Origin of the sequence: Psychrobacter sp. DD43 (genome assembly GCF_904846555.1) — a bacterium.
GTDB lineage: Bacteria > Pseudomonadota > Gammaproteobacteria > Pseudomonadales > Moraxellaceae > Psychrobacter > Psychrobacter cryohalolentis.
Genome location: NZ_CAJHBE010000001.1, coordinates 115,344 through 230,686 on the forward strand (window position 1 = coordinate 115,344; position 115,343 = coordinate 230,686).

98 protein-coding genes and 4 tRNA genes (1 of these 102 only partly in view) are annotated in these 115,343 nt (G+C 42.5%); 65 read left to right on the forward strand and 37 right to left on the reverse strand.

What is annotated here, in order from left to right:
• From JMX89_RS00495 to JMX89_RS00520, 6 genes are all read left to right on the forward strand, one after another.
• A protein-coding gene (locus JMX89_RS00495; RefSeq protein WP_201530571.1) for a sensor histidine kinase crosses the window boundary here: on the forward strand, positions 1 to 864 show its 3' portion. The gene continues 288 nt to the left of window position 1, outside the view; only the last 864 of its 1,152 coding nucleotides appear in the window; its start codon lies beyond the left edge, outside the window; it ends in the stop codon at positions 862 to 864.
• Positions 865 to 1,059: 195 nt separating this feature from the next.
• Complete coding sequence (locus tag JMX89_RS00500) at positions 1,060 to 1,797, forward strand: LytR/AlgR family response regulator transcription factor (protein WP_011512472.1); 738 nt, start codon at positions 1,060 to 1,062, stop codon at positions 1,795 to 1,797.
• A 183-nt stretch (positions 1,798 to 1,980) separates the two neighbouring features.
• The gene (gene hemC, locus JMX89_RS00505) at positions 1,981 to 3,018 is read left to right on the forward strand and encodes a hydroxymethylbilane synthase (protein ID WP_201550445.1); all 1,038 of its coding nucleotides are present in this window, start codon (positions 1,981 to 1,983) and stop codon (positions 3,016 to 3,018) included.
• A gap of 112 nt (positions 3,019 to 3,130) precedes the next feature.
• On the forward strand, positions 3,131 to 4,105 hold the full coding sequence (locus JMX89_RS00510) for a uroporphyrinogen-III synthase (RefSeq protein ID WP_201550448.1): 975 nt from the start codon (positions 3,131 to 3,133) through the stop codon (positions 4,103 to 4,105).
• A 133-nt stretch (positions 4,106 to 4,238) separates the two neighbouring features.
• Positions 4,239 to 5,195, forward strand: a complete 957-nt coding sequence (locus tag JMX89_RS00515; RefSeq protein ID WP_201550451.1) for a hypothetical protein — start codon at positions 4,239 to 4,241, stop codon at positions 5,193 to 5,195.
• 195 nt (positions 5,196 to 5,390) lie between these two features.
• Positions 5,391 to 5,876 (forward strand): acyl-CoA thioesterase, encoded by a 486-nt coding sequence (locus JMX89_RS00520; protein ID WP_201550452.1) that lies wholly within the window; start codon positions 5,391 to 5,393, stop codon positions 5,874 to 5,876.
• Between the two features lie 108 nt (positions 5,877 to 5,984).
• Here the strand turns inward: JMX89_RS00520 and ribBA are convergent, their stop codons facing one another.
• Entirely contained in the window at positions 5,985 to 7,097 is a 1,113-nt protein-coding gene (gene ribBA / locus JMX89_RS00525) for a bifunctional 3,4-dihydroxy-2-butanone-4-phosphate synthase/GTP cyclohydrolase II (protein WP_201550454.1), read from the reverse strand.
• A 312-nt stretch (positions 7,098 to 7,409) separates the two neighbouring features.
• Positions 7,410 to 8,699, reverse strand: coding sequence for a replication-associated recombination protein A (locus JMX89_RS00530; protein ID WP_201550456.1), 1,290 nt, complete (start codon positions 8,697 to 8,699; stop codon positions 7,410 to 7,412).
• Positions 8,700 to 9,028: 329 nt separating this feature from the next.
• Here JMX89_RS00530 and JMX89_RS00535 point away from each other — a divergent pair, with 329 nt between their 5' ends.
• Together JMX89_RS00535 and JMX89_RS00540 are read left to right on the forward strand one after the other, a co-directional pair.
• A complete protein-coding gene (locus tag JMX89_RS00535) occupies positions 9,029 to 9,526 on the forward strand; it encodes a type IV secretion protein Rhs (RefSeq protein ID WP_133103952.1) in 498 nt (165 codons plus the stop codon).
• Positions 9,527 to 9,626: 100 nt separating this feature from the next.
• Positions 9,627 to 10,589: a hypothetical protein gene (locus tag JMX89_RS00540; RefSeq protein WP_201550458.1), complete on the forward strand. Its 963-nt coding sequence runs from the start codon at positions 9,627 to 9,629 to the stop codon at positions 10,587 to 10,589.
• A 79-nt stretch (positions 10,590 to 10,668) separates the two neighbouring features.
• On the opposite strand, the gene gltA is transcribed toward JMX89_RS00540, so the two are convergent.
• Positions 10,669 to 11,949 carry a citrate synthase gene (gene gltA / locus JMX89_RS00545; protein WP_201530562.1) on the reverse strand — a complete coding sequence of 427 codons (1,281 nt, stop codon included), beginning with the start codon at positions 11,947 to 11,949 and terminating at the stop codon, positions 10,669 to 10,671.
• Positions 11,950 to 12,982: 1,033 nt separating this feature from the next.
• Here gltA and sdhC point away from each other — a divergent pair.
• From sdhC to JMX89_RS00610, 13 genes are all read left to right on the forward strand, one after another.
• The gene (gene sdhC / locus JMX89_RS00550; RefSeq protein ID WP_191691306.1) at positions 12,983 to 13,369 is read left to right on the forward strand and encodes a succinate dehydrogenase, cytochrome b556 subunit; all 387 of its coding nucleotides are present in this window, start codon (positions 12,983 to 12,985) and stop codon (positions 13,367 to 13,369) included.
• A gap of 17 nt (positions 13,370 to 13,386) precedes the next feature.
• Positions 13,387 to 13,773 (forward strand): succinate dehydrogenase, hydrophobic membrane anchor protein, encoded by a 387-nt coding sequence (gene sdhD, locus JMX89_RS00555; protein ID WP_227670405.1) that lies wholly within the window; start codon positions 13,387 to 13,389, stop codon positions 13,771 to 13,773.
• 445 nt (positions 13,774 to 14,218) lie between these two features.
• A complete protein-coding gene (gene sdhA, locus JMX89_RS00560) occupies positions 14,219 to 16,069 on the forward strand; it encodes a succinate dehydrogenase flavoprotein subunit (protein ID WP_201530561.1) in 1,851 nt (616 codons plus the stop codon).
• A 207-nt stretch (positions 16,070 to 16,276) separates the two neighbouring features.
• The gene (locus JMX89_RS00565; RefSeq protein WP_011512485.1) at positions 16,277 to 16,987 is read left to right on the forward strand and encodes a succinate dehydrogenase iron-sulfur subunit; all 711 of its coding nucleotides are present in this window, start codon (positions 16,277 to 16,279) and stop codon (positions 16,985 to 16,987) included.
• 811 nt (positions 16,988 to 17,798) lie between these two features.
• A complete protein-coding gene (locus JMX89_RS00570; RefSeq protein WP_201530560.1) occupies positions 17,799 to 20,684 on the forward strand; it encodes a 2-oxoglutarate dehydrogenase E1 component in 2,886 nt (961 codons plus the stop codon).
• Between the two features lie 155 nt (positions 20,685 to 20,839).
• Positions 20,840 to 22,072 (forward strand): 2-oxoglutarate dehydrogenase complex dihydrolipoyllysine-residue succinyltransferase, encoded by a 1,233-nt coding sequence (gene odhB, locus JMX89_RS00575; RefSeq protein WP_201530559.1) that lies wholly within the window; start codon positions 20,840 to 20,842, stop codon positions 22,070 to 22,072.
• Positions 22,073 to 22,343: 271 nt separating this feature from the next.
• Positions 22,344 to 23,795, forward strand: coding sequence for a dihydrolipoyl dehydrogenase (gene lpdA / locus JMX89_RS00580; protein WP_201530558.1), 1,452 nt, complete (start codon positions 22,344 to 22,346; stop codon positions 23,793 to 23,795).
• Positions 23,796 to 23,995: 200 nt separating this feature from the next.
• On the forward strand, positions 23,996 to 25,162 hold the full coding sequence (gene sucC / locus JMX89_RS00585) for an ADP-forming succinate--CoA ligase subunit beta (RefSeq protein ID WP_011512489.1): 1,167 nt from the start codon (positions 23,996 to 23,998) through the stop codon (positions 25,160 to 25,162).
• Positions 25,163 to 25,266: 104 nt separating this feature from the next.
• A complete protein-coding gene (gene sucD, locus JMX89_RS00590; protein WP_011512490.1) occupies positions 25,267 to 26,142 on the forward strand; it encodes a succinate--CoA ligase subunit alpha in 876 nt (291 codons plus the stop codon).
• 107 nt (positions 26,143 to 26,249) lie between these two features.
• Positions 26,250 to 27,290 carry a UDP-glucose 4-epimerase GalE gene (galE, locus tag JMX89_RS00595; protein ID WP_201530557.1) on the forward strand — a complete coding sequence of 347 codons (1,041 nt, stop codon included), beginning with the start codon at positions 26,250 to 26,252 and terminating at the stop codon, positions 27,288 to 27,290.
• A 53-nt stretch (positions 27,291 to 27,343) separates the two neighbouring features.
• Positions 27,344 to 28,228: a UTP--glucose-1-phosphate uridylyltransferase gene (locus JMX89_RS00600; RefSeq protein WP_181209372.1), complete on the forward strand. Its 885-nt coding sequence runs from the start codon at positions 27,344 to 27,346 to the stop codon at positions 28,226 to 28,228.
• A 3-nt stretch (positions 28,229 to 28,231) separates the two neighbouring features.
• Positions 28,232 to 29,899, forward strand: coding sequence for a glucose-6-phosphate isomerase (pgi, locus tag JMX89_RS00605; protein ID WP_201530556.1), 1,668 nt, complete (start codon positions 28,232 to 28,234; stop codon positions 29,897 to 29,899).
• Positions 29,900 to 29,936: 37 nt separating this feature from the next.
• Entirely contained in the window at positions 29,937 to 31,349 is a 1,413-nt protein-coding gene (locus JMX89_RS00610; RefSeq protein ID WP_201530555.1) for a UDP-glucose/GDP-mannose dehydrogenase family protein, read from the forward strand.
• 150 nt (positions 31,350 to 31,499) lie between these two features.
• Here the strand turns inward: JMX89_RS00610 and JMX89_RS00615 are convergent, their stop codons facing one another.
• A complete protein-coding gene (locus tag JMX89_RS00615; protein WP_201530554.1) occupies positions 31,500 to 32,987 on the reverse strand; it encodes a phosphomannomutase CpsG in 1,488 nt (495 codons plus the stop codon).
• Positions 32,988 to 33,143: 156 nt separating this feature from the next.
• On the opposite strand from JMX89_RS00615, the gene mazG reads away from it, so the two are divergent.
• From mazG to yjgA, 8 genes are all read left to right on the forward strand, one after another.
• Entirely contained in the window at positions 33,144 to 34,007 is an 864-nt protein-coding gene (gene mazG / locus JMX89_RS00620) for a nucleoside triphosphate pyrophosphohydrolase (RefSeq protein WP_201530553.1), read from the forward strand.
• A gap of 73 nt (positions 34,008 to 34,080) precedes the next feature.
• Positions 34,081 to 34,392, forward strand: a complete 312-nt coding sequence (locus tag JMX89_RS00625) for a ComEA family DNA-binding protein (protein ID WP_227672969.1) — start codon at positions 34,081 to 34,083, stop codon at positions 34,390 to 34,392.
• Between the two features lie 164 nt (positions 34,393 to 34,556).
• Positions 34,557 to 36,818, forward strand: coding sequence for a polynucleotide adenylyltransferase PcnB (pcnB, locus tag JMX89_RS00630; RefSeq protein WP_201550460.1), 2,262 nt, complete (start codon positions 34,557 to 34,559; stop codon positions 36,816 to 36,818).
• A gap of 34 nt (positions 36,819 to 36,852) precedes the next feature.
• Positions 36,853 to 37,419: a 2-amino-4-hydroxy-6-hydroxymethyldihydropteridine diphosphokinase gene (gene folK / locus JMX89_RS00635; protein WP_201550461.1), complete on the forward strand. Its 567-nt coding sequence runs from the start codon at positions 36,853 to 36,855 to the stop codon at positions 37,417 to 37,419.
• 67 nt (positions 37,420 to 37,486) lie between these two features.
• Complete coding sequence (panB, locus tag JMX89_RS00640) at positions 37,487 to 38,287, forward strand: 3-methyl-2-oxobutanoate hydroxymethyltransferase (protein ID WP_201550462.1); 801 nt, start codon at positions 37,487 to 37,489, stop codon at positions 38,285 to 38,287.
• Positions 38,288 to 38,338: 51 nt separating this feature from the next.
• Positions 38,339 to 39,202, forward strand: a complete 864-nt coding sequence (panC, locus tag JMX89_RS00645) for a pantoate--beta-alanine ligase (RefSeq protein WP_201530548.1) — start codon at positions 38,339 to 38,341, stop codon at positions 39,200 to 39,202.
• Positions 39,203 to 39,261: 59 nt separating this feature from the next.
• Positions 39,262 to 40,224 carry an RNase adapter RapZ gene (gene rapZ / locus JMX89_RS00650; RefSeq protein WP_181209381.1) on the forward strand — a complete coding sequence of 321 codons (963 nt, stop codon included), beginning with the start codon at positions 39,262 to 39,264 and terminating at the stop codon, positions 40,222 to 40,224.
• A gap of 67 nt (positions 40,225 to 40,291) precedes the next feature.
• Positions 40,292 to 40,804, forward strand: a complete 513-nt coding sequence (gene yjgA, locus JMX89_RS00655; RefSeq protein WP_011512503.1) for a ribosome biogenesis factor YjgA — start codon at positions 40,292 to 40,294, stop codon at positions 40,802 to 40,804.
• Positions 40,805 to 40,954: 150 nt separating this feature from the next.
• On the opposite strand, the gene JMX89_RS00660 is transcribed toward yjgA, so the two are convergent.
• Positions 40,955 to 41,575: a thiol:disulfide interchange protein DsbA/DsbL gene (locus JMX89_RS00660; RefSeq protein WP_011512504.1), complete on the reverse strand. Its 621-nt coding sequence runs from the start codon at positions 41,573 to 41,575 to the stop codon at positions 40,955 to 40,957.
• Between the two features lie 376 nt (positions 41,576 to 41,951).
• On the opposite strand from JMX89_RS00660, the gene ubiG reads away from it, so the two are divergent.
• The 4 genes from ubiG (at position 41,952) to JMX89_RS00680 (ending at position 44,895) form a co-directional block, all read left to right on the forward strand.
• Complete coding sequence (ubiG, locus tag JMX89_RS00665) at positions 41,952 to 42,782, forward strand: bifunctional 2-polyprenyl-6-hydroxyphenol methylase/3-demethylubiquinol 3-O-methyltransferase UbiG (RefSeq protein WP_201530547.1); 831 nt, start codon at positions 41,952 to 41,954, stop codon at positions 42,780 to 42,782.
• 34 nt (positions 42,783 to 42,816) lie between these two features.
• A complete protein-coding gene (locus JMX89_RS00670; RefSeq protein ID WP_201530546.1) occupies positions 42,817 to 43,527 on the forward strand; it encodes an HAD family hydrolase in 711 nt (236 codons plus the stop codon).
• 102 nt (positions 43,528 to 43,629) lie between these two features.
• Positions 43,630 to 44,505 (forward strand): YciK family oxidoreductase, encoded by an 876-nt coding sequence (locus JMX89_RS00675; RefSeq protein WP_227672970.1) that lies wholly within the window; start codon positions 43,630 to 43,632, stop codon positions 44,503 to 44,505.
• 123 nt (positions 44,506 to 44,628) lie between these two features.
• Complete coding sequence (locus JMX89_RS00680) at positions 44,629 to 44,895, forward strand: DksA/TraR family C4-type zinc finger protein (protein WP_011512508.1); 267 nt, start codon at positions 44,629 to 44,631, stop codon at positions 44,893 to 44,895.
• Positions 44,896 to 45,015: 120 nt separating this feature from the next.
• Here JMX89_RS00680 and JMX89_RS00685 read toward each other — a convergent pair whose 3' ends face one another.
• Together JMX89_RS00685 and ompR are read right to left on the reverse strand one after the other, a co-directional pair.
• Entirely contained in the window at positions 45,016 to 46,203 is a 1,188-nt protein-coding gene (locus JMX89_RS00685) for a CobW family GTP-binding protein (RefSeq protein ID WP_201530545.1), read from the reverse strand.
• A gap of 43 nt (positions 46,204 to 46,246) precedes the next feature.
• On the reverse strand, positions 46,247 to 47,011 hold the full coding sequence (gene ompR / locus JMX89_RS00690; protein ID WP_011279439.1) for a two-component system response regulator OmpR: 765 nt from the start codon (positions 47,009 to 47,011) through the stop codon (positions 46,247 to 46,249).
• 418 nt (positions 47,012 to 47,429) lie between these two features.
• Between ompR and JMX89_RS00695 the strand changes: the two genes are divergently transcribed.
• On the forward strand, positions 47,430 to 49,952 hold the full coding sequence (locus JMX89_RS00695) for a Tex family protein (RefSeq protein WP_133103931.1): 2,523 nt from the start codon (positions 47,430 to 47,432) through the stop codon (positions 49,950 to 49,952).
• A 135-nt stretch (positions 49,953 to 50,087) separates the two neighbouring features.
• Here JMX89_RS00695 and JMX89_RS00700 read toward each other — a convergent pair whose 3' ends face one another.
• Together JMX89_RS00700 and JMX89_RS00705 are read right to left on the reverse strand one after the other, a co-directional pair.
• Positions 50,088 to 50,495: a hypothetical protein gene (locus JMX89_RS00700; protein ID WP_133103930.1), complete on the reverse strand. Its 408-nt coding sequence runs from the start codon at positions 50,493 to 50,495 to the stop codon at positions 50,088 to 50,090.
• A 464-nt stretch (positions 50,496 to 50,959) separates the two neighbouring features.
• The gene (locus tag JMX89_RS00705; protein WP_133103929.1) at positions 50,960 to 52,258 is read right to left on the reverse strand and encodes a saccharopine dehydrogenase family protein; all 1,299 of its coding nucleotides are present in this window, start codon (positions 52,256 to 52,258) and stop codon (positions 50,960 to 50,962) included.
• A gap of 455 nt (positions 52,259 to 52,713) precedes the next feature.
• On the opposite strand from JMX89_RS00705, the gene JMX89_RS00710 reads away from it, so the two are divergent.
• Positions 52,714 to 52,869 (forward strand): DUF1328 domain-containing protein, encoded by a 156-nt coding sequence (locus JMX89_RS00710; protein WP_011512513.1) that lies wholly within the window; start codon positions 52,714 to 52,716, stop codon positions 52,867 to 52,869.
• A gap of 147 nt (positions 52,870 to 53,016) precedes the next feature.
• Here the strand turns inward: JMX89_RS00710 and JMX89_RS00715 are convergent, their stop codons facing one another.
• The 4 genes from JMX89_RS00715 to JMX89_RS00730 form a co-directional block, all read right to left on the reverse strand.
• Positions 53,017 to 53,310: a 4a-hydroxytetrahydrobiopterin dehydratase gene (locus JMX89_RS00715; protein WP_133103928.1), complete on the reverse strand. Its 294-nt coding sequence runs from the start codon at positions 53,308 to 53,310 to the stop codon at positions 53,017 to 53,019.
• Positions 53,311 to 53,614: 304 nt separating this feature from the next.
• Positions 53,615 to 53,908, reverse strand: a complete 294-nt coding sequence (locus JMX89_RS00720) for a GNAT family N-acetyltransferase (RefSeq protein ID WP_020442517.1) — start codon at positions 53,906 to 53,908, stop codon at positions 53,615 to 53,617.
• A 182-nt stretch (positions 53,909 to 54,090) separates the two neighbouring features.
• A complete protein-coding gene (locus tag JMX89_RS00725; protein WP_201550464.1) occupies positions 54,091 to 55,437 on the reverse strand; it encodes a fatty acid desaturase family protein in 1,347 nt (448 codons plus the stop codon).
• A 129-nt stretch (positions 55,438 to 55,566) separates the two neighbouring features.
• A complete protein-coding gene (locus JMX89_RS00730) occupies positions 55,567 to 56,877 on the reverse strand; it encodes a flavin reductase family protein (protein ID WP_201550466.1) in 1,311 nt (436 codons plus the stop codon).
• A 370-nt stretch (positions 56,878 to 57,247) separates the two neighbouring features.
• Here JMX89_RS00730 and ettA point away from each other — a divergent pair, with 370 nt between their 5' ends.
• Positions 57,248 to 58,909 carry an energy-dependent translational throttle protein EttA gene (gene ettA, locus JMX89_RS00735; protein WP_011512518.1) on the forward strand — a complete coding sequence of 554 codons (1,662 nt, stop codon included), beginning with the start codon at positions 57,248 to 57,250 and terminating at the stop codon, positions 58,907 to 58,909.
• A gap of 108 nt (positions 58,910 to 59,017) precedes the next feature.
• Here ettA and plsB read toward each other — a convergent pair whose 3' ends face one another.
• Complete coding sequence (gene plsB / locus JMX89_RS00740) at positions 59,018 to 61,810, reverse strand: glycerol-3-phosphate 1-O-acyltransferase PlsB (RefSeq protein ID WP_201550468.1); 2,793 nt, start codon at positions 61,808 to 61,810, stop codon at positions 59,018 to 59,020.
• 247 nt (positions 61,811 to 62,057) lie between these two features.
• On the opposite strand from plsB, the gene ybaK reads away from it, so the two are divergent.
• Positions 62,058 to 62,546: a Cys-tRNA(Pro) deacylase gene (gene ybaK / locus JMX89_RS00745; RefSeq protein ID WP_133103923.1), complete on the forward strand. Its 489-nt coding sequence runs from the start codon at positions 62,058 to 62,060 to the stop codon at positions 62,544 to 62,546.
• Positions 62,547 to 62,627: 81 nt separating this feature from the next.
• Positions 62,628 to 63,002 carry a 5-carboxymethyl-2-hydroxymuconate Delta-isomerase gene (locus JMX89_RS00750; RefSeq protein WP_020442523.1) on the forward strand — a complete coding sequence of 125 codons (375 nt, stop codon included), beginning with the start codon at positions 62,628 to 62,630 and terminating at the stop codon, positions 63,000 to 63,002.
• 104 nt (positions 63,003 to 63,106) lie between these two features.
• Here the strand turns inward: JMX89_RS00750 and JMX89_RS00755 are convergent, their stop codons facing one another.
• Positions 63,107 to 64,927, reverse strand: coding sequence for an acyl-CoA dehydrogenase C-terminal domain-containing protein (locus tag JMX89_RS00755; protein WP_201550470.1), 1,821 nt, complete (start codon positions 64,925 to 64,927; stop codon positions 63,107 to 63,109).
• Between the two features lie 407 nt (positions 64,928 to 65,334).
• Here JMX89_RS00755 and JMX89_RS00760 point away from each other — a divergent pair, with 407 nt between their 5' ends.
• On the forward strand, positions 65,335 to 66,462 hold the full coding sequence (locus JMX89_RS00760) for an FUSC family protein (RefSeq protein ID WP_201550472.1): 1,128 nt from the start codon (positions 65,335 to 65,337) through the stop codon (positions 66,460 to 66,462).
• A gap of 233 nt (positions 66,463 to 66,695) precedes the next feature.
• Here the strand turns inward: JMX89_RS00760 and aroE are convergent, their stop codons facing one another.
• Positions 66,696 to 67,562, reverse strand: a complete 867-nt coding sequence (aroE, locus tag JMX89_RS00765; RefSeq protein ID WP_201550474.1) for a shikimate dehydrogenase — start codon at positions 67,560 to 67,562, stop codon at positions 66,696 to 66,698.
• 427 nt (positions 67,563 to 67,989) lie between these two features.
• Between aroE and JMX89_RS00770 the strand changes: the two genes are divergently transcribed.
• Complete coding sequence (locus tag JMX89_RS00770; RefSeq protein ID WP_201530540.1) at positions 67,990 to 68,655, forward strand: hypothetical protein; 666 nt, start codon at positions 67,990 to 67,992, stop codon at positions 68,653 to 68,655.
• Positions 68,656 to 68,658: 3 nt separating this feature from the next.
• Positions 68,659 to 69,636 (forward strand): aminotransferase class IV, encoded by a 978-nt coding sequence (locus JMX89_RS00775; protein WP_201550476.1) that lies wholly within the window; start codon positions 68,659 to 68,661, stop codon positions 69,634 to 69,636.
• An 11-nt stretch (positions 69,637 to 69,647) separates the two neighbouring features.
• Here the strand turns inward: JMX89_RS00775 and JMX89_RS00780 are convergent, their stop codons facing one another.
• Complete coding sequence (locus JMX89_RS00780; protein ID WP_320157813.1) at positions 69,648 to 69,800, reverse strand: DpnD/PcfM family protein; 153 nt, start codon at positions 69,798 to 69,800, stop codon at positions 69,648 to 69,650.
• A gap of 330 nt (positions 69,801 to 70,130) precedes the next feature.
• Here JMX89_RS00780 and JMX89_RS00785 point away from each other — a divergent pair, with 330 nt between their 5' ends.
• Together JMX89_RS00785 and JMX89_RS00790 are read left to right on the forward strand one after the other, a co-directional pair.
• On the forward strand, positions 70,131 to 70,697 hold the full coding sequence (locus tag JMX89_RS00785; RefSeq protein ID WP_149408996.1) for a hypothetical protein: 567 nt from the start codon (positions 70,131 to 70,133) through the stop codon (positions 70,695 to 70,697).
• A 59-nt stretch (positions 70,698 to 70,756) separates the two neighbouring features.
• Entirely contained in the window at positions 70,757 to 71,251 is a 495-nt protein-coding gene (locus JMX89_RS00790) for a hypothetical protein (RefSeq protein WP_149408995.1), read from the forward strand.
• On the opposite strand, the gene JMX89_RS00795 is transcribed toward JMX89_RS00790, so the two are convergent.
• Positions 71,248 to 72,012 (reverse strand): DpnI domain-containing protein, encoded by a 765-nt coding sequence (locus tag JMX89_RS00795; RefSeq protein WP_201550478.1) that lies wholly within the window; start codon positions 72,010 to 72,012, stop codon positions 71,248 to 71,250. The genes JMX89_RS00790 and JMX89_RS00795 overlap by 4 nt on opposite strands.
• 169 nt (positions 72,013 to 72,181) lie before the next feature.
• On the opposite strand from JMX89_RS00795, the gene mltG reads away from it, so the two are divergent.
• Together mltG and tmk are read left to right on the forward strand one after the other, a co-directional pair.
• Positions 72,182 to 73,465, forward strand: coding sequence for an endolytic transglycosylase MltG (mltG, locus tag JMX89_RS00800; protein ID WP_133103917.1), 1,284 nt, complete (start codon positions 72,182 to 72,184; stop codon positions 73,463 to 73,465).
• Between the two features lie 110 nt (positions 73,466 to 73,575).
• Positions 73,576 to 74,253, forward strand: coding sequence for a dTMP kinase (gene tmk / locus JMX89_RS00805; protein WP_133103916.1), 678 nt, complete (start codon positions 73,576 to 73,578; stop codon positions 74,251 to 74,253).
• 137 nt (positions 74,254 to 74,390) lie between these two features.
• Here the strand turns inward: tmk and JMX89_RS00810 are convergent, their stop codons facing one another.
• The gene (locus tag JMX89_RS00810; protein ID WP_201550480.1) at positions 74,391 to 76,685 is read right to left on the reverse strand and encodes a cation:proton antiporter; all 2,295 of its coding nucleotides are present in this window, start codon (positions 76,683 to 76,685) and stop codon (positions 74,391 to 74,393) included.
• An 814-nt stretch (positions 76,686 to 77,499) separates the two neighbouring features.
• Here JMX89_RS00810 and JMX89_RS00815 point away from each other — a divergent pair.
• The 4 genes from JMX89_RS00815 to purC all read left to right on the forward strand — a co-directional run bounded on the left by JMX89_RS00815 (position 77,500) and on the right by purC (position 81,592).
• Positions 77,500 to 78,957: a Do family serine endopeptidase gene (locus JMX89_RS00815; protein WP_133103914.1), complete on the forward strand. Its 1,458-nt coding sequence runs from the start codon at positions 77,500 to 77,502 to the stop codon at positions 78,955 to 78,957.
• A 536-nt stretch (positions 78,958 to 79,493) separates the two neighbouring features.
• Positions 79,494 to 80,399, forward strand: coding sequence for a 4-hydroxy-tetrahydrodipicolinate synthase (gene dapA, locus JMX89_RS00820; protein ID WP_133103913.1), 906 nt, complete (start codon positions 79,494 to 79,496; stop codon positions 80,397 to 80,399).
• A gap of 14 nt (positions 80,400 to 80,413) precedes the next feature.
• Complete coding sequence (locus JMX89_RS00825) at positions 80,414 to 80,749, forward strand: hypothetical protein (RefSeq protein WP_133103912.1); 336 nt, start codon at positions 80,414 to 80,416, stop codon at positions 80,747 to 80,749.
• A gap of 129 nt (positions 80,750 to 80,878) precedes the next feature.
• Positions 80,879 to 81,592, forward strand: coding sequence for a phosphoribosylaminoimidazolesuccinocarboxamide synthase (gene purC, locus JMX89_RS00830; protein ID WP_011512534.1), 714 nt, complete (start codon positions 80,879 to 80,881; stop codon positions 81,590 to 81,592).
• Between the two features lie 72 nt (positions 81,593 to 81,664).
• Here purC and JMX89_RS00835 read toward each other — a convergent pair whose 3' ends face one another.
• On the reverse strand, positions 81,665 to 82,087 hold the full coding sequence (locus JMX89_RS00835; protein WP_201550483.1) for a hypothetical protein: 423 nt from the start codon (positions 82,085 to 82,087) through the stop codon (positions 81,665 to 81,667).
• A gap of 209 nt (positions 82,088 to 82,296) precedes the next feature.
• Between JMX89_RS00835 and JMX89_RS00840 the strand changes: the two genes are divergently transcribed.
• Both JMX89_RS00840 and JMX89_RS00845 read left to right on the forward strand, forming a co-directional pair.
• Positions 82,297 to 82,935 carry a DNA-3-methyladenine glycosylase gene (locus JMX89_RS00840; RefSeq protein WP_133103909.1) on the forward strand — a complete coding sequence of 213 codons (639 nt, stop codon included), beginning with the start codon at positions 82,297 to 82,299 and terminating at the stop codon, positions 82,933 to 82,935.
• An 85-nt stretch (positions 82,936 to 83,020) separates the two neighbouring features.
• On the forward strand, positions 83,021 to 83,332 hold the full coding sequence (locus JMX89_RS00845; RefSeq protein ID WP_133103908.1) for an NGG1p interacting factor NIF3: 312 nt from the start codon (positions 83,021 to 83,023) through the stop codon (positions 83,330 to 83,332).
• Positions 83,333 to 83,364: 32 nt separating this feature from the next.
• Here JMX89_RS00845 and JMX89_RS00850 read toward each other — a convergent pair whose 3' ends face one another.
• From JMX89_RS00850 to JMX89_RS00860, 3 genes are all read right to left on the reverse strand, one after another.
• On the reverse strand, positions 83,365 to 83,736 hold the full coding sequence (locus JMX89_RS00850; RefSeq protein WP_133103907.1) for a hypothetical protein: 372 nt from the start codon (positions 83,734 to 83,736) through the stop codon (positions 83,365 to 83,367).
• A 203-nt stretch (positions 83,737 to 83,939) separates the two neighbouring features.
• A complete protein-coding gene (locus tag JMX89_RS00855) occupies positions 83,940 to 84,563 on the reverse strand; it encodes a hypothetical protein (protein ID WP_201550486.1) in 624 nt (207 codons plus the stop codon).
• Positions 84,564 to 85,494: 931 nt separating this feature from the next.
• Entirely contained in the window at positions 85,495 to 85,698 is a 204-nt protein-coding gene (locus JMX89_RS00860) for a CsbD family protein (protein ID WP_011512540.1), read from the reverse strand.
• Between the two features lie 493 nt (positions 85,699 to 86,191).
• On the opposite strand from JMX89_RS00860, the gene JMX89_RS00865 reads away from it, so the two are divergent.
• Positions 86,192 to 88,402, forward strand: a complete 2,211-nt coding sequence (locus JMX89_RS00865; RefSeq protein WP_201530530.1) for a molybdopterin oxidoreductase family protein — start codon at positions 86,192 to 86,194, stop codon at positions 88,400 to 88,402.
• 96 nt (positions 88,403 to 88,498) lie between these two features.
• Here the strand turns inward: JMX89_RS00865 and JMX89_RS00870 are convergent, their stop codons facing one another.
• Together JMX89_RS00870 and JMX89_RS00875 are read right to left on the reverse strand one after the other, a co-directional pair.
• Positions 88,499 to 89,818 carry a D-amino acid dehydrogenase gene (locus JMX89_RS00870; protein ID WP_201530529.1) on the reverse strand — a complete coding sequence of 440 codons (1,320 nt, stop codon included), beginning with the start codon at positions 89,816 to 89,818 and terminating at the stop codon, positions 88,499 to 88,501.
• Between the two features lie 52 nt (positions 89,819 to 89,870).
• The gene (locus JMX89_RS00875) at positions 89,871 to 90,638 is read right to left on the reverse strand and encodes a YgfZ/GcvT domain-containing protein (RefSeq protein WP_201530528.1); all 768 of its coding nucleotides are present in this window, start codon (positions 90,636 to 90,638) and stop codon (positions 89,871 to 89,873) included.
• Between the two features lie 295 nt (positions 90,639 to 90,933).
• Here JMX89_RS00875 and JMX89_RS00880 point away from each other — a divergent pair, with 295 nt between their 5' ends.
• Together JMX89_RS00880 and hemL are read left to right on the forward strand one after the other, a co-directional pair.
• Positions 90,934 to 91,287, forward strand: a complete 354-nt coding sequence (locus JMX89_RS00880; protein ID WP_011512544.1) for a zinc ribbon domain-containing protein YjdM — start codon at positions 90,934 to 90,936, stop codon at positions 91,285 to 91,287.
• A 98-nt stretch (positions 91,288 to 91,385) separates the two neighbouring features.
• Positions 91,386 to 92,687 (forward strand): glutamate-1-semialdehyde 2,1-aminomutase, encoded by a 1,302-nt coding sequence (gene hemL / locus JMX89_RS00885; protein WP_201530527.1) that lies wholly within the window; start codon positions 91,386 to 91,388, stop codon positions 92,685 to 92,687.
• Positions 92,688 to 92,772: 85 nt separating this feature from the next.
• Here the strand turns inward: hemL and JMX89_RS00890 are convergent, their stop codons facing one another.
• Positions 92,773 to 93,177: a DUF962 domain-containing protein gene (locus JMX89_RS00890; protein WP_201530526.1), complete on the reverse strand. Its 405-nt coding sequence runs from the start codon at positions 93,175 to 93,177 to the stop codon at positions 92,773 to 92,775.
• A gap of 405 nt (positions 93,178 to 93,582) precedes the next feature.
• Here JMX89_RS00890 and ppx point away from each other — a divergent pair, with 405 nt between their 5' ends.
• The 5 genes from ppx to JMX89_RS00915 all read left to right on the forward strand — a co-directional run bounded on the left by ppx (position 93,583) and on the right by JMX89_RS00915 (position 99,584).
• Entirely contained in the window at positions 93,583 to 95,109 is a 1,527-nt protein-coding gene (gene ppx, locus JMX89_RS00895; RefSeq protein WP_201550488.1) for an exopolyphosphatase, read from the forward strand.
• Positions 95,110 to 95,336: 227 nt separating this feature from the next.
• Positions 95,337 to 96,140 (forward strand): acetyl-CoA carboxylase carboxyltransferase subunit alpha, encoded by an 804-nt coding sequence (locus tag JMX89_RS00900; RefSeq protein WP_011512548.1) that lies wholly within the window; start codon positions 95,337 to 95,339, stop codon positions 96,138 to 96,140.
• 141 nt (positions 96,141 to 96,281) lie between these two features.
• Entirely contained in the window at positions 96,282 to 97,883 is a 1,602-nt protein-coding gene (gene tilS, locus JMX89_RS00905) for a tRNA lysidine(34) synthetase TilS (protein WP_201530525.1), read from the forward strand.
• A 176-nt stretch (positions 97,884 to 98,059) separates the two neighbouring features.
• Entirely contained in the window at positions 98,060 to 98,893 is an 834-nt protein-coding gene (proC, locus tag JMX89_RS00910) for a pyrroline-5-carboxylate reductase (RefSeq protein WP_201530524.1), read from the forward strand.
• A gap of 121 nt (positions 98,894 to 99,014) precedes the next feature.
• Positions 99,015 to 99,584, forward strand: a complete 570-nt coding sequence (locus tag JMX89_RS00915) for a YggT family protein (protein WP_011512552.1) — start codon at positions 99,015 to 99,017, stop codon at positions 99,582 to 99,584.
• A gap of 123 nt (positions 99,585 to 99,707) precedes the next feature.
• Here the strand turns inward: JMX89_RS00915 and JMX89_RS00920 are convergent, their stop codons facing one another.
• Positions 99,708 to 100,502, reverse strand: a complete 795-nt coding sequence (locus JMX89_RS00920; RefSeq protein WP_201530523.1) for a hydroxymethylpyrimidine/phosphomethylpyrimidine kinase — start codon at positions 100,500 to 100,502, stop codon at positions 99,708 to 99,710.
• A 247-nt stretch (positions 100,503 to 100,749) separates the two neighbouring features.
• Here JMX89_RS00920 and JMX89_RS00925 point away from each other — a divergent pair.
• The 3 genes from JMX89_RS00925 to JMX89_RS00935 all read left to right on the forward strand — a co-directional run bounded on the left by JMX89_RS00925 (position 100,750) and on the right by JMX89_RS00935 (position 101,927).
• Positions 100,750 to 100,839 (forward strand) — tRNA-Ser (locus JMX89_RS00925).
• A 183-nt stretch (positions 100,840 to 101,022) separates the two neighbouring features.
• Positions 101,023 to 101,099, forward strand: a tRNA-Arg gene (locus JMX89_RS00930).
• A gap of 174 nt (positions 101,100 to 101,273) precedes the next feature.
• On the forward strand, positions 101,274 to 101,927 hold the full coding sequence (locus tag JMX89_RS00935) for an RDD family protein (protein WP_201530522.1): 654 nt from the start codon (positions 101,274 to 101,276) through the stop codon (positions 101,925 to 101,927).
• A gap of 42 nt (positions 101,928 to 101,969) precedes the next feature.
• Here the strand turns inward: JMX89_RS00935 and JMX89_RS00940 are convergent, their stop codons facing one another.
• The 10 genes from JMX89_RS00940 to JMX89_RS00985 form a co-directional block, all read right to left on the reverse strand.
• Complete coding sequence (locus tag JMX89_RS00940) at positions 101,970 to 102,950, reverse strand: calcium/sodium antiporter (protein ID WP_201530521.1); 981 nt, start codon at positions 102,948 to 102,950, stop codon at positions 101,970 to 101,972.
• A gap of 210 nt (positions 102,951 to 103,160) precedes the next feature.
• The gene (gene panD / locus JMX89_RS00945) at positions 103,161 to 103,541 is read right to left on the reverse strand and encodes an aspartate 1-decarboxylase (protein ID WP_011279481.1); all 381 of its coding nucleotides are present in this window, start codon (positions 103,539 to 103,541) and stop codon (positions 103,161 to 103,163) included.
• A 99-nt stretch (positions 103,542 to 103,640) separates the two neighbouring features.
• The gene (gene pth, locus JMX89_RS00950; RefSeq protein WP_011512556.1) at positions 103,641 to 104,222 is read right to left on the reverse strand and encodes an aminoacyl-tRNA hydrolase; all 582 of its coding nucleotides are present in this window, start codon (positions 104,220 to 104,222) and stop codon (positions 103,641 to 103,643) included.
• A gap of 158 nt (positions 104,223 to 104,380) precedes the next feature.
• Positions 104,381 to 105,055: a 50S ribosomal protein L25/general stress protein Ctc gene (locus JMX89_RS00955; protein ID WP_011512557.1), complete on the reverse strand. Its 675-nt coding sequence runs from the start codon at positions 105,053 to 105,055 to the stop codon at positions 104,381 to 104,383.
• Between the two features lie 431 nt (positions 105,056 to 105,486).
• Entirely contained in the window at positions 105,487 to 106,434 is a 948-nt protein-coding gene (locus JMX89_RS00960) for a ribose-phosphate pyrophosphokinase (RefSeq protein ID WP_201530520.1), read from the reverse strand.
• 110 nt (positions 106,435 to 106,544) lie between these two features.
• A tRNA-Gln gene (locus tag JMX89_RS00965) sits at positions 106,545 to 106,620 on the reverse strand.
• Positions 106,621 to 106,863: 243 nt separating this feature from the next.
• Positions 106,864 to 106,939: transfer RNA gene (locus tag JMX89_RS00970), tRNA-Gln, on the reverse strand.
• A gap of 166 nt (positions 106,940 to 107,105) precedes the next feature.
• On the reverse strand, positions 107,106 to 108,074 hold the full coding sequence (gene ispE, locus JMX89_RS00975) for a 4-(cytidine 5'-diphospho)-2-C-methyl-D-erythritol kinase (protein ID WP_201530519.1): 969 nt from the start codon (positions 108,072 to 108,074) through the stop codon (positions 107,106 to 107,108).
• Between the two features lie 96 nt (positions 108,075 to 108,170).
• Entirely contained in the window at positions 108,171 to 108,809 is a 639-nt protein-coding gene (gene lolB / locus JMX89_RS00980; protein ID WP_201530518.1) for a lipoprotein insertase outer membrane protein LolB, read from the reverse strand.
• 184 nt (positions 108,810 to 108,993) lie between these two features.
• On the reverse strand, positions 108,994 to 110,949 hold the full coding sequence (locus tag JMX89_RS00985) for a tetratricopeptide repeat protein (protein WP_201550491.1): 1,956 nt from the start codon (positions 110,947 to 110,949) through the stop codon (positions 108,994 to 108,996).
• A gap of 532 nt (positions 110,950 to 111,481) precedes the next feature.
• On the opposite strand from JMX89_RS00985, the gene hemA reads away from it, so the two are divergent.
• From hemA to JMX89_RS01000, 3 genes are all read left to right on the forward strand, one after another.
• On the forward strand, positions 111,482 to 112,876 hold the full coding sequence (hemA, locus tag JMX89_RS00990; RefSeq protein ID WP_201550494.1) for a glutamyl-tRNA reductase: 1,395 nt from the start codon (positions 111,482 to 111,484) through the stop codon (positions 112,874 to 112,876).
• A 571-nt stretch (positions 112,877 to 113,447) separates the two neighbouring features.
• Positions 113,448 to 114,584, forward strand: coding sequence for an aminotransferase class V-fold PLP-dependent enzyme (locus JMX89_RS00995; protein WP_181209425.1), 1,137 nt, complete (start codon positions 113,448 to 113,450; stop codon positions 114,582 to 114,584).
• A gap of 265 nt (positions 114,585 to 114,849) precedes the next feature.
• Positions 114,850 to 115,287, forward strand: coding sequence for a YeeE/YedE family protein (locus JMX89_RS01000; RefSeq protein WP_011512564.1), 438 nt, complete (start codon positions 114,850 to 114,852; stop codon positions 115,285 to 115,287).
• Positions 115,288 to 115,343: the final 56 nt, after the last annotated feature.

Here is a 115,343-nt window from a genome sequence, read left to right on the forward strand (position 1 = left end):
TATCTACGCCCTGTTTTTAAACGTATGCGTACATTGAAGGTGAGCTTATATGTTCTGTTCATCATTACTATCAGTGCCATTATCACGTTGATATTGGTTCTGTTATTGATGATCAATACAGGCGCCTTTACCTTTACTCTCACTGCTTTTATTTCAACCGTTATCTTTAATACTTTAATTATTGCAGGATTTACTATTACGGGATTGCTGATCTTTTTACGTCGTTATCGTGAGATGATGGCGTTGAAGCAATCTTTTGAAAAAAAGCTTGCCGCCCAAAATGATGTATTAAAAGCGCGTCTGGCACCGCATTTCTTTTTTAATACCATCAATACCTTGATGTCACTGATTGAGACCAATCCTTCTCGCGCTGCCGATTTATTACAACACGTTTCAGTATTATTTCGTGCCAGCTTTAATGGCGCGCGCGAGATCAGTTTTGCAGAAGAGGTGGCACTTTGTGAGCATTATTTGGCCATTGAGGCGATTCGATTGGCAGACAAGTTGGTAGTAAGTTGGCAGCTGCCTGATGAAAATACCATGTATGACATGGTCATCACCGCTTTGAGTTTACAGAGCGTGATTGAAAAAATGCTGCTGAATGTGGTTGAGAGGAGCACTGAAACTGTATATATCGATATTCATGTCACGTGGCTACAGCACCGTGTGGCAATCACCATTAACGTGCAATTACCTAAAAATAGTTTAATGATCCATCATGATTTGCGCCAACATATGGATTTTCATATTCAAGCGCAGCGCTTACAAGCGTATTTTGGTCAGAGTGCAGATATCCAAAGTAGGGTGACAAGCAAACAGATTATGACCACTATCGATTATCCGCTACAGGACGTTAGCTTATAGCTTTTTTAACCGTGGCATATTTATTGCAGCATTTATTATATCGCACGAATAGTATGGACGGATAATAAGTCTGATTAAGGTAAATCTATTATCAAAAACCATTATTTCCCTATACTAGATGATAGGTTATAAGTGCTAATATATTATTGATATTTTTAAATATATGTTCAAAGTATGCCCTTGAAAGGAGCTTGCATGCGGATCGTAGTTTGTGATGATGAACCATTAGCTCGTGAACGTTTGGTTAGGATTGTTAAAGAGTCAGGTCATGAGGTGGTTGCCCAAGCAAAGACGGGTATCGAAGCCATTAGTGCCGTAAAATCTCAGCAGCCAGACATCATATTGCTAGATATTCGTATGCCTGAGATGGATGGCGTACAGTGTGCGCAAGAGCTTGCTAAGCTGCAACATCCGCCCGCAATCATCTTTGTGACGGCCTATGATCATTATGCCATTGCCGCTTTGAAAGCCAATGCCATTGGTTACTTGCTAAAGCCTGCCAATAAAGATGAGTTGCTCGAAGCCCTAGAAAAAGCCACCAATCTCAATGCGGCGCAGCTCAATGAGATTCGTAAACTTGAAAGTCCAACGTCTCGTCCAGTGCGCGAACATATTGCAGCGCGTACCCATCGCGGTGTTGAGCTGATAAAACTCAAAGATATCTACTATTTTACGGCAGATCAGAAGTACGTCAAAGTACGGCACAAGGATGGCATCGTGCTCATTGATGACACCTTAAAAGAGCTTGAGCAAGAGTTTGAAGACAAGCTGTTCCGGGTGCATCGTAACGCTATCATCAATATCAAATATTTAGATTTTTTAGAAACTTTAGATGCCGGCCAATATCAGTTACATTTTAAAGGAATTGATGAGACTTTGGCAGTGAGCCGCCGCCATTTACCAGGGCTGCGCGAAAAGATTCAAAACATCTAAGCATGCCTCACTTTGTCTCCTAAAGTAATCACGCCATATCATCAAACCCTTATTTATGCTTAAATAGGGGTATTTTTTTTGCATTATTATCGTTATAAACCATTTTTATGCCCCATCTTGGGCGAAAAACTCACATTATCGTCGAGCAATGACCGTTTAGTATTAAAATTATTGAGGCCTTTTATGAGCACCATGCAGCAACCTGCTTTGACTACCTTAAATATCGCTACGCGCCAGAGCCCACTGGCATTATGGCAAGCTGAGCATATTCGTAATCGATTACTAGCTTTGTATCCTGAGATGACAATTAATCTGCTAAAAATCGTCACTAAAGGTGACAAAATTTTGGATACGCCACTGGCTAAAATTGGCGGGAAAGGTTTATTTGTTAAAGAGCTTGAGCAAGCACTGTATGACAAGCAAGCAGATATCGCGGTGCACTCACTCAAAGACGTGCCCATGGATTTACCAGAAGGGTTGACGCTAGGCGTTTATTGCAAACGTGCTTCACCAACCGACGCTTTTGTATCGAATACTTATCATAGTATCGATGAGTTGCCACAAGGGGCGGTAGTCGGTACTGCAAGTTTGCGTCGTCAGTGTCAAATCAAAGCTTATCGTCCCGATTTGCAAATTAAAACCCTCCGCGGCAATGTCGGCACGCGACTAAGCAAGTTAGATGCGGGCGAGTATGATGCGATTATTTTGGCGACTAGTGGTCTAAAGCGCATTGAGCTTGATGCACGTATTCGTAGTGAGTTAGATATCAATATTTGCTTGCCAGCGGTTGGGCAAGGCGCATTAGCGATTGAATGTCGTGAAGATGATGCCGACGTATTAAAATTATTGGCACCACTCAATGACGACAAAGCCCGTATCCGCTTAATCGCTGAGCGCGCATTAAATCGTCATCTGCAGGGCGGTTGCCAAGTACCTATCGCCGCTTATGCTGTATTACAAAAGGCAGATGCATTGGCTGCTGATAATGATAGCAATGATAATGACAATGGTAACAACGATGCTGGCGATACCTTATGGCTGCGCGGTCGCGTTGGTCAAGAAGATGGTAGCGAGCTGCTTAAGGTGGACAAGCGCCAGACGTTAACAGGCAGTCAAGCTGAGCAAGAAGCCCAAGCAAACCAGTTGGGTATCGAAGTTGCTGAGATGTTATTGCAAGCTGGTGCTGGTGAGATTCTATCAGCGATCTATCATCCTGAGTAATAGCTAGTCTGTATAACACTGGATCATCATTATCAACTCAGTCATAGAGTTATCATGGTTTAGATGACTCTATGATGGTGCTAACTCTATTTGCTTTTTTCACGGTATATTTATGTCTTGGTCATCATCTAAGTCCACGGATTCAAATCAACCAATTAATACGCCATTATTGCTGCCGCAGATCGTCATCAATACGCGCCCAGTCGAGCGTGCCGCCCCACTGACGCGACATTTACAAGCGGCAGGTATGTCGGTTGTTGATATGCCGATGTTGACACTGCAACCGCGTTTGACCACTGATAGTGATATGATACTGATGCGCCAGTGGCTAGCAGGCGAGTATCAAGCATTGGTCATCGTTAGCCCGACAGCGGCAGCCTCAGGTTTGGCTATATGGCAGTTGCTTGAGCGTGAGCGCCAAGCTAATAGCGCAACTGATAAAGAAGCAAAGGGTACAGAAGGTAGCTCTAGGCTTTTAGCAGCGCCAAGCCATCTGATTGCGGTTGGAGAAGCGACTGCTGCGGTATTAAATGAGGCAAAGTTGCCATCTGCCAGCTATCAAGTGCTGCAGCCTGCTATTGCTAATAACGAAGGTATGCTAGCGATGCCTGCGATTGACAGCCTGCAGGCGGGGGATAAGCTGCTTGTGTGGCGGGGTCTTGGTGGACGACGATTATTGGTCGATACTTTGCAAGCGCGCGGTGTCCATATCGATAGTGTTGCTTGGTACGAGCGCAAAATGCCTATCAATGCCATGGCGCAGTATCAGCAATGGCGACAAGACTTCAATAATAAAAACGCGACAATTGGCATAACCGTGTCACAGCAGTCGAAACCTATCGTCATTGTGAGTAGTGGCACAGCATTTGAGCATTGGGAAAGTATCGTTCAGGCTACCAAAACAATAAATTTAGCAGCAGAAAACCAAGCGATGTCAGCCAATGCGCCGCTTAAACTATCAGACTTTGCTTATGTGGTATTGGGCGAGCGCTTAGCCAATATGGTCGCAAAAAAGCAGCTAAGTTATTGGCGCGTGGAGGATCTGGCGCCAGAAACCATTCTTACTGCTATTAATACAACGGGCTGATAATATTTAAAGTATAGTCAGTTTAAGAGAAAAGAGAGCCGTTTAGAGTAACGTGCTCTTGCTAGAAATTTTGCTTACTTTATTTGCTCAGATGACTGTGCTTAACCTTATCAATCATGAACGGTGTGGCCTTATGCCAATGAACTCTGAATCGTTATCGAAAGATCCCTCTGCTCTTCAGCAGCGCCGACAAGCAAATATGTTCTTGTTACGCTTGCAATGGGTGGTTATTTTATTGTTGATAGGCGTCTTATTGTGGCTATATATCAGTCAGCAGCGTTTTCAGCATACCGTCAATGAACGCTTGCAAAGTAATGAGCAAGTTGTCAGCCGTTTAAATGAGATGGACGACCGCCTATTTGCGATGAGTCAACAAACGCTGCCAGCGACTAGTGCAGCGGTCAGTAGCCAAGCTCAAAATCAGCTAGATTTATTGCGTATTCAGATACAAGCCGCCGATAGATTGTTGGCCGACAGTAATGGCAGTGCGGCGATTGATTTATTACAAGGCCTGCATTGGCAGCTTTCGCAAAAAAGTAATGAGATTGCGCCTGCGCTGACAGTCGTTATTAAGCAAAGTTTGGTCAAAGATATTGAGCGATTGCAGGCGAGAAGCGCTCAGCCAAGCTCTTGGCAGCTGCAAAACCTTGCCATTCAAAATATTCAAGACTTTTTATATCGCCATGAGCGTGTTATTAACAATGGTAGCAATCTTAAAAGTACACCACAGAAAAATGCAGTGCTGAGTCAATCTGCTGACAATAGCCGTTTAACGCGTCGGCAACTGACGATTCATGAAGCCATCATGACCTTAAATCTAGCCAGTCAAGCCAGTAACATGCATGATCGTGATCAGTTAGTCATGTATTTAAATCAAGCCCGTAAGCAGCTGCAAACGCTGATGCCTAAAAAAGTAGAAGCACAGACCTCTATTGACAACAAAAAACAGTCCGACCAAAATAACTTACAGACCAAATCCTCTCCTAAAAATATGACAGAGGTGATAGAAGGTCTGGATCGATTGATTGTCAATGCGCCAAGAACGTCGCCATTATTAACCTCGCAGATTTTGAATAAGCAGCAACGTTAATGGTTTGCTGATCTATACTATAGTCGGTCCTAAATAAAAGAAATGTTATAAGGCATTACTGGGGTTAATTTTTCTTGCTTGCTGTGCCTACGCAGACAGAGGCTGCGAATCATTAACCCCAGTAGTGCTGTGCCCTTTTTAAAGTGGATTGACTATATCGTTTTAAAGAACAATAAAAATAAGAGACAGGCAATTATGGAACTTTTTAATAAAACATCTATCGTTAATAATTTGGACAATCATCTGCCTGACGAGCTTTCGCATTATCCTATTATTCATCAGCAGCCGATTCATTGGGGTGAGATGGATGCTTTCAATCACCTAAATAATGTGGTGTACTATCGTTATGCTGAGTCAGCCCGTATTGGCTATTTGCAGGCGCTTGGCATGTTTGATAGTAATATGGTCACGGTATTGGCACAATCAAGCTGCCAGTATTTACGCCCAGTGATTTATCCTGATACCTTGTTATTAGGCGTGCGTTGCCAGCGCTTGGGCACGACCAGCATTGTGATAGAGTACAGCTATTATAGTACGGCACAAGCTGCCATCGTTGCGACCGCTGAGGCAGTGGTGGTGCGCTTAGATAGCAACGGTCAAGATAAAAAGCCATGGACTGATGAAGAGCGTGAACGACTGCTAGCACTAGAAGCGACGTTCGGTCATATCCCACAAATCTAAGTATGGCGTTTTTTGATTAAACTTTGAACGAACAATAAAAGGGGCGCATCAACCTAAGCTGATGCGCCCCTTTTATTGACAATAATTTTTCACTTTTAATGAAGCGTATTAATCTTGCTTTGGCGCATGGACAAAATCAACCACGTTCAAATCAAAACCTGACAAAGCGTAAAACTTCATCGGTGAGGACAAAAGGCGCATATCACGCACCCCTAAATGACGCAGTATCTGCGCGCCAACCCCAATGCTGCGATACGGTTGCTGTGTGATGGTCGATAAAGATTCATTCAATGCCGCCTTATCCAAGGCATCACCCAAGTCAGTCGGTTCATGGTTGCCAATCCAAACCAAGACACCACGCTCTGATGCATTGATCTCTTCTAATGCTGAGCGCACGCTCCAGCCGCTACGACCAGTAGTATCGTTTTTGGCAGCAAATAAATCGCGTAATGGATGAAAACCATGTACGCGAACGGTGCTAATACCTTGGCTCACATCGCCTTTTACCAACGCTAAATGGGTTTCAGTCGCACCGAACTCACGGAAACGATGTAAGGTAAAGGTGCCGTATTCTGTTTCAAATGGGTGCGATGCAATTTCTTCAACAGTCTGCTCGTTGGCAATACGGTAGTTAATCAAATCAGCAATCGTACCGATTTTTAGATCATGTTCCTTTGCAAATACTTCAAGGTCATCACGGCGCGCCATGGTGCCATCGGCATTGATAATCTCGACAATGACCGCTGCTGGCTCAAGTCCGGCAAGACGTGCCAAATCACAACCGGCTTCGGTATGTCCGGCGCGGTGCAAGACGCCGCCATTTTGTGCCATGATTGGAAAAATATGGCCAGGCTGAACGATATCTTCTGGTTTTGCAGAAGAGGAGACGGCTGCTTGAATGGTACGCGCGCGGTCAGCGGCTGAGATGCCGGTAGTCACGCCTTCAGCCGCTTCAATAGAAACGGTAAAGTTGGTACTAAATTTTGCCTCATTACGATCAGACATGAGTGGCAGCGCCAATTGCTGACAACGTGCTTGTGATAAGGTCAAACACACTAAGCCACGCGCATGAGTAATCATAAAGTTGATATCATCAGGGCGAACATGGGTCGCTGCCATGATAATATCGCCTTCGTTTTCGCGGTCTTCATCATCCATCAAGATGACCATTTTACCTGCACGAATGTCTTCGATAATCTCAGGAATCGTATTTAAACTCATAGTAGATCTCAATATTTTATTATATAAATAGGTGTCAATATGGGATATAAAGCGTTGTCTGCCTATTGTAGCAGTAGATGCGACAAAGCGCTGTTGTGGCTAAGCAAAACGCGCTGGATCAAATTTATCAACTGTAGACGTTATCTAATCATTGCTTACACATCATTATGAGGACATTTTAACGCTTTTCATCCCACTGTGCTGCCTCATCTTGAAACTATATAGGCCAGTCTATCTAAAATCGTGATTAGTATCACTAATGGTAACGACAATTGATAGATCGCCGCATATAATCAGTCATATTTTGAGTGATTAGTCATTACTCGCCGCTTGGTCTTTCAGCCAATCGATAAACTGCTTGCTATGCTGCTCACGCTGATTGTCCGCAAATTCATAAAAGCGCGTACCGATTAAATTGTCTGGTAAATAACTTTGCGCATAATAATGATTGGGATAATTGTGGGGATAGATATAATCTTGTCCATAGCCTTGATTGCGCATTAATTTGGTCACGCCATTACGTAGGTGTAGCGGCACAGGTGAGGCGTCTTTTTCTGCCAAGCTCATCGCAGCATTGATAGCGTTGTAAGTACTATTACTTTTGGCACTGGTTGCCAGATAGACCACCACTTGCCCCAAGATAATACGTGATTCTGGCATGCCGATGGATTGCACGCTGCGCAATGCCGCATCAGCAAGGAGTAGGGCATTAGGGTTGGCGTTACCGATATCTTCACTGGCTAAAATTACCAAACGCCGCGCGATGAAGTCGGCAGGCTCACCGCCCACCAGCATCCGTGCCATCCAATATAGTGCCGCGTCAGGATCTGAGCCGCGCACTGACTTTATCATGGCTGAGACCATATCATAATGCTGCTCACCATCTTTATCATAGCGTACGAGTGCAGTCTGGGCGACACGAGCGACTAAGGCATCGTCGATAATGAGCGGTGATTGCTTGGTATCAGCCGTTTGAATCGCCAGCTCTAATAAATTAAGGGCTTTTCGTGCATCACCATGTGCCAACTGGCTAATCGTATCTTGCGCCTGCAAATCGACCGATAGGTTTTTCAGTATATTATCTTCTAAAAGCGCCCGCTGTAATACCGCACTGATTTGCTCAGGCGTCAATGGCTCTAGGCGATACACTTGGCAACGAGACAAGAGGGCATTATTGACACTAAAGGAAGGATTTTCAGTGGTCGCGCCAATCAAGGTGATATCGCCAGACTCTACTGCACCAAGTAGCGCATCTTGCTGAGCTTTATTAAACCGATGAATCTCATCAATAAAGACCACCGGCGACTCAAAACTCAATGAATCCTTACTGTCTAATACCTCGCGTAACTGCTTAACCCCAGTATTTAAAGCAGATAGTGCATGGAAAGGTCGTTCAACGGCATCCGCCAAAAGCATAGCGATGGTTGTCTTGCCAATGCCTGCTTCTCCATGCAAAATAATAGACGGTAGGTGTCCTTGCTCTACCAAGCGCCTTAGCGGAGCACCTACTGCTAACAAGTGCTCTTGACCAATAATGGCATCAAGCGTGGTCGGGCGCATACGCTGGGCGAGGGGTGTATCAGCATGAAAATTAGGTGGCATAAAATTCTCTATAGCTTCTGTGATTCAAAGCTTTTTATTGTAAGATTAAACAGTTATCCATAGTATTCAAAGTCAAATTACTGTTTTTGATATTTGTCTTTATAATGCTGTCCTTATTGCGATTAAGCAATAAGTCATAAATAAGGTAATAATTCATGATGTTTTTAACATTATTATAAAAGCTAGGCTAACGCAGATTCACGTTAATAAAAGTCAGCTAAATGTACAGCTTATGTCTTTAACGCTTTATTTATATCTATATTATCCCTATTAAGGTGTTAACTAACTTTACGAAAATGATAGATCACAGATAAAGGATGATAGTAGTCATGTTGCAGTCGATTTTTAAGCGTCTATTAAATCGTAGTTCAGCATCTGCTAACTTAGTAACTGCTAAACAACAAGCGCGGTCTCTTACTGAAGGTGAAATTACTCTTGCACGTTCGGTTTTTGGTGACAGCCTCAGACTTGATGACGTTCAGCTGAAAACAGCATGGTGGGTACTCAAACATTACGCTGTGAGTCCTAATGGTCATATTTATTTTCATGCATCAGATTGGATAGATGATTTCAGCCAAGCGCCATTGGGCAAACAAGGTTGGCTGATACATGAGTTGACACATGTGTGGCAGCTGCAACAAGGCTTGAAGGTGGTACGCGGTGCTATTATCGATCGTCGCTATAATTATGTGCTAAAAGTGGGTAAGCCTTTTTTTAAATATGGTATCGAGCAGCAGGCACGCATGGTACAAGACTATTTTGTTCGTCGTCAGCGCGGACAATACTGTCAAGATCTTGCAGGCTGTATTCCATTTTTAGTGGTTTAATTGCGACTAATCTTGAGCCTAGTAGACCATGCCGCGACTGATTCTTAACCTCTATATAGCTATGTGATATTTTTGTTTTTAACACAGGAAATAAATTCAGATGTTTAAATTTTGGCTAGTAAAACATGATAATGGTGTTTATGGTAACCTTACCAATAAAGGTATTGAGTGTCCACAGCACTCAAATGCCCTACTGGCGGCGGCATTGACTGGTGTCTTATTGTTAAGCGGATGTCAGCAGCAAGCAGCAGAAGAAAATGTAGCGGATAAGCCCCAAACCAGTGAGCAAACAAGTGAAGAAGACAGCCAACCGATGGCGCAAAGTGATTCTGCTGCCGCACGTATTGAGCAGTTCCAACCTTTATATGTTACCCAGTTTCAGGCATTGCAGGGGCGTCTGCAAGCAGAGTACGAGTCGCTACAAGCTGCTGATATCGCAGACAGTGAAAACGCTTTATTAGTCGATAAGCCTACTGTTGCAACTGGCAATGATCAGCCAGTTAACAGCGATCAAGGAGCTATAGATGCTACGCCACAACTAACACAAGATCCGGTAGCAGCTGTAAAGGATGCAGAAAATGGCAACTCTGGGACAGATACTGACACAAACGATGAAATTAACACCAGTACCGAAGTTGGTGAGCGCGATTTAACGGTGTTAAAGCGTATTAGCTTAGAGCCACGTAAACCTGTGATATTAACTGAAAAGCAGATTATAGAACGCTATGAGCAAGCAATGGAAGCGCTTTATCAGCCAGTGACCACGCCACTGAATGCGCAGGATACGGATACTTTGATTAATATCGCAACCTTAGTACCACAGCTTTTTGAAGATGCAGAAATTGCTGGCAGAGTCAGTGCTAAAAGCCCTGCATTGGCACGTTTAATTATTCAGCATCAAGTTTGGGAGCAGATAGAAGCCCAGCAAGTACTAGATATGCAAAAAATGAAACAAACCCAACAACAAGAATTTGAGATGCTAATGGCGAAATTCAATGAAACGATTGAAGGTTATGATGAACAAATCGCTAAATATGAGCAAACGCTAAAAGAATTTAAGTAATCCGTTAAATTTAGCCATAAAAAAATCTCGCACATGGCGAGATTTTTTATGACTGTTTATTTTTACAAATGCTTAATTACTATTTACGATCTTCAACTTTAACGAAATCGCGCTGCGTTTCACCAGTGTATAACTGACGTGGGCGACCGATTTTGAACGGTGCGCTGTGCATCTCTAACCAATGGCTGATCCAACCAGAAGTACGAGCTAGTGAAAAGATAACGGTAAACATTGACGTTGGGATACCGATGGCTTTAAGGATAATACCCGAGTAAAAATCAACGTTTGGATACAAATTACGCTCAACGAAGAACGGGTCTTCTAAAGCGATTTTCTCAAGTGCCATAGCAAGCTCAAGCTTAGGATCATTGATACCCAATGCGCCTAGTACTTCGTCACAAGTTTCTTTCATTACTTGTGCGCGTGGATCAAAGTTTTTATAAACGCGATGACCAAAGCCCATCAGTTTCACTTCACGGCTTTTCACTTTTTCCATGAATTCAGGCACATTTTCAACTGAACCGATCTCATCTAACATCTCAAGCACGGCTTCGTTCGCGCCGCCATGTGATGGTCCCCAAAGGGCGGCGATACCAGCAGCGATACACGCATAAGGGTTAGCGCCAGTAGAACCAGCTAGACGTACCGTAGACGTTGACGCGTTTTGCTCGTGGTCAGCATGCAAAGTAAAGATTTTGTCCATGGCGCGAGTGATGACGTCATTGGTTTGGTAATCAACATCAGCAGGCGTGGCAAACATCATGTATAAGAAGTTTTCCGCATAATTGAAATCATTACGTGGATACATGAACGGTTCGCCTTGTGAGTATTTATAACTCATTGCCGCAAGTGTCGGCATTTTAGCGATGAGACGAATCGCGGTAATTTCACGATGTTCTTCATTGCTGATGTCTAAATCTTCATGATAAAACGCAGATAAGGCACCAACGACACCAACCATAATTGCCATTGGATGGGCGTCACGACGGAAGCCTTCAAAGAACTTACGCAATTGATCATGAACACCAGTATGCTTACGAATTTTTTCAAAGAAATCGGCTTTTTGCTCAGCGTTAGGCAGATCACCATGAATCAGTGCATAAGCCACTTCTAGATATTCTGCATTGTTTGCTAACTGGTCAATAGGATAGCCGCGATGCAATAGCTCGCCTTTACCACCATCAATGAAGGTAATTTTCGATTCGACAGGAGCAGTTGCCATAAAGCCTGGATCATAGGTCCAATAGCCAGCTTGTTGGAAAGCAGCAACTTCGATAACTGACGGCCCTAAAGTACCTTCAGTAATAGGAAGTTGGTAGTCCTTACCATCTAAGGTCAATGTGGCTTGATTATCAGCCATAATTTAATCTCCATTGTTTTAACTTGTTAGAACAAAAATAATAGTGACGCACACCCTCGCGTCATAAATAGTCAAATGGCCAAAATGAATGTGACCTATTTAATATGCAGGCTATATTAGCAGTTATTACTTAAGTTTTGAAAAGACTTTTACTTGCTAGACCACCAATAGACGTGCGCTAGTAGTGCTTATCGGTTGTAAACTTTGTATCAAAATATGTCTAGTAGGTAATTTGACTGTAAACCATCTTATTTATCATAGCGTAATGATTATTATTAACCTAGATATAAAGAGACAGTTTTAAACAAGTACTCTTCTGAGATATCTTCTAATATTTACTATAAAACAGACAGAGCATCATTAGCTGATACATTCGTTTGGCTTTATAGGTCACTAAGCCTGAGTAATACTAATGAATTCATATTGCAAATAGCCAGTTTTTTGTTAATAAATCTCTAATAACCACTATTTAGGGGATAAATTTGTAATTAGGGCTCAGTCATTTTATAATTAGAGGGATTTAACTGGCACTAGCTTTGCGCAAATTGATGACTTGTCCTAATAAAGTAGGTAAGGGGCTTTGCTCCACTCATACTTTGTTACGATTGAATAATCACTTTGTAGACCAAGACCGAGCTTATCGCTTGAATATTCTTGTTAACTGTTCTATTTTTAAATAGCCTACAGTGAAGTTTACCTTAACAAAAAAGGATAACATAGAGATGACTCCATGGCGTTGTCTTTTTTTTGTTAATGGGAACCAGTAAAAATAGAATAGTTAATCGATTTATCCCGTGCTTCGTTTTGTGGTCTGTTAATATGTAGAAAGCTTATTGTTGAAAGGGTTTATTGAGCGATAGTTGAATGCCCATAATGACCCTGTCAATCTTCGTATGCTTTCAGATTTAGCGCAAATAAAATAACGTCAGCTAGCCCTTCCTTACCTTATTCATCTCATGTGTTGCTCGCCGCTTATAGAAGTGTATTTGTACCAAGCGTTGATAGCAGATACAGGAGTATAACCGCAAAAAGGATGCCCGCTGTGAAAAGCAACCGACCTATTGATCTGCCCTTAAGCCAAGTGATTAGCGTTAATCGCTCACCGATTGCGATAGCTTCAATCTTGCATCGTATCTCTGGCATTATTTTATTTCTACTTATTCCTGTCATGTTATGGATATTACAGAATTCTTTGGCGTCGCCTGAGAGTTTTGAAGCCATATTTGACAATGTCCTTGTTCGCTTTTTGGCGTGGATTTTTGTCGCCGCCATCGCTTATCACTTTGTGATGGGTATCAAGCATTTATTTGCTGATATGGGTATGAATGAGGAGCTAAAATCTGGCCGTGCCGCTTCTATGATTAGCTTTGTAATTGCAGCAATCTTAATTGTCGCGTCATTTGTATGGGTGATGTTCTAATGAAAAATGATTCAGGAATCAAAAGCGCTACTGGTCTAACCGGCTCAGGTTCACGTGATTGGATTATCCAGCGTATCAGTGGTGTGGTTTTAGCCGTATACAGTGTGGTATTACTGGGCTTCTTCTTAACTCATGGCAATGTAAGCTTCGTTGAATGGTCAGAATTTATGACCAGTTTACCGATGCGTCTGTTCAGCTTATTGGCCGTTTTGGCGTTGGCTGGTCATGCTTGGGTTGGTATGTGGACGGTATTTACTGACTATATTACCACTGGCAAACTGGGCTCAAGCGCAGCAGGTCTACGTTTAGTGCTACAGTCATTAATGATTATCGCTATTTTAGTTTTCCTATTTTGGGGCATTATGATTTTTTGGGGTAACGGCTTCGGTGTTGTTGCGGTTTAACCATTAATCATAGATTTAGATATTGATTTATCTGATTTTTATAAATTGAATATCTAACCATAACAACGGACGAACCTGACAGCATTGGCGATGATTCGCTTATTTGAAAGCGTTTATTTTAAATAACGTACTTTAAAGTGCTCAGACGATAAGAAATCCGTTAGTAGCCAAAATAGTCATAGCTAATCATAGCGTTGGGCGCCCACTAAATTCACAATTACTGATACGGTAAATGACGCTTATTTAATAGATAAAAGCTGTGAAAAAGTGAGCAAGCCCAATATAACGATAGATATGCAAATTAAGTGGTTGAAGGCTGTCTGTATTGTATTTTGATTATTGTCAGTAGCGTTGCAGCAAAAGCTTGCTAGCGTTAACGCACAATAAGATACAGAGCAACCTTTTTATTTACTTCTAAGCATTAACAGGCATTAGGAAAACCGTAATGGCAACTAGACAAGATAATACCATTAGTAATATTAAAACCCTGAACTACGACGCGGTCATCGTTGGTGGCGGCGGCTCAGGTATGCGTGCTTCATTGCATTTAGCGGAAGCGGGCATGAAGGTTGCAGTCTTGACCAAAGTATTCCCGACCCGTTCGCACACCGTTGCTGCTCAAGGCGGTATCGGTGCAAGTTTGGGTAATATGAGCAATGATAACTGGCACTTTCACTTTTATGACACCGTTAAAGGGTCAGATTGGTTAGGTGACCAAGACGCTATTGAGTACATGTGCCGTGAAGCGCCAAAAGTGGTGTATGAGCTTGAGCACATGGGTATGCCGTTTGACCGTAACGAAGACGGCACGATTTATCAGCGCCCATTCGGTGGTCATACCTCAAACTATGGCGAAAAAGCCGTACAACGTGCGTGTGCTGCTGCTGACCGTACCGGTCACGCACTACTGCATACGCTATATCAAAAAAACCTACAGCAAGGTACTGAATTCTTTATCGAGTGGATTGCCCTTGATTTGATCAAAGACGACGCTGGTAACATCAATGGCGTTATCGCTATTGAACAAGAAACGGGTACTGTTGCGGTATTCCAGTCGCCAATCACTGTATTAGCGACAGGCGGCGCAGGTCGTATCTTTGCCGCATCTACCAACGCTTATATCAATACTGGTGACGGTATTGGCATGGCGGTTCGCGCAGGTATTCCATTACAAGATATGGAGTTCTGGCAGTTCCACCCAACGGGCGTTCATGGTGCCGGCGTACTATTAACCGAAGGTTGCCGCGGTGAAGGCGCTATCTTACGTAATAAAGATGGCGAAGCCTTTATGGAGCGTTATGCCCCAACCGTAAAAGACTTAGCACCACGTGATTTAGTATCACGCTCTATGGACCAAGAAATCAAAGAAGGCCGTGGTTGTGGTCCAAATGCTGACCATATCGTAATGGATATGACCCATTTAGGCGTTGAAACCATCATGAAGCGTCTGCCATCAGTATTTGAGATTGGTAAGAACTTCGCTAACGTTGATATCACTAAAGAGCCAATTCCCGTTATCCCAACCATTCACTACATGATGGGCGGTATTCCAACTACGATTCATGGTCAAGTGATTGTACCGGATCTAGAAGCAGGTACGGATGAAGATGGTCTATATGCAAAAGGTAACGTGGTTAAAGGTCTATATGCCATTGGCGAATGTGCGTGCGTCAGTGTTCACGGTGCCAACCGTTTAGGTACCAACTCACTGCTTGATTTATTAGTCTTTGGTCGCGCTGCAGGTAAGCATATCGTTGATGAATTCCATCATGCGGATCATAACTATAAGCCACTTGATCCTCGCGTCCTTGATTACACAGTCGGTCGTTTAGACAAGCTGCAACAGTCAACTTCAGGCTACAATGCGCAAGACGTTGCCGATGAGATTCGTGCAACCATGCAAACGCATGCCAGTGTATTCCGTACACAAGCGATGATGGATGAAGGCGTTGCAAAAATCCTAGCGCTAGGCGAAAAGATTGATCAGATTCATTTGGCTGATAAATCACAAGTCTTTAACACTGCTCGTATTGAAGCTTTTGAAGTAGGCAATCTTTACGAAGTAGCAAAAGCGACGATGATATCGGCGGCCCAGCGTCATGAAAGCCGCGGCGCGCACAGTGTCTCTGACTATGATCGTCCTGAAGATGATGAATACGCACCAAACGGTCGTAACGATAATGATTGGATGAAGCATACCTTATGGTATTCTGAAGGCAATAAGATTATCTATAAGCCGGTTCGTAAAATTCCATTAACGGTTGATTATATCGAGCCAAAGGTTCGTGTCTACTAAGTCAGACGCCTTGCGCCTGATGTGTATAGACAGCATAAACGTTTTATCCTTTATTCATTTATTAAAAAGGTGACCGCCAGCTACAAGCTCATGCTAGCGCCCTATTAATCAGTATTTGATCATTCTTGTCAGTACAGATTAATAGCCAGCGCGACTATGTTGCAATCCTTGTATGCCCGCCATCACCGACGTGTGGAGTTTAGCATTATGAGCCGAGGTACTCGCACCATCGAAATCTATCGCTACGATCCTGATCTGGACGCAGCGCCGCGCATGCAAACTTATACGATTGAGCTATTAGACTCAGATCGTATGTTGCTTGACGTGTTATTACGCCTAAAGAAGGAAGATGAAACTCTTACCTTCCGTCGCTCGTGCCGTGAAGGCATCTGTGGCTCTGATGGCATGAATATTAACGGTAAAAATGGTCTAGCATGTTTGATCAACATGAATACTTTGCCAGAAAAAGTAACCGTTCGCCCGTTACCAGGTTTGCCAGTGGTTCGTGATTTGGTCGTCGATATGAACCAATTCTACGAGCAGTACGAAAAAGTACATCCATTCTTAATTAATGATCAGCCAGCGCCTGCGACTGAGCGCTTGCAGTCACCTGAGCAACGTGACAAGTTAAATGGTTTATATGAATGTATTTTATGTGCCTGCTGTTCAACCAGCTGCCCATCATTCTGGTGGAATCCTGATAAGTTCTTAGGACCATCAGCACTACTGCATGCTGATCGTTTTGTTTCTGACAGCCGTGACAGTGATACGCGCGCGCGTCTGGCTCGTTTAGACGATCCATTCAGCTTATTTCGTTGCCGCGGTATCATGAACTGCGTATCAGTATGTCCAAAAGGCTTGAATCCAACTAAAGCTATCGGTCATCTGCGTAATTTGTTGCTTGATCAAGCAGGTTAATATACCTTTTAAGCTCAATTAGCTTTATAATAGCGCTATAAAAAACACCACCTGAGATAAGGTGGTGTTTTTTATTCGTTAAAATAAGCAAAACAATAGCGTAAAGTCACCATGCTTGTTAAGTCGTCTTAGAACAATATTTGAATTTGCATCAGAATAATGATGACAAGTAAGGCCATACTAACAATACGTTGCTTATATGTAAGACAACCTGTTATCTGCTCCATCTGCCTATATAATTATAAGTAGTAATAGCTAAGCATAAAAAATGCTTGGTTATTATAAGATTATAGGGGTGAATGACGATGATAGAAGGTATATAATACTGAGGTTAAAACCGATGCATAGCAGTGATGTATCAATATGCAGGAAGTTAATCACCTATGAATTGCGTAAAGTGATAATAGATATTCATTGTGTAAATACTTAGTATTGAACAAACAAACTATGGCTGCAATTGTTGCCATGTTACGCTATACGGCAGTGTATCATTTGTCAAATAGTCATTGCAGAGCTACAATAGCCAAGTTATTCAGCAGAAATGGCTTGTAAATGAGCCAGCTGAACAAAAAAATTTAAAAAAATGCTATAGATAACAATTTAGTTATAACTTGTAGCATTATATATAAATTAATGTTTTGCGACGAGCGACATAAGAAAACTGAACGTTCACAAATAATTTGAATGGTGTTCTATGTTGATTGTTCATTGTTAAAAAGCTATTTATTCAATAGCTCAGCCGCCTGTATACAACAAATTTCACAACAATAAGCACGATTCCATTCATTTATCTATCAAATAGACGATTATTATGAATAGTATAACTAAAGAAGCAGCGAGCGTAGATCAAACAGAATTGGCCGCTGATAACGCCAATTATATTGATATTCTCTACGAGCAATACCTAGAAGATCCTAATAGTGTTGGCAGCGATTGGCAAACGTATTTTGAACAATACAAATCGCCAAATGATGCGCCGCATAACGCCATTAAAGACCAGTTTTTATTGTTAGCCCGTAATCAGACGGCTAATAAGGTCAGTACTGATACCAATAGCTTGGCTAGCAGTCATAGCAACAATGTTGGTGACAATAAGCAAATGGGTGTACAGCAACTCATCTCAGCTTACCGTCGTCGCGGTCATCGCCGTGCGCAGTTAGATCCATTAAGTCTGCATCCACGTGCGGAAGTAGAGGATTTGACTCTTGCTTATCACAATCTTTCTGAAGCGGATCTTGATACAGTATTTCCGACTAATGATCTAAATATCGGTAAAAATGAAGCACCGTTACGTGAAATCATTGAAATCATGGAGCGCGTCTATTGCCGTTATATCGGCACAGAATATATGCATGTGACCACCAGCACAGAAAAGCGCTGGATGGAAAAATATCTAGAAACCAATCTAGGTCATATCTCTTTTGATACAGAAAAACGTTTGTCTATTCTTGAGCGTTTGACGGCAGCAGAAGGCTTAGAAAAATATCTTGCTCGTAAATATACGGGTGTGAAGCGTTTTGGTCTGGAAGGCGGCGAGAGCTTTATTCCAGCGATCAATGAAATCATTCAACGTGCTGGCGGTTATGGTACAAAAGAGATGGTCATTGGTATGGCGCATCGTGGGCGTTTAAACTTATTGGTAAATATCTTGGGCAAAAACCCTGCTGATTTGTTTGATGAGTTCGATGGCAAAGTTCAGCCAGAAAAGGGCTCAGGCGATGTTAAATACCATAATGGTTTTTCATCGAACGTGATGACACCAGGTGGGGAGGCGCATTTAGCGTTGGCATTTAACCCGTCACATCTTGAAATCGTTGCGCCAGTATTACAAGGCTCAGTACGTGCGCGTCAAGTACGTCGTAATGATCAGCCACTTCATGAAAATAAGACGGGCAATTCAGTATTGCCAATCGTCATTCATGGTGATGCGGCGTTTGCTGGTCAAGGCGTGGTACAAGAGACATTCCAGATGTCACAAACCCGTGCGTATACGACGGGCGGCACCATCCATATTGTGATTAATAACCAAGTTGGTTTTACCACCAGCCGTCAAGAAGATGCACGCTCAACTGAATACTGTACTGATGTGGCAAAAATGGTTCATGCGCCAATTTTGCATGTCAACGGTGATGATCCTGAGTCTGTGGTATTTGCCGCGCAATTGGCGTTAGATTATCGTCATGAGTTTGACAAAGACATCATTATAGATCTTTTCTGCTATCGCCGTAATGGTCATAATGAGGCGGATGAGCCTTCAGCTACTCAGCCACTCATGTATGCAGTGATCAAAAAGCTACCAACGACTCGTACTATTTACGCAAAACAGTTAATCGAAGAAGGTTTGCTGAGTAAAGAAGATGAGACGCGTTTAGAAGATGAGTATCGTGAATCATTAGACCGCGGTGAATATGTTGCTAATTCATTAGTAAACGAGCCTAACGAGCAGCTATTTGTCGATTGGAAACCTTATTTGGGTCACGATTTGGTTGATGATTGGGATACCAGTGTCGACATCGAAGTATTAAAAGGCTATGGTCGCCGCATGGCACAAATGCCTGAAGGTTACAAGCTACAGCGCCAAGTACAAAAAGTGGTTGAGCAGCGCTTAGCGATGCAAACTGGCGAAGAGCTTTTGAACTGGGGTGCAGCTGAGACATTGGCATACGCATCACTGGTCGATAACGATAAAGTGCTGGTACGTATTACTGGTGAAGATGTAGGACGTGGTACGTTCTCACATCGTCACAGCGAGCTATATAATATTGAAGATGGCAGCATGTATGTGCCACTTGCTCACCTGAGTGAAGATCAAGCACGCTTTGCCACTTATAACTCATTGCTATCAGAAGAAGCGGTATTAGCTTTTGAATATGGTTATGCGACCACGGTGCCAAATGCATTGGTGGTTTGGGAAGCGCAGTTCGGTGATTTTGTTAACGGTGCTCAAGTAGTTATCGACCAATTCATCGCGAGTGGCGAGACCAAATGGCAGCGTGTTTGCGGCTTGACCATGCTATTGCCGCATGGCTTTGAAGGTCAAGGTCCTGAGCATTCATCAGCCCGTCTTGAGCGCTTCTTGCAGCTATGTGCTGAAGACAACATGCAAGTCATCACACCAACGACGCCTGCACAGATTTATCATGCGCTACGTCGTCAAGCGGTTCGCCCGATTCGTAAACCTTTAATCGTGATGTCGCCAAAGAGCTTGCTACGTCATAAGCTTGCGACTTCTCAATTAGAAGAATTGGCAAATGGTAAGTTTGAAACAGTATTGCCAGAGATGGATCAGCAAAATCCGGACAACGTGACTCGTATGGTGCTATGTGGCGGTAAAGTTTATTATGACTTGCTTGAGCAGCGCCGTGCTTTAGGTTTAGATCATGTCGCAATCGTTCGTATTGAGCAGCTCTATCCTTTACCAGAAAAACGCTTAATTGCTGAAATTGAAAAATACAGCAACTTAAAAGAAATCGTTTGGACGCAAGAGGAGCCGTTGAACCAAGGCGCTTGGTATTACTTAGCACCGCATATGTTCCGCATTGTTGTACCGCATCCAACCAGAGCAAAAGTGATGGAGCCAGTTGCACGTCCTGCCAGTGCAGCGCCTGCGACAGGATCAGCAAAATTACACGTTAAGCAACAACAAGATTTAATTGCTGGTGGTCTTGGTATCAGTGTAGATGAGCTGTCTATTTAATAGCTTATATAAATAACAGATTGTATGTAATCAATGAATCAGGCGATGACAGTCAGTACCCAGTAAGACAATTTAAATATCACATTTTAAATGGCACTGACTGCCTATCACGACTTAATTATAAATAGTAATATCCAAATCTAAGGAGTATATCGATGGCTGAAATTAAAGCCCCCGTTTTTCCAGAATCGGTTGCCGATGGTACAATCGTTGAATGGCATGTCACTGAAGGTCAGCAAGTAAACCGTGATGACCTATTAGCTGAAATCGAGACTGATAAAGTTGTATTAGAAGTGGTCGCGCCTGATAACGGTGTTGTAACCCGAATCGTTAAGCAAGTAGATGACACCGTATTGTCTGATGAGCTGATTGCCGAATTTGAAGCTGGTGCTAGCGCCAGTGCTGAAGCTGCTCCTGCCGTTGATCCAGATCAACCAGCTGCGCCAGTACAACCTAAGCAAGCAACAGATGGCGGCGAGCCAGTACAAGCGTCTGCTGAATCTGATCATAAAGATCAAAGCCCTGCAGTGCGTAAAGCAGCCAAAGAGTCTGGCGTAGATCCTAAAAACGTCGAAGGTAGTGGTCGCGGCGGTCGTGTGACTAAAACTGACATGTCAAACCCAACGTTGAAAGCGGACAGCTCAATCACTTCTGATAGTGGTCGTCCTGTTGCTGAAGCAGTTGGCGAGCGTACTGAAAAACGCGTACCAATGACACGTCTACGTAAAACAATCGCGAATCGTCTGCTAGCTGCTTCTCAAGAAACGGCAATGCTAACGACGTTTAACGAAGTCAACATGAAACCGTTGATGGATATGCGTACCAAGTATAAAGATCAGTTCGAAAAGCGTCATGGTACACGTTTAGGCTTTATGTCGTTATTCGTAAAAGCGGCGACTGAAGCACTAAAACGCTATCCAGCTGTGAATGCGTCATTAGACGGTGATGATATCGTTTATCATGGTTACTATGACATCGGTGTTGCCGTATCTTCTAACCGTGGTCTAGTCGTACCAGTACTGCGTGATACTGATCGTATGAGCATGGCAGATGTTGAAGCCAAGATTCGTGAGTTTGGTGGTAAAGCACAAGAAGGCAAACTTGGTCTAGATGACATGATTGGCGGTACTTTTACGATTTCAAACGGTGGCGTATTTGGTTCATTGATGTCAACACCTATCTTGAATCCACCACAAACCGCTATCTTGGGTATGCATGCGATCAATGACCGTCCTATGGCGGTTAATGGTGAAGTTAAAATCTTGCCAATGATGTATCTTGCACTGTCTTATGACCATCGTATGATTGATGGTAAAGAAGCGGTACAATTCTTGGTAACACTGAAAGAATTGGTTGAAGACCCTACTATGTTACTTTTAGATCTTTAAGTTTTTAGGCTTGTATCAGTCATGACTGATACAAGCTTTTTAGCTTTGTATAGATTATCTTTTAATGCCTTTTAGCTTTTTCAGTTCTATCTTATGAGCAATGAGCTAAGCATACTCAGCAACTATCTTTATCGTCTTTTTAAACGCATCTATTATCTAGCATTTAGATATCGTATTGGTTATCGAACAGATAAGTCGATGGTTTACTAACGAGATAAAATTGGTTTATATGATACCTAACATTAAACTAAAATTAAAATAGGAACGTATTATGAAAGACAGTTATGATTTAGTCGTCATCGGCGGCGGACCTGGTGGTTATGAAGCAGCAATCCGTGCAGGACAGCTTGGCATGAGCGTCGCTTGTATCGAAAAACGTGTCTATAAAGGCGAGCCTGCACTTGGCGGTACTTGCTTAAACGTCGGTTGTATCCCATCAAAAGCATTGCTTGATAGCTCACATCGCTATGAAGCGACTAAGCACGACCTTAATGAGCATGGTATTACTACTGGTGATGTTGCTATCGATATCGAGCAAATGATTGCTCGTAAAGAAGGCATCGTTAAGCAGTTAACTGGCGGTGTTGCTGCGTTATTGAAAGGTAATGGGGTTGACTGGCTACAAGGCTGGGGCACATTAGAAGATGGTAAAGGTGCTGATAAAAAAGTTAAATTTACCGCCCTTACTGATGAAGTAGAAACCACGATTACTGCTAAAAACGTCATTCTTGCAGCTGGTTCAGTGCCGATTGATATTCCAGTTGCCAAAACTGACGGCGATCGTATCGTTGACTCTACTGGCGCGCTTGACTTCACTGCTGTACCTAAGCGTTTAGGCGTAATCGGTGCTGGCGTAATTGGTCTTGAGCTTGGTTCAGTATGGCGTCGTCTAGGTGCAGAAGTTGTGGTATATGAAGCACTACCTAGCTTCTTGGCTGCTGCTGACAAAGACATCGCTAAAGAAGCGGGCAAAATGCTGAAAAAGCAAGGTCTTGATATCCGTGTCGATACCAAAGTGACCAATGCTGAAGTGAAAGGTGATCAAGTCATCGTTACTAGCGAAACCAAAGGCGAATCTAGTGAAGAGAGCTTTGATAAGCTGATCGTTTGTGTCGGTCGTCGCGCTTATTCTGAGAAACTACTTGGCGAAGACAGTGGTATTCAATTGACCGAACGCGGTTTGATTGATGTCAATGATCAGTGCAAAACCAATCTTGATGGCGTTTATGCTATCGGTGATTTGGTACGCGGTCCTATGCTTGCGCATAAAGCCATGGAAGAAGGCATGATGGCTGTTGAGCGTATTCATGGCGAAAAAGCTCAAGTTAACTATGACACTATTATCAACGTCATCTATACGCATCCAGAAATCGCATGGGTTGGTTTGACAGAGCAAGAAGCAGAAGCTGCCGGTTATGAAGTCAAAACAGGTTCATTTAACCTAGCTGCAAACGGTCGCGCTCTTGCTCAAAGTGAAGCTCAAGGTTCTATCAAAGTCGTTGCTGATGCCAAAACAGATCGTTTATTAGGCATGCATGCGATTTCTGCTGGTGCAGGCGATATCGTCCATCAAGGTATGATTGCGATGGAATTTGTATCAAGCATCGAAGATTTGCAGTTGATGACGTTTGCGCATCCAACGATCTCTGAAGCCGTCCATGAAGCAGCATTGTCTGCGGATGGTCGTGCGATTCACGCGATTCAGCGTAAAAAACGTAAATAATTTTAATGGCTAAAAATATTTGTATAAAGATATGTTAAGTGTCTTAAATGGTTATTAGATGATGACATGACCATCGCATTGTTCGAATAGCTATTTTGAATGACTATTTTGAATGATGAGTTGGTCTAACATACAGTAGAGCATTCTACGATGTATGAGTTTTCATTTTTTATTAATGGTAAAAATAAAGGATTCAATCAATGAATTTACATGAGTATCAAGCAAAAGAGCTATTGAAAAGCTATGGCTTGCCAATTCAAGAAGGCATCATTGCTTACAGTGGCGACGAAGCAGCAGCAGCTTTTGACAAAACTCCAACTGATATCGCAGTCATCAAAGCGCAGGTTCATGCTGGTGGTCGCGGTAAAGCGGGCGGTGTGAAACTGGTTAAGACTCGTGAAGAAGCAAAGCAAGTGACTGATGAGCTTATCGGTAAAAACCTTGTAACGTATCAAACCGATGCTGCTGGTCAACCAGTTAACTTCGTATTGGTTGCAGAAGATATGTATCCAGTACAAACCGAGCTATATCTTGGTGCTGTTGTTGATCGCTCTTCACGTCGCGTGACGTTTATGGCATCAACGGAAGGCGGTGTTGAGATTGAGAAAGTTGCAGAAGAAACCCCTGAAAAAATCTTTAAAGTAAATATTGATCCATTGGTTGGTTTATTGCCATTCCAAGCGCGTGAAGTCGCGTTTAAATTGGGTCTTGAAGGCAAGCAAATCAATCAATTTGTTAAATTAATGAGTGGTGCTTATCAAGCATTCGTTGAAAACGACATTGATTTACTTGAAATCAACCCATTAGCGGTTCGCGAAAATGGCGAGATCGTTTGTGTTGATGGCAAAATTGGTATTGACTCAAACGCTTTATATCGTTTGCCTAAGATTGCTGCGCTACAAGACAAATCACAAGAAAATGAGCGTGAGCTTAAAGCGGCTGAGTTTGATCTAAACTATGTTGCCCTAGAAGGCAATATCGGTTGTATGGTAAACGGTGCCGGTCTTGCAATGGCTACGATGGACATCATCAAATTGTACGGCGGCAAGCCTGCTAACTTCTTGGACGTTGGCGGCGGTGCAACTAAAGATCGCGTTGTTGAAGCATTCAAGATTATTCTTGAAGACAGCAGCGTTGAAGGTGTTCTGATCAACATCTTCGGTGGTATCGTACGTTGTGACATGATTGCAGAAGCTATTATCGCTGCGATCAAAGAAGTTGACGTCAAAGTACCAGTTGTTGTCCGTTTAGAGGGTAACAATGCTGAGCTTGGCGCACAAATTCTAGAAGAATCTGGTCTGAAATTGATCTCAGCTCAAGGTTTATCAGACGCCGCTCAAAAAATTGTTGACGCTGTTAAAGCTTAATTGCTCAAGAGTATAAGGCGTTTGCTGTTATTCTACCGACGTTAACATTTAACGTGGCAGGATAGGCAAGCGCCTACCAGACAACCGCATACAAGGATAAGATAATGAGTGTATTAATTGATAAAGACACCAAAGTATTGGTGCAAGGTTTTACCGGTAAAAATGGTACGTTCCACTCAGAACAAGCCATCGAATATGGTACAAAAGTTGTTGGCGGCGTAACCCCTGGTAAAGGCGGTCAAACGCACCTAGGTTTGCCAGTATTCAACACCATGTCTGAAGCAATGGCAGCTACTCAAGCAGATGCTTCTGTTATCTATGTACCAGCCCCTTTTGTACTAGATTCTATCATCGAAGCAATTGACGCTGGTGTGAAGCTAATTGTTGTGATCACTGAAGGCGTACCAACGCTTGATATGCTTAAAGCCAAACGCTACCTTGAAACAGCAGGCGATGTACGTCTAATCGGTCCTAACTGCCCAGGCGTTATCACCCCAGGTCAGTGCAAAATCGGCATCATGCCAGGTCATATCCATTTGCCAGGTAAAGTGGGTATCATCTCACGCTCTGGTACTTTGACTTATGAAGCCGTTGCTCAAACTACTAAACTTGGTTTTGGTCAATCAACCTGTATCGGTATCGGTGGCGATCCGATCCCTGGTATGAACCAGATTGATGCATTGAAATTGTTCCAAGAAGATCCACAAACTGAAGCAATTATCTTAATCGGTGAAATCGGTGGTACTGCTGAAGAAGAAGCAGCCGCTTATATCAAAGACCATGTAACTAAGCCAGTTGTTGGCTATATTGCTGGTGTAACTGCTCCTGAAGGTAAGCGTATGGGTCATGCCGGCGCTATCATCTCTGGTGGTCAAGGTACAGCTGAAGATAAATTTAAAGCGTTCGAAGCGGCAGGTATTGCTTACACGCGTGACCCATCAAAATTGGGCGAGAAGCTAAAAGAAGTGACAGGTTGGTAGTATCAGCAGCTAACTGACTGTTAATACTCAAATGACGTTGAAAAATAATGAAGGCACCCCTACAATGGGGTGTCTTTTTTTGTTTGAAAATTGCTTTGGATATCAATATGGAAAATTATAAAAATAAAATATTAGTGACTGGCGGCGCAGGATATATCGGTTCACATACTTGTATTGCACTGCATGAAGCAGGCTACGAGGTGGTGATATACGACAATTTATCCAATAGCAGTTTTGAGGCAGTAAATCGTGTTTCTAGCCTTATTGGGCAGCCTATCGACTTTATCGAAGGCGACATACGTGATGCTGATTCACTCAGGCAAGTATTTGCAGCGCATCAATTTTTTGGCGTGATCCATTTTGCTGGCTTAAAAGCGGTTGGCGAATCTGTAGCTAAACCCTTGATGTACTATGATAATAATGTGAGTGGTACAATTACCTTACTTAAAATCATGGCTGAATATGAGGTTAAAAAACTAGTCTTTTCTTCATCAGCTACGGTCTATGGTGATCCTGAAATTCTGCCCATTAATGAAGACTCTCCACGTTCCTGTACCAATCCTTATGGACAGAGTAAGCTTACGGTTGAGCATGTTCTAGAAGATTTAGCGCTATCAGATAACAGCTGGAGCCTTATTCCTTTGAGGTATTTTAATCCTGTTGGCGCGCACCCATCTGGACAAATTGGCGAAGATCCCAATGATATTCCAAATAATTTAATGCCATATATCTCACAAGTTGCGGTCGGCAAGCTTGATAAATTAAGCATTTTTGGCAATGACTATGCTACCGTCGATGGTACGGGTGTACGTGACTTTATCCATGTCACTGACCTCGCACAAGGTCATGTCGCCGCGCTCAATTATCTAAAGCAGCAAAAGCAAAGCTTAGGTTTTCTTCCGATCAATTTAGGATCAGGTAAGGGAACGTCTGTATTAGAGTTAGTTAGAGCTTTCTCTGCCGTATCAGCTAAAGATATTCCTTTTCAGTTCGTTGGGCGACGAGCTGGTGATATTGCCAGTTGCTATGCTAGTGCTGATAAAGCACAAGAATTATTAGGATGGAAGGCAAGCTTATCTATTACTGATATGTGTCAAGATACATGGCGTTGGCAAAGCATGAATCCAAATGGTTATAACTCAATATAAGTATTATAGAAAATAGACCCTTATCCATTCTTATTAAGTATGTATTAATCCTTATGAAAAAAATTACTCACGCGGTGATACCCGTTGCAGGCTTTGGTACTCGTATGTTGCCATTGTCTAAATCCGTACCCAAAGAGCTACTGCCGCTTGGTAATCGTCCTGCCATCCATTATGTGGTGGCAGAAGCCATTGCTGCCGGTATTAAGCACATTGTCTTGGTTGGTCATGCACAAAAAAGTGCTATTGAAAATTACTTTGATCTCAATGCCGAGCTTGACAATCAATTGCGTGTTAAAGGTAAGAACGAGCTAGCAGATAGCTTAAACTGGCTACCAGATGATGTGACTATATCGATGATACGTCAGGGTATGCCATTGGGCTTAGGTCATGCGGTGCTTGCCGCACGCCCAATCATTGGTAAGCATGATTTTGCAGTACTGCTGCCAGATGTGGTGCTTGATCCTTTTAATGGTGATATGTCTGCTGACAATTTGGCGTTTATGATTGACGCTTTTTCTGAAGATAACCATTCGCAAATATTGGTCGATAAAGTGGCCGATAAAGATGTGCACAAATACGGTATCGCTCAATTAAGTGAAGCGCTTATGGATGAGGGCGATATAGATGATAAAACAGATGAGAATGTCAGTTTTAAAGTGGCAGGTTTTGTAGAAAAGCCAAATCTCTCTGATGCGCCATCAAGACTCGCTGTCGTCGGTCGTTATGTCTTTAGTCATCATATTTTTGATTATCTGGCGAATACCCAAGCCTCAGTTGGCGGAGAGATTCAGCTAACAGATGCTATTGACGCACTTATCAGTGAATATGGTGTCAATGTCACGACCATGCGTGGTAACAGTTATGATGCTGGCGATATGCGCTCTTATATGCAAGCTTTTATATATTTCGCTCAGCAGCAACTAGCCGATGAAGAGTAGTTAATGAACGATACAAAAGACAATAAAGTCTATAGCAGTGCCCGCCATTCTAAATATTGGCAGAAGCTAGAAATCTGCGCTGATTCGTCGTGGTCATTGGCTTCCTTGTTTGCACAAGATAATACGCGTACCCAAAGTTTTAGTGCTCAAAGTGGGGCGCTGTATATGGACTACAGCAAGCAATGTCTAGATGATACTGTGCTAGAAAGTTTATTAAATCTGGCAAATAGTTGTGAATTGTCTGCTCGTATTCAGTCCTTGCTACAAGGGGCGATGGTGAATACCAGTGAAGAACGTGCCGCTTTGCATACTGCACTACGATTGCCCACCACAGCAAACTTACAACTTGATAATCAAGATGTAGTCGCTGATGTCCATCAAAGTTTGGGGCAAGTTGAACGCTTATCTGAGCGTGTACGCAGTGGGACATGGCGCGGGTTTTCAGGTAAAGCGATTACAGATGTTGTTAATATCGGTGTAGGGGGTTCTGACTTAGGGCCACTGATGGCAACCACTGCCCTTGATGAGTGGGCAGATACCTGTGTTGAGGTCCATTTCGTCTCCAATATGGATGGCACGCAGCTGGATAATTTGCTAAAACATCTAAATCCTGAAACCACTTTATTTATTATCTCATCTAAATCCTTTGGTACCATTGATACCTTATCCAATGCCAAAACGGCACTATCATGGCTGCTTGCAACCGCAAAGCTGCGTGCGGGCACTGAAGACAGTGTATTGCGTCGCCACTTTATTGGCATCTCCGCCAATAGTGAAAAAATGAGTGATTGGGGTATTCATCCTGAGCACCAGTTGCAGCTTTGGGAATGGGTAGGGGGTCGTTTTTCTTTATGGTCAGCGATTGGTCTTGCCATAGCTATTCGTATCGGTATGTCTGGGTTTAAAGAGCTGTTAGCAGGCGCGCATAGTATGGATGAGCATTTTGCGCAGGCGGATTTTGCAGAAAACTTACCGGTATTATTGGGCTTAATCGCAGTTTGGAATAGCACCTTTTTGCAGGTAAATGCTCATACTGTGCTGCCTTATGATGGGCGCTTAAGCTATTTACCCAGTTATTTAACTCAGCTAGAGATGGAAAGTAATGGTAAATCGGTGACCCAGCATGGTGATCGTATTGATTATGATACCTGTCCTATTCTTTGGGGTGAAATTGGTTCCAATGCCCAACATGCTTTTTATCAGCTGCTACATCAAGGAACGCAGCAAGTCTCTTGTGATTTTATCGCTTGTGTACGTCGCTACAGTGATGAGGCAAAAAATACGCCACTACAACAGCAGCATGAACTGTCTTTAGCCAATTGTTTGGCTCAAAGCCGTGTACTGGCTTTTGGTAATGCTGCTATCGCTGAAACGGATAGTCAAATTGCTTGCGATGCTGATAAATATAAATACTACCGAGGCAACCAGCCTTCTACAACCTTGCTGATTGATGAACTTACTCCGCATAGCTTAGGGGCGTTAATCGCGCTTTATGAGCATAAGGTTTATGTCATGGCCAGTATCTGGGATATCAATCCATTTGATCAATGGGGCGTTGAGATGGGTAAGCAGATGGCAGAGTCCGTTCATGATGCAATGCAGCAAGAGGGCAACGCACCATTCGATACCTCAACCAATCAGCTATTAAAACACATCAAACAGCTTTCTTGAGAGCGCTGCTATATTAATAACGACTAAAGGTATACTCATGAGCGCCGAGACTATGGATAAAAATATACCCCAATCTGAATCCAATTCGTTTAGCGATTTGGCAAAAGAATCTGCTGTCTGTGTACTTATTGGTCATAGTATTGAGGCGGTGACCAGTGCTGTCGTACTGGCAAGTCTTGGTCAGCAAGTGCATTTATACGCAGACCAAGAGATATTGGCGCAGCAGCTACATCAATATGGCTTTGAGCATCATTTGCAGGCACTATGGCAAATGTATACGCAGCAACAGCATATTGTTAGTTATGAGCTGCCTAATAACGCTGATAGGCTTATACAGCTTTATGAAGTAGCAGATCATAGCAATACGAAGGCTATCGAAGAGCAGCAAAAGGTAAATCAACCAAAATCAGTAATCCTATATTGGTTGTTTTTAGACAGTGTAGATTCGGTATGGGTAGAGGATGATTGGCTTACCGCTTTTAATCACAGTCAACAGCAGACACAACCGCTCATAATGAGTGGCATTAAGCAGCTTGGCACTATAGATGCATTGTCTCAGCGCTTAAAGCGTGCTTGGGTCTATTATCTACCGTTCGTTTTCTTAAAAGATGGCGACGCTTATAGCTCGATGTTAAATCCGTCACTATGGCTACTCGGTGAAAAAACCTCCAATAGTCGTCATCATTTGGGTATGCTACAGCCATTAATGCAGCATGCGCGTGCTACTCATTATGCCAATATCGCGACTATCGAATTTGCTCGTAGTAGCATCATGGCGATGCTCGCAACGCGGGTCAGTTTTATGAATGAGATGTCGCGCTTGGCGGATAGTCAACAAGTCGATATCCAGAAAGTCAGCCATATCATGGGGCTTGATGAGCGCGTGGGCAGTAGCTACTTGCAGGCGGGCTGGGGATTTGGTGGTAATACGCTACCGACAGAATTGCTTCAGCTACAGCAATCAAGTCAAGCACAGAGCTTGGCCATGCCGCTATTGCAATCGGTTATCCATATCAACGAAGACCAAAAAGAGCTGATATTCCGCAAATTTTGGCAGTATTTTGACGGTTTTATCGATAATAAAACGGTCATGATTTGGGGTGGTAGTTATAAAGCAGGCTCGGGACGGACGGCAGAGTCGGCGATTCATCCTTTATTGGCATTATTGTGGTCTTATAATATTCGCACGCTGGTTTATAGCGATAAAGCGCAAACGGAGCTAGCAGCGCTTTATAAGCAGCAGCCATTGCTTGAATTGATAAACAATCCTTATCAACAGCTTAATGAGGCGCAGGCAATCTTTATTATCAGTTGGTTACCAGAGAACCGACTGGATATTGCTAAGCTTAATGAGCAAGCGATGCCCGTATTCGATGCGCAAAATGCCTTGTCACGAACGCAGATAGATGGTCTAGTCGGCGACTATATAGGGATTGGTCGCGCTAAATAAGGCTCTCTATCAGGTATAAAATAAGCTCAGTAGACAAACAGTTGTTAGATTAAAGCTAAACAAAAGCGCCGATTAATATAAAAATTAATCGGCGCTTTTTTTATTTTTATAAGTTTAGAATGTCTTTATTCAGCACAGCAGCTATTCATATTAAGCAGGTACAGCACCTTTACTGGCAAGCCATTGTTGAATCTCCTGAGTCTTGGTCTGTAGTAAATCCTTATTACCGCGACTTTCAATATTTAATCTAATTAATGGTTCAGTATTTGAGGCGCGTAAGTTAAAACGCCATTCGCCAAAATTTAAACTCAAACCATCAAGCATCGACTTGGTTGGATTGTCGGCACTAAACTTTTCTTCGATTGCCTTAATAATCGCCTGCGCATCATGAGTAGTCAGATGAAAGTTCAGCTCACCTGAGCTTGGATAGGCTGCAATATAACCGCTGACCAATTCTGACAAGGTTTTACCAGTAATCGATAATAACTCAATGGTTAGCAGCCAAGGAATCATGCCGCTATCGCAGTAGAAAAAATCGCGGAAATAATGATGCGCTGACATCTCGCCGCCATACACTGCGCCAGAATCGCGCATGACTTGCTTAATAAATGAGTGCCCAGATTTACTAATAACCGCCTTACCATTATGCTCATGAATGACTGCTTCAGTGTTATAAATTACCCGTGGATCATAAACAATCGACTCGCCCGTATATTTATTTAAAAAGGCTTGTGCCAACATGCCAACGACATAGCTACCATCGATAAATTCGCCGTATTCATCGAATAAGAAACAGCGGTCAAAATCGCCATCAAAGGCAATGCCAAGGTCGGCTTTATGGGCTAAAACAGCTTGCTGAGTGGCGGTTCTATTAGCCAAAATCATCGGGTTAGGGATGCCGTTTGGAAAGCTGCCATCAGGGGCATGATGCAATTTAATGACTTCAATCGGTGCGCCAGCTTGTGATAACTTATCGATTAATAAATCAACCACTGGCCCTGCGCTACCATTGCCTGAATTGATAACCAGCTTAAGTGGTTTTAATTTATCCGTATCAATGAAAGTCATTACATGATCGATATAGGCGCTCTTGTCCGTCAGTAATTGTAGGTTGCCTAACGTATTGTCAGTGATGAATTGCCCTGATTCTGCCAATGCTTGAATCTCTGCCAAGCCATCATCGGCGCTAATCGGTTTTGAGTGCTCTTTTACCAATTTTAAGCCATTATAATTAATCGGATTGTGACTTGCTGTGACTTCGATACCGCCCAACGCCTGATAATAGCTAGTAGCAAAGTAGACCTCTTCCGTTCCTGTCATACCCAAATCGATAACGTCGACGCCAGCATCTAACATACCTTTGATGGAGGCTTGTTTTAACTGTTCACTTGAATGACGGATATCGCTACCAATAACGATAGCTGGTTTTACGTCTTGTAAGTCAGAGGGGGCATCAGCTGTGCTATAACGCTCGAATAAAATCTGGGCAAAAGCACGTCCGATACGATAAGCGATGTCTTCATCGAGATTGACGCCAAGCTCGCCGCGGATATCGTAAGCTTTAAATGAATCAATTTTAATCGGTGCGAACTGGGTTTGAGTCGCATAGCTGGCATTATTCGTATCGGATGTGGGCATAACGATAAAATCCTTGCGTTTAAGCAGTGAGATGATAATTAAGTAGATTACTCAATTATAAGCTAATCAGTGTTCAATGCTACACTAACGACAAAATCGTTATAAACTTAATATGGTTCTATTTAATAACCAATAAAAGTATAAGAGTGTTTTTTTATGAGTAACCCAAAAAATAAAGCTAAAGTGCCAACACCGGTACTAGGAACGCCAAAAGCAAGTGGCGAATTAGCGGATTTGTTGTCCTTAATGGCGCGATTGCGTAGCGATTGCCCGTGGGATAAAAAGCAAAGCAATCATAGCTTAATTCCGTATGCGATTGAAGAAGCCTATGAGCTCGGCGAAGCGGTACAAAGTAATGATGATGAAGACATCAAAGGCGAGCTTGGAGATGTGCTGCTGCAAGTGGTTTTTCATTGTCAGATGTACGCTGAACAAGAGCGCTTTGATATGAGTGATGTGATTACCACTTTACAAGAAAAGCTGATTCGCCGGCATCCGCATGTGTTTGAAGCAGAAACGCTTAAAGATGAAGCCGGGGTAAAAGAACGCTGGGATGAGATTAAAGCGGAAGAGCAACAAGCCCGCGCTGCACGTGGCAAACCACAGCGTCGTTTGGACAATACCAAAGCAGGTAGTGCGCTGATGCAGGCGCAGGATGTACAAAAACAGGCGTCAAAACTGGGTTTTGATTGGGAAGGTGTCAGCGGTGCGTTCGATAAGCTTAATGAAGAAGTGAGTGAGTTAAAAGCTGAGCTATTAGATAAATCAAAAGACGATATAAACGCCAATATTGCTGATATTGAAAAGGAAATTGGTGATTGCATGTTTGCGCTAGTTAATGTGGCACGCAAATTAGACCTTGATGCGGAAACAGCAACGCTGACCTGTGTACATAAATTTAAATCGCGTTTTGGCTATATTGAAGATCAACTAGCCGCTGCTGGCAAGCGCTTAGAAGATAGCAATATTAATGAAATGGACGCATTATGGGAAGCGGCTAAACAACATGAACGCACCTAGTAAGTATTTACTCGCTACCTTGCTCCCTAAATTACTCCAAAAAAGGGGTTTCTATTTAGTGGGCATGCTTTCTATGATTTTTACGTCAATTAATACTGCTAATGCAGCACCGTGTTTTGATAATGCCCAAAGTGCTTATAACTACTTATTGACGCAAGAGACAGCGCAAACTCAAGCACGTATGCAGTCAATCATTAATATTAATCGAGCAACAGAAGGTGAGCTTACGTTGCTACATGGTATCGGTAGCAATAAGGCGCAAGCCATTATCCTATATCGTGAGATGTTTGGCAGTTTTAGAACGGTTGATGAATTGACAAAGGTAAAGGGTATTGGCGCAAAAACCGTTGATAAAAATCGAGGACGTTTGACCGTGCAAGATTAATCGCTGTATTTTACTTTAATTAACCCCAATATTGACAAAATAGCATGTAAGTAACTGTCTAAATACACCCACCATGGTCAAAATTTGTTAAACTAGCATGTACATCCGCCTGATTGACGCTGTGTTCGTCAGGGTGGTTAAGAATAAAGGCAAGGAGTAGATGCATGGCCGAGCGTGCCGCCAAGCAGTTAGAACTGAATAAATCTGAATTACCCAATTCTATTACCGAAGTAATCGCAACCCTAACCCGAGCTGGGTTTGACGCCTATATCGTCGGTGGTGGCGTGCGTGATACCTTGCTAGGACTGCGTCCAAAAGATTTTGACGCGGTCACTGATGCCAAGCCTCATGAGATTAAAGACGTCTTTGGTAAGCGCTGCCGTATTATCGGTCGCCGTTTTCAGTTGGCGCATGTGTACTCTGGGCGTGAGCTTATCGAAGTAGCCACCTTCCGTGGCCCACCTATCAATGATTCTAATACCAATCAAGACGGTATGATTCTGCGCGACAATGTATGGGGTGATATCAAACAAGACTTTGCCCGTCGTGATTTTTCTATCAATGCCCTTTATTATCAGCCGCTTAAAGGCATAGTTCATGATTTTTGCGACGCGCTTGAAGATATTGACAATAAAATTATCCGTTTATTAGGCAATGCACCGATTCGTATCGAAGAAGATCCGGTCAGATTGCTGCGTGCCTTGCGTTTCAAAGCAAAATTGGGTTTTGAGTTTGATAGCGAATTAGCCGCACAGTTCCATGATGGCAACTGGTCATTACTTGAACAAATCTCTCCGCACCGTCTGTATGATGAAACGCAAAAGATGTTTACCGGTGGTTATTTAGTACCATTATTACCGTTATTGTTTGATTCAGGCGCGATTGATAGTCTCATCATTTATCCGCCTTCTGAGCCAAGTGCCTTAGTTAAACAAGTCGCTATTAATACCGACAAACGTATTGCTGCTGGCAAAAGTATCAACCCAGCATTCTTTTATGCCGCTTTGCTGTGGGAGAACTACTTACATCAACTAGAAAAAGCCAAAAAGCGCAATATGCCTTTTGCGGATGCACAAATGCATGCAGCAGGCAAAGTGATTGATCGTCAACGTATCAAGACTGCCATTCCAAAATTTGCTGAACAGTTTATTCGTGATATCTGGATATTGCAGCCAAAACTGGCCGCGCCGCGTAGCAAACAGATTGTACAGCTATCTGAGCATCCACGTTTTCGTGCCGGTTTTGATTTCTTATTATTGCGCGAGCAGTGCGGCGATGCAGAGCATCCGCTTTCTGAATCGACCAATGATATGGGCGAGTGGTGGCAGACCTATCAAACCTTGACTGAGCAGCAGCAGGATCAAGCGATTGATGACTTTGATGAAAATATCCGCCGTGGTGCTTATAAACAAGGTCAGCGTGGTCGTGGACGCAATCGTCAAAAGCAGCAGAACTCGAATGACAATGCTAAGTTAAGTCAGTTGGATAATGACTATCAAGGTAAAGCGCTGAGTAATGGTCATGCAAAACCAGCAATGGTTAATGACGCCTCAAATGTGCCATCACGTCGTCGCCGTGCCAGTCAACATACTTCTGCTAATAGTAAAAGTTATAGCCTGCAGCAACTCACACAAGACAATAATGAGCTGGCACAGTTGCAGCAATTGTCTTTGGCGAGCAGTAATAATGGTAGCAATCAGCAGCACACGCCGAAACCTGCACCATTGTTTGTCATAGAACACGGCAACGTCGTACCGCCTTTGAAAAAGCAGCTATCTGGTTCAGATAAAGCACTGTCTAAAGCGACGCAAAAAGCGCCTAATCAAAAAGTGCTTGAGCAAGCAACAGTTAGTAAAAAGGCATCGGCTGATAGTCAATCGCAGCTGCAAGAAAAAGCTGTTAATAAAGCGAGTGACTTAACTAATAGATCGCATGCACCAAAAGAGTCAGTGAATACTCAGGTGTCTTCAACTAATGCTCGTAGCTCCGCTTATGCAGAGCGCAACGTCGCGCAGTCACCAGCACTTGTTAGTATGAATAATGAGCCGATACCGCACAAGCGCCGTCGTCGTCAGCCTACTGTGATTGAAAATAGTGATATTGTCGCAGAGGCTAGCAGTGCTAAAGAAGCAACGACAATAGACACTAGTAGTAATGAGAAATCATCTGGGAAGTACGCAAAAAAAGTGCCTAAACCAGCTGTTCACTCTACTGATAACGCCATTGATAAAGCGCCGAAACCCGCTAAAGCATCAAGTACTAAGTCTACTAAAGCCAAACGAGACGCTAGTAGTCAAAGTGCTACAAATCAAAGTTCTAACGAACAGCAAGATGCTAATAAAGTAGTTAACAGTAACATGACTGCCAATAAAGGCCCTGTGCCATCGAAACGTCGCCGTCGTCAGCCAAGCGTCAATGACGTTTAACGTTGACAGCGAATATAAGAGTAAAGTGATAACGATGAACACGCGCTTTAATAATACTGATTTTGATAGCAAATCTATCGCCATTTGCTCTTGGGTCACTTGTTATGTTGGCTTGGGTAGCAATCTGGCAAATGAGCTTGGGGCGCCTGTTGAGCATTTACAGCATGCGTTTGAGATGATGCAAGAGCAAGAAAAGATACGCACTGTGCGTATTTCTTCATTCTATGCCTCGGTACCGATGGGACCGCAAGATCAGCCAGATTTTGTGAACGCCGTTGCTGGTTTTGAAACTATATTTACGCCGTTTGAGCTGCTGACATTTTGCCAACAGTTGGAGCAGCAAGCAAAACGCGCCCGCCTGCGTCATTGGGGTGAGCGTAGTCTTGATGTGGATATATTGTTATACGGCGATAAGCGGATTTCTGAGCCAACATTAACGATACCCCATGTGGGTTTGCATGAGCGTAATTTTGTTTTGATACCGTTACGAGAGCTCGCACCTGAGCTAATGATTGTAGGAAAGTCGATAATCGACTATCCCCAAAGCAGCGATTGGGCAGGTTTGAAGCTGTTAGAACATGATGCGTCAAGTCATAAATAAAGAGACATTCATTTAAAGTGAATGACAGTTGATTGATATTCAGAAGTATTGAGGATGATATAACGATATGACAACGTTATCTACTTTAAATAAGTTTAAAAAAGACGGTACCAAATTTACTTGTCTGACCTGTTATGACGCCATGTTTGCGCGCATGATGGAAAAAGCGCAGATTGATACGATTTTAATCGGTGATAGCTTGGGTATGGTGGTGCAGGGTCATGATTCAACCTTGCCTGTTACGGTCGATGATATGGCTTACCACACTGCTAATATCGCCCGTAGCAATAAGCACGCACTTATTTTAGCGGACTTACCCTTTATGAGCTACGTGACGCTGCCTGAGGCCGTTGCCAATAGCCGCAAGCTGATGCAGGCAGGCGCTCATGTGATTAAAATTGAGGGTGGTCGTGAGCTTTGCGAGTTGATTACAACATTAGCGCAAGCAGGTACGCCAACGTGTGTACATTTGGGATTAACACCGCAGTCGGTGAATGTTTTTGGCGGTTATAAAGTCCAAGGTCGCGGCAATGAAGCAGGTCAAAAACTCCTTGATGATGCAAAAGCTGTGGTTGACGCTGGTGCAGCGCTTTTGGTACTAGAATGCGTCCCTGCTGAGCTTGCTAAAGCAGTAACGGAAGCCGTTGCTGTGCCAGTGATTGGTATTGGGGCAGGCGCTGATACTGATGGTCAGGTATTGGTCATGCACGATATGCTCGGTATGGTTCATGGTCGCGCGCCGCGTTTCATCCATGATTTTCTGACTGATGAGCGTAACACTGAGCACAGTATCGAAGGCGCATTTGCCTTGTATCAGCGGTCAGTAAAGGAAGGTAGTTTTCCAACAGAGCAGCACCAGTTTAGCTAAGCAAATATAGAATTTCAGTAATTAGGTCCATCAGTAAAAGAGCAGTTAACCATGCCGACGATTCATTACCATATCTCAGACTTACGCGTTGCTCTGCAGCCTTACCGAACAGCGCAGCGCATTGCCTTAGTACCTACAATGGGTAATCTACACGATGGTCATCTGGAGCTGGTAAAAATTGCCAAACAGCATGCAGATATCGTGGTGGTTAGTATTTTCGTCAATCCAACGCAGTTTGGGGTTGGTGAAGACTTTGATAGCTACCCTCGTACCTTAGATGAAGATGTCGCGAAGCTTACCACGGTTGGCGCTGACTATGTTTTTGCTCCTACTATTGATGAGATGTATCCGGTACTACCGCCGCCGACCACTATTCTCGCTGGGACTATTACTGAGCAACTATGTGGCAAAACTCGCCCCAATCATTTCGATGGTGTCGGTATTGTTGTCTCTAAGCTCTTCAATATCGTGCAACCTAACATAGCCGTATTTGGGCAAAAAGATTATCAGCAATTAGCCATTATTAAGCAGTTGGTTCGTGATTTGAGCTATTCAATCGATATTATTGGCGCGCCTATTATTCGTGCTACTGATGGCTTAGCGTTATCATCGCGCAATCAGTATTTAAGCGAGTCTGAGCGCCAAACAGCGCCTATCTTACAGCAGGAGCTGCAGTATTTAGCCAAACAGATTAGTGATAATAAACAACCGTTAGAGGTGCTTTTGACAGCAGCTCACGAGCGTATTACTAGTGCGGGGTTTATGATTGATTATCTAGAAGTAAAAACAACTGAGCTAACGGCTGTTGATGATGAGAGTATCAATAACCATCAAGTCTTGGTTATTTTAGTGGCTGCATGGCTAGGTCGTGCACGCTTGTTAGACAATCGATTGGTCACGATTAATAAAGTTTGATCACGCTGCTATTTATAACATTGTAATTTGCGGGATGCAATTTATAAGGATGACGGAACATGCAGGTAAATCAAGACACCCATAATGCTCAATCAAAGCTAACAGATTCTAACGAATCCACTGGTGATAAACTGAGTATATTGGTAGTGTCAGGACGTTCAGGCTCAGGGAAAACCTCGGTACTAAATATCCTTGAAGATCTGGGTTTTTATTCTATTGATAATTTGCCTTTGTCTCTTGTGCCTGAAGCGGCGCAAAAGCTGGTCTGTGATAGTGGAATTAAGCGCATTGCCCTTGGGGTGGATATTCGTACGCCGCGCGCAGATTTATCTAACTTTGATGCAATCCATGACAGTTTAAAGCAGACCTATGGAGAAGAGGCGGTCACGGTGATGTATGTGACGGCGCAAGAAGAGACGCTGGTTGCACGCTTTAATGCCACGCGCCGCATCCATCCGTTGATGGTGTTAGATACCAAAGGCGTAGAAAACAACGTTTATAATCTACCAGCAGCTATTGAGAAAGAGATACAGCTTTTGCAGCCGATATTCAAGCATGCCGATATCAAGATAGATACCAGTATGCTCAATATCCATCAGCTAAAAGAGCGTCTGCGTGATTATGTGGGTGTAGATAATCAAATCGTGATTAATTTACTATCGTTTGGTTTCAAGTACGGCAGCCCTATCGATGCAGATTTTGTCTTTGATGTACGCATCTTACCCAATCCACATTGGAATCCGACACTGCGCTCGGCGACAGGTCTTGACGCCGAAGTGGGTGCGTTTTTTGCCGATTATCCAGAGGTTGCTGAGATGACGGGAGATATCGCTACATTCTTGAATCGTTGGTTACCTGATTTTTTACATAATAATCGTCATACGGTAACGGTTGCCATTGGCTGCACCGGTGGGAAGCACCGCTCGGTATTTATCACCAAACACTTACAAGACAGATTGCAAAATAGCTTGCCAGAAGGCTTGACCGTGACGGCGAAACACCGTGAAAAGCATCGCTGGTAGCGTTTGCTAAACCTTTTATACCTAATTTTTTATACCTATTATTTATTTTTAAACATGGAAAGCTTTTATGATTGACTGGTCAGAACAAGATATGCGCGTCTCGCGCACAGAGCTCAAAAAAGCTCATGAGCGCCTGCAACAGTTGTCGATACCGCTTGCCAGCTTATCGAAGAAACAACTTAAAGCTTTACCTGCCAGTGATTATTTTATGGCGGAATTAATGGCGCTCGCCGATATCACCAGTGCCAATGCGCGTAATCGTCAGACCAAGCGCGTTGGCAAGCTTATGATTGAAGAAAATCGCCATGAGCTGATAAAAGCATTATTTGATGCCTATTTCCCTAAAGAGCAGGTTTCTAAGATAGAGAGCTGGTATGAGCGTTTAAATATCAATGATGAAGGAACGCTCAAGCAGTTCGTCAAACAATATAAAGCCTCTGAGCAGCATAGTATGTATCAGCTATTGCTCTGGATTGAGTACGCTAAGCATACAAACGACGAGGAGCTAATGGCGGAGTCAAAAGCAGATTTGGCCAGTTATATCCGTGAAGTCGCTATTTTAACGAATCTAAAAAAATAGCGATGAGAGATATAGGCAAGCGAATTTGGTTAGTGGGTACCTATAAAACACTAAAGATAGAATACTAAAATACAAAAAAGCCAATCAGTAAAGATTGGCTTTTTTAATTGATCAGAAGTAGCGTTTTTATATTTTTTTAAAAAACTAATGCTACTTTTTCTCTGCGCGTACTTTGTCGACTAGGAAATCAACTACTTTAGGTACGGTAGCACTTTCACCGGTTACCACGTACTTGCCTTGCACAACAACGGCTGGCACACCCGATAACTGATAACGCTTAGCGCCTGCTTGCGAGCGACCGATTTTGGTACCAACAGCAAAAGAGTTGTAAAGGCTATTAAATTTCTTTTCGTTCACACCTTTTGAGGCATACCATTTGCTTAATGAAGACTGGTCAAATAATTGCTTACCATCTTTATGTACGGCATCAAATAAAGCGTCATGGGTCTTGTCTTCAAAACCCAGTAATTGCGCGGCATAAAAACCACGGGCACTGGCTTCCCAAACAGGGTTTAATGCTGCGGGTGTTTTAAAGAAGGCTACATCTTTATCTTTGTTTTTTGCCCATTTTTCCATGTGTGGATTAAGGACATTACAATGCGGGCAACCATACCAAAAAAACTCACGCACAATGATAGCATCACCGCTGATTTTTTCTGGATTATCTAACACACGATAGTCTTTTCCTGCGACATAATTGGCAGCTTGTGCACCCATATTGGCAAATCCAATAGCGCAAGCCAAACCAGTTAATGCGATGATACGTTTCATACTTATTCCTTGAAATAACGACATTCAGAAGTTTGCTTTAATAGTTATAGCTTTGATAGTCATATAAATACCAAAGCAAATAAGCAATGACAAAGTCAATAGACGACGATAGGTCAACTGAGTCGACCTACTATAGAATAGCAACTATAATAGCGTAAAATGCGGCAGTTTGTGAACCGGATTCTTAACTAATGGTTGTAATGCTGTCAGTCATTATTTAAGGTATCTTACTTATAGCCTGTTATTCTATTTTTATTGACGTTTAGAGCATCAATAAAGCAGTTCTCAATCGGTGACGATGTACTTACGGCAGCTTTGCGGCTCGCATGTTAATATTGAGTCTTTAGTCACATACTATAACAATAAAGGAAAAACTATGAGCCAAGCTTTATTTTCTGGGCAGCCTTTGCACACTCAAGCAAATGATAGTGGCATGGCTGACGATACCATAAACGCTATCAATGTCGATCCAAGCGAAGTTGAAAAATTTAATAAATTGGCGGGTGAGTGGTGGAATAAAACCGGTGCCTTTGCTACCTTACACGAAATCAATCCGCTGCGTCTAAACTGGATAGAGGAAAATGTGAAGCGTGGCTACGTGAGTGCTGATAGTCAAAAAACGGCAGAGATGGGCTTGGCGGGTAAAAAGGTTCTTGATGTCGGTTGTGGCGGTGGTATCTTGTCAGAATCGATGGCACGTCGCGGCGCAGATGTGACAGGTATCGATCTTGGGACAGAAAATCTTAAAGCAGCAAGCCTCCATGCTGAACAAAGCAACTTACAAGATACCTTGCGCTATCAGCATATTCCGGTTGAGCAATTGGCTGCTACCCATGCTGGTCAGTTTGATGTGGTTACCTGTATGGAGATGCTAGAGCATGTACCAGATCCAGCCGCTATTGTAGATGCTTGTTTTAAGCTGTTGGCGCCAGGCGGCGTATGCTTACTATCAACGATCAACCGTAATCCAAAATCTTATTTGTTTGCTATCGTGGGTGCAGAGTACGTATTGCGCTTGCTTGATCGCGGTACGCATGATTATGCCAAGTTTATTACGCCAGCTGAGCTCGATAAAATGGCAATTGATGCAGAGTTTGCGCGCCAAGATATCATTGGACTGCACTATAATCCATTGACCAAGCGTTACTGGCTAGCTCAAAACGTCGATGTCAACTATATGATAGCAGTACAGAAACCTCTCGCTTAATACCCTTTTATCACCTTAATTAAGAGCCTTCGTAATGAGCCAATTTGTAAAAGCGGTCTTATTTGACCTAGATGGGACATTGATAGATACTGCTGCCGATTTTGTACGTATTATTGGCAAAATGAGCCAAGAAAACGGCTGGCAAGCGCCGTCTGAGACAGAGATTCGTGAGCAAGTATCGGCAGGTGCTTCAGCGATGGTGCAGCTTATGCTACGTCATAATGAGCAAACAGACTTTAGCGAAGAGACGTTGCTTGAGTTTCGTCAGCAGTTTTTAGACGATTATGAAGCGGATATTTGTGTAGATAGTCATGTTTTTGACACGCTTGAGGACGTTTTAAGTGCTCTTGAAGAAAAAGGTGTACCGTGGGGTATAGTGACCAATAAACCGCGCTATTTGTCAGAGCTGTTATTAGAAAACATGCAATTAGATACGCGCTGTGCAGTTTTGGTTTGTCCTGATGACGTATCACGCCCTAAACCTGACCCAGAGCCTATGTATGCGGCACTAGAGAAGCTTGGTATCCCTCGCGGCGCTGCTGCAAGTGTGATTTATGTTGGCGATCATATCCGTGATATCGAAGCTGGTAATGCCGCTGGTATGCCCACGATTCTGGCCGCTTATGGTTATATTCCGCCTGAAGATCAAAACAACCTGAAGAAATGGGGCGCAGATTATATTACGGAAACCCCTGAGCAGTTGAGTAAATTACTGCTTTCTTCTGGTAAATTCGACTATTTATAATTCCAATGAGCCATAAGATCAGCGTGTTATCAGGTAATATTTAACAACATAGCATAATGGTTAACCATCCCATTTATTAAACGATAAGTAGTGAGTAACGCCATGAGTGACAATATCAACCCATTAGCGAATCAGTCGGCAAACCATTCAGCCGACAATATAGCCAATAATATTGAAAGCCATCAGACTGAATTGCAATCGTCTGCAACCAAATTAACCCACGGGGATATTCGTGACTTTGTACCCTCTGAAAACTGCTTAGATGGCAAGACCATCTTGGTGACAGGTGCGGGCGATGGCATTGGTCGGGTCGCTGCATTGACCTATGCACGCTATGGCGCAACGGTGCTGCTATTAGGACGTACCAGTAGCAAGCTTGAATATGTCTATGATGAAATCGAGAGCTTTGGTGGTAAGCAACCTGCTATGTTACCGATGAATCTAGAAGGGGCTACCTATGCAGAAATGCAAAAGCTAGAAAATTTGATTCATAGAGAAGTTGGTCAGCTTGATGGGATATTGCATAATGCTGGGATGCTTGGTCCATTGACGCCACTTGAGATGTACGATGTAGATATGTTTGCTCAAGTCATGAAGATTAATTTCACAGCGACCTTTATGCTTACCCAAGCGCTACTACCGTTACTCAAAGATGCACCGCATGGTTCTATCGTATTTACTTCTAGCAGCGTTGGTACGCATCCTCGCGCATTTTGGGGTGCTTACGCGCTGTCTAAGCAAGCGGTAGAAGGAATGAGCGATATCTTTACCCAAGAGACGCAAAACACCACCAATCTGCGTTTTAACTGTATCAATCCGGGTGGTACTCGCACCAATATGCGTGCTCACGCTTATCCAGGTGAAAATCCGATGAGTCTGAAAACTCCTGAAGATATTATGGCAGGTTATGTGTGCTTGATGAGTGATGAGAGTATCGGGGTACGTGGACAAGTGGTTGAGTTACAACCCAAGGATTGAGCGACAATTTGTCTGCGCAGGTAGATTGAAATTGCTGATATTTAACCCCATCTATTTGTTATCAAAGACCTTTATGCTTGATTAAAAATACGCATAATTAATAAAAATAAATAGGATAATAATATGGCAGGTGGTTGGTCAAGAGATGGTGCTGAGCATGAGCAAATGGATGCCACCGTTAACGATGCGCTAGAGCGCGCACGCCGTGCATTACCGACAGGTAAAAGCGCAGAGTTTTGTGATGAATGTGGTAAGGCGATTCCAGAAGCTCGCCGTATCGCAGTACCGGGTGTGCAGCATTGTGTTGGCTGTCAATCTGAGCTTGAGCAAGAAGCAAAAGCTGCGGAATTGTTTAATCGCCGTGGCAGTAAAGACAGTCAGTTACGCTAATAAAACCAATGCTGCTCAATAAAAAAGCCCCTACTACCAAAATAGTGTGGGCTTTTTTAGTGGTTCTATTTTTATCAACAATCTTTCTATCACTACAATAGATGGCTATGCAATCATTAACTATAGTATCAACGCCATGAGTTCATGGTCATAGGCTTCCCAATCTAGCTTAACCTCTATCGCATCTTCTTGCCCAGTACTTGTTTGCAAAATAATTTCTAGTCGGCTGTCGGCTTGTACGCTCACTGTCTTTGTAGACAAGCTATCAGGCGTAAAATTGATTTGTAGCCAGCCATTAGACGTATGCAATACGCCTTTGATGCGTTGCCAGTTTGGTAGCGTTAGCAGCCAATCCTGTAACTTATCAGCATTTAATTTATAGTCCGCTGGTAATCGCCAACCTGCAACTACGATATCTTGCTGTATTTCATGATAACGATAGGGCAGCTCGATGTCTTTGTCTGCCTGAATATTATTATCGTTTGTGGAAGGGTTGAATAATGACTTATTCGATAATGAATGACTCAGCGGCTGCAAGCTAATCACAGATTTTTTCGGCTGAGCGATACTGACTGTCCGCTGTTGTGAGATAGTCTGGCTATGCTTGTTCAGCTGCGTGCTTAACACTGCTGAATAGTCATTCGATGTGCTTATATCGTTAATTGTGGTCTGATCATCAGACTCTGCCCAAATAATAGTGATTTGCGTATTTAACTCTGCTATCCAATCTTGTAATGCTTGCTTATCGTCAGTACTTAATTGGGCATAGCGATTAATGACCAAGACATCGGCATCACGAATATGCGCTTGGAACCCTTCGTGAGCACGATATTTTTCTCGTTGCCACTGCAGAGCGTTAAGTACAGTTATGACCGCCTGCATCTTTAGAGCCGTCTGCCAATGCGGCGCGCTCAGCTGCCGTATAAGCTCACGTGGATGAGCAAGCCCTGTTGGCTCAATAAGCAGACGTTGCGGATGATGGTCACTCAGCAAGCGACCAATAGCTACTTGTAGAGGTAACTGGCTGGTACAGCAAATACAGCCGCCGCTAACTTCACGAATGGCGATATCATTTTGAGCGGAATTGCTATCTTGTGAGCTTGAAACCAAGGCTGCATCGATACCAATCCGACCAAACTCGTTAATCAATAATGCCCAACGCTCATCAGTGGATTTATCGGCAATCAATTGATTAATAAGTGTGGTTTTGCCAGAACCCAAAAACCCTGTCACCAAAGTGCAGGGTATATTTTGATGAATAATAGAGAATTTCAATGTTGCGCCCGTTGTATTAATAGGATTACCCATTAATAGTATGATATATCAACGGACACAAGCAATACTTAGAAATTTAAAGTGATTCGCTCTTAGCTGCTTCGACTTCTGCTTCGTCAGGTACGAATACATATCCTACGCCCCAGACAGTCTGGATATAACGTGCTTGTGAAGGATTGTCTTCAATTAAGCGGCGCAGACGTGATACTTGAACGTCAATTGAACGCTCCATCGCGCCCCATTCACGACCACGAGCAAGGTTCATCAGCTTATCACGGGTCAATGGCTCGCGTGGATGCTGAACCAATGCCTTTAGTACCGAGAATTCACCCGTCGTTAAGGTGACAACATTGCCGTCGCGTTTGAGCGTACGTGTCGATAAATCAAGTGTCCATGGACCAAATTCTACTACTTCAAGCTGATGACTTGGTGCCCCTGGTAGCTCACGATTTTGACGACGAAGTACTGCTTTGATACGTGCTAATAGCTCTTTTGGATTAAATGGCTTTGGTAGATAATCATCCGCACCCGCTTCTAGACCCGCGATGCGATCAGCGTCGCCACCTTTAGCCGTGAGCATAATAATAGGGATGTCGCCATTATCTTCGCGCAGACGCTTACAAATACTGATACCGTCTTCGCCTGGTAGCATCAAATCAAGTACCACTAATGAAAAAAGCTCACGCTGTAGCAGCTTATCCATTTGACTGCCATCGTGGGCAGTACGGACAACAAACCCATCGTCTTCTAGAAAGCGCTGTAACAAAGAGCGCAATCGTGCATCGTCATCAACGACTAGAATACGCTGAGTTAAGGTATCGGGGCTGTTATTTTCAGACATACAGGCATCCTCTTATAAAAATTATTATTAGCAAAAATTATTGTTAAAACGCACCAGTCAGTATATTTACTCTCAATAAAAACAGTGTGAATACCACTTTTACCATTTATTAGTGCAACTATTTGAGCATCATTCCATCGATTGGCAAAAAAATATAAAAATGAGAACTATTGTTCAGTACGTTGGTACACAGCAATATTTGTGCTGATGAGACTTTAGTGTATAAGATTGCAGTCATAATTGCATCACTGATAAAGGCAAATGCTGTAGGTGTTTGTTTAATAAAGCGTCAAGAGTGTGCTCATTAAACGATTTTTGCGATAAATAACACGATAAATAACGAAAAGATAAAAAGGATTTCTATTCATGCAGCTTTTGCTATAATGCAAAACTACATTTCTCAACGATTGATACGTCTATGAGTAGCACTGATACCTTAACGCCATCTCAAACCTCGACAAATGCACAGGTTTTGGATGCAACCACACACGCGAATATTCACGACAAGCTTGCTCGCGCGCTTGGCATTAAGACTGCTCAAGTCAATGCGTTTGTCAAACTGTACGATGAAGGCGCGACCGTTCCGTTTATTGCCCGTTACCGCAAAGAAAAGACGCAGAATCTCGACGATGCGCAATTGCGAGCTCTAGAGAAGTCTCTCAATTATGAACGTGATATGGCAACCCGTCGCCTTAAAATTATTGAATTACTAAGCACACAAGGCAATTTGACCGACGAGCTGCAGACACGTATTGATAATGCAACCTCAAAACTTGAGCTTGAAGACATCTACTTGCCATATCGTCCACGTCGCCGTTCACCAGCTGCCAAAGCACGTGCTGCTGGTCTTGATATTGCTGCACAAGCAGTGTTAACGCAAAACGTGACGCCAACCGATGCATTAGCAGACTATCAAGTACAATCAAGCATTACTGATGAAAGCGGTAATGAGATTGAAGTTGATTTTAGTGATATCGAGAAGCAACTTGCTGGTGTACAAGCCATTATCGTAGATGAATGGACGCAAGCATTAGACTTGTTAGATCATTTACGTAGCAGTTTTGCCAAAACAGCCAGTATCGTATCGAGCGTTGCCAGTGAAGAAAAGCGTGAAGTCGGTGAAAAGTTCAAAGATTACTTTGAGCATAGCGAAAGCCTTGCCCGTTTGCCAAATCATCGCTTATTAGCGATGCTACGTGGTCGTCAAGAAAACGTCTTGGGTCTAAAAATCGAAGGCGAAGATGCGCCTTTTATCGAAAAAATTATTAAGCATTTTGAGATTGATGCTAAAGCGCCAACCGAGCGTCAAGAATTTTTGACAGAAGCGGCGAGCAGCTTATGGAAAGACAAATGGCGTCCACATATCGAGCATCGTTTATTGACTGAAAAGCGTCTGACTGCAGAAGCGGCTGCGATTGATGTTTTTGCCAATAATTTACAGCATTTATTGATGTCAGCACCTGCTGGTCGCAAAGTTATTTTGGGTGTTGATCCCGGTATCCGTCATGGTGTTAAGATGGCGATTGTTGATGCCCAAGGTCATGTAATGTTAGATGGCGAAGACAAGCCTGTTATCGCAACGGTTTATCCATTTGCGCCTGATAATAAAATGACTGAAGCCAAAGTGGTTATCGATGAATTATTAAGTACTTATAATGTGGATCTAGTGGCTATCGGTAATGGTACGGCAAGCCGTGAAACCGATGCGATGATTAAAGAGATTTTGGCAGCAAATGATGCGCTAAAAGCCAAAGCAGTCATCGTGAATGAATCTGGCGCGTCAGTCTATTCTGCCAGTGAGCTTGCTACTGATGAGCTTGGTAATTTAGATGTCTCTGTACGTGGGGCAGTATCTATTGCTCGTCGTCTACAAGACCCATTGTCAGAGCTGGTCAAGGTAGATCCAAAAGCCATTGGGGTTGGTCAATATCAACATGATGTCAATCAAGCTCAGTTGGCAGATAGTCTTGATAAAGTCACACAAGACAGCGTTAACGCCGTTGGTGTTGATGTGAATACGGCAAGCCCCGCTATCTTGGCGCACATTGCTGGCTTAAATAAAAATGTTGCGCAGCAAATCGTTACCTATCGCAAAGAGCATGGCGCTTTTGATAGCCGCGAGTCATTGAAAAATGTGCCGCGCTTAGGTGCTAAGACCTTTGAGCAAGCCGCAGGCTTCTTACGCATACATGATGGTAGCAATCCACTTGATGCAACTGGTGTACATCCAGAAAGCTATGCGCTGGTCGACAGCTTACTTGCCCAAACAGGTAAAGCCTTGCCAGAAGTTATCGGTAACGATGGTGTATTAAACAGCATCGATACCACAGCGCTAGCTGCTAATGATGAAAATGTTAGCGTAAAAGCGATTTTAGATGAGCTTGCTAAGCCCGCTCGTGACCCACGTCCTGAGTTTAAGACGGCTAACTTCCGTGAAGATGTGAACAGCATTAAAGATTTGAGCGAAGGCATGACATTAGAAGGGGTTGTTACCAACGTGACTGCCTTTGGTTGCTTCATCGATGTTGGCGTGCATCAAGATGGTCTGGTTCATATCTCGCAAATGGCCAATGACTTTGTCGCAGACCCGATGAACCGCGTCAAGCCCGGTGATATCGTCTCGGTCCGTGTCATCTCTATTGACGAAAAACGCGGTCGTATTGGTTTTAGTATGAAACCTGAAGCTGAAAAACCTGCACGTCCAGCAGCGAAACCTGCGACGGCAAATGTTACTAATAATGATGAGAATACCAGTCGTCCGCGCAGCAATCGTCCAGCTGGCGATAAGCGTCCGTCTAAGCCTAAGCGTCAACCTAGTAGCAGCAATAATAGCGACAGTCGCAGTAAGGCGCCTCGTGCGGAAAAAGCAGAAGCGCCTAGCAAAATGGGTACTTTCGGCGCGCTATTGCAAGAAGCAGGTGTGACTAAAGTTAAGAAATAAGACGTCTTATTCTAAATAGAAACAAAAAAGGCAGCCATTAGGCTGCCTTTTTATTAAATCAAATATATCAATGGTGTTTTTTAATCATTATATTTATTTCAAGAATCGACTTAGTATAATTACTTAGATATTTACTTATAGCTCATCTTCTTCTACATCTAACACTACATCTTCAGAGATAATCTCAGTTGTTTGTAATTCTGAATTTTGTAAAGCTTCTGCAGGTGCTTTTATTTCGGTAGTCATCGGTTGTTGACCGTTTGGCGCTTTTATCTCAGTAGTCATTGGCTGTTGACTAATATTGCTATTGACGCGTGCGCGCGAAATCGTTTGAGTTTCGCTAATCGCAAACGGTGTCATTTTGCTTGTTTTAGAAGTATTTGCATCAGTCTCATTGCCTGTGCTTTCAACTTTGGCTTCAACAGCCATCTCAGCAGTGGTGGTCGTCTTTTTAGCGGCTTTAGTATCAGCTGGAGCTGCCATTGCCGGAACAGTAAGTGCCGCGCCAATCAGTAATGATAAAGCTAGAGTATGGTTTTTCATTTATTTAATCCTCAATTTATATTTTTATAATGTCAGCTAAAATGGTCGTAGAGATAACTTTGATTAAATGCGGTCTGATATGGTGCTTATCTATGTAGAATAAAGAATATATATATTTAAGATAACTAATATATAATCTATAGAAAAAATAAAATCATGATAATCAATAGGCGACTATCATGATTGATTCGTATAAAAATTCTGGTCATTACATAACGTTATCTATAGATATAAAAGACGTCAGATATAAAAGACGTCGTAAACACTAAGCGCAATAATAACAATTTAAATACTAAACATTCAGTGGTACATCCATGAAAAATCTAACAGACTCCTACTAATAAGTGATATCGTGCAATTATTGTAGTGTTATTGTTAGATAAGAACCGCACCTTGTGACCAAAATGCGGTTATTTTAATACTATTAATTGAATAGTATAGAAACTGCTTTTTAAGACATAGGTTTAGCTATCAATTACATCAAAACTCAGACCAGCGTGTTTCTCTAAACGTCCAAGTAGCTTGTCGCCCATTGCTGAAGCAGGTGTCCAAAAACCACCCTTCACTTCTTCTTTGCTGATATCTTGCGCTAAACATAATGCCGCTTGCGACAACATACGTGAAGTGCTGCCATAGCCTGGATCTTTATCACCCGTTACTTTGGTAGTAATACTGTCTTTGTTAGGTGTTTGTCCAAAGAGACGAATATCAAAATAGCCGTTTTCTTGCTCTTCTTTAGAAGGTCCTGAACCTGATTTAGGCAACACGTGCTTGGATAATAACTCGCGGCTTGGCGTAATCATCATGGCAGTGGCAAAGCCGAGCAAGCCTGCACTCAAGGCGTAACTCGTCAGCTTACCTTTGATACCATCTTTCATCCACATTGCTTCATCATATTTAAATTCGCGTCCATATTCATAACCAAGCAACTGATTACTGCGATGCACAATGCGCGTATTGATACTTGCCATCACAAAAGGTGCAAGCCAGCGCTTATGTTCGCTATCGTATTCTGGTTTGCTGACATTGCTCTGACGTACGTTTGGCGCATCTTTATCATCGTTCAGCAAATAAGGATTTGCCACTTGCTTACGACGAGATTTATCTTGTCCAACTTCCTCAAAGATGGTTGCCATTGAGGCAATCGTACCGCCTGATAGTCCGCCTTTCGCGGCTTTCACACGCATATGAATCACATCACAAGCACTGTCAAACTTCGCTTCTGCTTGCTTTTGCGTAAAGTAAACGCCTAAATCTGATGGGATAGAATCAAAGCCACAAGAGTTGACGATACGGGCGCCGCTTTGTTTTGCCGCCTCTTGATACTTATCCATCATATCTTTGATAAATATTGCCTCACCAGTGAGATCAACATAATCTGTGCCATTATCAACACACGATTTGATAAGCGGTTCGCCGTATTTAAGATAGGGTCCAACGGTTGAGATAATGACTTGTGTTTGCTCAGTCATTGCATCAAGGCTTGCCGCATCATCGCTATTGGCAATAATAATATCTACTTTGCTTGCCAGTTTAGATTGCAACTCGTTGAGCTTCTTTTGATCACGACCTGCTATCGCCCAATTAATTTCAGAGCCGCTCTTATCTTTGTTAGCAGACAAAAAATTTGCCAGATAATGGGCAGTGATTTGCCCAACAAAGCTGGTCGCCCCATATAAAACCACCGCATAAGCTCGTTTTTCACTACTAGATTTTTTGTTATTACCTGATGAGTTGGTACTCTTTGCTATATCCGTATTCATCGTTATCTTCCTTGTTAGTGTGCTTTGTCAAATGATTGTTATAAGAAAATGATCATTAAGTTCAATTGAGCTTAAAAAAGCATCATAAATAATATTTGTAAAATCGAGCGTAATATCTTTGAATAATTTTCTCATAGACTTAGTAGTACTTAAGTGTTTATTTACCGTTTCCACACATAAGTACTGAAAATATCTTTAAATGGTAAGATTTGCTACAAAGTTTACATAACCTATCGACATTATTACCAAAATGAACCTTTTAGATTGAAAATCATTGCTACTCTATATTCCTAAGCACTATCTAAAGCATTATCTATATTTTTAAACACTAAGAGCTGTAAAAAAATAAAAAGTAAAATATCGGATGACTGAGGTTGGTAATGTAAGAGTTAGTTAGTAATTACTATAGCAACCTTATTATTTGACTTTTCAATTACTATTTTAGGAGAATCATTATGTTTCGTTGGGCTATTATTTTCGCCGTAATCGCATTGTTAGCAAGTTTCTTAGGATTTGGTGGTGTTGCTGGATTGTCTGCAAACTTCGCCTATATCTTGTTAGCATTAGCAGTCATTCTATTCATCGTGGCATTTGTTAGCCGCCGTATGTAATAGGAAAAGTATACTCGTCCTATAAAGACATTAGCCAGTTAGAAAACTGGCTAGTAAAAAAGACCTCAGATACTATCTGAGGTCTTTTTTTATGGCTAAAATATAGCTATCTGCTAAGTGATACATAGTGAGCGCACAGCGTGATATTTATAGGCGTTTGGGCTGGACGATATGTTCCATGCGTTTTGCTAAACGAACATCATGGCTGGTGATGCCGCCAGTATCGCCAGTAGTCAGGCGAACTTCTACTACGTTATAGGTATTACTCCATTCAGGATGATGCTCTAAGGCCTCAGCATGAAAAGCAGCTTGATTCATAAAGCTCATAGCTTCAACAAAATCGCCAAAGTGGTAGGTTTTTACGATCGCATTACCTTCGCGCTGCCAGCCTGGTAATTCTTCTAACTGCAAATCGACTTGTTGATTAGATAAACTACTCATGGTGATATCCTTTATTATTATGGTGGATAGAAAAATCATTATTAACGATAAAATAGTGTGGCAACTACTGTAAGTTTTATTTGCCTTCACGAATGTAATAAACGCTTATAAAAAGTCATAGGACAAAAAACCCACCTGTCACTGACATTTTATTATATATTTGGTTAAAAAAATATAATAGAAGTATCAAGAAGATAGGAGGGCTATGACGTTATTATTGAGAGTATATAGCGCTAGTATAACGGTTAATAGAGCAAACTATCGTAGCTATTTATCGTTAAACATACTTATTCAATAGTTTGAACTATAGTAGATCCTTGTAGTCAGGATTTTTATCAATATACGAGGCAACAAACGAGCACTGCGGTACTACTTTCTTATTGTTTTCACGAGCATAGTCCAATGCATGTTTTACCAATGCCGAGCCAACCCCTCGACCACCTAACTCCTGTGGGACGATAGTATGATCATATACCAGCTTATCCTCACGCTCTTTGTAACTGATATAACCTGTCTGCCCATCGATCGAAGTCTCAAAGCGTCTCGCTGCCTCATTATGGACGATATTCATATCTGATTTTGTACCGACGTTACTCATAAAAACTCCCTATTTTCAAATATTATAATTATTTCTACTCTTGTTATTGTGCAGATTTCTAGTTTACATCTCTAGGCTGTTAGCGTAAGAGTAGATAGGGCAAATGTTAATATTTTTAACAGGCTTCTATTCTAAAAGCTCTTTTCAAGCTTAAAGACTATGCCAGTCTCGTTAATAAAAAATCAGGCATAAAACATAGCTTGGCGCACAACCTGAGGGAGAAACCTTCTAAAACCACGTAATGTCTCAGTAGCGTTGTTAGAGGCATGGTTATTACTGCTTTTGTTGGTAATGCTTCTATCATTATTTGATATCGATTGTGTATAAGTATGCCATTCATCGCTATTTGGTTTACTAAAATGGCGAATGCGTCCAATTACTTGTTGAAATTGATGACTAAAGTGCCCAGTATTATAGGTTAAATTGTATTTATCGCAGATGGCTTGTACGTTTGGTGCAATCTTCGCATAGTGCCTAGCAGGCATATCGGGAAAGATATGATGCTCAATTTGATGCGATAAATTACCGGTCAAAATATGAAACCATTTATTACCTTGAATGTTGCTAGAGCCGAGAATTTGACGCACGTACCAATCACCTTTGCTCTCATTGGCATCAAGATGGGTATACATATGAGCCTGCTCGGTAAAGTGACCACAGAATATCACTGCCCATGTCCATAGATTACGAGCGATATTGGCAGTGATATTACCGCTTAGAGTCGTCAAAGCACTACCACGACCTAATGTCAGACCTACCACCGTAGGAAAAGCAATGTAATCTTTACCAACTTGTCGGGCGATTTTGCCAAATAGTGCACGAGCTTTTGGCTGCATTATGTCTGTCAGTTTTGGTACGTCTGCGTACTCGTCGACACTGATTTGAATATCATGGAAGGCGACGGCCCATTCAAAGCCTAATGCCAATATCATCGTCTTAAATAAGTTATAGCGATCGCTTGGCGTCCAAGGCTGCTCATCAGTAACGCGAATCAAGTGGTAGCCGACATCATGGTCGCGACCGACAATATTGGTAAAAGTATGATGCAAGTAGTTATGCGAATGCTGCCATAGGGGCGCAGGGCAAACGATATCCCAATCGAACTTTTGGCTGTTAAGGTGAGGGTGCTGCATCCAATCATACTGACCATGCATGACATTATGGCCAAGCTCCATGTTGTTTAAAATTTTACTAAAACTCAATAAGGATGTGCCAAGTAGCCAAACGCTAAGTTTGCTAAGTTTTGATGATAATTGTCCTGCGAATGCCAGTAATGCCCGTGAAATTACCTCGCTATATACCACCGTCCCATAAACACGCTGAATATAGCGCGCATCATCGCTGCCTAGTGAGCCCATCACGCTTTGATACAGTGTATTCAATTCATTAGCGAGCGCTTCGGTTTGCACTTTTGCTAGTGGCGCAGCCGTTAACGTCGGATATCGCGTGGTTTTGAATGGTGCATCGACTAGCGAAGTTATAGTAGAGACGGCAGATTTAGCTTTAAATATAGGAGGTAACAAGCGCATAGATAGTCCTTATCCGAAGGTGCATCAATAAATCGTAAGCACAACGTTCGGTTTAATCATCGGTGTCAGTTTTAATAAACATTACAAATAAATGTTTATGCAAGGCTGTCTTATCCTTGATAATATTTTTTAAATATCCAATATGACATCAGTCATTGGTACATTAATGCAGGTTTGAATAGACTCATAGCCATCATTACTTATCTTACCGGTTTGAATGTTTTTGACCCTACCGCTGATCTTATTACAGCGACACAGCTGACAGATACCTTGTCTGCAGCCGTGGCTCATTCGAATACCAGCGCTTTCAGCACCTAATAGTAATGTCGTACTACTGTTATATTGTCGTTGCCGTCCACGTAAATAAATGGTTTTTTCTTCGCTAGTAACGGCTTCTTCGTCTGCTTTATCTATAGTAGAAAACATATAATCTAAGCTTTCTATGGCACTAAAGCTCTCTATCGTAATGTTGTCACACAGCTGCTTGTTATCTGGCAAATTAATCTCATCGCAAGCGCGGTACAAACCCGCTAACAACGCCGGCGAACCACAGGCAAATATCTGTGTATCCATCAGTGGTAATTTTAATGCTATTAAAGTTTCTACGCTCAAATGTCGCGAGCCGGCAAGATAAGTATTGGGGTCTTCCGTATTAATAAGATGATAAATGAACGTTGGATATTTAGTAGCTAACTGCTGCCATTGATCTTGCAATGGGTATTTATAGAAGGTTGTACGATTGTAATGTAGCAGCGTTACTAGATGTCCATTTTGCAGCGCCTGCGTAATCAAACCTAGCATTGGCGTAATACCACTGCCGCTAGCGATAAACAATAGTGGCAGTGGTGTAGAGGTAAGGGATAAGGGTTCGCTTATTTGACTTGCTTGCTGTGCTAACACTGTATGAGCTAGAGTAAATTCGCCACTGGGTAAACTGCTATTAAATATAGCACCCAGTGCTGCACGTTTACTTAGATAATCTGATACTAGACCTTGCGGCTTAACAGCAATAGTTATCGTAGAGACAATAGTTTGCAGTTGTGACTTTTCATCAAGGCGATCTCTATCAAAGCCGTTTTTATTAAGGCTATCTTGATTTCGATTAGAATTTTTATCGCTGTCCTCATGCCACCATAATGGCTGCTGCGCTAGACCAACCAATGAATAGTGGCGTTGATGATAAACACCATCAATCAGTATGCTTAAATCAATATGCTGTCCGCCATGCCAACCATTGTGTGAGCTATTACCTGAACTAAAAGCTTGCTGCTTAAAGGCGCGGTTAGGCTCAAATTGTAGCGCTATCAAGTCATCACTGAGTGTACGGCGTGCTATAAGACGCAATTTAGGCACAGTTAATGACCAAAAGGGGTGCAGCCGCGTACTGATGAAATCAATAAACACACGTTGGATCAGTTCAGGGCGATAGCCAGTCGTCATGGAGTACCTTTTCTATCAAGCCGTTTTTACAAAGCTATTTTATTAAGATTAGCTAATATAATATCGTCTATTGATTAATTTTGCGAAATGTTTAATGCTGTTTTTTGTGGTTTTTATAAAACAGCCATGAATCAGAAAGATACACCAGTAAGCTGAATGATAATTTTAATAGAAGCTTTTATATAAAATGCGCTCAGCTTTGTGTCAAAAGGTATGAAACAAGCGGTAAAACAGCCAGTTAGCTTGCAGGGGTTGCGCCACAATGCGATAATGACAGTCAATGAATACCCCTGATTTTGAGGTGCAGCTTACTTGGTAGTATTGCTAAGTCTGTTTGTTTGCCTCTTTTATGCAGTCTATCGGAGTGTTAATGGCTCAATATATTTACACGATGAACAACGTGTCAAAACTTGTTCCACCTAAGCGTGAAATTTTAAAGAACATCAATCTATCTTTTTTCCCTGGCGCCAAAATTGGTGTTTTGGGTATCAATGGCTCAGGTAAATCAACCTTGCTACGCATCATGGCGGGCGTGGATACTGAATTTAGTGGTGAAGCTCGTGCGCAAACGGGTACCAAAATCGGTTATTTGCCGCAGGAACCGCAGCTCGATGACAGTAAAGACGTCCGAGGTAACGTCGAAGACGGTATGCGTGAGGCGTTAGATGCGCTTGCTCGTCTTGATGCCATTTATGCTGAATATGCTGAACCTGATGCTGACTTTGACAAGCTTGCTGAAGAGCAAGGTAAGATGGAAGACATCATCCAAGCATGGGATGCGCATAACTTAAATACCCAGCTTGAAAAAGCGGCTGATGCACTTCGTCTGCCACCATGGGATGCGGATGTCAGTAAACTATCTGGTGGTGAAAAACGCCGTGTGGCACTATGTCGTTTGCTCTTATCACGCCCTGATATGTTATTACTTGACGAACCAACCAACCATTTGGACGCTGAGTCCGTGGCATGGTTAGAGCAGTTCCTGCAGAACTATAGCGGTACTATCGTTGCCATTACCCATGACCGTTATTTCTTGGATAATGTCGCTCAGTGGATTTTGGAGCTTGACCGCGGTCATGGCTATCCGTATGAAGGCAACTATACTGAGTGGCTTGAGCAAAAGAACACTCGTCTAGAGCAGCAGAATAAGCAAGAAGAATCGTTTGCTAAAGCGTTGAAAAAAGAGCTGGATTGGATTCGTAAAAACCAAAAAGGTCAACAAGCTAAGTCTAAATCTCGTGTACAGCGTTTTGAAGAATTGAACTCACAAGAGTTCCAGAAGCGTAATGAGACCTCTGAGATTTATATTCCACCGGGTCCTCGTTTGGGTAATAAAGTCATCGAAGTCAACGATATCTCCAAGTCATTTGGTGACCGTTTACTTTATGAAAACCTTAGCTTTAACGTCCCAGCTGGTGCCATTGTTGGTATTATTGGTCCAAATGGTGCGGGTAAAACCACACTATTTAACATGATTACCGAACGCGATACGCCAGATACAGGCTCAGTCGATTTAGGTGAAAGTGTCAAAGTTGCTTATGTTGGTCAGGTACGCGACAATTTAGATGACAGCAAAACAGTTTGGGAAGAAATCTCTGACGGGCTTGATATTATTACCGTTGGTGACTATACGACCCCAAGCCGCGCTTATATTGGTCGCTTTAACTTTAAAGGTTCAGATCAGCAAAAGCACGTCGGTCAATTGTCTGGTGGTGAGCGTAACCGCTTGCAGTTAGCTAAGACCTTGAAGCAAGGCGCAAACGTATTGCTCCTTGATGAACCATCAAACGATTTGGACATTGAAACATTACGTGCGCTAGAAGATGCGATTCAGGTCTTCCCAGGTACTGTCATGGTCGTGTCGCATGATCGATGGTTCCTTGACCGTATCGCGACTCATATCTTGGCGTTTGAAGATGAAGGTCCAGTTTGGTTCGATGGTAACTATTCTGAGTTTGAAACGTATCGTAAAAAGACGATGGGTGATGATGCCAATCCTAAGCGTATGAAGTATAAAAAGATTTCAACTTAAGATAGTTGCTTAGAAATTTCAAATGTAAAGTAATAAAAAAAGACCTCTAATTATTAGAGGTCTTTTTTATGCATCATCATTTTTTTGTGTTATTAAGTGATTTAAAAGTTAACGCTTACGCCCAAATTTACGTTGCTTTTTATTGCTGATCTCAGTAATAGCATGAGCAATCTCTTCTTCATTGAGACTGGCAACTTGATGCAAGATTTGCATCATTTCGGGTCTCAGCACATATTTTGCATGATGAGCAATATCATTGATACGTTGATCAAAGGTTAAGATGCCAGTTTCTGCATCTTTTTGCAGATAATCCAAACGAGTCAATGCACCAAGGAAACTGGTGAATAATGCGCGATCAAAGAAGTCAGGAATATCATCAGCATATAACACTGATAAACGTTGACCAAGCAGATGACATAAATCAACTACTTCGTTTTCGGTTAAGTTGCCTGAGCCTTGTTGAGCGAGTAGAGCCAAGGTCATAAAGTAGCGTTCAAGACTTTGCTCAACAGGTGTAGCAAGCACTTGCAGCTGTTGGTAGCATCTGCTATTAGCTTCAGGGACGCTGAGCATGCCATCGCCCAATTCTACAATCAAACCATGAGCAATCAGACTGTCAACTTTTTTGTTCAGGGTATCCGCCAAACCATGTGCAGGATAATATAAGAATAGCTCGCTTTGCAGAAATGGATAGAGCTGCATGGCGATATTGTCTAGACGGCTACGTTCGATACGACCATTACGGGCAACTAAAGCCGCTAAGAAAGACAGGAGAATAAAGACATGAAGAATATTATTGCGGAAATAACTCAACAGTGCTGCTTGTTTACCTGCAATCTGGATAATATCGCCCAAGATATGAGGGATACGTTCAATAAGCTTAAGCTTAATACCGTAATCAATAATTTGGTGCGGTGACATGTCGGTAACGACCGTATCACTTGAATACGGCAGCTGTTGAGCCAAGCCTTGATAAAGGGCAATTTGCTCGCGGCAAATATCTTCATCGAGCGCCGATTTTGGTGCAGATAGTAACACCAGTGACAGCAAGGATACCGGAGTAACCACTGCTGCTTTATTGATATGCTGCATGACTTTGACACCGATATTATCAACCATGGCGCTGGCTTTATCATCGAGCGGCGTATCGGTGCGATCAGCAGGTAAGCTGTTTTCTGGTACATCAAATTTGGCCATAAAATCGGTTAGATGTAGCGGTGTACCAAAACTTAAGTGCACATTGCCAAAAATACGTTCAATCTTGCGACCGACTTTGAGGAGTCCAAGTAATGATTCAGACTCTTTTGGCTTACCTTTTAGCTCACCGATATAGGTGCCACCTTCCATGATGCGCTCATAACCGATATAAGTCGGAATAAAGACCACTGGCTTGTTACTCTGACGCAATTGGCTGTGCACTGTCATTGCTAGCATACCCATTTTCGGTGGTAGCAAACGTCCTGAGCGTGAGCGCCCGCCTTCGATAAAGTATTCAATCGGCGTATTACGAGTAATAAGCGTGTGCATATACTCGCGTAAAACTGCGGTATAAAGTGCATTTCCACGGAAGCTACGACGTATATAAAAAGCCACTGCACCGCGTAATATTGGACCTAAAACTGGCACATCTAAGTTGTCACCCGCCGCGACATAAGGAATACTCAAGCCACGTTTATAAATGACATAAGACAGTAGTAGGTAGTCAACATGGCTACGATGACAAGGTACATATACCAGCTCATAATCTGCTGCCAGTTCACGTACACGCTCGAAGTGATGGACTTCTACACCATCATACAGTTGCGTCCATAACCACGTTAAAAATTTATAAAAACCGCGGATGATGGCATGTGAGTAATCATTGACCATCTCATTAGCGTAGCTCTTTGCGAGTAGTCGCGCTTCTCGAGGGCTAGTACCTGTTGCCGCCGCTTCTGCCTCTATTGCATGTTTAATGGCAGGCGAATAAACCAGCTTATCTACTAAGTTACGTCTGTCTGACAAGTCAGGACCGAGCATACTGGCGCGTTGTTTGTCTAAATAAATATTAAGCTGCTGCTGCAATGAGCGTACAAGCTCACGATTGCCATCAGCCGCAGCTACCACAGTATAATTTGGCGCTACACCGATTGTATTTTCAGTGGCGCTATCTGTAGCATCACTGGCATTCGTATCAAGAGTAGCAGATTCAAAGATAGCGGAATTTAAGTCAGTAGGCTCATCATCATCGTCTTTAAGGCTGTCATTAATAAGGGTACGCAAATCTTGCGGTGGATGGAACTGTATAAAAGTATCGCGTCCCATCACACCGATATTAAATAACTGCTTGGTAATGCTAGGATCTTGCCAGTTATCAGCCGTTAGCAGTTTAAATAAAGAATCCTCTTTTTCAGGCGCGCGTCCCCAGAGGATAGATACTGGGACCAAGCGCACTTTTAATTCTGGATACTGCAAAACAGCAGAGACCAGACGTGATAGGCGCGGTGATAGTTGGTTTTCTTTAGCATGGGGGTGATGTAAAAATATAATGGCAGCATTTTCTTTGATATTATGAGCACTGTCATTTACCCCAACCAATGCTGGCGGTAATTTATGTTCTTGCGTTTGCAGGTCAATCAAAATACTGTTGGAGCGCGAATAATCTTGCAGCACATAAAATCTTAACGTCTGATCATCCTGATCAAACTCAGGTAACTCACCCAAAAGCTTTGGTTTTACCGCCACATCTAGCATCTGTCCCGAGATTTTACGGTACAATTGATTAATGGGTGCATTAGTATAAGGCGTGGGTACAACAGGGCTGCCATCAATTTTTGGCGTGTCTGACGGTTCAGTGGCTGGCGTATTGCCGCTGACCACTGGTGCTTTAAAAATCCGTTTTTTTAAGAACTTCGGTATCATAATCGGTATCAAAATTAGTCAAATATATTGCCCTTATAATGCCATAAAAGCCATCAAAGCGATATATAGTGTCTGTAGATACTACCAATATTAATAAGCTCCGGTTACTGTGCAATAAGATACGCGCCGCATAAGCTATTCAATGATTTGAAAAGTAAAGTATTTAGGGTAAAAATAGTTTTGAACAAGATATACTATCTTGTATTTCTGCTTACTCATTAACGTCACTTAATTCAGTGAGAATATTATGACGCCAGCTATCAATCTCGCCAAACAACGTGGTCTTGATTATCGATTATATGAATATACTCATGACAGTAACGCTGCCTCTTTCGGGTTAGAAGCGGCCGAAAAGCTGAATGTTGACGTGACACAGGTTTTTAAAACCTTGGTCGTATTGACCGATACAGATGTGCTCGCTGTTGCTATCTTGCCAGTGGATAAAACCTTAAACTTTAAAAAAATGGCTAAGGCGCTATCTGTTAATAAAATGCTGGCCTGCAAAAAAGTCCAAATGGCAGATCCCAAACAGGTCGAGCGTAGTACCGGCTACGTATTAGGCGGTGTCAGTCCATTGGGACAAAAAAAACGATTGCCAACTGTTATAGATGAGTCAGCGCAAACACATTCGACTATCTACATCAGTGGTGGTCGCCGTGGTCTAGAGATTGAACTGCCGCCAGCACAATTAGCGACGACACTTACGGCTCGCTTTGCCTCTATTACCGATGATTGAAAACAGCTGATTGTCAGATACATTAGCTTTGCGAAGCTATTCACTTTTCGTTTTTTACCCGTATTGTATAAGGATATAATCATGCCGCATTTAACCATTCAAGTGACACCCAATGTCAGTATTGCTCACGAAGAATCATTCCTCAAAGCGTTGAATAAAATCTTGTGGGACAGTGGACACTTTGGTAAAGCAACAGATATTAAAGCACGCATCATTCCTGTCGAAACGTTTTTAGTGGGCGTTGAAGATGATGAGCAAGTTAATGGCTTTATTTATGCACATCTAAAAATCATGAGCGGTCGTGATATAAGTATCCGTAATCAGCTTGCTGAGCAATTGATGACTACTATAGAGCAAACTCTGAGCGCTGAGCAATCAGGACGCGCATCGTTACAAGTATGCGTAGAGGTTGAAGAGATTAGCGCGGTGTATCATAAGAAAATGTTAAATGCGTAACTGAATTTATTAGTTACTTGCTAATACAGTATAAAAAAAGCGCCTAGTTATTCAACTAAGCGCTTTTTTATTTATAACAGTCTTAGGCTAGCTTTTAATCAATCTTAGTCTAAAAATGCAAAGCTATCGATATCCATTGCTGTCATGCTGCTGCTTGGTGCAACCATGCCTTCGGCGTGACCTGAAGTACGTGGTAACAGCTTATCAAAATAGAATTCTGCCGTTTGGATTTTGGCTTTGTAGAACTCTGGTGATTCTGTACCGCCATTTTCAAGCTTGTCATAAGCAACCGCTGCCATACGTGCCCAGTGGTAGCCCATCATCACATAACCTGAGTACATTAAGAAATCATCAGATGCTGCTGAGATGATTTCACGGTCTTTACGTGCCATCAGCATCAAGCGTACAGTCAGGGTATTCCACTCAGCACACAGCTTGGTCAATGCCCAAACAAACTTACGCATGTCTTTATCTAAGGCATACTCGCCACACCACTTCATGATGCTTGAGGTATAGTCGCGGATGATTTTACCTTTAGACTGCAAGATAACTTTACGACCTAATAGATCCAATGCTTGGATACCGGTCGTACCTTCGTACATGGTTGCGATACGAGCATCACGAGCGATCAGCTCCATGCCCCATTCTTTGATATAGCCGTGACCGCCATATACTTGCTGACCGTGTTTGGCTGCTTCAATACCAAGCTCAGTTAAGAAGCCTTTTAGGATTGGCGTATAGAAGCCAAGTTTATCATCCCATTTTTCAAACTCTTCATCATCGCCATTGATGATGCCTTGAACCATTTTATCTGCATAGCGTGCTGAATGATAAATCATCGAGCGACCGCCTTCAGCAAAGGCTTTTTGGGTAAGTAACATACGACGTACGTCAGCATGATGAATGATTGCATCAGCAACTTTTTCAGGATCTTTTATACCTGATAAAGTGCGCATTGAGCGACGATCTTTGGCATATGGTAGGGCGTTTTGGAATGACAATTCAGTGTGCGCCAGACCTTGGATACCAGTACCGATACGGGCAGTGTTCATAAAGGTGAACATGGCTTTTAGACCTTTGTTCGGCTCACCAATCAAGTAACCAACCGCATCATCAAAGTTTAGGACACAAGTGGCTGATGAGCTGATGCCCATTTTATGTTCAATAGAACCACAAGTCACGCCATTACGCTCGCCAATTTCGCCTTCAGTATTTGGCAAAAATTTCGGTACGATAAACAATGAAATACCGCGCGTGCCTTCTGGCGCATCCGGTAGGCGTGCTAAAACGATATGGATAATGTTTTCAGTTAAGTCATGCTCACCACTTGAGATGAAAATCTTAGTACCGCTAAGTTTATAGCTGCCGTCGTCTTGTGGAATAGCTTTTGACTTTACTTGACCCAAGTCTGTACCACATTGTGGCTCAGTTAGACACATAGTGCCTGCCCAAGAGCCTTCGACCAATTTATGTAGATACGTCTCTTTTTGCTCATCCGTACCATACTGCATAATGGTATTGATACAGCCGGTTGATAAACCAGGATACATTGCCCAAGGCCAGTTCGCCGTACCGATCATTTCAGCTTTGATAAGGTTCAATGAGGTCGGTAAGTTCATACCGCCATATTCTTCAGGGTAAGAAATACCTTGCCAGCCACCATCAACAAACTGCTGATATGCTTCTTTAAAGCCTTTAGGCGTAGTCACCACACCATTCTCAAAATGACAACCCTCTTCATCCGCTGGCTGATATAAAGGTGCCAAAACGTTTTCGGCAAAATCTGCCATCCCTTGAAGAATCATATCAACGGTTTCAGGATCTGCGTTTTCGCCATTATCCAAATCTTTATAATGCGTTTGGTAGTCAAATACATCATTAATTAAAAACTTGATATCACGTAAAGGTGCTTTGTAAGTTAACATAGTCGTTCTCTTTAGTTGTTCGCTATCATAGACGGTTGACTTAGTTTTTAAGCCAGAGTTTATGGAAACGATTTTAATTATTTGGAATAAAAACAGAGAATATCTTGAGTCAATGGGTGGATATGTTAAGGCTAGCTTGTCTATTTTGGAAACTGTTAAGTTATCCTTGATAAAAAACAGTCGTTACGCATTGATGCAGTATAAATCTTATATAGCGACAAATATATAACTAATAACTAATATTCATAGTTTATTAGTATAATTAAAACATTAAGTTATTATTGTGTCAATGAGCTTTTTAACCTCATATTTTGCTAAGCCATTATCTATTATAAGAATAACCGTATGATCAAGGCGAACGGTAAGCCCATTATTCTAATGCATTTACGATATAAGGAAGGCCTTGTATGAGCGCACCAAAGTCCAAGGCAAAGCGGGTGTCTTGGCTGACACTATTATTGACTCGCCTGAAGTTTTTGATAGATGGTGAGCTTGCTCATTTGCTCACCGTCAATCAAAGCAAGAGACCATGGCATATGCCCATTATCGCTGCCATTACCATCAGTTTCCCCGTATTTGTGGGCGCTTACTTTGAGGCTTTGCCATCAGGTATCAAAGCGTCTTTGGGGGCAATGGTCATCTTGAATTTACCTTTAATAGGCAAGCTGCCTTATCGTTTAGTGACTTTAATGGCATGGGGCTTTGCCATGTCGTTATGCTTTGCATTCGGCTTGGCAGCACAGCAAGTGCCTATTCTTAGGCTGCCAGTGTTTATGCTGATAGCCTTTGGTGTGGTTATGTTTGGACGTTATTATCGCCAGCCGCCGCCAGCTGGCTTGTTTGTGATGATGGCTGGGGCGCTAGCATTATTTATACCACTGCCATTAGAGAAAATCATGTCAGCCACTGGGCTTGTGATGCTGGGCAGTGGCTTTGCCTTAATCATGGGGTTGCTGTATTCACTATTTTTATTAGCGACGCGTCCTGCTACGCCGACACCAACTTATAGCTATGAGCCTGATACCATCAGTGAAAGCATTATTGTCGCGGGTTTTGTCAGTTTAGCGCTCTTGATTCCCTTAATGCTAAATATGTCTAATCCGTACTGGGCAGCGGTTAGCTGTTTTCTGATCATTCAGGGTATCCACTTACGGACGATGTGGATTAAGCAACTACATCGTTTACTAGGGACATTGGTAGGCGCGGGTCTGGCGAGTTGGATGCTATCTTGGGGGCTGTCGATATGGGGTATCGCTATTTCAATATTGGTTATGATGCTTTGTATTGAATCCTTGGTAGATCGTCATTATGGACTAGCCGTTGTATTTATCACACCACTGACGATATTCATTGCAGAATATGGCAGTGGGTTGCCGCTTACGTCAGCGGTTTATCAAGAGGTCACGCACACACGCTTGTTGGATACACTACTTGGCTGTATGGTTGGTCTTGGTGGCGGGGTTGTCATGCATTCAACGAATTTGCGTGTACCGCTGCGCCGTATAGAAAAATGGCTGCTGACACGATTTGGCTAGGGCGTGTCCTCATTTCAAAAATGGTGATAAAAATGAGATAAATTGCAGTCAAACAAGGAAAATAGCGCAGATAATATCGGGATATTAACCAGCTATTTAACGATGTTTGGCAAAATTTAGCCATTTTTAGCCCGTTTAGATATGATCAATTGAATTGAGGACACGCCCTAGTATAAAAACGTAGATCGTTTTTATCATTTAGATAGGTGGTAGCTGCACTCGTGCACCGTTTATTATGTTGATACGTTTTCTAATGCGGCAGTCGTTTGCGCAACATCAATAGCGCGTCCTGTCCAACGCTCAAAACTTAACGCCGCTTGCCCGATCAGCATGCCGTAACCATCTGATGTCTGAGCACCACGGATAGAAAAATGTTGTAAAAATGGCAGCTCACGTCCATACATCATATCGTAAGCATATTGGCAGTTTAGCGTATCGGCTAATGGCAAGGCTTCACCTGATAGTCCGATGGATGTGGCATTGACAATGATATCAAAGTCGCCACTTAAGTCAGCCGTCGCATAGGTCTGAATACTATGTTGATTTATCTTTTCGCTTGCGGTGCTAAGTTCATCGACTAAAATTTCTGCCTTACTCACTGTACGATTGGCGATGGTCAGCGTTTCAATACCAGCCTCTATCAGTGGCAATACCACGCCGCGCGCTGCACCGCCTGCGCCAATGATTGCCACGCGTGCACCATTCAATGGCCAGCCTAAACGCTGCATATGATTGACCAATCCTTGACCATCAGTATTGTCACCAAATAACGCCTCTACTGGTGATACACCTTTTGCCAATAGTGCTTTATCTAACAATAAAGTATTGACCGCGCCAGCCACTTTGGCATGTTCAGATAAGCCGCCTCGTGCTGCACAGCATTCATATGCGACTTGTTTAAAAGGCACAGTTACATTAGCACCCACGCCGCCACCGTGAAAAAACGCTTCTACCACTGCCGTAAAACTTGCCGCATCATCTGGACAATATTGTCGTTGATAACAGATATCAAGCCCTGCTTGCGTACCAAATAACGTATGGATTTCAGGAGACTTGCTGTGGGCAATCGGATTACCAATAACAATAAAGTGCTGGGTCATAAAGGCTCCACTGGCGGTACAGTGCATAAGTAAGGGTGATAGAGTAAGGGTATCAAAGCGTACTTATCATAAGGGATAACGCGCCGTTTGACAAACCTGAAGCTATGGATATAACTAGCTGAGTCGGGATGAATTTTTATGACGTTAGCATCTTAACAAATCTGTACTCTCTGCGAGTGTTATCCGTAAGGTAAAGGGTGGTCAAGCGCTAAGCAGTTGGGTAAACTAGAGAGCATGAAAAAGTAACCATATTATTTTTCCCTGTGCTTTTTAATGTGATTTATAGAATATTTAAATAGAAAAAGCGTATGTATAGAATTCAGTGATAGCAAGATTTCAATAACAGACACTATTCATTATCAGCGGCATACCTAGCTGCTTGTTAATACCATTTTCAGAACTATCTTAAAGTGTGAGTAAGTTGCCCATGTGGAATAACACCCTACAGACCCTTATGGTCAGTACGATAATGGCAGTTGGCGTGTCGTTAAGCGCCTGTGATAACAATAAAAGCAGCAAAGTATCAACAGAGGAGGTAAGTGCTGATAAGCAGACCGTCTCCGATACACCAAAACCAAAAGACCCTGCGCCAAATGCTGATTTAGATGGTGCTACTGCTCAAGAGGGCACCCCAGTCAAATATGATGTCGCGTCATGGGGTCCTAAGAAAGTCGAGCCGCTTCGTGTCGATCAACTAGACGATATCAAATCAACACTTGGTAAAGTGGTCAGCACCGATGAAAATAGCTTGGATTATGCCAGTAATCCTGCGTCCAAATACCGCTTTATGAATACCGAAGCACCTTATTTAGATCTTATCGATTCTGAAAAATATCTCGAGCTTGGCTGGTATTTTGCCAATCCTACCGACTCGGATAAAGAAAAAGAGCTGAGTCAAGGTCATGCCAAAAAATCCTATCAACTTGCCCGTCAATTAATGGGTGATGAGGGCGGTAAGCTGGTGGCTGATATGCTAAACGGTCAAATTATCAAAAATAAAGTCATCGGTGGGCAAAAAGTAGAGCTGGCAAAATGTGAGTTCTATAGCTGTATGCTGGTCATCAATAAGTCTGCTAGCCAAAAAAATCAGTAAGCCATGCAGCCATCAAATAGCTGGGTCTGTTTAACGGCATTAGACAAGCAGACCACAGCCAGTACCGCCTCATTAGACAATCGCGGATTGGCATACGCCGATGGTTTTTTTACCACCATGGGCGTTATCAATGGGCAGATACTGTGGGCGGAGTATCATCATCAGCGTCTCATCTCTCATGCGACTGCCTTGCAGCTTGATTTAGATAGTCATGCGATACTAACGATACTAAAAACGTATGCTACGCAGCTACAACAAGGCATGCTTAAGCTTGTCATTACACGCGCCGCGCAAGACATCCGCGGTTATGGCTATGTGCCAAGTGAGTGTGGTAGCAAGTGTGAGGTTTGGTTAAAATCCTCTGTGATGACAGTGAGCACTGCTGAGCAATGGTCATTGAATGATAAAGGCTTTATACCTGTACAACCTGTGAGTACGGCTATTTGTTTATCTTCGCAACTCGCTTGTCTGCCGCCGTCTCTTGCTGGACTAAAAAGTCTTAATCGTCTTGATAATGTGCTGGCGAGTGCGGAATTGCAGGGTATCAAGGCTAATGTATTCACATCTAATGGTGAGAGAGATATCAGTGAGGGTTTGCTACGTGATATGAGTGGACGCTGGGTTGAGGGTACGATGAGCAATGTGTTTTATCAATTATCCGATTCACGATTGGTAGAGTCGCCGTCATCAGAGCTGATCAATCTCCCTAATGCTAATAAAGGCAATGCTAATAAAACTCATGCGAATGACTTAATGCAAGGGCAATGGTACACGCCATCAATGGCACAGTCGGGTGTCGCTGGGGTGATGCGGCAAGTAATCATTGATGAGTTATCTACGACGAAATATCCAGTTGTTGTACGGTCATTACAAGATAAGGATTTGCCACATTTAAGCCAGCTGTTCTTTTGCAATGCGCTGCGCGGTATCATGCCAATGAGCAGTTTGACGTTATTGTCGGGTGAGGTGGTGGGTTTTTAATCTGTTTCATCCTATTCAAAAATATTAAATTTAGTATCAATAAAGTCGTCAGGATACAAAACAACTTCCTCGTTTCGATACATATGTTGCGCTTTTAATAGCGCTTCTTGCTCGTTTTCTGCGCCAACTTCTACGATATTACTCAACGTTTCAACAATCTCTATCTAAAAAACTCTCTTTAATTTCTTATCTATTTTCATCATTACTATTCCCGATATACGCTTATCAAAATTTCTTTAGTATTTATATCCGCTATAGTCAAAATACTCTAAAAACGCTACGGTGCTGCGAGTATAAATTTTTTGCAGCCTCTGTCTGCGTAGGCACAGCAAGCAAGAAAAATTGATACCCGCAGTACATAATGTGTCGATATTACTTTTCACTGACTATAGGTTAGCAAAGGTGCTTAAAAAGAAGTGATCGTCTTTTGTTACGTAGACTTGTGCGATAAGGAAAATCGATCAATGATAGTGTTTTGATAAGGAGAGAAATCAATGGACTACGTCTACGAAGATGAACGTATACCTTTACAAATCCGTCGACTGTTAATTTTTGATGAGATTTGCAAATTAGCAAAAAAACAACCTGATGAAATTATTCACTTATCAAGATTCACGGAATTATCGCTCGGTGTTATGTATTTGAAAGACTTTAAAAAGTTTATTGCGTTTGGCGGTGTGTTTGAGTACGCAGAAACAAGAGAGGAAGTTATCGAGCAACGTATTAGAGTTTTTCCTAACGACGAACCAGTCACGCGTGCACTAACAGTCAATTTGAAACAGTTTACTCAGCCCGCGCGCACAGCTATCCAGCTGGTTTGGTATTGGAATAACTATGTTAAAAATAGAATGCACGCTTACGTCGATTATCGTGAAGAAGTGTTTTTTCGGATTAATGATGAAATTGACTCAGACTACCCACCGCATAAGTTTCATGACCGTCTCGTTGCAACGGCACGTTTACCTTTATGGGACGATAGAGAGGAATTAATTGCAGATGTATACCGTGATAATAAAGGGCAACCGAGACCTGAACGCTTTAATGAGAAACGCTTAATATAATTTAAAATACGTAGAAATTGATCGTACCTTATTAAATATTATTGAACAGGAGATAACAAATGCGCACTGCCTATGAAGAAAAACGTATCCCACTACAAATCCGCCGATTAATGCTATTTAGTGAAATATGTCGTAAAGCAAAAAAATATCCTGATGAAGTCGTTCACTTAGCTGGTTATTCAAAGATAGCATTCAATATTGTTTACTCTAAGAAAGATAAAAAATATACAGCATTTGGTGGGGTATTTAAGTATGCACATATACGCCAAGAAGTCATAGAGCAAGGCGTAGACAAGCTACCTCATGATGAACCTGTGATGTGTGCGCTTACCGTAAAAAGACAAGCTTTTACCAAGGCTTCTCGTACGCCATTAGGACTATTAATAGGCTGGAATAAACAGGTAAAAAACAAATCCTCTAAATGTATTAAAGACAATATGGACACTTTTTTTAAAGTAAATGATGAGTTGGAAATGGATTATCCTCCGCACAAATTCTATGAACGATTGGTAGCAAGCGCTTATTTGCCACTTTGGGATGATAATCAAACTTAGTATACTTTTCGATAATGACCACGCTGAACAAACTCAATAATGCCTCTATCGCGTAGTACTTGTAATTGCTGACGGATTTTATCTTTAATGTGGTTGTTTTCAGGATATTTGAGTTTTAATAAGTCAGCAAATGCATAAACCTGATTGAGAGAGAAATTAGCCTCTAGCTTATCAATACATTGCAGTACATCTAGTGTCCAGCCGCGTGAGGCGATAGATTGTGTACGTAAAAACAAGGTTTTTTGAAATTGCTCAGTGACATTATCTCGTGGTATGACTTGCTGGTCTTTGACTAAAAATACTTTTCCTGATTCGGGCACTTTACGCAAGTCAATATTACAGCCAACCCAGCCCGCACGTTTGGCAGTGACTGATAATGGCTTACGTTTTATGATCATATCGGGTTTAAAAAAATGCTTGGGAATGATTAAGAAGTTGTTGACGCTCAATGCTTGAGAATAGGTCAAAAAGAAAAAGCTGGGATTATTGTCACTGTTGATACGTTCAATCATGGTGTCATAAGCGCCATCATTAATAATGTTACTTAATTTTGCCTTCTTACTTTTTAGTTCGTATTCTTCTTTACAGTTTGCACAATAAAAATCAGCGACAGGTTTGCCGTTCGTAAATGCAGCCAATGGTTCGGCATTACAATTAGGACAATAACTTTGGTTGGCGACCCAATCTTCACTTAATATTCTAATGATTTGACTGGGAGATTTATAGTCTGCAGCGAGATTTTGATTAAAATTAAGGTTCATAGCCCGTTTTCTTATTAAAGGAAAGATTTGAAGTGATAAATAAGCGATATGAGTATTAAGCCATATAAATGAGCTTAAACGCTAAGTTAATGGATAAGCTAAGCAAATACCATTGAAAAGCGCACGGTTCAGTGCTAAATTCTAGCAAACTTCTGCCTCGCGAGTTGCCATGAGCACGCCCACACCTGAAACGCCTCCTGAACGTCCTAATGATACGCTATCGAATGACCAAAAAGGCACTGTTGATGAACGTGTCGACGGGGCACCTTTGAATTCAAAACCAGTCGATGAGACAGGTGTAGAGGAAGTTCCGCCTACAGATGTCTCGCTCATAAGTGGTAATAATAAACCACGTCATTATAAAGCCGACAATCCTTCATTCTTTATGCAGCGTGGTTATCAAGTGTTGTTGGTACTCGGGTTAATTGCGGCATTTTTCTTAGTCATGGTTTATCAGACCTTATTTGGTCGGATTGAACAGCCGCAGCAAATGGTGACGATTGAAAAGGGTCAGACCTATTACGGGTTGCTACCGCAGTGGCAACAGGAAATTCCGCTATTTTCTGCCACGATTGCCAAGCTTTATATGAAAACGCAAGTCGATGGTCCATTGCACGCAGGTATTTACCAATTACCGGAAAACCCTACCATTGCTGAAGCGCTACACGTGCTTGGGCAAGGGGTAAAAGCGGCGATGGTTAAAGTACAAATTATCGAGGGCAAAACCTCAAAAGATTTGTATCAGGCGCTACGTGATAACAAAGGCATCAAAAAAGAAGTGCTAACCGCTGACAGTACGAATGCTAGCATCGCAGAAGCGTTAGATTTGGTTGGCATATTGCCGGATGCAGTTGCCAATAGTAATGATCCTATCGTCAATCACAATCTTGAGGGCTGGTTTGCCCCTGATACTTATTATTATGGGGAAGGCACTACCGACAAGAAGGTATTGACCGACTTGTACAAACGCCAACAGCAAGCGCTGACCAAGGCATGGGAAAACCGTGCGCCAAATCTCCCTTATCAGACCCCTTATGAGGCACTGGTAATGGCATCTATTATCGAAAAAGAAACCAGTGTGGCAGCAGAGCGTCCTTTGGTCTCAGCCGTCTTTAATAATCGCTTGAACAAAAGCATGCGTATGCAGACGGATCCCACCATTATCTATGGTATGGGCAGCCGCTATGAAGGCAATATTCGCCGTAAAGACATCGATGAAAAAACAGGCTATAACACCTATCAAATCGATGGTTTGCCGCCGACACCCATTGCACTGCCGTCAGCGGCTTCTATCGAAGCAACCTTACATCCTGCCGATAGCGCAGCGCTATATTTTGTGGCGACAGGCAACGGTGGGCATAAATTTACCAATAGCCTAGCTGAGCACAATCAAGCAGTTAAAGAGTATCTCGGTGTCATGCGTGAGAAGAAAGCTCAAACGCCGCCGCAGTAACACTATTTTATGTTGCTATTTATATTGCTTTAAAAAACCATCATTTATTGAGCATTATCGTTATAAAATAAAAGTAATGATAACGCTCAATAATGACATAAGGTCATATCATGTCAGCATCCATACAAGCGCCGTTTTCTCAAACCACCACTACGCCCACTCAAGGGCGTTTTATTAGTTTTGAGGGCACTGAAGGCGTTGGTAAAACCACGGCGATTGAGCAACTATGTGCACGTCTGCAAGCGCGCGGCATTGATTATCTGCGCACCCGCGAGCCGGGTGGTAGTCCGTTTGCTGAACGCTTGCGCGAGATATTGTTAGACCCGAATACCGCTATCAATGATGATACAGAGTTGCTACTCATGTTTGCTGCGCGCTGTGATCATATGCAGCAAGTCATTTTGCCAGCGCTGCAACGTGGTACATGGGTAATATGTGACCGCTTTACCGACTCGACGGTTGCTTATCAAGGCTTTGGACGTGCAGATGGCGATGCGATTGTCCGTGCCAAAATTGACATGCTTATCGAGCAGTTTGTGGTGCAATTACCCGAGCTTACACTGTGGCTAGATCTACCAGTATTAGAAGGCATGGCACGTGCTAATAAACGCAGTGCCGCTGACCGCTTTGAGCAGCAAGCGACGGAATTTTTTACCAGAGTACATCAAGGTTTTAGCGTCCTTGCTAGCGAGCAGCCTGAACGTATCCAGCGTATTAATGCCTCAGGCAGCACGAATGAGGTCAGCGCACGAATATGGCAGACGATCGAAGAGAAGTTGGATATTTAATACACATTTTCATAAAGAAATAAGCTTGTTCCAATAAAAAGCCCCAACTAACTAGTTGGGGCTTTGTTCATTGATAGGCATTTAATAAACACTATTTAAGCGTTGTTTATTTAGGTTTTATCTATATGACCATTATCTCAATCATTTTTACCTATATTTTTACTTAATATAACTTCAGCAGTATTACTCTTGGCTGCTTTATCTTGGCCTGAGTCCGGTAAACGGTTGGGGTCTAGAGAGCCGTTTTTATTTTTCGGCGCACTGCCATTACCGTTACCACTGTTTTTACTACTGCTGGCTGTTTTAGGTATTACTGGCATATTGGGATTCGCAGGCAATACTTCGGGATTGACCTGACTAGTACTGGCAGATTCAGATGTTGCTATTTTTTCGTTAGCTCCTTCATCATTTAATGCTGTTGGCATGGTTGAAGATGGATTAGACGCTAAGCTAGCATCAGCTGACACATCGTTAGGTAGATTTTGTTCAGCGTCTTTGTCGTTATCTATCAAAGATGCTTCCTCTACCTCACTATCATCGTCCGCCAGCTCTATTTCTTGGCGTTTTTCAGGCGCTTTAGAGTCGGACTCAAAGCTTGCGTCAGCTACAGCGCGTGCTTGCTCTTGCTTTGGTGTCACATCGACCGGTTTTGGCTGTACGTCATCATCGACGACCAATGAAACAAGCTTGCGATCACGCGGCACCGTACCATCGAATTTGTCAGTAATTACATGTAGCTTGCCTTCTTTATCGACCGTATAAAGCGGTACAAATTGCTTATTATCGGCTTTATATTGCTCAAAGCTATAGCTGTCGGTGATATTGGTGATTTTGATACGAGCTTTCTTGGACAGCATACTGGCAAGCTTGGTATAGGTCACATCTTTGCCAAATAGCCACTGCGAATGGAAGTTTCCTTGCTTGTCATCGCGCTCACTTTTGACTTTTTCATCGCTAAACTTTAAGCGGTACAGTTTGCGCTCACCGAACTCATGACGATAGTGAATCTCGGATAAAGTGTTCAGCTCTTTATCCATACTCATGGCAAATAAACGTCCGATACCGATGAGATCCAAATGATGGTCAGCGTGGTCAGAGACAGGATTGCCAAAGTAAGTACGCAAGCCACTCATGCGCGCGCTAGCGATGTTGGTATAGTTATTATGAGCAACGATGACATCAAAGCCCTGATCCTTTAGCGAGGTAGCGACTAACAAGGCGACAGGGTTTGAGCCAACGACCAAGATACCGTTGGTTTCAGGCTCACGAACACCCAAAAAGTTCCCTACCATTTTTGCGCCCAAACCCTGAATCATCACCGTACCAATAATGACCAAAAATACCAAAGGCACTAGTAGCTCAACCCCTTGAATATCATACTCTTGTAAACGAATGGCAAAGAGTGATGAGATGGCAGCAGCAACGATACCGCGCGGACCAATCCAGCTGATCATCAGTTTTTCTTTGGTCTTTAGGTTAGAGCCGATAGATGATACCCAAACCGATAAGGGGCGGGCGACAAACATTACAATCGCTAGTAGCACGAGACCTGCAAAGCCGACGCTCAATAAGCTTTCCAGCTCAACACGCGCTGCAAGAATAATAAATAAGACCGACACCAATAAGATGGTAAGCGATTCATTAAACTCTAAAATCGTATCACGCGGGAATTTTGGCCAATTAGCCAGCGCAACCCCAAGTACAGTCACCGTCAATAAACCGGATTCATGTTCCAGATGGTTGGAGATTGAAAACAACACCAGTACAAAAGCAAGGGTAAAAACATTGCGTAAAAATTCAGGAATCATATGGCGACGCATCAAAAATGCTAATGCCCACGCGCCAGCTAGCCCCATTGCCACTGCCAATACCACAATCTTAGCAAACAGCAAAATACTACTGGCTTCACCACCTGAGATAATATATTCATAGACCAATACCACCGCAATCGCGCCGATAGGGTCGATAATGATACCTTCCCATTTTAAGATATTAGAGATGGTTTTATTGGGTCGTACACTGCGCAGTAACGGCATAATGACCGTTGGACCAGTCACGCAGACCAATGCCCCAAACAATAAGGCAATAATAGGGTCGATATCAAAGAGCAAGTACGTCGACAGCGACACGATAGCGATAGTGATTAGCACACCGACGGAAACCAGCATCTGTACTACAGAGCCGTGTTGTTTAATCTCTTCAAACTCTAAGGTCAGCGATCCTTCAAATAAGATAATCGCTACGCCTAGTGAGATAAAGGGAAACATCAGTTCGCCGAGTACTAAGTCAGGATCGAAAACCCCTAATACTGGACCAACTATAATACCAATCAGTAATAAAAACAAAATGGACGGTTGCTTTAAATACCAAGCCAACCATTGGGCGGCAATGCCAATCCCAACCACGCCGGATAACAATAGGGCGGTATCCATAAATTAATCCTTTTATAATAATATAGTCATGCTGTAGAGCGATTCGAGGCTATAGCATTTAGCATAGACGGTTTTTTAGTTCATGATTCATTCATATCATTATCAAAAATCGCTATCGACAGTTACCGCAAGAGTCACAGCATGAGTCATGTATACTATATAGTAGCAAACACAGAATAATAGCAAAGATGAATACGCTTCTAGATAAAGTCGCGGAGCTTTAGAATATAAGATCTAATAGCCAGAAGCGCAAAAGAGAGAAGATACGGTAAAATAATAGCCAATTTAAACAATGAAACATTAATAAGTTTCAGCGCTAACTTTTGTTTGTTTTAAATGTGTTTTACTGGTTATCATAACATGATTTTATTTTATATAACTGAGTGCTCACTGTCACCCAAAGTGTTAGAAGACTCTTAAAAAGACAGACAGCATAAGTCATTTTGGCGATGAACTAGCGACTGAGTGCTGCAACGATGTTGTTCACTGGCTATGGTTGATCAGTGGTTTTAATAGCTAGCATGATAGCTCGATGAAGTCCTTAAGTGACGTCGCAAGTCATAATCGTATTCAGATGATTCTGAGTTTGCAGTGTGTGGTTTAGCGTATAGTGTAATTAGCATATTCAAGTTAACTTACCGTATTGAGATAGATGCTCAATAGGTGACAAACTAAGCTGCAGTCAGTAAAAATACTCTATAAACTAAGATAAAAGTACTCTTTATTAATCATGAATTAAAATGCCAAGCCGTGCTATAAGTTAATAGCATAGCCACTCACAAAAATTATAAAAATCACTTGGATGAGGGATAAGATGCCAATCGACATATCTAAATCGAAAATCACCATAGCTACCATGCAGCGCTTGCTTCAACGCAGCACCTTGGCAATCGCTGTCGCTACTACCATGGTTGTTGGTATTAATCTCAACACTATGCCAAGTGCGCAAGCTGCTGTCACCACAGCGGATTTTTCAGGATTGGTACAGCAAGTCACGCCAGCGGTGGCACGCGTCAATGTGACCAAAACTGTGAGTGAGGCTGAGCTTGCAAAAGCCCAAACGGCTGAGTTGTTACGGAAATTCTTTGGTGATCGCCTACGTATCCCTGATCAAGCCGCGACGCCAGCGATTGAGCATGCATATGGCACGGGTTTTTTTGTGACCGATGATGGTTATATGCTGACCAATCACCATGTAGTGGCGGGCGCAGACAAAATTACAGTGACTCTCAATGACAGAACTGAGCTGGATGCGACCTTAGTTGGCAGCGATGAGCGCTCGGATGTGGCAGTATTAAAGGTCACAGGCAAAAAATTCCCAGCGCTACCGATTGGTGATTCTAGTAGCCTAAAAGTCGGTGAACCAGTACTGGCCATTGGCTCGCCATTTGGTTTCGATTATTCAGCATCAGCAGGTATTGTCAGTGCCAAATCACGTAACTTTTCGCGTGAAACCAGTGTGCCATTTATTCAAACCGATGTGGCATTGAATCCTGGTAACTCAGGCGGACCTTTATTTAACCAGCGCGGTGAAGTGATTGGCATTAACTCACGTATTTTTAGTGGCACCGGTGGTTATATGGGATTGTCGTTCTCCATCCCGATTGATGCGGCAATGGATGTTTATGAGCAGCTCAAAACCAATGGGAAGGTTGAGCGTGCTTATTTAGGTATTTATCCGCAAGATATCGATCGCAATCTCGCCGAAGCCTATAACCTAGCGCGTCCGCAAGGGGCGTTACTGACACGCGTGTCGCCTGATTCACCTGCCCAAAAAGCAGGATTAAAATCAGGGGATATTATTTTACGCTACAATGATGTCCAAATTATGGAAGCCTCTGATTTATTGAACCTGATTAATCGCGCGCGTCCCAATGATGGCTTTCGCATGCAAATCCAGCGTAATGGTAAGCAATCGCTTGTCACTGGCAAGCTGAGTGATGCCTCAAATGACATGCAATCACAAAGCCGTGGTCAGCAAAATAACGAGATAAGTCTGGGCTTAGCCTTACGTAATTTGACCCCAGAGGAACAAGCAGAGCTGGCGTCTGATAATAAAACTGGTGTCTTGGTTACAGCGATTGAACCAACTGGATTGGCAGCACGCTCAGGTATATTAGCAGGCGATATCATTACCAACCTGCATCAAAAACCGATTAAAACCGTTAATGATGTTTCGAGTGCGGTGTCGGTATTGCCTAAAAAGGGAGTGGTGACGATCGAAGTTATGCGTCAAGGTATCCCCGGTATTATTGGATTACGGATAGAGTAGTTAAAGATATTGCTATTACTTGTGGCACAAAAGGACATAAGCGTTTTTTTGCTTGTATCGGCTAGCCAACGATGTGTTGACGATTGGTTAAAAGGCTTAAAAAGGTTTTATCGACCCTTGGCAATTACGCTAAACTGACGGTTTGGTTTAAAACTAAACGTCCTCAATCTCACTGTCTATTAATGGCGCAATGAGATTGAAGCAGCTGGGCAATTATTTTCAGAATGGCTTGATTTGGCATTAATTGATTGATAGCGGTCAATCCAAAATATGCTACACTAGCAGGCGTTTTTATAGCGAGATAATCATCCTATTAATGTCAGATAAAATGGCGTCAAGGACGGTATAAGACATACGAACATTCAGTATTAACCTCGAGCAAGATCTTACCAATGATGTTTATGAGCATGCATATTATTTATAGTATCCATGCAGCTATTTGACAATGAATACTTCAAAATATGCATTGGTACTTGCAAACGACCTATCATGTGATAGCTTTAATCAAAGCTAGGATACGAGAGTAAGGCACAGTTATGAGCACAGCATACGACGATATTAAAACCCGACTACAAGGCTCAATGGTAGCTTTGATAACGCCCATGCTTCGTGACGGCACGGTCGATTATAAACGTCTGGCAGACCTCATAGATTGGCAGATTGAACAAGGCACACATTGCCTTGTCGCTGTTGGTACCACTGGCGAATCTGCAACCTTGTCAATGCAAGAGCACAGTGATGTCATTCGCTATTTTGTACAGCATGTTAAAGGTCGTGTGCCGGTGATTGCAGGTACTGGTGCGAACAATACGGTGGAAGCTATTAAGCTGACCCAAGATGCCGCAGATGCCGGTGCAGATTGTGCATTATTGGTCGCCCCTTATTATAACAAGCCGCCACAAGAAGGCTTATATCAACATTACAAAGCCATTGCTGAAGCTGTTAATATCCCGCAAATGCTGTATAACGTCCCTGGACGCACCGTCGTTGATATCGCGCAAGAAACAGTCGAGCGTTTAGCGGATATCGATAATATCGTTTCTATCAAAGACGCGACAGGTTCTGTTGCTCGCGGTGAACAATTAATAAAAGCAGTTGGCGATCGTCTTGTTGTCTTGTCTGGTGATGATGGTAGCGCCCTTGAGCTAATGAAATTTGGTGGTAAAGGGAATATCTCTGTGACTGCCAACGTCGCACCAAAAGCGATGAGTGAAACCTTTACAGCAGCCTTGCGCGGTGATTTCGATACCGCCAATCAAGTACATGATATCGTTAAACATTTACATCGTGACTTGTTTATCGAATCAAGCCCTATTCCAGCCAAGTACGCTTTGCACAAAATGGGTATGATAGATCAAGGCATTCGCCTGCCGCTGGTATGGCTAGCCGAGCAACATCACGCGACGATTGATAGTGCTTTGGTTCGTGCAAACTTATTATAAAATGATGCGTGTAAATGCTAACTCAGAGAGATAATATGATGAAAGTATCATCAATGACTGCAAAAGTATTCCCTGCTGTAATGACGGTCGTGTTGGGTAGTACGTTAGTATTAAGCGGCTGCCAAGCGACAAAAGAATTTATTGGTAAGCGTGACAATGGTAGCCTAGAGTATCAGCAAAGTAAAAAGTTGGCGCCGCTACAGCTGCCAGCTGCTCAAGAGACTGCACCCTTTGTACCGCTTTACCCAACCCCTAATGCAGGCGCCAATACGCTCACATTACAGAACGAGTCTGGTAAACAGTACCAGCTACCAAAACCGCAACGCGCTGTTGCGAGTCGTACTGAATAAAGTCTTTTTTAACCTTATCTATGCCGCTGATGCTTTTATCAATACCAATGTATCTCATTGGTTTTATAAGTTATCAGCGGTCGCTGCGCGTTTTTACCACATAAGCTTGAACGAACAGGAAACCTCCTAATGCAAAAGCAAGAACTGCTCTATAAAGGCAAAGCCAAATCTGTTTATGAAACAGAAGACAACGACCTGCTGATTTTACATTTCCGTGATGACACCTCAGCGCTTGATGGTAAGCGTATCGAACAGCTTGCACGCAAAGGCGTGGTTAATAATCGCTTTAACGCGTTTATTATGCAAAAGCTTGCTGACGCTGGTATCGAGACGCATTTTGAAAAGCAATTGTCTGACGATGAAGTGTTGGTCAAGCGTTTGGATATGATTCCGGTTGAATGCGTTGTGCGTAACTTTGCTGCGGGCAGTTTGGTACGTCGTTTAGGGTTGGAAGAAGGTCAGGCTTTGACGCCACCGACTTACGAGCTATTCTATAAAGATGATGCGCTTGGCGATCCGATGGTTAATGAGTCAATCTCAATTTCTCTTGGCTGGGCAAATGACGCACAGCTTGTTAAAATGAAAGAGCTGAGTCATCAAGTAAATGAAGTTTTGACAGCGCTGTTTGATGCTGGTGATTTGATACTAGTAGATTTCAAACTAGAGTTTGGTGTATTTCATGACCGTATCGTCTTAGGTGATGAGTTCTCACCAGATGGTTGCCGCATTTGGGATAAAGCCACCAAGAAGAAGCTCGACAAAGACCGCTTCCGTCAGTCATTAGGTGATGTCATCGAAGCTTATGAAGAAGTGGCAAGCCGTATCGGTGTACCACTGAGCTAAATGTAGAAAAATTAAAACCGTTAAGACATAAAAAAACTGAGCCATGGCTCAGTTTTTTTGCACTTAAATTTATTAGCTGTCTTTGCGAGCGTCTTTGATTTTCTTAGCAGCAAACTCCATGGCATCTGCCGCTTTATCTGCTAATGTACCGACCACTTCTTTTGCCTTTGTAGTAGCAGTATCAGCTAAAGAAGAGTCTTTATCGCCCTTACTTTTAGCATTTTTATCTGAAGACTTACTATCTTTACTATCGTCTTTATCTGATGCTTTGTTGTCTTTGTTGTCTTTGTTGTCTTTGTTGTCTTTGTTGTCTTTGTTGTCTTTGTTGTCTTTGTTGTCTGAGCTATTACTTGAATTCTTACTGTCAGAACCTTTATCAGTATTCTGATCTTTAGTGTCACTGGCAGTGTTGTTGTCTTTTACATCATTTTTTTTGTCTTCTGCTTTATCACTACCATTTTGCTGCTTATTGCCTTGGCTATTAGAGTTACTCATTGTTATATCCTTTTAATTTAATTATGTTTTTTAGTGTGGTCTATCTGGGATCAAGATTACTATTATATTGAGTTAACTGTCTGTATAACATCAGTTGCAATAAGTAATGGTGGTCGCTATCAGACAGCCTTTGATGGCTTTTTATGTTAAATTTATGCTGCTGTGATAATAGAGTGTAAATACAAACCCTTATAAAAAGGTTATGACTGATGTTAGCGTCTCAAGTTGTATCGAGTGTTTTGGAGCCATCTTGGTTCGCCCGTCCCACTTGCGTGGTAGCTGCCGACTTAATTGGCAAGGTGTTGTGTCGAGAGCTGACAGACAGCGATGGTCAACAAAAAATCTTGCGTATGCGTATCTCAGAGACAGAAGCTTATATTGGCGAAGGGGATGCTGCGTGTCATGCGCATGCAGGCACACGTACGCCGCGTACAGAGATTATGTACCATATAGGCGGTGTTTTTTATGTATACCTGACTTATGGTATTCATCATATGCTCAATTTGGTCAGTGGACCAACAGAGTCGCCAGAAGCTGTTTTAATACGTGCTGGATTTTTAATAGAGGGTAGCGCTCGCTTAATGAATGAGCAATTATTAGACGTTAATAAACAACTTAATCATATCAAACAGCTGGCAGGTCCTGGCAAGCTGACCAAGGGCTTACAGATAGATAGAACGTTATACGGTAAGCCAATCACGCCCGCTTCAAAAGTTTGGGTGGAGGATGATGGTTGTCAGCCACTAGTATCATTACGCCCCCGTATCGGCATTGATTATGCTGGCGACGCAAAAGAGTGGTTGCTGCGTTATATATGGACTGATCACCCTTCTTTGTCAAAAAAGTAGAAAATTTTTTATGGTTTTAACTTAATTTTCAAGTATTTGATGAGGCGATTAATTTAATAAGGTTGCTATTTAATGAGGCTAGGGCATGTATAAACTCACCGTTTTTGTACCAGACTCAGTATTAGAGCAGGTAAAGTCGGCGCTATTTGCAGCAGATGCTGGCAAAATTGGCGATTATGAGCAATGTTGTTGGCAAGTGCAGGGGATAGGGCAATTCATGCCACTCGTAGGTAGCACGCCACATATTGGTACACAGGACAGTTTAGAGAAAGTCGATGAATGGCGGGTAGAGATGGTGGTTGCGAAGGTTAATATTGGTGATGTCATTATCGCATTAAAGCAGGCGCATCCTTATGAAACACCTGCTTATGATGTGATTGAAGTTTTAGATTTTTGATCGCAGTTTTCAATGCTTCCTAAAACAGACTATTAGTCTTCTTTTATTTTTAAGACATTATAGCCGGGATAGCCAAGCTCGATTTTATAATCTTCACCACCGCGGTATGCTTTTACTTTTATTTTGTTGTCGCCTTTTTTGTATTTAACGTCTTCAACACGGTAACCCATGCTACGGACTTTATTTGCTGCTCTTTGCTCGATAGCAGGACGGTAAATATCTTTATCAACGTTATTGATAGTTTCCTGATGTTTCTTATAGACGCTACTGTCTTTATAAATATCTTCATAAAGGTCGCCATAAGGGTTATATCCAGGTGTCGTAACACAACCTGTGGTTATCGTTAATAGCACTGCTGCCATACTGCCCGCTGCTGTGGTTTTTAGTAAAGAATTAATGTTCATAAGATGATCTCAGTAATGATATGAAAATTGCGTATGAAACGACGATAAATAGATAGTATACGATAAACAAGAAAAAGCGATAAAAAATGGTCAAATAAACCAAGGGCTGGCTTATTTGACCACGGACATCAAATACTAAATGATGCCAAAATTTGATAAATAATAAAACGAATAAATGTTATTCGGATACTATGGCTTTAACATTAATCTTTTTTAATCTTGATTACATTCAAGTTTGGATAGCCAAGTGTAATCTCATACTCTTGTGAGCCACGTTTGGCTTCAATCTCAAACACGCCACGATTGTTCTTTTGTTCAAACTCGATATCTTTGACTCGATAACCCATACCCTCAACTTTATTGATAGCACGGCGTTTAATCGCTGGATAACGTGATTCGTTTTTGATGCTATCTTCATTTTTATAATGTTTATCTTTGTATTTGCCATTATCTTTATAGTCGTTTTTATCATCCCAGACATTAGACCAAGGTTTTTTGATCGAGCTGATCAGCCTGAGATCTGGTGAGCTATATTTTAGTTCATACGCTTGATTATTTTTCTTAGCAAGAACCGTCAGCACACGGTTACCGCGGTAGCTCTCTGTTCTGACGTCCATCACGTTATAACCTTTACGGCGTAAATCCTGACGCAGCTGCTGAATGGCACGGTTGTTTTCAGCGTGGTTATAACCGCTGTTGTCATTGTATATCGGATAATTGTCATAACCTGAACCGGCGACAGCGCAGCCAGCAGTAACGCCGACGAGTGAAAATGCAAGTGAGGCAGAAAGGACAGTTTTAAACGAGAAAGGTTTTAACGTTTTCATGATGGAATCTCCTAAGATATAAGTTGACTTAAAAAGTGCTTATATACAGTTGCAAAATTTTGTCAATATATAATGCAGAATAACGCTAACAATCATGAATAATACGCAAAATATGCTTATAAACTATGGATGTTTGTTCTTAATTATCGTTATTCTTGAAATATTTTCTTACATACACATAGTAAGACTTAAAGCTCATTAATACGTGTCGTTGGTGTTAAGAAGTTGTAAATTTTGCAAATAATTGCGTAAGCGTTCGATACTTTGAGTGACTAAGGTGTTGCTTAGAACAGCGAATATCGCTAACACTTAAGTGGTCTATATTAATTTTTTCTAGCTTAAAAATAGATATTTATATTAAAAGCTATTAATATCATATAGTTAATCCTATTAACTTTCTGAATTTAAACTGACGTAAGCATATGCTTACACGCAATGACGTTTACGCGACTTAACAGTAGCTCAATAATTTGACACTATACACACACGGCATAAGGGAATGTGACTCAAGGATTGAGTTGACCGTATTAAGGATAATATTTCAACGGCTAGCATCAGGATGATAATAGCAATTGGATTAAGGACACATAACCCGTGTTGCAGGCAGATAATGCCACTAGTAGTAAAAAGGGCAGGATGCCCAACTGTCACAATATGCTCAATATCTTGCAAGGATGCAGCGATTAGAGCCGTGGTGGGTAACAAGGATAGTTAACAATAAAACCGCATAACAATTAATTGCTATGCGGTTTTATCGTGTCTGAGGTCTGAGGTTTGAGGTTTGAGGTTTGAGGTTTGAGGTTTGTTCCTGATAAGTATCTGCTGATACACTGAGCATAAAAAAACCGCATTAGTTTCTAATGCGGTTTTCGTTTAAATAATCTGCCTACAAAAATTTTATCTTAATCCTTCTTACAAGCATCACTATTTACTAGTATTTATTTTCAGTACGCCATGCATCTACTTCACGCTCAGCATCATCTTTACTATGACCATAACGCTCTTGTACTTTACCAACGAGCTTATCACGGCTACCTTCAACATGTAATAAATCGTCATCAGTAAGGTCAGCCCATTTCTGCTTTGCTGAGCCTTTTACTTGGTTCCACTCACCTTTTAGAGTATGTTCATTCATTGCTATTTTCCTTGTTTTAGTTATTGCGTCTTTTACAGTAGCTGTTATTTAAAAGTTAAATCAACAGGTTGCATCACGCTTTAGTATCCGACTTATTATTTATGATTCTTATTGCTAGTACATGGCTGTTAAATAGCTTATTTCTTATATAGCGCATTTTAAATCATTTAACTACGTTACAAATAGCCAATGGCTAACTTGTGCTACTAATATATGAATTTCAAAATGCTTTGTCTGTATGGACAATGTTGATACTGTTGCTCAATTATAAAAAAAATCATGACTATGTTATGAGCAGTCTAGTTATGTAATCATTAGGATGTTTTGTCAGTGAGGTACGTAACTAAGGTGCATAACTACAGTGCACACATTTGACTATGAGTTACAGCATTAGCGAGATATAGTAGAGAATAGACTGTCAGTAATCACAGTCTTAAAAAGGAATTCAGTATCGATTTATTGAGAATGATAATATAAAACAGGGAGCGCGACCGTGGCGACTGAACAAACCAAATCCAAAGAGCAGACGCATTTTAGAACCTGTACTCTGTGTGAGGCAATGTGTGGTATCGAGATAAAGCACGATGGAAAAAAGGTTTTATCGATTAAAGGGGATAAGAGCGATCCATTTTCTAAAGGGTATATTTGCCCAAAAGCGACTGCCTTGCAAGATTTGCATGAGGATCCTGACCGCCTGCGTCATCCTGTTGAAAGAACGGCTAAAGGCTGGAAAGAAATTAGCTGGACTGAAGCGTTAGATAAAGTCGCAGCTGGTATTGGTGCAGTGCAAAAACAACATGGCAAAAATGCTTTTGGTGTTTATTTGGGCAATCCCAACGTACACAATCTGGGTGGCATGCTAACGATTAAGTATCTGCTAAACAGCCTCAAAACGCGCAGTCGCTTCTCTGCCACTTCAGTCGACCAATTACCGCACCATATCGTTAGCATGCATTTATTCGGGCATATGCTGCGTATTCCTGTGCCTGATGTCAACCGTACTAATTATATGCTCATCATCGGTGGCAATCCGCTAGCGTCTAACGGTAGTATCATGACGGCACCAAATATGCGTCAAAAATTAAAAGACGTTAAAGCACGTGGTGGCAAAGTCGTCGTCATCGATCCAAGACGTACTGAAACCGCTGATATCGCAAGCGAGCATCACTTTATTCGTCCAGCGACTGACGTGTTGCTATTATTAGCGATGCTCAATGAGATTTATTTGCAAGGCTATGCTGATAAAGCTAGCACCAATAATAGAGCGGCAGCACTCGCGCCAGAAATCGGGCAACTGGCAGATTTTGCCAAAGACTATAGTGCAGAGTCAGTTGCCGCTATTACGGGCATAGCTGCGGTTGACATCAAGCGACTGGTCACAGAATTTTGTGAAGCAAAAAGCTCGGTTTGCTATGGTCGGATGGGTATATCAGTGCAGGAATTCGGTTTATTAAGCCAGTATTTGTCTATGGTTATTAATATCGTGACGGGGCGCTTGGACGAAGTGGGTGGTTTGATGTTCCCGAATGCTGCAGTCGATGTGGTGAATAATTCTGGTCCGGGGTATTTGGGTAAGCGTCATAGTCGCGTCAGCAAGCTACCTGACTTTAATGGCGAATATCCGGTGGTTGCCATGAGTGATGAGATGTTGGTTACAGGTAAAGGTCAATTAAAAGGCTTTATGACGGTAGCAGGTAATCCTGTCTTGAGTACACCCAATGGCGAAAAATTAGATCAAGCCTTTGAACAGTTAGATTTTATGGTCGCCATTGATTATTTTGTTAATGAAACCAGTCGCCATGCTAATATTATTTTGCCACCAGTCTCACCTTTAGAGCGCGACCATTACGATGTTACCTTTAATAATTTTGCCGTACATAACGTCGCTAAATATTCAAAAGCGTTGTTTCGTAAAAATAAGCACGCCAAGCATGATTGGCAAATCTATCTAGAGCTGGCAAAGCGCTTGGATAAAAAAGCGTCTTTAGTAACCAAAGCCGAACGGTTGTTAATAGAGAGATTAGGACCAAAATTCATACTCGATCAAGGATTGCGGCGTGGACCTTATGCTGGCATGACACTGAACAAGCTCAAGAAAAATGCTCATGGTCTTGATTTAGGACCGCTTAAAACCATGCTGCCGCAAGCGTTAAAGCATAAAGATAAGCAGATTCATCTGAATGTCGATTTTTATCAAGCAGATCTTGCCCGCGTGCAAGCAATGATGCAAAATTATGATGACAGCGAGATCTTATTGATAGGTCGTCGCCATGTCCGCAGTAATAATTCGTGGCTGCATAACAGCTATCGCTTGGTAAAAGGTAAGCCGCGCTGTACGCTCATGCTGCATCCAGATACTGCTGCGCAATATGGTATTGAGGATGGTCAAGACGTGAAAGTCACCTCGCGCGTCGGTAGCGTGATTGTTGCAGCAGAAGTTACTGATGAGTTGATGCCAAATGTAGTGAGTATTCCGCATGGTTTTGGACATGGTCGCAAAGGCGTTAAGCAAAAAATCGCTCAAGCGCATGCAGGCGTCAGTGTGAATGATCTGACAGATGATACGTTGATTGATGAGTTAAGCGGTAATGCGGCTGTAAATGGCGTCCCTGTGCAATTGCAAGCTATACATGCAGAAGCTGCTGAGTCAGACAGTTCGAACTCTTCGTCACATTCAAAAGCTGAGTCGGGTAGCGCTGCATAAATGCAATCAGTAGTATAGTTAAAGTTGGACTCGAAAGCGCTTATTTATAATGATAAGCGCTTTTTATTTACCTTATTAATTTGTCTTAGACTAAATCTAGATACCGATAAAATCAAAATCAACCTCAGGTATCTCACCCTGTATCAATAAGCTAATTGCTTTAGCCGAACCACATGCATGCGTCCAGCCAAGCGTGCCATGACCAGTATTGAGCCATAAATTATCAAAAGTGGCGTCAATATTTCGACTACCATGTCGGACTTTACCCATATGCGCGCGCCCTATTAATGGGACATTTGAGGGCGTCATTGGTCGTAACCCTGTCCAATATTGTACAGAGTTGGCAATGATGCCTTTAGGAAATAACTGCTGCACGCGGCGAGTAATGGCTTCACAGCGTACGGTATTCAAATCTAAGTTGTAGCCATTAAATTCTGCTGTCCCTGCCACTCGCAATTTATCACCAAGACGTGAAGTGACCAGCTTAAACTCATCATCAATGAGACTGACAAAGGGTGCTAGATGTGGGGCGCGGGGGTTGATTTGATAAGTGGCCGAGTAGCCTTTGGCAGGGAAAATAGGCAGATGCATACTAAGAGGTTTCATCAAAGTGACGCTATGGCTACCAAGCGCCAGTACATGGCTATCTGCACTAAAGGTTTGTGCATTTTCGCCATTAGGTCGAATGGTAATGCTATGTACGTGCGGACGCGCAGAGTCAGCATCCATATTAATCGCCAAGATCTCAGTATCGTATAAAAACTTAACGCCAGCCTTTATACAGTGCTTAGCTAAACGCTGAGTAAATAGATGGGCATTGCCTGATTCGTCACGGCTAGTATATGTCGCGCCTTTGAGCTTATGCGCAATGGGGTAGAGTGCTGGCTCGAGACTAACGGCATTATTGATGTCAATCACATAACGCTCGCAGCCGAGCGCCTGCATACGCTCTGTAGGCGCTATTGCAGCATCAAACTCCGCTTGATTGGTATAAAAATGCATAATACCGCGCGTTTGCTGCTCGTAATTAATCCCAATATCCGTGCGTAATTGTTGTAAAGCATCGCGTGAGTACAATCCCAAACGTACCATTTGTACTAAATTTGCATCAGTACGATCTGCGCGGCACTCTTGCAAAAACTGCATCGCCCATTTAATTTGCGTCTTATCCGCACGCAATCGATAAAGCAACGGTGCATCCTCGCGAAACAACCATTTGAATGCTTTTATCGGTGCAGTAGGATTTGCCCAAGGGGTCGCATGCGAGACTGATATCTGTCCGCCATTGGCAAATGAGGTTTGCATACCTGCCGCTGACTCACGCTCAATCACGGTCACATCATAGCCTGCTTGGCGGAGATACCATGCGGTGGTCACGCCCACCACGCCTGCTCCGAGTACCGCAATATGGGTCATAGATTACTCTGCTGCGATTGATGAAATTAAATGAGAGCGTTGTTATCTGGTATTACTTAGGGCGAGCAACATCCGCTTGTAGCGCCAATGGTAAGTCCAATATGGTCAGACTACTTTCAGCCAACTGTTCTGGACGAGCCACGACCAATGCCTCAAAGCCTTCACTAGTAGTAATCGCATTGACGACTTGTACTTTATCCAGTTTTTCACCAGCGGCAGGAGTTGTACCTGAGCCTTTTAAATTTGTTCCTTTTACATAGTGCAAAAACGCTTTCGGCGCTGATTTAAAGTAAATACGGGCGATGACTTCTTGACCCAAATAACAGCCTTTATCGTAATCCATGCCGCCGCGCTGATGCAGACGCAACTCTTGTGGTTGGAATTCGCCTTGCGTTGCCGCTACTATCCAATAGTTACCAGTTGCGATACTAGACTGCATCCAAGCTTGAATATTCTTAGATGTATTGTGGTCGTCCTGATGGCTAAAAGTCGGCACTTCATCAATAACACAAGGATAAATAGGTGTCGGGGCACTAGTATCAAACTTTGAAAAGGCACCGAATTTTTTTAAATGTCCTTGGAAAGCCTCAGCGCAATCTGCACTGATGACCATGTCAAAATGCTTTTCCGCTTGTTTTTTAATCCAAATACCGAATTCTATGCGACCTTTTAAATTCCCAATGGCTGCGGCTTGATAGCTAAGTCCAAGCTTAGTGACATCACAAGTTAATTGTCCTTGCAAAAATTTTTCGGCATCCTCACCTTGGATAGATAATTGGGAAAACTGTGGTAACGTCGCCGCATTGATAGATTGAGTCATTGTTATTATCCTTCTAAAAAGAGGTTTTTTATAAAGCACTAAATGTTAAGAATAAGTATCAAAAAATGATAGCTCAGATTTTTATGCCAAGATAAATAATTATAAAATCAGATGAGGCTAAGAAGAGTACCACAAAAAACACCCTCATAAAAAACGTCATCGTTAAGATAGCTATCAAGCGTTAGATTGGGCACAGCCAGCGGTTTTCAAGCGTACAAATTGGTTAAAGAGCGCGAGTTACGGTACAATGTGAGCTCTGGAATAAACCTAATATATGATGGCTGCCGAGGGAATTATGAGCTTACCAAATTGTCCGAAATGTGATGCTGAATATACGTATGAAGATGGCGCGCTGCTGGTATGCCCGATGTGCGCTCATGAATGGACAGTGGCAGAAACCGATGTAGCACAATCTGAAGATCAAGACGCGGTCATTCGCGATGCCGTTGGTAATGAGCTGCAAGACGGCGATGCCGTGACCGTGATTAAAGATTTGAAAGTCAAAGGCTCTTCAACCGTCATCAAAGTAGGAACAAAAGCAAAAAGTATTCGTCTATTGCCAGATGCGACCGATGGTCATGATATTGATTGTAAGCTTGATGGATATGGTCCGATGAAACTTAAATCATCGGTAGTTAAAAAAGCTTAAGCAACACGTTTATTGTGAAAAAAATAATACAAATTACTGAATAGATAATCCCTAAGTATAAAATCACTAAATAAAAAACGATTAAGTAGAGAATAACTATGAGCACTAAAAACGAACAACTATTCGCGCAAGCACGTAAGCATATCCCTGGCGGTGTAAATTCACCTGTCCGAGCTTTTGCTGGTGTCGGTGGCACACCAATATTTATGCACCGTGCCAATGGTAGCAAAATCTACGATACCGAAGACAATGCTTATATTGATTATGTCGGCTCTTGGGGTCCGATGATTTTGGGTCATGCCCATCCAAAAGTTATTGATGCGGTCAAAAAAGCGGCTGATGATGGTTTGAGCTTTGGTACGCCAACGCCATTTGAGACCACCGTTGCCGATAAAATTTGCGAAATCGTCCCGAGTGTTGAGATGATTCGTATGACCAGCTCAGGCACGGAAGCGACGATGAGTGCGATTCGTTTGGCACGTGGTTATACTCAGCGTGACAAAATCGTCAAATTTGAAGGCTGCTACCATGGTCATTCAGACAGCCTACTAGTAAAAGCAGGCTCAGGCATGCTTGATATTGGTGAGCCAACCTCAAAAGGTGTACCAGCAGATTTTGCCAAGCATACTATTACGATTCCATATAACAATCCGCAAGCGATTAAAGACTGTTTTGAGAAATGGAGTGAGGAAATTGCCTGCGTTATCTTAGAGCCTATCGCTGGTAACATGAATATGGTCATTCCAAGCCAAGAATTCCATGATACCTTGCGTGCAGAATGTACTGCCAATGGCGCAGTATTGATTTTTGATGAAGTCATGACGGGCTTTCGTGTTGGACTTGGCGGTGCGCAAGCGCACTTCGGTATCGACCCTGATTTAACCTGCTTTGGTAAAATCATCGGTGCCGGATTGCCAGTTGGTGCTTTTGGTGGCAAAAAAGAAGTCATGTCTTGCATCGCGCCACTTGGCGGTGTCTATCAAGCGGGTACGTTATCCGGTAATCCGCTGGCGATGCGCGCCGGTATCGCCATGTTTGAGGATTTAACTGCTGACGGCTTCTATGATGAGCTATCAGCGAAAGTAGATCATTTGGTTGATGGCTTCCAAGCGGCTGCTGACAAGCATGGCATCAATATGCGCACCAATAAATTGGGCGGTATGTTTGGTATGTTCTTTGTCAAAGACAGTGCGACGACTGTACCTCAAAACTTTGATGAAGTGACTGAGTGTGATATGGAGTTATTTAATACCTTCTTCCACGGTATGCTTGATCGTGGTATTTATCTGGCACCGTCTGCTTATGAAGCAGGCTTTATGTCTATCAAGCATAGTAACGAAGATATTGAGGCGACTATTAAAGCCGCTGATGAAATATTTGCAGAAATGGCAAAAGCGTAACACAGCAGTTTTAGGCGTTTAAAAAAACCAGCATAGTGACAAGATTACTGTGCTGGTTTTTTATAAATAATAAAGGCAGTTGTATTTACCGCACTTTATCAAACTTACGGTCTCTCAGACTCAAATTACCGCGCAGCACATCCGCATACATACGAAAATCACTAGCAAAGCTTTTCAAAGGAAATTTAAAAGAGGCGGGTTTATTCTTTTCAAAGAAAAAATGTCCGACCCAAGCGCAAGCGTATCCTGCGGCAATACCTTTAATTAAGGGTTTTGCTGAGCGATTCTTAACAGATTTTGCCAGTCCAATTAATCCAAAGCTACTGCCTGCAAAATGCAATCTACGGCAAGCCATATTTTGATGCTCATCAAGATAAAAGTTATAAAATGACGGTTTGTCTGAGCTATCCATTTTTATCAGATTGTTATGGCTGTCTTTTTCAGCAGTAATTTCTTTAGTTTGTGACGTTTGCGTAGGGGTGTTATTCATTGATTTGGCTTCCTTATAGGTTATGTCTCATCTATCCGTAATGAGGCTTTTCAGTAGAATGAAATAGCTTGATACCATAAAGCTCATAGGTAAGTACTTGTTCTCTATTATAATATAGACAATAGTGGTGGTAGCAAGCCAATATTGAACAAATAATGGCTAAGGGTAGAAGATGTTTTTTGCTTCACAAAGTATCTATCTTATTTTTAGCCGCTGTTTAGCGGTTGTCTTCGCTTACTTGCCAGCGTTTGGCATAAATGTTTTAATGGCAAAACTTGCCATCATTTATGTGATTATTATCTTTTTTATATATGGTAGTCCTTACTTTAATCCAACTTACTTTCTATTTTAAAAGCCTAAACCCTTTTAATTATCTTTTGATCTGACACGGTAACGACCTTACTTATGCCCAAAAACAACCTAAAAAATTCACCACTTGCTGAAGATGAATTGATGGCAGCCATTGATATTGGTTCTAACAGTTTTCATTTAGCCATTGCTCGCCTTGATCATGGTGAGGTGCGAAAAGTGGTGTCTATGTCTGAAAAGGTTCAGTTAGCAGCAGGACTCGATGAGCATAATATTTTGGGCGAAGCAGCGGAGCAGCGTGGTCTAGATTGTCTTAGCCGCTTTGTGGCACGTCTAGATTCGGTGCCTCCTGAGCGCATTCGTATTGTTGCGACCAACGCCTTACGCCAAGCCAAGAACGCCAATGATTTTATCAGCCGTGCCAATAAAATCTTACCTAAGCCCATCGAGATTATTGCAGGACGAGAAGAAGCGCGTTTGATTTATCTAGGTGTCTCGCATACCAATGCCAGTAGTGACAAGCGTCTGGTTGTTGATATTGGTGGCGGCTCAACAGAGTTTATTATTGGTCAAGAGTTTGATCCATTATTGACCGAGAGCTTGCAGATGGGCTGTGTTGCCTTTACGCAAAAATATTTTGCTGATGGACAAATTACCAGGGAAGCCTTTAATAAGGCCATGTCGGCTGCGCGCAAAGAAGTACTGGCGATTAATGGGCGCTACCAAAAAATGGGCTGGAGCAGCGCCATTGGATCGAGTGGTACGATTAAAGCGGTGCGTAATGTTTTGGTTTCAAAAGGCTGGGCAGATGAACAAGAACGTATCACTTATAATGGGGTCAAAAAGTTAGAGAAATTACTGCTTAAAATTGGCAACATCGATGACATTGATTTAGAAGGCGTCAAAGAGCACCGTAAAGCGGTATTCCCAGCAGGCGTTGCGGTATTACGGGCAGTCATGCAGGTGCTGGGTGTTGACACCATTACTTATTCGGATGGCGCGCTACGCGAAGGCGTCATGTATGACATGCTCGGACGCTTTGCTAGTGAAGACGTACGTGACCGCAGTGTATTGGCACTGATTAAGCGCTATTCAGGCGATAAAAAACAGGCTGAGCAAGTGGTCAAAACCAGTCGTCACCTTTTTGAGCAAGTACAAGAAAAACTTGGCCTCAGTACGGAAGATGGCGATTTACTCAGGCGAGCGGCATTCTTACATGAGATAGGGTTGGCGATTGCCCATAGTAGCTATCATAAACACAGTGCGTATTTGATGGAGTATTCTGATATTCCAGGATTTTCACAAGTAGACCAAAAGCGTATGGCACAGCTGATGCTGAATCATCGACGTAAACTCAAAGCAGATATGTTAGAGCAGACGTGTACTATCGGCGGTGATCAGCTCGTTTATCTGTGCTTGCTGCTACGTTTGGCAGTACTGGCACATCACAGTCGCAGTGATTATGAATTACCAACATTAGAATTAAAAGTAGATGATGACAATCATTGGCAAATCATGGTTGGTGATAGTAGCGAACACTATGCTTTCTTATTGTCTGATTTGCAGACTGAAATAGAACAATTTGCCAAATGGGGCGTCAAACTAAGCGTCATTGAGGTTTAATTTTTTATCAGCTGAAACTGTTAATAGATTACTTGATTAATGCGGTTAGAAATAACATAACAAAAGCGGTGTTGTCGGTAATGTTATGGCATATAAGATGTGCTATTATAGTTTTTATTGAGTTTACAACTGTACTTTCATTATCCTAAAACCGATAACGATGCCAGTATTAATCTAACCATATTGAACATAGCTCTATTGAGTATAACTAAGAAAGGGAAGCGTCTATGAGTACCGTCTGGGATAGCGTTCAGCTTGCACGGCATGCCAAACGTCCATTGTTTATGGACTATGTAAATCAGCTGTTTACCGAATTTGATGAGTTGCACGGCGACCGCGCTTTTGCTGATGACAAGGCAATCCTTGGTGGACTTGCACGCCTAAACGGTATGCCGGTGATGGTTGTTGGTCAACATCGTGGTCGCAGCACACGTGAGCGTATTGAGCATAACTTTGGTATGGCAAACCCTGAGGGCTATCGAAAAATCATTCGTTTGGTCAAAATGGCTGAGCGCTTTAATATTCCGGTTATGACCTTTGTCGATACCCAAGGAGCTTATCCGGGTATTGGTGCGGAAGAGCGGGGACAAGCACAAGCCATTGCTGAAAGCATTGCTGTGTTTTCTAGTTTAAAAGTGCCTATCATCGTCACCATTATTGGTGAAGGCGGCTCAGGTGGCGCATTGGCGATTGGCGTTGGTGATAAAGTGAATATGCTACAAAATAGTATTTATTCAGTCATCTCTCCTGAAGGCTGCGCTTCTATTCTATGGAAAACTGCCGAAAAAGCGCAAGATGCCAGTGAAGCCTTAAAGTTAAATGCTATCAATCTGTATCAAATGGGCTTGATTGATGCGGTCATCGACGAAGGTGAAGGTGCTCATATTCAGCCACAGCCAGTAATGACGGCATTAAAAGCTCTATTGGTTGAGCAATTGGATGAGCTGAAAGATTTAGATACCCATACGCGTTGTGAACTACGTTATGAGAAATTCAAATCGTTTAACTCAGAAGTCATGTTGCCTTGCTAGTATGTCCTGTGTCTAAATAGTTGACAATCAGCTTTTAGCACTAGAGGCTTACGCTTAATGTTAAAATAAAAACGTGTCATGTTATGGCGCGTTTTTTTGTGTCAATTAATTCATATACTAACTAATGAGATAAGGTCAATGATGAGCAGCAGTGCAATCCTACCACATCCTATTGAGCCAATAGCTGAACTGCCGATTAACGATAATTTGGCAAAGGCATTATTGACCAGTATGGCTGAGTATGGCGAGCAGCTACAGGGTCGGCGAATTTGGCTGGCCTGTAGTGGTGGGCGTGATTCATTGGCACTGGCAGCACTATGTGTGCAACTCTATCAGCAAGGTCGACTGCCATTTTTACCGCAACTATTGCATGTCAGCCATGGCTTGCAAGCGGATAGCGCTATTTGGGCTGCGCATGTTGCTAACTGGGCAAAGGCTCAAAAGATACCATACACTATTTTGCAGGCACACGTAAATGGACATGATGAGCAAGCCGCACGCCAAGCACGTTATGATGTGATGCGTGCGCAACTCAATCAAGATGATGTATTACTATTAGCCCATCATGCTGATGACCAAGCTGAAACTGTGTTGATGCGATTGATTCAGGGCGCAGGAGTAAATGGTCTGTCGGGTATGCATCCGTGGCGTGTACAAACGCAGGACGCCCATCGCATCATATTATGGCGACCTTGGCTCACTATACAGCGCGCCAGTATTAGTGCCTATGCTCAGCGCCTAAAGCTGCCTTATATTGATGATCCCACCAATGATGGCGGTGATAACGTCCGTAGTGGACTGCGCCGTGACATCATGCCAGTATTGGCAAAATACAATCCTAACGTCATTGATAACATAGCGCGTAGCGCGCAGCTACTAAGCGATGCGCAATTAACGGTTAATGCACAAGCGGCAAAAGATTTACAGTGGACGGAGGTAGCATCATTACAGCTGCCACCTGCCCAGCGCGCGCTAAATATAGATAAATTGCAAAAACTACCACTTTATCGCCAACGACAACTATTGCATTATTGGCTTGGTCAAGATGAGCCATTACCGCCTGCTAAGCAGCTTGTCGATAACGTATTGAGCTTAAGCCAGCGTGATGATCATGATCATCAAACGGAATTGTTTTGGCAAGGACGCGAACAGTCATATACTATTCGCCGTTATCGTCAGCAGCTTTATCGTCTAAGTAGCGACTGGCTCAAATGGTTAGAGTTGCCGCTTGCCGAACAGACGCAGAGCTTGTTGACTCATACTGAGTCTAATCTTATCGGGGCAGATGTTCATACAACTGGAAGACAACCCGTTCCAATTAATCTACGCAATGATGATAAATTCACTTGGCAATTACAGATTCTGCCAAATGAAGTAATGCGACTATTAGAAAGCTATAAAGTAGAAAGCGATAAAGATAAGCTTAGGATTACCTTTGCGCCATTAGATCGTAATCAGCGTGTGCAAACCGCATTGGCGTCGCGTCCACAATCGGGCAAAAAGCTCTATCAAACCTTAGGTATTCCATCATGGATGCGTGAGAGTTTGGTAGTCGTTAGCGTGACTTTGATAAATAAAGAAAGTAGTGAAAACGAGCTTTTAGAGAACGATTGCCCGATAGAACAACCTATTTTATTATTATCACCTTTTCATAGCTGGGTGTTGGATGCTGAGCAGGCGAATATTAATGTAGATGTAAAACAGCTTGCCGCATTTATCGACAGTCATTTAATTGTGCATTAAACCTGTTAAATAATAAATATGCGACGTTCTATAGTGATGATTACTTAAACAGCAACTCCATTACTGAGCCTTTGAATTTCCCGAACAGCGCCAGTAGCAGTATGGTAAACTGACTGTCATTTTACCTATCATTATGTTAGTTTGAATACCTTTGGTTTTTTGAATAGGAGACATGTATGTCAGTATTAGATAATAAGAAAATCAGCTTTATCGGTGGCGGAAATATGGCGCAGGCTTTGATTAGCGGGCTTGTTAGCTGCGGTGTCAAACCGAGTCTGATTACCGTTGCTGATCCGAGTAGCGAGGCGCGCGAGCAATTGGCTGCTAAAGGATTGAATACGGTTGATCCAACTGCTGATGCAAAAGCTGCCGTTATCGATGCTGACATTGTGGTACTGGCGGTCAAACCGCAAGTGATGAAAGCGGTGGTCAGTAGCTTTTCGGATATCTTAGACAAACAGCTGGTGATTTCAGTGGCAGCAGGTTTGTCGACTGAGCTTTTATCTGACATGTTGGGTGGGTATGACAATATCGTCCGCGCGATGCCAAATACACCTGCGATGATTCAAATGGGCGCAACGGGTCTGTACGGTACTGATAATATTTCTGCTGAACAGAAGCAATTGGCAACGGCGGTCATGGAAGCATCAGGATTGGTCATGTGGGTCGATAATGAAGAACACATGCATGCGGTAACTGCTGTATCAGGGTCAGCGCCAGCGTATATGTTTTACTTCATTGAATCCATGATTGACGGTGCAGTGGCTTTAGGTTTGGATAAAGAGCAGGCTTCAGCGCTCGCTATGCAAACCATGTTGGGCGCGGCAAAAATGGCAATGGGTAGCGAAGATGCGCCAAGCGAGCTACGTCGTAAAGTGACCTCACCAAACGGCACAACCCAAGCCGCCATTGAATCAATGCAAGCCAATGACATTGGTCGTCAAATTGGTGAAGCCATGCAAGCGTGCTACGATCGCAGCCAAGCCTTGAGTGAAGAGATGAGCAAATAATCATCTTTATAATAGAGGTAGTATTTTATAAAATGCTGCCTCTGACTGGTTATAATAAATGCCTGATAATGACATTCGTCATCCTAAAACCTGTTAATAATGTCACATTGAGTAGCGCTTCATGAACAACATGTTATTGCAAATTTTTGATTTGGTCACCACCTTCGCCATGATGTTGGTGTTTATTCGTTTTATGCTGCAGTTTGCAGGGATGGATGCCAGCAATCCTATGATTGCGCCTGCCTATAAAGCGACCCATATCGTCGATGTCTTTGGACGTATTTTTCCAACCGTTGCACAAGGTCGTATTAGTATCGCTGCCATCGTCCTGATGTTTTTGATTCGTCTGATTGATATCGCAGGAAAAGCAGCATTAACACATAAGGGTATTGCGCCAGTCCCATTGTTTTTTACCGGTACTATCAGCTTGGTTTTAGACTTTTTACGCATGTGCCGCTACTTGGTGATAGGTTCTATCATCGTTAGCTGGATTGTGGTTTTTACACAGTCTCAGCATCCGCTTATCGGTATTATTGTAAATTTAGCAGAACCTATTTTGGCACCGTTTCGTCGTATTACGCCAAACTTAGGGATGATTGACCTATCACCGATGATTGCCTTTTTCGCCTTTTACCTACTCGAAATCTTTATCGGTGGTTTGGCATCAAGCTTTATGCCGATGTTAGGTTAAGCCAGTTAAGTTAAAAAGATTTTCGGGATAATAAAATTTCAAATAAAAAAGGCGCTCTATACAAGATAGAGCGCCTTTTTTATGTTCGTTATTTAGATAAAATTATACGATAAATACTAAGTGCTAAAAGCGCATAAAGCGGTTGGGTATCAATTGCGCTTTAGCATCCTCAGGGTGCGGTGCATCAGCGGCACGCAGCGTTTTGGTAATCCAGCTATCCGCCGTTTTTACCGCCTCGATAAGCGCATCACCCATCGCTAAGCGCCCAGCGATAAAGCTCGCTAGTGAACAGCCAGAGCCGTGAAATTCGCCTTTTAGGCGTGGTAAGAGACTTTTATGTACCATCTCGCCTTTTATGTATAAATACTGCTCAATATCACCGCTATCGAAGTCGTGTGAGGTTTTGACCAGTACTGCATGAGTGCCTTGTGCACATAGCTTCTGAGCACCTATATGTAAGTCTTGTTCAGCACTCAAGGCGCGCAGCTCATGAGTGTTAGGGGTAATCAAGGTGGCATAGGGTAGCAGCTGTCTAAAGGCGCTGACTAGCGTCTGCTCATCGCCTAAGCTACCACCACTGTTGGCAACCAATACTGGGTCCAATACAAAAGGAGTGCCCTTAACAATAATCTCGTCAGCAAATAACTGGGTGAGCATAGTGATATTATCAGTCGTACCAAGCATACCTGACTTAATGACACTGACAGACAAGTCATTAAGTACAGCGCTGGCTTGATCTTTAACTAAATTTGCCGCGCACGCATCAAAGCCAAATACCTGTTGCGAGTTTTGTATGGTAATAGCCGTACAAGCGATAGCAGCATGAGCGCCTGCTTGACCGATGGCTTCTATATCCGCTTGTAATCCAGCACCACCTGAGGGGTCTAAGCCTGAAAAGCACAATACGACTGGTCGCATAACACATCCTTTGATATCTTTTATAATAAGTGGTAAATACTATAGCCATCTACTGTCAAAAAAGCCATAAAGACCGATAAATCGATAATTATGCAAAAAGCATGATTAAAAGGACAGACAATGCTTGCAATTCGTTTTGGCTTTGCTATAATACTCGCCCACGGCATAAGACGTATTGTTAGCATCAATACTATGTTTAAAGAGGTGTTTTTATAAAAAATACTTTGATAAGTGTCTTAAATCGTTAGGTGAAGTGGGTGAGTGGCTGAAACCAGTTCCCTGCTAAGGAACCATACGTGTAAGCGTATCGAGGGTTCGAATCCCTCCTTCACCGCCATTTATTCGTTGTTATTAGAGTAATCACGCAAAAACAGCGTTAATTATCTTCTGTTTTGTTAAAACAAAAATTAATTTGATTTTAATAAAAAAAGATGTTGACACAAGCGAAATTATCTATATAATGACCAACCTAATTTGCTGTAATTGTTATTAACAAAGCAGTAAATGATGTGTAAAGTACGCGCTTGTAGCTCAGTTGGATAGAGCACTTGGCTACGAACTAAGGGGTCGGGAGTTCGAATCTCTCCAAGCGCACCATTTTACATCATCGCTTATTTACTAAATCAATCGCCTGTCTTATGACAATTTGGCGGTTTTTTTACGTCTGCGATTTCTTCATATCCAAGCGACTATCCTGAGTATAGTGTACGATAAGTGCCTGAATTACGGTACAATAGCGCTATTATTCATTGCTTGCTATGAGCTGGTACCATGTCAAAGAGTTTATCTAAACGCCCGTCTAAATCCGCTGCTAAAGCCAAAAAATCTGCACCTCATACCTCTGAGGTTGAAGAGCTAGCGATTGCTAAACCCAGCACCCGCATGGCAGCGATTCTTTATGATGGTATGCTGATTTTAGCATTATTATTTTTGGTAGGGACGGTCCTGACGGTGATTGGCACCTTGTTGACGATGGAGACGGGTAGCGAGTCGTCACAAGCTCAATCACTGCCAACATGGTATCAAAACGTTATTATGACACCCTCTTTTATCCTGACGTTGGTAGGGTTTTATGGGTTGTTCTGGCGTCGCGGTGGGCAGACATTAGGTATGCAGACTTGGCGGCTTAAAACCGTTAATAACAGCGGTCATCTGCTCACGTGGGGGCAATCCTTTAAGCGTGTTCTAGCAGCCAGTATCATGCCACTTATATTTGGCCTCATTGGTAGTGCCATCGGTGGCTCGCGTGCTATTTTATTGACCAGTGTCTTTCTGGGCTTTGTTTTCAATTATGCTTTTTGCCTATTCAACTCACGTGGTCTCGCAGTGCAAGATATGCTATCTAATACCATTACCTTAAAAATGCCAAAAACAGAGAATGAAGGACTATGGCGAGTGATTAGAAACCGCAAGCGAGGAAAATAAACCGCATTATCATTGCCATAGTCTGTCAACATATTTTAAACCTTACATGTTGGCTGTTTGCATCAACCATAAAGTATAGCCGACAAAGAATAAGACCAAAGTCGAGCCAGAAGCGCGACCGAATGGACGCTTACTCATAAAGGCAAAAACCGCCATAGCTACCAGTAAGAGCGTGACCAGACCCATCGCCAATATATCACGTGATAAGATAATTGGACTGACTGTGATTGGCGCTATAAGCGCTGCGAGACCAACAACGCCCAAGGTGTTAAATATATTAGAGCCAATAATATTACCCAGTGCCATGTCGTGCTCACCTTTACGCGCGGCTGATAAGCTTGCGACCAATTCAGGCAGCGAGGTTCCAATAGCAACAATAGTCAGACCGATAATCAGCTCGCTCAATCCCCAAAACGTTGCCAGCTCAACGGCGCCCCAGACGATGGCTTGCGAGCTTGCTACCAGCATTGATAAGCCAATGACTAAACTGCCTAAACCGCGCATCAAGTTAGGATGGTTGTCCTCTGTACCGCTCAAATTTTCTGTGGTAGCTTCTTCATCATTTGATTTGCTTTCACGTAAACTAAGAATGATCTGAATTCCCAACACAATAACCAATGATGCCAATAGAACCAGACCATCAGTTAGGCTTAATAGCCCGTCACGAAGCTGCCACGCTGCCAATGCAGTGATGACTACCAGTATTGGCAGATCGCGCTTGATGACACCTTTATGAATGATAATAGGGCTAATGAGTACCGTTGCACCCAAGACCAAAGCAATATTGATGATATTAGAGCCATACGCATTACCCAGTGCGAGTTCAGGGCTGCCTTCCAATGCTGCCAATGCAGACACGACCATCTCAGGGGCAGATGTGCCTACTCCTAATATGATAACGCCAATTAAGAAGCTGGGCGCATTAAACTTTTTTGCCAATGCTGTTGCAGCATCAATGAAGACATCGGCACTCCAAACAAGAATCGCAAGACCAATCAATATTGCAATAACTGCCAACCACATTTAGACAACTCCTTCGTTAGAGATAAAAAACAGATATTGGATTTTGAGCAAGCTTATGTCATATAAAAATGGCATAAAAAAAAGCTGAATCACAATCTGGATTCAGCTTCGATATAAGTACAAGTATTTTAATGGGATTTTGACAGAAATGGCAACCGTGTGACCACGTATTTACTCATGGTTTATGTAACAAGCTCTTAAATGATTTTCTTAGGCCACTTGTACTGGAATAATATTTGCGGTGTCTTTAACCGTGTTGTCTTCGTTGCAATAGACCAGTCTTGGCTGATACGTTGACGCTTCAACTTCATCAAAATGTGCATAGGCACAGATGATAACGATATCGCCTAGGTCTGCCATATGAGCCGCTGCACCGTTTAAGGAGATAATACCAGAGCCCGCTTCAGCGCGAATAGCATAGGTGCGAAAGCGTTTGCCATTGGTGACGTTATAGATGTCGATAGATTCGTTTTCACGCAGACCGGCAAGGTCTAACAAATCACCGTCGATACCGCATGAGCCTTCATAGTGAAGTTCGGCATGAGTAACACGGGCACGATGTAATTTGCACTTGAGCATATTAAGTAGCATAGATTGCTTCCTTAGTGTAACGGATATAAATGAGTCAAATCAAAACGTTAATGGGGATTAACTTGCTAAAATAAAAGGTTATTATAATTGAAACACCATTCATTCAGGTAATTTAAAACCATTAATTTGCGAACGTGCTTTTTCGACATCACCGCCTAATAGCAAAGGCAGGGCGTCAAAAGCAGCAGATAATGCACTATCAATAGCAATTTGCTCATCTGGCGCAGCTTTTGAAAGCACATGACCACTGACTTTAGACTTGTGACCCGGATGACCAATACCCACACGCAGACGATGGAAGTCGTTACCAATATGGGGGGTTATATCACGCAGACCATTATGACCACCATGACCACCGTCAGTTTTGAGTTTGATGCTACCAGCAGGAATATCAAGCTCATCATGGGCGATTAACAGCTCGTCATTATCAATGCCATAAAATTTAACCATGGGCACGACCGACTGACCTGATTTATTCATAAAAGTCAGCGGCATCAATAGACGCACGTCATGCCCATGAATCTGCCCGCGTCCTGTCACTCCATGGAATTTTTTGTCGGGGGCGAGAGTGATATTAAACTGCTGAGCCAAATGAAGGACGAACCAAAATCCTGCATTATGGCGCGTAAACATATATTCCTGACCCGGATTACCAAGACCGACTATAAGCTTTATGGCCATAAAAACACCCTGCTTGACTATAATAAATGAGTGGTCAGGTCTGATTTTTCAAACCTTACTTACAAAAACAGCAGGAGATATTCATCACCTGCTATTTTTTGACTGAACGAACCTTACATTATATAGACAACAATAAGTCGCTATATAAAACCGGTTTATTACTCGCCGTCTTTGCTTTCGTCAGTACCTTGCTCAGTCGCAGGTACGTCAGCAGCATCCACTTCAGCAGCTTCGTCAACTTCTTCAACCGTTGGTGGCTGCATGTTCACGATCGTACGGTCATGACCATCTTCTAATTCAAGCTCAGCAATAACCACGCCTTCAGGAAGAGTGATGTCTGACAGACGGAACAAATCGCCAATTTCCATACCAGATACATCTATTTCTAGATATTCAGGTAACTGTGATGGTATGCAAACGATTTCGATGTCAGTTACTAGTGTTGATAGAACACCACCAGCCTTAGTGCCAGGCGCTTCTTCACGACCAGAAAAATGAACAGGAACATTCATGTTAATTTTCTGACCTTTCACAACACGCTGGAAATCAGCATGCATTGGGAAACCTTTAGCAGGATGGCGTTGCAAGTCTTTAATAACTACTTGATGCTCTTCGCCATCTACATTCAAAGTCAAGATGTGTGAGAAAAACGCTTCAAATTCTAGTGATTTTACTAGCTCATTGATTTTGATAGAGATAGCTGTTGGCTGCTCACCACCACCATAGATGATAGCAGGAACTAGGTTCTGCTTACGTAGGCGGCGGCTCGCACCTTTACCTTGAAGCTCAGCAGAACGATCAACTGCGTTTAATGCAAAATGATTAATAGTCATGGATGTAATCCTATAAAAAAATGATGAAGTGTCTGGTCATAAAAAAGTGGATTTGCGACCAATCCACTAATACGTGATGATAGCTAGTATTTGTCGGGCGTGATAAACGCCGATAATCAAATCTAGCCATGTGCTTAACCTAATGATTCCCATCATAAAAATTATCAAGAAAATCATTATTTTAAACGTGATCAGCACTTTTAATAATACCGACTGTTTTAAATCATAAAAAACGGTCAGCACAGGCGCGCATTATACGTGATTAGCTAATAATAAGAAAGACCTACGTAAAATAGCTGGGCAAAACCCTTATGCAAGATCGTTATGAAAAACACCTATACAAACAACAGCTCAAAACTGTTAATTAAAATCATTAAATAAAAAAGCGCCAAGTAATGAAACTTGGCGCTTTTTTCAATCTACGATAACTCTTAAGCGTCAAACATCGCGCTGATAGATTCTTCGTTATTAATACGGCGTAAGCTTTCAGCCAACATTGGCGCGATGCTCACTTGACGAATCTTGCTGCAAGCTTTGGCAGCATCAGACAATGGAATCGTATCAGTAACGACAATCTCATCCAATTCTGATTCACTGATGTTCTTAAGCGCATTACCAGATAATACAGGATGCGTGATATAAGCCACTACGCGGCGTGCACCATTTGCTTTAAGCGCTTCAGCGGCTTTGCATAACGTACCTGCGGTATCGACCATATCATCAACGATGACGCAATCACGGTCACGAACATCACCGATGATGTGCATCACTTGTGACTCATTGGCACGGGCACGGCGTTTATCAATAATCGCCATATCTGTATCGCCCAATTGCTTAGCCATGGCACGCGCACGCACCACACCGCCAACGTCAGGTGAAACTACCATGATGTTGTCATAATCTTGTTTTTTAAGATCGTTCAATAATACAGGGGTACCGTAGATGTTATCGACTGGGATATCAAAGAAGCCCTGAATCTGATCTGAGTGCAAATCAACGGTCATGACGCGATCGATACTAACGATGTTTAGCATGTCAGCGACGACTTTGGCCGAGATAGGTACACGAGCTGAACGCGGACGACGGTCTTGACGGGCATAACCGAAGTAAGGCATGACAGCGGTGATACGGCCAGCACTAGAACGACGCAAGGCGTCGGCCATCATCATGATTTCCATCAAATTGTCGTTGGTCGGTGCACAAGTAGGCTGCATGATAAACACGTCTTTACCGCGTACGTGTTCTTTGATTTCCACGGCAATTTCGCCATCAGAAAAACGCGTGATGTCAGCTTTACCAAGAGGTATGTGAAGATGATCGGCTACGGTTTTTGCTAATTCAGGGTGAGCATTACCCGTAAAAATCGCCAAATAAGGCATGACAGAAGTCCTATTGATTGACTCAAGCAGCGACCGCTAAGCAGTGTCAAACTGCTCAAATTAAGAAAAGAGTATTGAAAAGTATTGATGACTACTATTACAGTAAAAAATGGCAGGGGTAGCTGGACTCGAACCAACGGATGTCAGGATCAAAACCTGATGCCTTACCAACTTGGCTATACCCCTGTAATGTCTAGGCTGTGTACGTCGATATCTAATAGCAACTTTTAATAAAATTACGCTTAGAATAGCGTCACGACCTGTTCGTTATTTTATAAACGGATAAACCGTCTACAACATAACTTTTCCCTAACGGTGTTCATTGCGAACTATACCGAAACTGGGGTAACATTGTCAATGTCGATAAGATAAGCGGCTGTCTATAAACTGCTTATAATAAGTACACATCTAATGCTTTGAGCTTAAAAATGGCAGGGGTAGCTGGACTCGAACCAACGGATGTCAGGATCAAAACCTGATGCCTTACCAACTTGGCTATACCCCTATTGAGGCGACCTATTATAATTAAATTTTCAGATTTTGCAAGTCATTTGCGCCTTTTTATAGCTTTTATTAAAAAATAGGTCAAAAATAAAACGGGTATTGGATCCATAAAACTTTTTACACTGTATGTATAGTCCTTTACTTTCACACTATAGCTCAAATCTAACTCATAAATTACGAACTAAATAGGCAGGACAGGGCGCCTCTTCAATCCACTTTGCCAAACGCGCTTTATCAGATATCACACCTGCATCCAAAGGCAAAAATACTGCGCTACCTGAGCCAGTCATTCTTGCTGTGCTCAGTGCTTGAGTCTCTAACTCTTGCAAATAGCGTAATGCTTCATTGACGGCAGGAGCAAGACTGGTCACCACTGGCGTAAAGACATTTTGATAAGGCGTGTTTAAATGTTGCACATAGTCATTGGACTGGTTTTGAATGGTCTTAATTGATAGCAGGGCGATATCTCGCTGTAGCTTGGGGTGCGCAAAAAGCTCGGCAGTATTAACGTGAGCATTAGGGGTCAATACTAAATACTGTTGCTCGGGCAAATCAATCGCTGTCAGCTCTTCGCCAATGCCCATCGCAATAGCATCTTGTCCAAAGATAAATATTGGCACATCAGCGCCAATGCTTGTGCCAATTTTTATAAGCGTATCTTGATCAAAATTAATCTGCCATATTTTATTTAAGACTAATAATGTCGTTGCGGCATTGGACGAGCCACCACCTAAGCCTGCGCCCATCGGTAAGTGCTTATCTAACCTCACTGACACTTTCTGTAGATTCTTAGGTAGCGAATTTGAGTCTAGCGCAGCTACAAGTAAGGCATTAGCCGCCTTAAAGATCAAATTGTCCTCTATGCTGCTGGTTATGGTGTCGGCACCACTTAGCGTGAGTAGATGACCACAGAGGCTACTATTATCTACAGAATTATTGTCTGCTACGCTATCAATAATAATTATTAATTCATCTGCTATTGAAAAATGCAAATAATCGCCCCAATCGAGCAGGCGAAACACCGTTTGCAAATTATGATAACCATCAGCGCGCTGACCAGTAATATGCAAAAATAAATTAATCTTTGCTGGTGATAGGCGAGTAATAACCGATGCAGAAGTCGCGTTTTTAGTCATAAATGATGGTCACAATTCTCAGGTGCAATTTTTAAACGCAAACAGCCATTTATAAAAATGGCTGTTTGCAATAGCGATCAAATCTAATTGGTGCTATTACTTTTGATGATCAATTGTCATAACAACTTTATTACCTTGCGATTGAACTGCACTGATTTTATTTGGTAATTTATCATTGCCTTTGTAGCTGAAGCTGGCACGCCATTCGCCATTTACAGAGCTAATTAGACGGTTTTGAGCATCAAGCTGCGGTGCGCTGTCTGAAGGCGCTGGGCGTCCAGAAATCCAGTAAGGCATCTGAGAGATAGGTGCTTGCCAACCGGTGGCTTTTTTAAGCAGGGTTTCAGGGTCAGCCGCATTCAAAGTACCGGTTTTTTCGCTCACCAAAGTCGCAGATTGACCATTGTATTCGATATTGGTTTTACCAATGCCTAACGCACCAATGAGTTCAATGGCAAAGCGATCATTCTGTTGACCCCATGCATAAAATGCACTGCCGCCTTGAGCCCCTGTTGTATCACTCGCAGCCGTTGTAACACCAATCTTACCTGTAATATTAAAGCTCTCAAGTTTCTTTGGTTGCTCAGGGTTTTGACCTTGAATGGTTGTGCTAGGCTGGTTGGTCGCGTTGGCGGTCTTCATAGACTGACAGCCAGAGGTAATTACCATTGCTGCTGTCATAGCGGCAAATAGGGTCAATTTATTAGGTTTATAAAAAGATCGCAGGGTAGACATGATGTTTCCTCAAAAATGGACAAATTTGCAAAATTTTTGTTTCGAGAGCAGGTTAGCTTAAGTGGTATTTGTTACTCAGTTATGCGTGGCTGTTAGCTTCTTATACATGACTTGTAATAATAGGATGTCGTATTCGAGGACTTAGAAGCACTACGCTATTACTTATTAATTATATCGTTTGTTATTAATACAATTGTATACGGTCATTGATATTGTGTTGCCCAAATGAGAAGCGCTGCTGCAAGTCGGCAAGTAAAGCATCAACTTTTTCATTGTCGCCTAAGCCTTGATAAGCGCGTAATAGCAATGTCCCTGAGCGTAAAGTAGGGAGCACATCGTAAGGCGTTTGCAGATAGTCGATCACTTGCTGATAATTCTCGTTTGCTAGTGCATTACTTGCCAGTACATTGAGGGCTTGCAGATGCAGCTCATTGTCATAGCGAGGGTCATCGTAGCGTATTTGTATGATCGCCGTCGCCAATGCCAATCCTTGCTCAGAACCACGCTCATTAGCCAGCAATAACTGGGCGTAACTCAGCTGATAAGCAGGATTGCTGGGGTCAAGCGCTTGCAAATGATTAAGTAAGGTACGCTTGACGATATAGTCCTCTTTATCATCAAGGAGCTGGGCGCGTGCAAAAAGCAGCATCTCATTATCAGGGTATTTACGAGCAGCCTTAGTTAATAGTCGTAAGGCTTCTGCAGGTTCATTCTGTTGCCATAAGATATCGGCTTGTAGCACAAAGCTATCAGGAGCGAAGACGCTAAAGTCTTTACGCAGCTTTTCTAACGTTGCGATAGCGGCATCAACATTATTATTGAGTAAGTCTAATGCGACCACTTTTCGTCGAGCTTCCAATACCAAGTCCTCTTGCATGACAGCATTGAGATAGTATTTGGCTTGCTCAAAGTTTTGCTGACGCTCGGCACTGATGCCCAGATAATAATAAGATTGATCTAAATAAGCGGGATTTTTGGCAAGCGTATTAAGCAATTGATCGGCACTAGTATATTTTTCAATATCTAAGCTAACCAGTGCCGCTAATAAGGTAATCTCAGCATCATCGGCAAAGCGCTGATGAGCGCCTAACAACAGCTGCCACGCTTGCTCATTCTGTTTCAAATCAAGCAAATAGCGAATCTCATACAAGTATAGATTCTTACTGTCAGCATTGCGCAAGCGTGCTTGGCTGAGATACTCAATGACTGCTTCTGGCGTTTCGATTTTGCGCAAGATATCTGCTTTTAAGGTAATAAAAGGCACATAATCAGGCTGGCGCTCAACTGCTCGATTGATATGAACGATGGCAATCTCAGGTTCATTAAACTGATAAAGCAAGCCAGCTTTTAAGACTGACAGCGAGGCGTTTTGTTCACTGGCGATAGGTTGCAGAGCGGCGAGTAATTCACGCTTATCATCATCGCTGTTTGGGTAAATGCCAATCAGAATTTCGCTAAGGTCGGCGCGAGGATCATAGCTCAAGATGCGATTTAGAGTTTCGCCCGCCAAATCATAATCGTGCGCCCGCAGTGCCAAATGAGCGACATAAAACCAAGCAGGCACATGGTCTGGGTTTTCATCTTGCCATGCTTTGGCAAATTGTAAAGATTCTTCGACCCTGTCATTACGTAATGATAAGCTCAGCGCGCGCTCAAATACGGCTGTGGCATCTTGCTTAAAAGATTGCTGCTTATAGATAATCAGCGCACGCTCGGTATCATCACGATTTACAGAAAATTCTGCATCTAATAAGGCATACAAGCTTGGTTCATTGCTTATTTTATTGAGGTCAGATGACGGAGTGCTTTCGGCTATCGAGGCATCAGTTATCAAATTTTTATTATCGATGCTTTTAGTCACTGGTGTGTGACTGTTAATGACTTGACTAGAGGCATTAATGGTTCTGGTAACGGTGGCACTACTAGTGTTAGTGGGAGAGACTTTGGGCAAAGCTATGTTTGGTGAGACAATGGCATGGTCAGCATAGGCAGGGAATCCTAGGCACAAACAAACCGCCAACGAAAACGCTAGCTTATAACGTTGGCATAGCCGCTCAATGAGAGCATGCAATAAAGCACTAAGGCTAGATTGAGCATTATGCGTAGATTGTCGTCTAAATGAAGACCCAAAAAAGACCATAGCGTGCAGTATTTACCTATTCTGACCTTGTTTCTATGCCTAGTAAAAGGATTTGCAGCATAGAAGGCTGGGTTTATTATAATCGTTTTAAAAACAGATATCTGTGACGAATAATGATGTCAAACATTATAAGAGTAGCATGAAGGGATACACAATAGCAGCCGTGTTACTTAGGCATCAGTAATAGTGTAAATTTATTCTAGTAGCATCCGAGTTTAAGCATAATATTGTTAGCTTTAAGTAAAATTATATGCAAATGTTAGAATATTAAACCAGTAATTGCAGTTGATTTGTAAGCCATGCGCCCAGATACAGACAAAATGCTGGCTTATAGAGGTGAGTGTTAAATAAAGCTATCAATAATGATATAATAAGCGCTTTTTATTATTTTACTTTCAAAGTTGCCTATTAAAAGCTATTTTTCAAAGATTTCTTGTCAAAAGCTGTCTTTGAAAAATAGGATTTTAATTTTTTAAAAACCGCTAAAGGTGTTTGGTTGGCGAGTGAATATCATATTTATGGTCTGTCAATAATGAGATTAGTGGTCATTGGGGTCAATCACAAAACTGCACCAGTCGCTCTACGAGAGCGCTTGGCGCTTGTCGGTGATGAGGTCAATATCGCACTTGCGCAGCTACAAGGCTTTAGCGATGGTAGCGTGATAGTGTCCACCTGCAACCGTACAGAGATTTATTCATTGGTCCCAGAAAGCATATTATCACCAAACACATTATTGCCAAATTCAGCCTCAGCAGTTGTAGAGACTTCAGTTATAGAGTCTAGTATGACGGCTAACAATAGCGCCAACCTCTCAGCGACTATCATCAGCGCTCACATCCTAAAAATTAAAACTTGGCTTGCAGGTTTTAAGCAGTTACCACTGGATGAGATTGACCCTTATTTGTATGTCCATCGAGATACGCATGCTTTAACCCATTGGCTACGAGTGGCTGCAGGTCTTGACTCTATGATATTGGGTGAGCCGCAGATACTGGGGCAAATCAAGCGCGCTGTGCATATGGCGCAAGATCAAAAAGCGCTTAGCAATCAGCTAGGTTGGATTGTTGATCAGGTATTTGCAGCGGCAAAACGAGTACGTAATGAGACCCAAGTTGGCGCACAAGCTGTGTCACTTAGCTATGCTGCTGCCAAACTGGTGACGCAAATCTTTGATGATTTGCCAACTCGTACTTTGCTGGTGGTAGCCGCTGGCGAGATGAACCGCTTGGTAGCGACGCATATTGCAGGTCTTGGAGTCGGTCGCGTTATTATTTGCAACCGTAATCCTGAACGCGCAGAAGCGTTAGCGGCTGAGCTGCGCAATCCCAATCGCCGGATCGAAGTCAGAACGCTGCAAGAGCTGCCACAAGTATTGGCAGAAGCCGATATTGTGAGCAGCTGTAGCGGTAGCATGGACATATTGATTGATAAAACCATGACGCTGCGGGCACTAAAGAGCCGTCGCTATCAGCCGATGCTGATGATTGACTTGGCGGTGCCGCGTGATATTGATTCGACTGTCAGCCGGATAGATGACGTTTATCTATATTCTGTCGATGATTTGCAGCATGTGATAGCCGGTAATATCGAACAACGCCGGCAAGCAGCAGTAGATGCTGAGCTGTTGGTCAGTCAATTGGTGGTTGAGATGGATCGCCGCTTTCAAGTGCGCCAAGTAGGCAAGGATATTCAGCAATATCGCGCGCGTACTCATGAGCAGGTAAACAAACTATTGCAGTCGTCTATCGCAGAGCTGCAAGGCGATAGTGCTAACCCTGAAGATATTATGATTGAGCTGACACGGCGCTTAACGCAAAATTTGACCCATGCGCCCTCCAAGCTCATGCGTAAGGCGGCACGCGAAGGTGATAATGAATTACTCGACTTTGTGGTATCAGGTCTACAAGACGCCCATCGGAATCACTGATAGTTGCCTTTTATCATCAAAAATAAGAAATTGTATCAGTATGGTTTTAACGCAAACATAGCATTGTCAACCTGCATTATCAGTGCTAATATCGAGCTGTTATGACGATATTAAGTGATGATGCTTGATCGATGAATAGGGACTGTTTTTAGGATACTCGAGCGGTATTCGTTACAATACCAGCGTCTTTATACTATTTAACTTTTATCTATCCAGTCAATCATTTTCAATCGCTACTGTTATCAGCCAACTACCGCGTAGCAACGATAATGGTTTGCGTATCTTATGCGCTTTCACTCAATATCTGATGACATCAACGACGTAAAAGATACCACCGTCAACGGCAATAGCGCTAGGATAAAGTGCTACATCGTCCACCCTGCGTCATATTCTCAATTATTACTCGATATTCGTACTTAGTGAATGCTATCTATAAACGTATCTGGCTATCATATTACGTTGGTCAAAAGATGTTTGATTAAAATAATAGCTGACCTGAATTTGCTAAGACAGTATCTAGATTTTGTTATCACTCATACTTAAAAAATATTACAACAGACAGGAGCGTCACATGACTGCATTACGTCAAGATATTGATCCAAACGGCTTATTAGAATATTCAGTGGTTTATACCGACCGCGCCCTTAATCATATGTCAAAAGCCTTCCAAGAGGTGATGAATGATTTGCTCAGCAACCTAAAAACAGTCTATAACGCTGAAGCCGCGGTTATTATTCCAGGTTCTGGTACCTACGGCATGGAAGCAGTCGCCCGTCAACTGACCATTGATGAAGATTGTCTCATCATCCGTAACGGTTGGTTTAGCTATCGTTGGACGCAAATATTAGAAAAAGGCAAATTTGCCAAATCATCTACGGTACTAACGGCTGAGCGTACAGAAGATACGGAAGCGCCAAAACCATTTGCGCCAGTGGATATCGAAACGGCCGTTGCCAAAATTAAAGCAGACAAATCTGCTGTCGTTTATGCGCCGCACGTTGAAACGTCGTCGGGCATTATCTTGTCAGAAGACTACATCAAAGCATTAAGCGCGGCCGTACATAGTGTTGGCGGTTTATTGGTTATTGACTGTATCGCTTCAGGTTGTGTATGGTTAGATATGAAAAAATTGGGCATTGATGTGCTCATCAGTGCGCCGCAAAAAGGCTGGAGTAGCACACCATGTGCAGGTCTGGTTATGCTCAGTGACGCTGCTATCAAAAAGGTAGAAACCACGGAGTCTAACTGCTTTAGCCTTGATTTAAAGCAATGGTTAACCATCATGCGTGCGTACGAAAACGGCGGTCACGCTTATCATGCGACTATGCCAACCGATAGCTTGCGTCAATTCCGCGATACTATCTTGGAAGCAAAAGAGATTGGCTTTGATAAATTGTGTGATGCACAATGGGAGCTTGGCAACCGCGTCCGTAAGGTACTGGCAGATAAAGGTATTGAAAGCGTTGCTGCCAAAGGTTTTGAAGCTCCAGGTGTTGTCGTATCTTATACTGACCGTGATGATATCCATAAAGGCAGTGCTTTTGCTGAAGCTGGATTGCAAATCGCTGCTGGCGTACCGTTAAAAGTCGGTGAGCCTGATAACTTCAAAACGTTCCGTTTAGGTCTATTTGGTTTGGATAAATTGACCGATATCGACGGCGCGGTAGAGCGTTTTGAAAAAGCGCTTGATGAAGTCTTAGCAAAATGATTTGAGAGGCTGACTCGTTTATTAACGACTATATTTATTAAGCCAGTCAGCCATCAAATGAAGAGATACTGAGCAATGCGTGACGCAATGTTCAGTATTTTTTTACTTTTTCATTATGTTTTATAATATAATGTATTTATGTAAAATAATATGTAGTAAGATATAAACAATAAAAAATCGTTTATAGCAGTAGTACAATATCGTTGTTAAACTCAATTGAAGATATAAAACCATTTTTAATAAAAAATCAGCTTAGGTAATCATTATGGGTATACAAATAGACTGGCAAGCTTTTACGCCAATTTCCTTGGTAGGCGGGCTGATGCTAGGCGTTGCAACGGTTATCTTGCTGTTGGGCATTGGTCGTATTGCGGGTATTAGTGGTATTTTCTCAAGTCTTCTTAAACCTAAGCGCGTCGAGATGTGGCAGGTATTATTTATTGCAGGTCTGATTCTCTCGCCATTATTATATAGTTTATTTAGACCGTTACCTGATATCGAAATCAGTACCTCGATACCGTTATTAATCGGTGCAGGGCTATTGGTTGGTTTTGGGACGCGTTTAGGTTCAGGCTGTACCAGCGGACATGGTATTTGTGGTAATGCGCGACTGTCGCCACGGTCGATGGCGGCAACAGTGACCTTTATGTTATTTGGTATTGTGACGGTTTATATTGGTCGACATCTTTTGGGCTTAATTTAAACAACACATTGCTAAGACAACGTTGAATATGATTCATAAAAGCTTATATCCACGAA

Excerpts from the sequence above, each read along its gene's own strand:
- JMX89_RS00890 (WP_201530526.1), bottom strand. The coding sequence starts at position 93,177 with ATGAATAACACCCCTACGCAAACGTCACAAACTAAAGAAATTACTGCT.
- JMX89_RS00850 (WP_133103907.1), bottom strand. The coding sequence starts at position 83,736 with ATGAACATTAATTCTTTACTAAAAACCACAGCAGCGGGCAGTATGGCA.
- JMX89_RS00955 (WP_011512557.1), bottom strand. The coding sequence starts at position 105,055 with ATGACTATTAATCATTTTGCATTAAACGCAGTTGATCGTTCTGCTGAG.
- JMX89_RS00600 (WP_181209372.1), top strand. The coding sequence starts at position 27,344 with ATGAAAAAAATTACTCACGCGGTGATACCCGTTGCAGGCTTTGGTACT.
- hemC (WP_201550445.1), top strand. The coding sequence starts at position 1,981 with ATGAGCACCATGCAGCAACCTGCTTTGACTACCTTAAATATCGCTACG.
- mltG (WP_133103917.1), top strand. The coding sequence starts at position 72,182 with ATGAGCACGCCCACACCTGAAACGCCTCCTGAACGTCCTAATGATACG.
- JMX89_RS00840 (WP_133103909.1), top strand. The coding sequence starts at position 82,297 with ATGTTAGCGTCTCAAGTTGTATCGAGTGTTTTGGAGCCATCTTGGTTC.
- hemL (WP_201530527.1), top strand. The coding sequence starts at position 91,386 with ATGAGCACTAAAAACGAACAACTATTCGCGCAAGCACGTAAGCATATC.
- JMX89_RS00935 (WP_201530522.1), top strand. The coding sequence starts at position 101,274 with ATGTCAAAGAGTTTATCTAAACGCCCGTCTAAATCCGCTGCTAAAGCC.
- ppx (WP_201550488.1), top strand. The coding sequence starts at position 93,583 with ATGCCCAAAAACAACCTAAAAAATTCACCACTTGCTGAAGATGAATTG.
- JMX89_RS00985 (WP_201550491.1), bottom strand. The coding sequence starts at position 110,949 with ATGGTCTTTTTTGGGTCTTCATTTAGACGACAATCTACGCATAATGCT.
- JMX89_RS00695 (WP_133103931.1), top strand. The coding sequence starts at position 47,430 with ATGAGTAGCACTGATACCTTAACGCCATCTCAAACCTCGACAAATGCA.
- JMX89_RS00565 (WP_011512485.1), top strand. The coding sequence starts at position 16,277 with ATGAGCCGAGGTACTCGCACCATCGAAATCTATCGCTACGATCCTGAT.
- JMX89_RS00785 (WP_149408996.1), top strand. The coding sequence starts at position 70,131 with ATGGACTACGTCTACGAAGATGAACGTATACCTTTACAAATCCGTCGA.
- folK (WP_201550461.1), top strand. The coding sequence starts at position 36,853 with ATGAACACGCGCTTTAATAATACTGATTTTGATAGCAAATCTATCGCC.
- panB (WP_201550462.1), top strand. The coding sequence starts at position 37,487 with ATGACAACGTTATCTACTTTAAATAAGTTTAAAAAAGACGGTACCAAA.
- panD (WP_011279481.1), bottom strand. The coding sequence starts at position 103,541 with ATGCTACTTAATATGCTCAAGTGCAAATTACATCGTGCCCGTGTTACT.
- JMX89_RS00715 (WP_133103928.1), bottom strand. The coding sequence starts at position 53,310 with ATGAGTAGTTTATCTAATCAACAAGTCGATTTGCAGTTAGAAGAATTA.
- JMX89_RS00770 (WP_201530540.1), top strand. The coding sequence starts at position 67,990 with ATGTGGAATAACACCCTACAGACCCTTATGGTCAGTACGATAATGGCA.
- JMX89_RS00835 (WP_201550483.1), bottom strand. The coding sequence starts at position 82,087 with ATGAGTAACTCTAATAGCCAAGGCAATAAGCAGCAAAATGGTAGTGAT.
- aroE (WP_201550474.1), bottom strand. The coding sequence starts at position 67,562 with ATGACCCAGCACTTTATTGTTATTGGTAATCCGATTGCCCACAGCAAG.
- pgi (WP_201530556.1), top strand. The coding sequence starts at position 28,232 with ATGAACGATACAAAAGACAATAAAGTCTATAGCAGTGCCCGCCATTCT.
- JMX89_RS00520 (WP_201550452.1), top strand. The coding sequence starts at position 5,391 with ATGGAACTTTTTAATAAAACATCTATCGTTAATAATTTGGACAATCAT.
- JMX89_RS00540 (WP_201550458.1), top strand. The coding sequence starts at position 9,627 with ATGTTTAAATTTTGGCTAGTAAAACATGATAATGGTGTTTATGGTAAC.
- JMX89_RS00750 (WP_020442523.1), top strand. The coding sequence starts at position 62,628 with ATGCCGCATTTAACCATTCAAGTGACACCCAATGTCAGTATTGCTCAC.
- proC (WP_201530524.1), top strand. The coding sequence starts at position 98,060 with ATGTCAGTATTAGATAATAAGAAAATCAGCTTTATCGGTGGCGGAAAT.
- ettA (WP_011512518.1), top strand. The coding sequence starts at position 57,248 with ATGGCTCAATATATTTACACGATGAACAACGTGTCAAAACTTGTTCCA.
- JMX89_RS00510 (WP_201550448.1), top strand. The coding sequence starts at position 3,131 with ATGTCTTGGTCATCATCTAAGTCCACGGATTCAAATCAACCAATTAAT.
- JMX89_RS00760 (WP_201550472.1), top strand. The coding sequence starts at position 65,335 with ATGAGCGCACCAAAGTCCAAGGCAAAGCGGGTGTCTTGGCTGACACTA.
- JMX89_RS00685 (WP_201530545.1), bottom strand. The coding sequence starts at position 46,203 with ATGGGTAATCCTATTAATACAACGGGCGCAACATTGAAATTCTCTATT.
- JMX89_RS01000 (WP_011512564.1), top strand. The coding sequence starts at position 114,850 with ATGGGTATACAAATAGACTGGCAAGCTTTTACGCCAATTTCCTTGGTA.
- JMX89_RS00795 (WP_201550478.1), bottom strand. The coding sequence starts at position 72,012 with ATGAACCTTAATTTTAATCAAAATCTCGCTGCAGACTATAAATCTCCC.
- ompR (WP_011279439.1), bottom strand. The coding sequence starts at position 47,011 with ATGTCTGAAAATAACAGCCCCGATACCTTAACTCAGCGTATTCTAGTC.
- JMX89_RS00500 (WP_011512472.1), top strand. The coding sequence starts at position 1,060 with ATGCGGATCGTAGTTTGTGATGATGAACCATTAGCTCGTGAACGTTTG.
- JMX89_RS00810 (WP_201550480.1), bottom strand. The coding sequence starts at position 76,685 with ATGGATACCGCCCTATTGTTATCCGGCGTGGTTGGGATTGGCATTGCC.
- tilS (WP_201530525.1), top strand. The coding sequence starts at position 96,282 with ATGAGCAGCAGTGCAATCCTACCACATCCTATTGAGCCAATAGCTGAA.
- JMX89_RS00720 (WP_020442517.1), bottom strand. The coding sequence starts at position 53,908 with ATGAGTAACGTCGGTACAAAATCAGATATGAATATCGTCCATAATGAG.
- JMX89_RS00960 (WP_201530520.1), bottom strand. The coding sequence starts at position 106,434 with ATGCCTTATTTGGCGATTTTTACGGGTAATGCTCACCCTGAATTAGCA.
- JMX89_RS00855 (WP_201550486.1), bottom strand. The coding sequence starts at position 84,563 with ATGAAAACGTTAAAACCTTTCTCGTTTAAAACTGTCCTTTCTGCCTCA.
- odhB (WP_201530559.1), top strand. The coding sequence starts at position 20,840 with ATGGCTGAAATTAAAGCCCCCGTTTTTCCAGAATCGGTTGCCGATGGT.
- JMX89_RS00515 (WP_201550451.1), top strand. The coding sequence starts at position 4,239 with ATGCCAATGAACTCTGAATCGTTATCGAAAGATCCCTCTGCTCTTCAG.
- pcnB (WP_201550460.1), top strand. The coding sequence starts at position 34,557 with ATGGCCGAGCGTGCCGCCAAGCAGTTAGAACTGAATAAATCTGAATTA.
- JMX89_RS00710 (WP_011512513.1), top strand. The coding sequence starts at position 52,714 with ATGTTTCGTTGGGCTATTATTTTCGCCGTAATCGCATTGTTAGCAAGT.
- JMX89_RS00660 (WP_011512504.1), bottom strand. The coding sequence starts at position 41,575 with ATGAAACGTATCATCGCATTAACTGGTTTGGCTTGCGCTATTGGATTT.
- JMX89_RS00570 (WP_201530560.1), top strand. The coding sequence starts at position 17,799 with ATGAATAGTATAACTAAAGAAGCAGCGAGCGTAGATCAAACAGAATTG.
- pth (WP_011512556.1), bottom strand. The coding sequence starts at position 104,222 with ATGGCCATAAAGCTTATAGTCGGTCTTGGTAATCCGGGTCAGGAATAT.
- ispE (WP_201530519.1), bottom strand. The coding sequence starts at position 108,074 with ATGACTAAAAACGCGACTTCTGCATCGGTTATTACTCGCCTATCACCA.
- ubiG (WP_201530547.1), top strand. The coding sequence starts at position 41,952 with ATGAGCCAAGCTTTATTTTCTGGGCAGCCTTTGCACACTCAAGCAAAT.
- sdhA (WP_201530561.1), top strand. The coding sequence starts at position 14,219 with ATGGCAACTAGACAAGATAATACCATTAGTAATATTAAAACCCTGAAC.
- JMX89_RS00900 (WP_011512548.1), top strand. The coding sequence starts at position 95,337 with ATGAGTACCGTCTGGGATAGCGTTCAGCTTGCACGGCATGCCAAACGT.
- JMX89_RS00615 (WP_201530554.1), bottom strand. The coding sequence starts at position 32,987 with ATGCCCACATCCGATACGAATAATGCCAGCTATGCGACTCAAACCCAG.
- JMX89_RS00940 (WP_201530521.1), bottom strand. The coding sequence starts at position 102,950 with ATGTGGTTGGCAGTTATTGCAATATTGATTGGTCTTGCGATTCTTGTT.
- JMX89_RS00995 (WP_181209425.1), top strand. The coding sequence starts at position 113,448 with ATGACTGCATTACGTCAAGATATTGATCCAAACGGCTTATTAGAATAT.
- purC (WP_011512534.1), top strand. The coding sequence starts at position 80,879 with ATGCAAAAGCAAGAACTGCTCTATAAAGGCAAAGCCAAATCTGTTTAT.
- tmk (WP_133103916.1), top strand. The coding sequence starts at position 73,576 with ATGTCAGCATCCATACAAGCGCCGTTTTCTCAAACCACCACTACGCCC.
- mazG (WP_201530553.1), top strand. The coding sequence starts at position 33,144 with ATGAGTAACCCAAAAAATAAAGCTAAAGTGCCAACACCGGTACTAGGA.
- JMX89_RS00705 (WP_133103929.1), bottom strand. The coding sequence starts at position 52,258 with ATGAATACGGATATAGCAAAGAGTACCAACTCATCAGGTAATAACAAA.
- JMX89_RS00815 (WP_133103914.1), top strand. The coding sequence starts at position 77,500 with ATGCCAATCGACATATCTAAATCGAAAATCACCATAGCTACCATGCAG.
- plsB (WP_201550468.1), bottom strand. The coding sequence starts at position 61,810 with ATGATACCGAAGTTCTTAAAAAAACGGATTTTTAAAGCACCAGTGGTC.
- JMX89_RS00730 (WP_201550466.1), bottom strand. The coding sequence starts at position 56,877 with ATGACGACTGGCTATCGCCCTGAACTGATCCAACGTGTGTTTATTGAT.
- JMX89_RS00860 (WP_011512540.1), bottom strand. The coding sequence starts at position 85,698 with ATGAATGAACATACTCTAAAAGGTGAGTGGAACCAAGTAAAAGGCTCA.
- JMX89_RS00755 (WP_201550470.1), bottom strand. The coding sequence starts at position 64,927 with ATGTTAACTTACAAAGCACCTTTACGTGATATCAAGTTTTTAATTAAT.
- JMX89_RS00725 (WP_201550464.1), bottom strand. The coding sequence starts at position 55,437 with ATGCGCTTGTTACCTCCTATATTTAAAGCTAAATCTGCCGTCTCTACT.
- JMX89_RS00535 (WP_133103952.1), top strand. The coding sequence starts at position 9,029 with ATGTTGCAGTCGATTTTTAAGCGTCTATTAAATCGTAGTTCAGCATCT.
- JMX89_RS00680 (WP_011512508.1), top strand. The coding sequence starts at position 44,629 with ATGGCAGGTGGTTGGTCAAGAGATGGTGCTGAGCATGAGCAAATGGAT.
- JMX89_RS00775 (WP_201550476.1), top strand. The coding sequence starts at position 68,659 with ATGCAGCCATCAAATAGCTGGGTCTGTTTAACGGCATTAGACAAGCAG.
- JMX89_RS00825 (WP_133103912.1), top strand. The coding sequence starts at position 80,414 with ATGCTAACTCAGAGAGATAATATGATGAAAGTATCATCAATGACTGCA.
- JMX89_RS00920 (WP_201530523.1), bottom strand. The coding sequence starts at position 100,502 with ATGCGACCAGTCGTATTGTGCTTTTCAGGCTTAGACCCCTCAGGTGGT.
- ribBA (WP_201550454.1), bottom strand. The coding sequence starts at position 7,097 with ATGAGTTTAAATACGATTCCTGAGATTATCGAAGACATTCGTGCAGGT.
- JMX89_RS00670 (WP_201530546.1), top strand. The coding sequence starts at position 42,817 with ATGAGCCAATTTGTAAAAGCGGTCTTATTTGACCTAGATGGGACATTG.
- JMX89_RS00845 (WP_133103908.1), top strand. The coding sequence starts at position 83,021 with ATGTATAAACTCACCGTTTTTGTACCAGACTCAGTATTAGAGCAGGTA.
- ybaK (WP_133103923.1), top strand. The coding sequence starts at position 62,058 with ATGACGCCAGCTATCAATCTCGCCAAACAACGTGGTCTTGATTATCGA.
- JMX89_RS00915 (WP_011512552.1), top strand. The coding sequence starts at position 99,015 with ATGAACAACATGTTATTGCAAATTTTTGATTTGGTCACCACCTTCGCC.
- rapZ (WP_181209381.1), top strand. The coding sequence starts at position 39,262 with ATGCAGGTAAATCAAGACACCCATAATGCTCAATCAAAGCTAACAGAT.
- sucC (WP_011512489.1), top strand. The coding sequence starts at position 23,996 with ATGAATTTACATGAGTATCAAGCAAAAGAGCTATTGAAAAGCTATGGC.
- hemA (WP_201550494.1), top strand. The coding sequence starts at position 111,482 with ATGAGATTAGTGGTCATTGGGGTCAATCACAAAACTGCACCAGTCGCT.
- gltA (WP_201530562.1), bottom strand. The coding sequence starts at position 11,949 with ATGGCTGATAATCAAGCCACATTGACCTTAGATGGTAAGGACTACCAA.
- JMX89_RS00790 (WP_149408995.1), top strand. The coding sequence starts at position 70,757 with ATGCGCACTGCCTATGAAGAAAAACGTATCCCACTACAAATCCGCCGA.
- panC (WP_201530548.1), top strand. The coding sequence starts at position 38,339 with ATGCCGACGATTCATTACCATATCTCAGACTTACGCGTTGCTCTGCAG.
- JMX89_RS00870 (WP_201530529.1), bottom strand. The coding sequence starts at position 89,818 with ATGACCCATATTGCGGTACTCGGAGCAGGCGTGGTGGGCGTGACCACC.
- galE (WP_201530557.1), top strand. The coding sequence starts at position 26,250 with ATGGAAAATTATAAAAATAAAATATTAGTGACTGGCGGCGCAGGATAT.
- sucD (WP_011512490.1), top strand. The coding sequence starts at position 25,267 with ATGAGTGTATTAATTGATAAAGACACCAAAGTATTGGTGCAAGGTTTT.
- JMX89_RS00675 (WP_227672970.1), top strand. The coding sequence starts at position 43,630 with ATGAGTGACAATATCAACCCATTAGCGAATCAGTCGGCAAACCATTCA.
- JMX89_RS00875 (WP_201530528.1), bottom strand. The coding sequence starts at position 90,638 with ATGACTCAATCTATCAATGCGGCGACGTTACCACAGTTTTCCCAATTA.
- JMX89_RS00880 (WP_011512544.1), top strand. The coding sequence starts at position 90,934 with ATGAGCTTACCAAATTGTCCGAAATGTGATGCTGAATATACGTATGAA.
- lolB (WP_201530518.1), bottom strand. The coding sequence starts at position 108,809 with ATGTCTACCCTGCGATCTTTTTATAAACCTAATAAATTGACCCTATTT.
- JMX89_RS00610 (WP_201530555.1), top strand. The coding sequence starts at position 29,937 with ATGAGCGCCGAGACTATGGATAAAAATATACCCCAATCTGAATCCAAT.
- JMX89_RS00530 (WP_201550456.1), bottom strand. The coding sequence starts at position 8,699 with ATGCCACCTAATTTTCATGCTGATACACCCCTCGCCCAGCGTATGCGC.
- dapA (WP_133103913.1), top strand. The coding sequence starts at position 79,494 with ATGAGCACAGCATACGACGATATTAAAACCCGACTACAAGGCTCAATG.
- JMX89_RS00700 (WP_133103930.1), bottom strand. The coding sequence starts at position 50,495 with ATGAAAAACCATACTCTAGCTTTATCATTACTGATTGGCGCGGCACTT.
- lpdA (WP_201530558.1), top strand. The coding sequence starts at position 22,344 with ATGAAAGACAGTTATGATTTAGTCGTCATCGGCGGCGGACCTGGTGGT.
- JMX89_RS00625 (WP_227672969.1), top strand. The coding sequence starts at position 34,081 with ATGATTTTTACGTCAATTAATACTGCTAATGCAGCACCGTGTTTTGAT.
- sdhC (WP_191691306.1), top strand. The coding sequence starts at position 12,983 with ATGCCCGCTGTGAAAAGCAACCGACCTATTGATCTGCCCTTAAGCCAA.
- yjgA (WP_011512503.1), top strand. The coding sequence starts at position 40,292 with ATGATTGACTGGTCAGAACAAGATATGCGCGTCTCGCGCACAGAGCTC.